97 protein-coding genes and 3 riboswitches (1 of these 100 cut by a window edge) are annotated in these 94,413 nt (G+C 40.2%); of the genes, 16 read left to right on the forward strand and 81 right to left on the reverse strand.

Annotation, left to right across the window (positions count from 1 at the left end; translation table 11 throughout):
* The 20 genes from QYB95_RS09990 to prsW all read right to left on the reverse strand — a co-directional run.
* Positions 1–758, reverse strand: partial view of a CheR family methyltransferase gene (locus QYB95_RS09990; RefSeq protein ID WP_301138195.1) — the 5' portion only. Its footprint begins 13 nt before the window's first position; the window shows 758 of its 771 coding nt (coding positions 1–758); its start codon is at positions 756–758; its stop codon lies beyond the left edge, outside the window.
* 116 nt (positions 759–874) lie between these two features.
* Positions 875–1,132 carry a PH domain-containing protein gene (locus tag QYB95_RS09995; protein ID WP_301138196.1) on the reverse strand — a complete coding sequence of 86 codons (258 nt, stop codon included), beginning with the start codon at positions 1,130–1,132 and terminating at the stop codon, positions 875–877.
* A 132-nt stretch (positions 1,133–1,264) separates the two neighbouring features.
* On the reverse strand, positions 1,265–1,681 hold the full coding sequence (gene ndk / locus QYB95_RS10000; RefSeq protein WP_137728374.1) for a nucleoside-diphosphate kinase: 417 nt from the start codon (positions 1,679–1,681) through the stop codon (positions 1,265–1,267).
* Between the two features lie 110 nt (positions 1,682–1,791).
* Positions 1,792–2,766 carry a heptaprenyl diphosphate synthase component II gene (gene hepT / locus QYB95_RS10005; protein ID WP_301138197.1) on the reverse strand — a complete coding sequence of 325 codons (975 nt, stop codon included), beginning with the start codon at positions 2,764–2,766 and terminating at the stop codon, positions 1,792–1,794.
* A gap of 18 nt (positions 2,767–2,784) precedes the next feature.
* Positions 2,785–3,489 carry a demethylmenaquinone methyltransferase gene (locus tag QYB95_RS10010; protein ID WP_301138198.1) on the reverse strand — a complete coding sequence of 235 codons (705 nt, stop codon included), beginning with the start codon at positions 3,487–3,489 and terminating at the stop codon, positions 2,785–2,787.
* 7 nt (positions 3,490–3,496) lie between these two features.
* Complete coding sequence (locus QYB95_RS10015; RefSeq protein WP_301138199.1) at positions 3,497–4,267, reverse strand: heptaprenyl diphosphate synthase component 1; 771 nt, start codon at positions 4,265–4,267, stop codon at positions 3,497–3,499.
* Positions 4,268–4,391: 124 nt separating this feature from the next.
* Positions 4,392–4,613 carry a trp RNA-binding attenuation protein MtrB gene (gene mtrB, locus QYB95_RS10020; RefSeq protein WP_301138200.1) on the reverse strand — a complete coding sequence of 74 codons (222 nt, stop codon included), beginning with the start codon at positions 4,611–4,613 and terminating at the stop codon, positions 4,392–4,394.
* Between the two features lie 280 nt (positions 4,614–4,893).
* Entirely contained in the window at positions 4,894–5,463 is a 570-nt protein-coding gene (gene folE / locus QYB95_RS10025; RefSeq protein ID WP_301138201.1) for a GTP cyclohydrolase I FolE, read from the reverse strand.
* Between the two features lie 217 nt (positions 5,464–5,680).
* Positions 5,681–5,953, reverse strand: coding sequence for an HU family DNA-binding protein (locus tag QYB95_RS10030; protein WP_004232618.1), 273 nt, complete (start codon positions 5,951–5,953; stop codon positions 5,681–5,683).
* 406 nt (positions 5,954–6,359) lie between these two features.
* Positions 6,360–7,838: a stage IV sporulation protein A gene (gene spoIVA / locus QYB95_RS10035; RefSeq protein ID WP_301138291.1), complete on the reverse strand. Its 1,479-nt coding sequence runs from the start codon at positions 7,836–7,838 to the stop codon at positions 6,360–6,362.
* Between the two features lie 233 nt (positions 7,839–8,071).
* Positions 8,072–8,821 carry a hypothetical protein gene (locus QYB95_RS10040; protein ID WP_301138202.1) on the reverse strand — a complete coding sequence of 250 codons (750 nt, stop codon included), beginning with the start codon at positions 8,819–8,821 and terminating at the stop codon, positions 8,072–8,074.
* A 67-nt stretch (positions 8,822–8,888) separates the two neighbouring features.
* Positions 8,889–9,149 (reverse strand): DUF2768 domain-containing protein, encoded by a 261-nt coding sequence (locus tag QYB95_RS10045; protein WP_301138203.1) that lies wholly within the window; start codon positions 9,147–9,149, stop codon positions 8,889–8,891.
* 87 nt (positions 9,150–9,236) lie between these two features.
* Complete coding sequence (locus QYB95_RS10050; protein ID WP_301138204.1) at positions 9,237–10,247, reverse strand: NAD(P)H-dependent glycerol-3-phosphate dehydrogenase; 1,011 nt, start codon at positions 10,245–10,247, stop codon at positions 9,237–9,239.
* A 24-nt stretch (positions 10,248–10,271) separates the two neighbouring features.
* Complete coding sequence (gene der / locus QYB95_RS10055) at positions 10,272–11,582, reverse strand: ribosome biogenesis GTPase Der (protein ID WP_301138205.1); 1,311 nt, start codon at positions 11,580–11,582, stop codon at positions 10,272–10,274.
* Between the two features lie 186 nt (positions 11,583–11,768).
* Positions 11,769–12,914, reverse strand: coding sequence for a 30S ribosomal protein S1 (gene rpsA / locus QYB95_RS10060; protein ID WP_301138206.1), 1,146 nt, complete (start codon positions 12,912–12,914; stop codon positions 11,769–11,771).
* A gap of 127 nt (positions 12,915–13,041) precedes the next feature.
* On the reverse strand, positions 13,042–13,716 hold the full coding sequence (gene cmk / locus QYB95_RS10065; protein WP_301138207.1) for a (d)CMP kinase: 675 nt from the start codon (positions 13,714–13,716) through the stop codon (positions 13,042–13,044).
* Positions 13,717–13,840: 124 nt separating this feature from the next.
* A complete protein-coding gene (locus QYB95_RS10070; RefSeq protein WP_301138208.1) occupies positions 13,841–14,500 on the reverse strand; it encodes a flagellar brake protein in 660 nt (219 codons plus the stop codon).
* Between the two features lie 179 nt (positions 14,501–14,679).
* The gene (locus QYB95_RS10075; RefSeq protein WP_301138209.1) at positions 14,680–15,969 is read right to left on the reverse strand and encodes a PepSY1/2 domain-containing protein; all 1,290 of its coding nucleotides are present in this window, start codon (positions 15,967–15,969) and stop codon (positions 14,680–14,682) included.
* Between the two features lie 12 nt (positions 15,970–15,981).
* Positions 15,982–16,767: a spore cortex-lytic enzyme gene (gene sleB, locus QYB95_RS10080; protein WP_425609193.1), complete on the reverse strand. Its 786-nt coding sequence runs from the start codon at positions 16,765–16,767 to the stop codon at positions 15,982–15,984.
* 142 nt (positions 16,768–16,909) lie between these two features.
* Entirely contained in the window at positions 16,910–17,584 is a 675-nt protein-coding gene (prsW, locus tag QYB95_RS10085) for a glutamic-type intramembrane protease PrsW (protein WP_301138210.1), read from the reverse strand.
* Between the two features lie 84 nt (positions 17,585–17,668).
* On the opposite strand from prsW, the gene QYB95_RS10090 reads away from it, so the two are divergent.
* On the forward strand, positions 17,669–18,637 hold the full coding sequence (locus QYB95_RS10090) for an asparaginase (protein WP_301138211.1): 969 nt from the start codon (positions 17,669–17,671) through the stop codon (positions 18,635–18,637).
* Positions 18,638–18,735: 98 nt separating this feature from the next.
* On the opposite strand, the gene QYB95_RS10095 is transcribed toward QYB95_RS10090, so the two are convergent.
* From QYB95_RS10095 to QYB95_RS10115, 5 genes are all read right to left on the reverse strand, one after another.
* The gene (locus QYB95_RS10095) at positions 18,736–19,707 is read right to left on the reverse strand and encodes a YpdA family putative bacillithiol disulfide reductase (RefSeq protein WP_301138212.1); all 972 of its coding nucleotides are present in this window, start codon (positions 19,705–19,707) and stop codon (positions 18,736–18,738) included.
* Positions 19,708–19,842: 135 nt separating this feature from the next.
* Positions 19,843–20,607 carry a metallophosphoesterase gene (locus QYB95_RS10100; RefSeq protein WP_301138213.1) on the reverse strand — a complete coding sequence of 255 codons (765 nt, stop codon included), beginning with the start codon at positions 20,605–20,607 and terminating at the stop codon, positions 19,843–19,845.
* A gap of 210 nt (positions 20,608–20,817) precedes the next feature.
* The gene (locus QYB95_RS10105) at positions 20,818–21,486 is read right to left on the reverse strand and encodes a LysM peptidoglycan-binding domain-containing protein (protein WP_301138214.1); all 669 of its coding nucleotides are present in this window, start codon (positions 21,484–21,486) and stop codon (positions 20,818–20,820) included.
* 156 nt (positions 21,487–21,642) lie between these two features.
* Positions 21,643–23,088, reverse strand: a complete 1,446-nt coding sequence (locus tag QYB95_RS10110; protein WP_301138215.1) for a RecQ family ATP-dependent DNA helicase — start codon at positions 23,086–23,088, stop codon at positions 21,643–21,645.
* The gene (locus tag QYB95_RS10115) at positions 23,078–24,121 is read right to left on the reverse strand and encodes a YpbB family protein (RefSeq protein WP_301138216.1); all 1,044 of its coding nucleotides are present in this window, start codon (positions 24,119–24,121) and stop codon (positions 23,078–23,080) included. Before QYB95_RS10115 ends, QYB95_RS10110 begins: the two co-directional genes overlap by 11 nt.
* Positions 24,122–24,226: 105 nt before the next feature.
* Here QYB95_RS10115 and QYB95_RS10120 point away from each other — a divergent pair, with 105 nt between their 5' ends.
* A complete protein-coding gene (locus tag QYB95_RS10120) occupies positions 24,227–24,475 on the forward strand; it encodes a ferredoxin (protein WP_301138217.1) in 249 nt (82 codons plus the stop codon).
* A 37-nt stretch (positions 24,476–24,512) separates the two neighbouring features.
* Here QYB95_RS10120 and QYB95_RS10125 read toward each other — a convergent pair whose 3' ends face one another.
* Together QYB95_RS10125 and QYB95_RS10130 are read right to left on the reverse strand one after the other, a co-directional pair.
* Entirely contained in the window at positions 24,513–25,184 is a 672-nt protein-coding gene (locus QYB95_RS10125) for a DUF1129 family protein (protein ID WP_301138218.1), read from the reverse strand.
* Positions 25,168–25,509 carry a PadR family transcriptional regulator gene (locus QYB95_RS10130; RefSeq protein WP_301138219.1) on the reverse strand — a complete coding sequence of 114 codons (342 nt, stop codon included), beginning with the start codon at positions 25,507–25,509 and terminating at the stop codon, positions 25,168–25,170. The genes QYB95_RS10125 and QYB95_RS10130 overlap by 17 nt, the downstream gene beginning before the upstream one ends.
* A gap of 290 nt (positions 25,510–25,799) precedes the next feature.
* On the opposite strand from QYB95_RS10130, the gene QYB95_RS10135 reads away from it, so the two are divergent.
* Positions 25,800–26,576, forward strand: coding sequence for an enoyl-ACP reductase FabI (locus QYB95_RS10135; RefSeq protein ID WP_301138220.1), 777 nt, complete (start codon positions 25,800–25,802; stop codon positions 26,574–26,576).
* A gap of 84 nt (positions 26,577–26,660) precedes the next feature.
* Here QYB95_RS10135 and QYB95_RS10140 read toward each other — a convergent pair whose 3' ends face one another.
* From QYB95_RS10140 to QYB95_RS10210, 15 genes are all read right to left on the reverse strand, one after another.
* On the reverse strand, positions 26,661–27,365 hold the full coding sequence (locus tag QYB95_RS10140) for a peroxiredoxin family protein (RefSeq protein ID WP_301138221.1): 705 nt from the start codon (positions 27,363–27,365) through the stop codon (positions 26,661–26,663).
* Between the two features lie 142 nt (positions 27,366–27,507).
* The gene (gene glnA, locus QYB95_RS10145; RefSeq protein ID WP_301138222.1) at positions 27,508–28,842 is read right to left on the reverse strand and encodes a type I glutamate--ammonia ligase; all 1,335 of its coding nucleotides are present in this window, start codon (positions 28,840–28,842) and stop codon (positions 27,508–27,510) included.
* 50 nt (positions 28,843–28,892) lie between these two features.
* On the reverse strand, positions 28,893–29,291 hold the full coding sequence (locus QYB95_RS10150) for a MerR family transcriptional regulator (protein ID WP_301138223.1): 399 nt from the start codon (positions 29,289–29,291) through the stop codon (positions 28,893–28,895).
* Between the two features lie 943 nt (positions 29,292–30,234).
* Positions 30,235–30,813 (reverse strand): ECF transporter S component, encoded by a 579-nt coding sequence (locus QYB95_RS10155; protein ID WP_301138293.1) that lies wholly within the window; start codon positions 30,811–30,813, stop codon positions 30,235–30,237.
* Between the two features lie 270 nt (positions 30,814–31,083).
* Positions 31,084–31,256, reverse strand: a riboswitch (FMN riboswitch).
* 105 nt (positions 31,257–31,361) lie between these two features.
* Positions 31,362–32,597: a hypothetical protein gene (locus QYB95_RS10160; RefSeq protein WP_301138224.1), complete on the reverse strand. Its 1,236-nt coding sequence runs from the start codon at positions 32,595–32,597 to the stop codon at positions 31,362–31,364.
* The gene (locus tag QYB95_RS10165; protein ID WP_301138225.1) at positions 32,594–33,133 is read right to left on the reverse strand and encodes an RNA polymerase sigma factor SigX; all 540 of its coding nucleotides are present in this window, start codon (positions 33,131–33,133) and stop codon (positions 32,594–32,596) included. Before QYB95_RS10165 ends, QYB95_RS10160 begins: the two co-directional genes overlap by 4 nt.
* A 259-nt stretch (positions 33,134–33,392) precedes the next feature.
* Positions 33,393–35,168 (reverse strand): ATP-binding protein, encoded by a 1,776-nt coding sequence (locus QYB95_RS10170; RefSeq protein ID WP_301138226.1) that lies wholly within the window; start codon positions 35,166–35,168, stop codon positions 33,393–33,395.
* Complete coding sequence (locus QYB95_RS10175) at positions 35,161–35,877, reverse strand: response regulator transcription factor (RefSeq protein WP_301138227.1); 717 nt, start codon at positions 35,875–35,877, stop codon at positions 35,161–35,163. The genes QYB95_RS10170 and QYB95_RS10175 overlap by 8 nt, the downstream gene beginning before the upstream one ends.
* 187 nt (positions 35,878–36,064) lie before the next feature.
* On the reverse strand, positions 36,065–37,255 hold the full coding sequence (gene ccsB / locus QYB95_RS10180) for a c-type cytochrome biogenesis protein CcsB (RefSeq protein ID WP_301138228.1): 1,191 nt from the start codon (positions 37,253–37,255) through the stop codon (positions 36,065–36,067).
* Positions 37,252–38,907 carry a cytochrome c biogenesis ResB family protein gene (locus QYB95_RS10185; protein WP_301138229.1) on the reverse strand — a complete coding sequence of 552 codons (1,656 nt, stop codon included), beginning with the start codon at positions 38,905–38,907 and terminating at the stop codon, positions 37,252–37,254. Before QYB95_RS10185 ends, ccsB begins: the two co-directional genes overlap by 4 nt.
* Positions 38,908–38,912: 5 nt before the next feature.
* Positions 38,913–39,458 carry a thiol-disulfide oxidoreductase ResA gene (resA, locus tag QYB95_RS10190; RefSeq protein ID WP_301138230.1) on the reverse strand — a complete coding sequence of 182 codons (546 nt, stop codon included), beginning with the start codon at positions 39,456–39,458 and terminating at the stop codon, positions 38,913–38,915.
* A 109-nt stretch (positions 39,459–39,567) separates the two neighbouring features.
* The gene (locus QYB95_RS10195; RefSeq protein WP_301138231.1) at positions 39,568–40,302 is read right to left on the reverse strand and encodes a pseudouridine synthase; all 735 of its coding nucleotides are present in this window, start codon (positions 40,300–40,302) and stop codon (positions 39,568–39,570) included.
* Positions 40,303–40,516: 214 nt separating this feature from the next.
* Positions 40,517–41,509 carry a D-alanyl-D-alanine carboxypeptidase family protein gene (locus tag QYB95_RS10200; RefSeq protein ID WP_425609195.1) on the reverse strand — a complete coding sequence of 331 codons (993 nt, stop codon included), beginning with the start codon at positions 41,507–41,509 and terminating at the stop codon, positions 40,517–40,519.
* A gap of 76 nt (positions 41,510–41,585) precedes the next feature.
* Entirely contained in the window at positions 41,586–42,176 is a 591-nt protein-coding gene (scpB, locus tag QYB95_RS10205) for an SMC-Scp complex subunit ScpB (protein ID WP_301138232.1), read from the reverse strand.
* Complete coding sequence (locus QYB95_RS10210; RefSeq protein ID WP_301138233.1) at positions 42,145–42,924, reverse strand: segregation/condensation protein A; 780 nt, start codon at positions 42,922–42,924, stop codon at positions 42,145–42,147. The genes scpB and QYB95_RS10210 overlap by 32 nt, the downstream gene beginning before the upstream one ends.
* A gap of 102 nt (positions 42,925–43,026) precedes the next feature.
* On the opposite strand from QYB95_RS10210, the gene QYB95_RS10215 reads away from it, so the two are divergent.
* On the forward strand, positions 43,027–43,548 hold the full coding sequence (locus tag QYB95_RS10215; RefSeq protein WP_301138234.1) for a DUF309 domain-containing protein: 522 nt from the start codon (positions 43,027–43,029) through the stop codon (positions 43,546–43,548).
* 39 nt (positions 43,549–43,587) lie between these two features.
* Here QYB95_RS10215 and QYB95_RS10220 read toward each other — a convergent pair whose 3' ends face one another.
* The 13 genes from QYB95_RS10220 to QYB95_RS10280 all read right to left on the reverse strand — a co-directional run bounded on the left by QYB95_RS10220 (position 43,588) and on the right by QYB95_RS10280 (position 57,017).
* Positions 43,588–43,959 carry a GNAT family N-acetyltransferase gene (locus QYB95_RS10220; RefSeq protein WP_301138235.1) on the reverse strand — a complete coding sequence of 124 codons (372 nt, stop codon included), beginning with the start codon at positions 43,957–43,959 and terminating at the stop codon, positions 43,588–43,590.
* A 226-nt stretch (positions 43,960–44,185) separates the two neighbouring features.
* Positions 44,186–45,502: a diaminopimelate decarboxylase gene (gene lysA / locus QYB95_RS10225; protein WP_301138236.1), complete on the reverse strand. Its 1,317-nt coding sequence runs from the start codon at positions 45,500–45,502 to the stop codon at positions 44,186–44,188.
* Between the two features lie 109 nt (positions 45,503–45,611).
* Complete coding sequence (locus QYB95_RS10230) at positions 45,612–47,075, reverse strand: spore germination protein (protein ID WP_301138237.1); 1,464 nt, start codon at positions 47,073–47,075, stop codon at positions 45,612–45,614.
* Complete coding sequence (locus tag QYB95_RS10235) at positions 47,072–47,863, reverse strand: SigF/SigG family RNA polymerase sporulation sigma factor (protein ID WP_301138238.1); 792 nt, start codon at positions 47,861–47,863, stop codon at positions 47,072–47,074. Before QYB95_RS10235 ends, QYB95_RS10230 begins: the two co-directional genes overlap by 4 nt.
* Positions 47,864–47,995: 132 nt before the next feature.
* Positions 47,996–48,439, reverse strand: a complete 444-nt coding sequence (spoIIAB, locus tag QYB95_RS10240; RefSeq protein WP_301138239.1) for an anti-sigma F factor — start codon at positions 48,437–48,439, stop codon at positions 47,996–47,998.
* Positions 48,432–48,785 carry an STAS domain-containing protein gene (locus QYB95_RS10245; RefSeq protein ID WP_301138240.1) on the reverse strand — a complete coding sequence of 118 codons (354 nt, stop codon included), beginning with the start codon at positions 48,783–48,785 and terminating at the stop codon, positions 48,432–48,434. Before QYB95_RS10245 ends, spoIIAB begins: the two co-directional genes overlap by 8 nt.
* A gap of 649 nt (positions 48,786–49,434) precedes the next feature.
* Positions 49,435–51,165: a SulP family inorganic anion transporter gene (locus QYB95_RS10250; RefSeq protein WP_301138241.1), complete on the reverse strand. Its 1,731-nt coding sequence runs from the start codon at positions 51,163–51,165 to the stop codon at positions 49,435–49,437.
* 174 nt (positions 51,166–51,339) lie between these two features.
* On the reverse strand, positions 51,340–52,644 hold the full coding sequence (locus QYB95_RS10255) for a pyrimidine-nucleoside phosphorylase (protein ID WP_301138242.1): 1,305 nt from the start codon (positions 52,642–52,644) through the stop codon (positions 51,340–51,342).
* Between the two features lie 13 nt (positions 52,645–52,657).
* Complete coding sequence (gene deoB / locus QYB95_RS10260) at positions 52,658–53,836, reverse strand: phosphopentomutase (RefSeq protein WP_301138243.1); 1,179 nt, start codon at positions 53,834–53,836, stop codon at positions 52,658–52,660.
* Between the two features lie 279 nt (positions 53,837–54,115).
* Positions 54,116–55,018 carry a site-specific tyrosine recombinase XerD gene (xerD, locus tag QYB95_RS10265; RefSeq protein ID WP_301138244.1) on the reverse strand — a complete coding sequence of 301 codons (903 nt, stop codon included), beginning with the start codon at positions 55,016–55,018 and terminating at the stop codon, positions 54,116–54,118.
* Positions 55,019–55,215: 197 nt separating this feature from the next.
* Complete coding sequence (gene fur / locus QYB95_RS10270; protein WP_301138245.1) at positions 55,216–55,668, reverse strand: ferric iron uptake transcriptional regulator; 453 nt, start codon at positions 55,666–55,668, stop codon at positions 55,216–55,218.
* A 157-nt stretch (positions 55,669–55,825) separates the two neighbouring features.
* Complete coding sequence (locus QYB95_RS10275; RefSeq protein ID WP_301138246.1) at positions 55,826–56,344, reverse strand: hypothetical protein; 519 nt, start codon at positions 56,342–56,344, stop codon at positions 55,826–55,828.
* A 133-nt stretch (positions 56,345–56,477) separates the two neighbouring features.
* Positions 56,478–57,017, reverse strand: coding sequence for an NUDIX domain-containing protein (locus tag QYB95_RS10280; protein ID WP_301138247.1), 540 nt, complete (start codon positions 57,015–57,017; stop codon positions 56,478–56,480).
* Positions 57,018–57,099: 82 nt separating this feature from the next.
* Here QYB95_RS10280 and QYB95_RS10285 point away from each other — a divergent pair, with 82 nt between their 5' ends.
* From QYB95_RS10285 to QYB95_RS10295, 3 genes are all read left to right on the forward strand, one after another.
* Positions 57,100–57,999: an aldo/keto reductase gene (locus QYB95_RS10285; RefSeq protein WP_301138248.1), complete on the forward strand. Its 900-nt coding sequence runs from the start codon at positions 57,100–57,102 to the stop codon at positions 57,997–57,999.
* Positions 57,996–58,514 carry a VanZ family protein gene (locus QYB95_RS10290; protein WP_301138249.1) on the forward strand — a complete coding sequence of 173 codons (519 nt, stop codon included), beginning with the start codon at positions 57,996–57,998 and terminating at the stop codon, positions 58,512–58,514. Before QYB95_RS10285 ends, QYB95_RS10290 begins: the two co-directional genes overlap by 4 nt.
* A 227-nt stretch (positions 58,515–58,741) precedes the next feature.
* Positions 58,742–58,818, forward strand: a riboswitch (glycine riboswitch).
* Positions 58,819–59,229: 411 nt separating this feature from the next.
* A complete protein-coding gene (locus tag QYB95_RS10295; RefSeq protein ID WP_301138250.1) occupies positions 59,230–60,570 on the forward strand; it encodes an amino acid permease in 1,341 nt (446 codons plus the stop codon).
* Between the two features lie 565 nt (positions 60,571–61,135).
* Here the strand turns inward: QYB95_RS10295 and QYB95_RS10300 are convergent.
* Entirely contained in the window at positions 61,136–61,399 is a 264-nt protein-coding gene (locus QYB95_RS10300; protein WP_301138251.1) for a YqkE family protein, read from the reverse strand.
* A gap of 243 nt (positions 61,400–61,642) precedes the next feature.
* On the opposite strand from QYB95_RS10300, the gene QYB95_RS10305 reads away from it, so the two are divergent.
* The 4 genes from QYB95_RS10305 (at position 61,643) to QYB95_RS10320 (ending at position 66,967) form a co-directional block, all read left to right on the forward strand.
* Positions 61,643–62,983: a sigma-54 interaction domain-containing protein gene (locus QYB95_RS10305; protein WP_301138252.1), complete on the forward strand. Its 1,341-nt coding sequence runs from the start codon at positions 61,643–61,645 to the stop codon at positions 62,981–62,983.
* Between the two features lie 335 nt (positions 62,984–63,318).
* Positions 63,319–64,656 (forward strand): GntP family permease, encoded by a 1,338-nt coding sequence (locus tag QYB95_RS10310; RefSeq protein WP_301138253.1) that lies wholly within the window; start codon positions 63,319–63,321, stop codon positions 64,654–64,656.
* A 56-nt stretch (positions 64,657–64,712) separates the two neighbouring features.
* On the forward strand, positions 64,713–65,480 hold the full coding sequence (locus tag QYB95_RS10315) for a 3-hydroxybutyrate dehydrogenase (protein WP_301138254.1): 768 nt from the start codon (positions 64,713–64,715) through the stop codon (positions 65,478–65,480).
* Between the two features lie 440 nt (positions 65,481–65,920).
* Positions 65,921–66,967, forward strand: a complete 1,047-nt coding sequence (locus QYB95_RS10320; protein ID WP_301138255.1) for an alpha/beta hydrolase — start codon at positions 65,921–65,923, stop codon at positions 66,965–66,967.
* Between the two features lie 41 nt (positions 66,968–67,008).
* Here the strand turns inward: QYB95_RS10320 and QYB95_RS10325 are convergent, their stop codons facing one another.
* From QYB95_RS10325 to sirA, 3 genes are all read right to left on the reverse strand, one after another.
* The gene (locus QYB95_RS10325) at positions 67,009–67,455 is read right to left on the reverse strand and encodes a DUF3139 domain-containing protein (RefSeq protein ID WP_301138256.1); all 447 of its coding nucleotides are present in this window, start codon (positions 67,453–67,455) and stop codon (positions 67,009–67,011) included.
* A gap of 182 nt (positions 67,456–67,637) precedes the next feature.
* Entirely contained in the window at positions 67,638–67,859 is a 222-nt protein-coding gene (locus QYB95_RS10330; RefSeq protein WP_301138257.1) for a YneF family protein, read from the reverse strand.
* A 209-nt stretch (positions 67,860–68,068) separates the two neighbouring features.
* Entirely contained in the window at positions 68,069–68,497 is a 429-nt protein-coding gene (gene sirA, locus QYB95_RS10335) for a sporulation inhibitor of replication protein SirA (protein ID WP_301138258.1), read from the reverse strand.
* A gap of 230 nt (positions 68,498–68,727) precedes the next feature.
* Here sirA and QYB95_RS10340 point away from each other — a divergent pair, with 230 nt between their 5' ends.
* The 5 genes from QYB95_RS10340 to QYB95_RS10360 all read left to right on the forward strand — a co-directional run bounded on the left by QYB95_RS10340 (position 68,728) and on the right by QYB95_RS10360 (position 72,367).
* Positions 68,728–69,084, forward strand: a complete 357-nt coding sequence (locus tag QYB95_RS10340; protein ID WP_301138259.1) for a lmo0954 family membrane protein — start codon at positions 68,728–68,730, stop codon at positions 69,082–69,084.
* A gap of 20 nt (positions 69,085–69,104) precedes the next feature.
* Entirely contained in the window at positions 69,105–69,761 is a 657-nt protein-coding gene (locus QYB95_RS10345; protein ID WP_301138260.1) for a PspA/IM30 family protein, read from the forward strand.
* Positions 69,762–69,927: 166 nt separating this feature from the next.
* Positions 69,928–70,608 (forward strand): cell wall-active antibiotics response protein LiaF, encoded by a 681-nt coding sequence (liaF, locus tag QYB95_RS10350; protein WP_301138261.1) that lies wholly within the window; start codon positions 69,928–69,930, stop codon positions 70,606–70,608.
* Positions 70,605–71,693 carry a sensor histidine kinase gene (locus tag QYB95_RS10355; protein WP_301138262.1) on the forward strand — a complete coding sequence of 363 codons (1,089 nt, stop codon included), beginning with the start codon at positions 70,605–70,607 and terminating at the stop codon, positions 71,691–71,693. The genes liaF and QYB95_RS10355 overlap by 4 nt, the downstream gene beginning before the upstream one ends.
* Positions 71,694–71,734: 41 nt before the next feature.
* Positions 71,735–72,367, forward strand: coding sequence for a response regulator (locus tag QYB95_RS10360; RefSeq protein ID WP_301138295.1), 633 nt, complete (start codon positions 71,735–71,737; stop codon positions 72,365–72,367).
* 791 nt (positions 72,368–73,158) lie between these two features.
* On the opposite strand, the gene tkt is transcribed toward QYB95_RS10360, so the two are convergent.
* The 22 genes from tkt to cobJ form a co-directional block, all read right to left on the reverse strand.
* Complete coding sequence (gene tkt, locus QYB95_RS10365; RefSeq protein ID WP_301138263.1) at positions 73,159–75,153, reverse strand: transketolase; 1,995 nt, start codon at positions 75,151–75,153, stop codon at positions 73,159–73,161.
* A 126-nt stretch (positions 75,154–75,279) separates the two neighbouring features.
* Positions 75,280–75,510, reverse strand: a complete 231-nt coding sequence (locus QYB95_RS10370; RefSeq protein WP_301138264.1) for a DUF896 domain-containing protein — start codon at positions 75,508–75,510, stop codon at positions 75,280–75,282.
* Positions 75,511–75,639: 129 nt separating this feature from the next.
* Positions 75,640–76,251, reverse strand: a complete 612-nt coding sequence (locus tag QYB95_RS10375) for a histidine phosphatase family protein (RefSeq protein WP_301138265.1) — start codon at positions 76,249–76,251, stop codon at positions 75,640–75,642.
* On the reverse strand, positions 76,235–77,308 hold the full coding sequence (locus QYB95_RS10380; protein WP_301138266.1) for a pyridoxal phosphate-dependent aminotransferase: 1,074 nt from the start codon (positions 77,306–77,308) through the stop codon (positions 76,235–76,237). Before QYB95_RS10380 ends, QYB95_RS10375 begins: the two co-directional genes overlap by 17 nt.
* Positions 77,283–78,236 carry an adenosylcobinamide-phosphate synthase CbiB gene (cbiB, locus tag QYB95_RS10385; RefSeq protein WP_301138267.1) on the reverse strand — a complete coding sequence of 318 codons (954 nt, stop codon included), beginning with the start codon at positions 78,234–78,236 and terminating at the stop codon, positions 77,283–77,285. Before cbiB ends, QYB95_RS10380 begins: the two co-directional genes overlap by 26 nt.
* Before the next feature lie 106 nt (positions 78,237–78,342).
* Positions 78,343–79,557, reverse strand: a complete 1,215-nt coding sequence (locus tag QYB95_RS10390) for a CbiX/SirB N-terminal domain-containing protein (RefSeq protein ID WP_301138268.1) — start codon at positions 79,555–79,557, stop codon at positions 78,343–78,345.
* On the reverse strand, positions 79,502–80,071 hold the full coding sequence (locus QYB95_RS10395; protein WP_301138269.1) for a hypothetical protein: 570 nt from the start codon (positions 80,069–80,071) through the stop codon (positions 79,502–79,504). The genes QYB95_RS10390 and QYB95_RS10395 overlap by 56 nt, the downstream gene beginning before the upstream one ends.
* Positions 80,061–80,366: a hypothetical protein gene (locus QYB95_RS10400; RefSeq protein ID WP_301138270.1), complete on the reverse strand. Its 306-nt coding sequence runs from the start codon at positions 80,364–80,366 to the stop codon at positions 80,061–80,063. Before QYB95_RS10400 ends, QYB95_RS10395 begins: the two co-directional genes overlap by 11 nt.
* Positions 80,367–80,460: 94 nt before the next feature.
* The gene (locus QYB95_RS10405; protein WP_301138271.1) at positions 80,461–81,942 is read right to left on the reverse strand and encodes a cobyric acid synthase; all 1,482 of its coding nucleotides are present in this window, start codon (positions 81,940–81,942) and stop codon (positions 80,461–80,463) included.
* A complete protein-coding gene (locus QYB95_RS10410) occupies positions 81,942–82,481 on the reverse strand; it encodes a cob(I)yrinic acid a,c-diamide adenosyltransferase (protein ID WP_301138272.1) in 540 nt (179 codons plus the stop codon). The genes QYB95_RS10405 and QYB95_RS10410 overlap by 1 nt, the downstream gene beginning before the upstream one ends.
* Positions 82,482–82,491: 10 nt before the next feature.
* Positions 82,492–83,052 (reverse strand): nitroreductase family protein, encoded by a 561-nt coding sequence (locus QYB95_RS10415; protein ID WP_301138296.1) that lies wholly within the window; start codon positions 83,050–83,052, stop codon positions 82,492–82,494.
* Positions 83,052–83,813, reverse strand: a complete 762-nt coding sequence (cobA, locus tag QYB95_RS10420) for a uroporphyrinogen-III C-methyltransferase (RefSeq protein WP_301138273.1) — start codon at positions 83,811–83,813, stop codon at positions 83,052–83,054. The genes QYB95_RS10415 and cobA overlap by 1 nt, the downstream gene beginning before the upstream one ends.
* Complete coding sequence (locus tag QYB95_RS10425; RefSeq protein WP_301138274.1) at positions 83,810–84,448, reverse strand: precorrin-2 dehydrogenase/sirohydrochlorin ferrochelatase family protein; 639 nt, start codon at positions 84,446–84,448, stop codon at positions 83,810–83,812. The genes cobA and QYB95_RS10425 overlap by 4 nt, the downstream gene beginning before the upstream one ends.
* Complete coding sequence (locus QYB95_RS10430; RefSeq protein WP_301138275.1) at positions 84,445–85,800, reverse strand: cobyrinic acid a,c-diamide synthase CobB; 1,356 nt, start codon at positions 85,798–85,800, stop codon at positions 84,445–84,447. Before QYB95_RS10430 ends, QYB95_RS10425 begins: the two co-directional genes overlap by 4 nt.
* A 12-nt stretch (positions 85,801–85,812) precedes the next feature.
* The gene (locus QYB95_RS10435; protein ID WP_301138276.1) at positions 85,813–86,934 is read right to left on the reverse strand and encodes a cobalt-precorrin 5A hydrolase; all 1,122 of its coding nucleotides are present in this window, start codon (positions 86,932–86,934) and stop codon (positions 85,813–85,815) included.
* Positions 86,927–87,709, reverse strand: coding sequence for a precorrin-4 C(11)-methyltransferase (gene cobM, locus QYB95_RS10440; protein ID WP_301138277.1), 783 nt, complete (start codon positions 87,707–87,709; stop codon positions 86,927–86,929). The genes QYB95_RS10435 and cobM overlap by 8 nt, the downstream gene beginning before the upstream one ends.
* Positions 87,709–88,416: a precorrin-2 C(20)-methyltransferase gene (cobI, locus tag QYB95_RS10445; RefSeq protein ID WP_301138278.1), complete on the reverse strand. Its 708-nt coding sequence runs from the start codon at positions 88,414–88,416 to the stop codon at positions 87,709–87,711. Before cobI ends, cobM begins: the two co-directional genes overlap by 1 nt.
* Positions 88,409–89,611, reverse strand: coding sequence for a precorrin-6y C5,15-methyltransferase (decarboxylating) subunit CbiE (gene cbiE, locus QYB95_RS10450; RefSeq protein ID WP_301138297.1), 1,203 nt, complete (start codon positions 89,609–89,611; stop codon positions 88,409–88,411). Before cbiE ends, cobI begins: the two co-directional genes overlap by 8 nt.
* Entirely contained in the window at positions 89,586–90,728 is a 1,143-nt protein-coding gene (locus QYB95_RS10455) for a cobalt-precorrin-5B (C(1))-methyltransferase (protein WP_301138279.1), read from the reverse strand. The genes cbiE and QYB95_RS10455 overlap by 26 nt, the downstream gene beginning before the upstream one ends.
* On the reverse strand, positions 90,703–91,377 hold the full coding sequence (locus tag QYB95_RS10460; protein WP_301138280.1) for a precorrin-8X methylmutase: 675 nt from the start codon (positions 91,375–91,377) through the stop codon (positions 90,703–90,705). Before QYB95_RS10460 ends, QYB95_RS10455 begins: the two co-directional genes overlap by 26 nt.
* Positions 91,358–92,137: a precorrin-6A reductase gene (cobK, locus tag QYB95_RS10465; protein WP_301138281.1), complete on the reverse strand. Its 780-nt coding sequence runs from the start codon at positions 92,135–92,137 to the stop codon at positions 91,358–91,360. Before cobK ends, QYB95_RS10460 begins: the two co-directional genes overlap by 20 nt.
* 10 nt (positions 92,138–92,147) lie before the next feature.
* A complete protein-coding gene (gene cobJ, locus QYB95_RS10470; RefSeq protein WP_301138282.1) occupies positions 92,148–93,791 on the reverse strand; it encodes a precorrin-3B C(17)-methyltransferase in 1,644 nt (547 codons plus the stop codon).
* 204 nt (positions 93,792–93,995) lie between these two features.
* A riboswitch (cobalamin riboswitch) is annotated at positions 93,996–94,174 on the reverse strand.
* Between the last annotated feature and the right edge of the window lie 239 nt (positions 94,175–94,413).

Genomic DNA, 94,413 nt, shown 5'->3' on the forward strand with positions numbered 1-94,413 from the left:
TAAAAAAATGTATCTTCAATTTCAAAGCCGTACTGAGCAGGATTAAAGATTTGTTCAGTGGAGCCGACAAACAAAATCCCACCGGGGCGCAACGCCCTGCTAAATTTATGATAGATTTGGTCCTTTGCTTCTTCTGTAAAGTAGATCATAACATTTCGGCAAACGATTAAATCATAATTTGACTCATATTGATCATTTAGAAGGTTATGCTTCTTGTAATTGACCGTTCTTTTAATCTCATCTTTTACTTTATAGAAAGAACCTTCCTGTACAAAATATTTCGTTTTTATATCGTAGGGAACCTCTGCAAGGGAACGTTCTGGGTATAAGCCAAGCTTTGCTTTCTGGATAACATTTTCATCAAGATCGGTAGCTATTACCTGGACTTGGGAAAGCGGTAGATGGTGGGATAATACCATGGAGATTGTATAGGGCTCTTCTCCCGTAGAACAAGCAGCACTCCAAATTTTCAAACGTTTATTGGACTGAAGCAGTAATGGGAATATTTTATTTTGCAAAATCTCCCAGCGTTTTCCGTTTCGGTAAAACTCCGAAACATTAATCGTCATCCTGTCCAGAAATTCATTCATTAAGTCACGATCTCTTTCAAGTGCCTGTAGAAATTCGACAAAACTGCGATATCCCTTTTTTTCATAAAGTGAGGTTAAACGTCTTTTCATCTGAGCTTCTTTATAGAGAGCTAAATTTATACCTGTTTTCTTATTTATACCAGCAATAAATTGTTCATAGTCTGACATCTGTATCTTTCCCCTCGTAGTATCCTATTTTCATTATATCGGAAATGTAGAAAATCGGGAATATATATCATTTCGACTAATTAAAATAGCGAAAGAGGGTGAAAAAGGGGCATTTTTTAGTATCTATCCTCTAGCTTTAATGGTACTGGCTGATCCAGGGTTAATTGTTGCCTCGTTTGTTCAATCTCTAGTCGAAGCTTTTCGGTTTCTATGATATATCCTTCTTTTCTCACTTTTTCCAGTTCGATTTCTTGCTTTAATACTTCTAGTTTCAATTTTGATTGCTTGCTTAAGTGACTTGTCATTATTGCGGTAATTGGTATAGCTGCACTAATCAATACAATGCCTAATACCAGAATTACGTAATCTTCCAATTCTCTCACCTCCAAAATCGATTATATACCAAACTTCACTAAATTGTTTCCAAAAAGTTCCGTTTATGCCTAAAAAAATAACTATTGCAGATGCAATAGTTACTTTTTATTTCATATAATCGCAGGTGCGAATTAAGCTAGTTCTCCACCGAACCATAAGCTGATTTCACGTTCTGCTGATTCAGCAGAATCTGAACCGTGGATAACGTTTTCAGAAATTGTTACAGCATAGTCACCGCGGATTGTACCTGGTTGAGAATCAGAAGGTTTTGTAGCACCCATCATGATACGAGCTAAAGAAATTACGCTTTCGCCTTCCCATACCATAGCGAATACTGGACCAGAAGTAATGAAATCAACTAATTCACCGAAGAATGGTTTGTCCGCATGCTCTGCGTAGTGAGCTTCAGCAACTTCACGAGAAGCTACCATAAGTTTAGCGCCTTTTAATTCGAAACCGCGACGTTCAAAACGGTCTACGATATCTCCAATTACTTGACGTTTTACTCCGTCTGGTTTAATCATTAAAAAAGTTTTTTCGATTGCCATAATTATAAAACACTCCTTAAGTTTGTCTAAAGGCGTTACACCTACCGATAAATATTACCAAAAGATGCGAAACACATCAACTTTTACTAATAAAATCTTGCTAATTTAACTTAAAATTTACGTTTTCCAATAAATAAAGCAACATCTCTTAGTTTTTTCTTCATGGGATGGTTCGGCAAAGCGTCAACTTCCTTCAACGCTTTCCTTAAATATTGATTGCTCAAATTGATTGCCTGCTTGATTGCATCCGAATTGCGTACAACCTTTAACATTTCCAATCGATCCGCTTCCGACACATCACTTTTGGATGCTTTCTCGACAAAGCGCTGGATTGTGGGATGATCCTTTAATAATAGAATAGGCAAAGTGATATTGCCCTGAAGCAAATCGCTTCCTGCAGGTTTTCCCAGCTCTTTATCAGTTGCGGTGAAATCCAGAATATCATCCACAATTTGATAGCTCATCCCTACAAAATAACCAAATCGCTTTAAATGCCTTACATTTTTATCATCAAGTCCACCAACGACAGCCCCTAGTTCACAGCTTGATTCGATAAGCAGTGCTGTTTTTCGCTTTATTCGGCGGAAATAATCTTTCAGGTTTTGTTCTCCTCGAAACTTGTCTTCAATTTGAATGACTTCACCGTTACAAATTTCAACCATTGTTTTTGCTAAAATTTGATGAACTTTTACGTTTTCAATAGATGTCACATACTCCAAAGCCCTTGCAAATATAAAATCACCCGTATACATGGCAACTCGATTGTTCCATTGGGCTTTTACTGTATGTCTGCCTCTTCTCAAATCTGAATCATCAATAACATCATCATGTACAAGTGATGCCATATGAATTAACTCCAACGGTACGGCAATATTTTTGATTTGATCAATATTATACTGCCCAAATTTTGCACTTATTAAAACAAAAACAGGGCGAATTCGTTTACCGCCAGCCTGCAACAAATGGAGAGAGGCATCATTTATCAAGTGTGAAGACGAGTTTAACGCAGTTTCTAATTCCTTTTCGATGATGTCTATATCCGATTTCAAATCCGAATAGAGTAATGTTAACTTCATCTTTTCCACGCGCGAAACCTTCTCCCCCTAGTTTTCTTTTTTAAAGCCCATATGCATAGCTGAAGCCCCACCGCTATACGCCTTATATGTTACTTTTTCAAAGTCTGCTTCCTCGAACATTTTCGCCAGTTTTTTCATCCCCGGGAAATCGTTTGCAGATTCCTGTAACCAAGAATATTCTTTGAAGCTTTTCGCAAACAATCTACCGAATAATGGCATGATGTATTTGAAATAGAACCTAAATAATTGTCTATACCCGGGGATTTCAGTTTGTGATGTTTCAAGACAAACGGCCATCCCACCCGGCTTTAACACTCTATTCATTTCTTTTAATACTTGCATATAATCCGGAACATTTCGCAGACCAAATCCAATCGTTACATAATCGAAGGTATGATCCTCAAATGGAAGCTCCATTGCATTGCCATGAATCAATTCAACTTGTGGGTAAGGTTTAACCTTGTTCTCTCCAACTTTCAGCATATTCTTGCTGAAATCCAATCCTTTGACAATACCTGTTTCCCCAGTTGCCTTTGCAAGCGCCACTGTCCAGTCGGCTGTACCACAACAAACATCCAGGCATTTTGAACCTGGTTTAACAGCCATTCGTTTCATCGTATCTTCACGCCACTTAACATGTAATTGAAAGCTGATAACCGAATTCATTTTGTCATAGTTATCGGATATGCTCTCAAAAACCTCATGTACGTGCTGCTCTTTCGATTTAGCCATTTTTTCATTACCTTTCTCGCGTTAATTTCTCGTTTAACGCAACTTGATGCTGTATGTATAACTTTAAATCGTCTTTTAAAAACTCCGACGTCTCAAGATATTCGTTAAGCAAATTTTTCAGCGAATCAATTTCTTTTTGAATGATTGACTCAATTGAACCTTCTCCCCCAGCAACACTTTCCTGCATTTTAACAAATAGATTGGAAGCAGTACCACATTGATGTTGATGGAGTTCCTTTTGCAATTGAAGCAATAGTAGGCCCGTATGCATGAAAGGACTATACTGTTCAAATTGATATACCTGATAAAAACGTTTGATTAACTCTGTTTGAATGACAGAAATAACTTGGTACCACTCATTGACTGTGTATTGCGATGATTCATATAACTTGATTTGCTGTTCACACCTGCTCACAATTCCTTCGGAGAGCTGACGAATTAAAGGGATATTGCCGGAATGTGCCAATATTTCATAATAGCGCCCACTATAATAATCACCGGAAAGAACTGTCAGCTGCTGTTCTTTGCTAGTAGCATTGCTTTCACTTATTTTATCGTGTTCACTAAGTGAAGCGTGTACAATGCCTACCGTAATTGCACTTTTTTGGATTTGTTCATCCCACTTTTCTCCATTTATAAATGGCAATAACAAATAAAACAACTGATTTTCATCGAGCATTGGTGATCCTGTATATTGAATCAAAGTTCTATGACGAACATGCATGAAAATATTTGTTTTTAATTGTTCTATTGATTGCTGAATGTATGTTGCATCCATAGAAATTACTCCATTCTACTTAAAGTGCAATGTGTGGCTCCCATTGCATTGTTTCGTTTGGTTCACCAATATAAATAAACTTTATTCTATACAATTACTATTTGTCATTTTGTGTAAATAACCATTACTTTTTAGAGCCACTCTCAACGACACCGTGTGATGAATGAATCTTGGCTTTTCCACGAATTTTCATTGCAGAAGTATGTTCTGTAAATTGAGCAATCATTACTTCTCCAGTATCCAACTTTTCGGAATGATGAAATTTGGTATCCGTACCACGTGTTAAACCGATTACATGTACGCCATCTTCTAGAGCTTCAATTATAATATAATCTGGTTGAGTCATTTTATTCTGTCTCCTCAAAATCAAATTCATCTAGGCATATAGAGACTGTCGGTAAAATTTAACAACAGTTGGAATATATGCAAAAAGTATATTATCCGGGCGAGGAGGCCTGCAAGATGCAGGTCAGCCAGCCATTGCCCGCATTGACGGGGGAATCTTAGGCTAAACTTCCTCTTTTGTTCCCGCTAAAAGTCGTCTTTTGCCCCGTAGGATATTCCGCTTTTATGGGAAATTAGTGAAAACCTTTTCTTGTACATCATATCATAATAAAACTATAGTTTTAAGACATTTGAATAAATGAAATGACTTCTCTTCTTAAAACGTCGTCTTCTGCATAAACTCCCCGAGCAACAGAAGTTACTGTTTTGGAGCCAGGTTTTTTTAGTCCGCGCATTGTCATACACATATGCTCCGCTTCGATAACGACATACACGCCATAAGGTTCCAGCATCTCCATGATCGTATCTGCCACCGTTGAGGTGATTCTTTCCTGTAATTGAGGTCTGCGGGCTACAGATTCGACACATCTGCCAAGCTTGCTTAATCCTGCAACTCGCCCCCCCTGCGGTAAATAAGCTATGTGAGCTTTTCCGTAAAACGGGACTAGGTGATGTTCACACATAGAATAAAAAGGTATATCTTTCACTAGTACTAGCTCTTCATGATTTTCATGGAAAACTGTGCTAAAAAACTCTCTTGGATCTTCATCTATCCCACTAAACATTTCTGCATACATCTTGGAAACTCGTTGCGGCGTATCCAGTAGTCCCTCACGATCTACATCTTCTCCAACTGCTTCTAAAATCATTTTTACGGCTTCTTCTATTTTTTCTAGATTTACTTTCGACATCTTTCTTCCTCCTAGTACTGATGGACAGTCGCTACTCAAAAAGAATCGTAGCACATCCTTACCCTTTTCGCAAAATAGGATTTATTTCGACCTTTAATCTGTTTAATATGTATTTTGAAAGCTTGATTTTTTCTATTCATCGTTTTACGGCAAGTAAAAAGAGCAGTCATCATGCTTGTCCATGACGACTGCTCTATGTAACTGCTAGACGCTAATATTATTTTACAGCATCTTTAAGAGCTTTACCTGGTTTAAAAGCAGGTACCTTGCTAGCAGCGATTTCGATTTCTTTACCTGTTTGTGGGTTACGCCCTTTACGAGCGGCACGTTCACGTACTTCGAAGTTACCAAAACCAATTAATTGTACTTTGTCACCCTTTGCAAGAGCATCTTGAATTGTATCAAATACAGCTTCAACTGCTTTAGAAGCGTCTTTTTTTGAAAGACCTGCAGCTTCAGCAACAGAGTTTACTAATTCTGTTTTATTCACACCATTCACCTCCTCTCAAAGGGTCATGAACCTAAATCATGTAAAAAGATTAACATATAGAAAATCCCTATGCAACTGTATTTATCCATGTTTTTCAACAATAAATGGCTTTTTTTCATCTAAAACACAAATAACAGGACTTTTCACCCTGCTAAATGAAAAGTCCCGTTCCTAATTTATACCATTTTTATTGAATTTATACATTAAACTTACATAATAGCGATATTGCTAATTAGCCCATTTTCATCTTAAGTGCCCTTGAAAAACGGCTCAAACAAATAGGTCAGAAGGCATCTTTTTGGCTTTTGATTTTATACACTTTATTCCATATCCATGTTCCTATGAGATGCAACGAAGGATATAAATGCATAATTATTCAAGCATATTCACGCCTAAGCCGATTATCCTAAATGATAAATGTGACTAATCCTCGTTCGCCTTCGTTAACCATTCTTTCGATTGTTTGGCGCATTCTCTTCTTAGCACTTGGAGGAACAGCATTCATCTTATAACGAATTCCCTCTTGCAGCACTTCATGGAGTGTCGTGCCAAATAGCTGCGTTTGCCATAACTGGTCGCGATCATGTTTATAAGAGTACTGTAAATCTTTAAGTAGTTGATTTGCGTAGAATTCCGTACCGATCAAAGGTGCAAATTCCGTTTCCATATCCACTCGGATTATATGGTAGGAAGGTGCACTCGCTTTCATGCGAACGCCATAGAAATTATTTTGTTTAATGATTTCGGGTTCGCTTGGCTGGAATTCTTCCAATGTCGGTAAAGAGATGCCATAGCCATTATCACTTGCTTCATCAATGGCTTCACGGAATCTTCTTTGCGCTTGCTTCGCTTCAGCCGCTTCTTTGATGAAAAGCAGCCAGTCTTTCTTTGTATCAATCGGAGCATCCAGCCATTCATTGCAAACAGCTTTATAGATTTCTGGTTTTAGCGTTATGCGTACTGTTGCTACACCCAACCCGGCATCTACCCGTTCGATTTCACTTTCTTCCACAAAGTCAATTTCACGCAACTCTTTAGCGGCCTGGGATACATCCCGAATCTTCGTCACCGAATTCAAAACATTCCCTACTGCATCAGAAAGCGTTACATTCAACGGATGTGTATAATCCAGTACATCCAGCCAATCTGGCTTTTCAACCTCTATATCTTCAATCGGGAACTCATATAATGCCTCTTGAAGAATATATTCCATATCCTTCGTATTCATTTGGTCGATTGCAACCGGGATAACTGGAACCTCGTATTTTTCCAGTAATTCATGACGAAGTGCCATTGTGTTATTGTGTGTTGGCATTTGACAGTTCAACACAATAACAAACGGTTTCCCAATTTCTTTTAGTTGTTGTACAATCTGTTCTTCGGCAACTTCTGCTGCATGACGGTTAATCCCATTAACCGATCCATCTGTTGTAACGACAACGCCAATATTTGCATGGTCGCGAATTACCTTATCCGTACCAATTTTCGCCGCTTCTTCAAAAGGAATTGCTTCTGAATGCCATGGTGTATGAACGTATTTAGGACCGTCCTCATCCTCGTAGCCTCTTACACCGTCGATTACATACCCAACACAATCCGCAAAACGAATACGGAACGGAATTTCGCTTTCACCAATCGTAATCTCTGTTCCCTGTGCAGGAACAAATTTTGGTTCAGCAGTCATAATAACAGGACCTGGTGAACTTTGAGGCAGCTCGTCCAGTGCTCTTTTGCGATCTTCTTCGTTTACGATATTCGGGAGCACAACCGACTCCATCATTTTCTTCACAAAAGTGGACTTACCAACTCTAACAGGCCCTACAACACCGATATATACGTCCCCATTCGTTCTTTCTGCTATTTGATGAAAGATTTCTTCGCCTATTGTAGCTCCTCCTTTACGTAATTTAGTCTATGTACGACATTCTTCAAATATGAAAACGCCTTGTACGAAAATTTTTGGATAGTGAATGTATGATCGAATTGTTGGCCTAATTGAAGAGATATATCGTACAAACTGACCCGCCTACTTATACATATGAAAAAAATGTTTAAAAAATATGTAAAAAAACATATTTTTTAAACACTTTTATTTTTTCTTCCATTATAGTAGCTTTACTATTTAGCTGTTGATTCTTCCTGCCCTGTTTTGTCGGTAGTCGGATCATACATAAAAATCGGTTCGTTATTTTCATCAACCGTATATGGCAATGAATATGCCGGTACGACTGGATAAGCATCCACGAGCAGCATTCGAATATCCTCGCCAGGGGTTGGCTTTAAATTATTCTCTTTTATGAAGATATTCAAGTCTACTGAGTAATCGATATAGATCTCCCCTTCAGTCGTAACAATCAATGGAAGTAAGTTATTCGTGTACGGACTTTGAACAGTTAAGTCTTCCTTATAGCCAATTTTTTCAAAATCAATCGAGTACACATAATCTGCAATCTGCTCTTTAAAAGTCGGGTAGTAGGTACTCATAAATCGAATGTTCAATTCACGAATTTTCTCTGCAGATCGTAAATCGACTAACTTTACAGTCGGCTTCACTTCAGGATTCCAAATAATATACTGAAATAACCCACCCTTCTCAAATGAGTTAGCCGGTGGATTGGCTATATATTTAGGGACCAGTTTTTCAAAATCAATAGGATATTTTATAAAGATATCTGTATCCATGTCACGTGTTTTTATAGGAAGAACACCAGTATCTGCTTGAAATTCCTCCACTGCCTTTTGAACAGAGGCTAATTGAAGGTCATCCGGCACCTGACTTTCTGCTTTCTCCTCTTCCGGGAAAAGGCAGCCTGATAACAACACTGTAGTAAGAGCTAGTACGAAAAACAGGCTCCATTTTCTCTTCATTTCTACTCACCTCGGGTAAATTGTTTCACTAACAGCTACCATTTTGAAGCTACACTATGTATGTAATTTAGTTTGGCCATGTCAGAACCACTAGCACCATCAGGATGGAACCGATTGCAAAAATAACAAAAGCAACTAATCGCAAAACTAGAGATAAGCACCCATTGTTAACCCATTTTCTTGTAAGCCCCACAATCAGTACAGATAATAACATGGCACCAATTGAATAAAAAGAAACCCACATGACATCCAGTGCATGCATACTCGCAAGTGGTCCCCTCGCCGTTTGCAGCGTTAGAAAATTCATGGAAGATAACAAATTTTGCAAGTTGTAAACCTCCTTTCACAAGAAGAGGAGGTAAACGAACTACCTCCACATAACTTTTATTCCCAATGAAAACATGCCGTCAATCTTTTAATAAAGGTCAATCTCACGCTTTTTCATTCGAATCATCAATTCATCCACCGCTACTTTTGGTTCTTTTTCATTGAATAATATCTCAAAAAGTGCTGTAGTTATTGGCATTGGCACATCATATCTATTCGATAATTGATAGGCTGCTTTTGTAGTGCGTACACCTTCAACTACCATTCCGATCTCTTCCAGGACCTCAGCGAGCTTCAAGCCCTTGCCAAGCATGTTCCCTGCTTTCCAGTTGCGGGAGTGAACGCTTGTACATGTTGCGATCAGGTCTCCCATGCCCGTCAAACCAGCAAAGGTGAAAGGATTTCCACCCATTTTCACACCTAGGCGGGTGATTTCGGCCAATCCCCTTGTGATGAGAGCAGCCTTTGCATTATCTCCATAATTTAAGCCATCAGAAATACCAGCTGCTAAGGCAATAACATTTTTCAATGCTCCACCAAGTTCTACTCCCACTACATCATCGTTGGTGTAGACGCGGAAATAGTTATTCATAAATAAATCTTGAACCTTTTCGGCAGCATCAAGATTACTGCATGCCGCTGTAATTGTTGTTGGATGATGCAGTACTACCTCTTCTGCATGACTTGGACCGGATAGCACAACAATTTCCTCAACTGCTTCCGGTGAAAGACTTTCCGTCAGAATCTCGGAAATACGCATAAGCGAATCAGGCTCAATTCCCTTAGATACATGAACAAACAATTTTTTATTTCGCATGAACGGCTGCATTGTGCTGCAGACTTCGCGAATCGCCTTTGTTGGAACTGCCACAACAACAATGTCGGAATGAAGAATCGCTTCTTCTAAGTTGCTTGTCGCAACCAGTGTTTCTGGCAATTGAATATTTGGTAAATATTTCCCATTTTTGTGAAGTGTATTGATTTCATCTGCTTGTTCATCTCTATGAGTCCAAACAAGCGTATTGTGACCATTCTCGGCTAGTACTTGCGCCAAGGCCGATCCCCAAGAGCCTGCCCCTAAAACCGTAACATTTTCCATTTTTCTATCCCCCTCAAAATCCGATTATTCGCGTGCACGGGCGATTAAACGAATTGGTGTCCCCTCAAAGTCAAAGGTTTCACGAATTCGATTTTCAAGGAATCGTTCATAAGAGAAATGCATTAATTCCGGTTCGTTTACAAAAGTAACGAATGTAGGTGGTTTTACAGCTACTTGAGTCGTGTAGTAAATTCGTAATCGTTTTCCTTTATCCGATGGTGCAGGATTACGTGCAATTGCATCTTCAATTACTTCATTTAAAATAGATGACTGAATGCGCATCGCATGATTTTCGCTTACACGTTGTACAATACTTAAAATTTGATGAACACGCTGTTTTGTTTTCGCAGAGACGAAAATAATCGGTGCATAGTGTAGGTACAAGAAATGCTCACGAATTTGCTGTGTATAGAGATTCATGGTTTTTTCATCTTTCTCCACTGCATCCCATTTATTTACCACAATTACTACGGCTTTCCCTGCTTCATGGGCATAACCCGCAATTTTCTTATCCTGCTCCTGAATGCCCTCTTCACCATTCAAGACAACTAAAACAACGTCGGAACGTTCAATTGCTCTTAATGCACGTAATACAGAATACTTTTCAGTCGATTCATAGACCTTCCCTTTTTTACGCATACCGGCAGTGTCAATGATAACATACTCCTGCCCATCATAAGAATATGGCGTATCGATTGCATCACGCGTTGTTCCTGCTATATCACTAACAATAACACGTTCTTGTCCCAAAAACGCATTAACTAATGACGATTTCCCAACATTTGGGCGACCGATCAAGCTAAATTTAATCGTTTCTTCCGAATATTGCGCTTCATCTTCTTTAGGGAAATGTTTAGCACATTCGTCCAGAAGATCTCCCAGGCCTAGACCATGTGAACCGGAAATCGGGAAAGGTTCCCCAAAGCCTAGAGAATAGAAATCGTAAATCATTTCTCGCATGTCCGGATTATCGATTTTGTTAACTGCTAAAACAACCGGTTTTTTTGTTTTATATAAAATCTTTGCTACTTGTTCATCGGCTAATGTAACGCCTTCACGTCCATTCGTCATAAAGATAATAACATCGGCTTCCCGGATAGCAATCTCCGCTTGTCCGCGAATTTGTTCTAAGAAAGGTTCATCTCCTATTTCGATTCCACCTGTATCAATGATATTAAATTCATGTGTTAACCAATCTGCCGAACTATAAATGCGGTCACGTGTTACTCCTGGAATATCTTCCACGATTGAGACGCGTTCACCAACAATACGGTTAAATATTGTGGATTTTCCAACGTTCGGACGACCTACGATGGCGATTACTGGTTTTGTCATCTGTACTTCATCCTTCCAATTTCTTGTCTTTAGTATTATACACGAAAATATAAATTATATCATTTTTTCAATTCTAAGCAATTGTTTCTTGGAAAACTTAGCCACCATCTTTAGCATAACAACATTTATATAGTTATAACCATATAAAAAGACGCACCTGCACCAAGGTACGTCTTTCTACATGATTTATTTATTTGTAAAGCCTTTTAATTTGTCTCCGATTACATCACTTAGCGAGAAACCTGTAGTTTCTTCAGGTAGTTCGTAATCAAATTCCTCTTCTTTTTCTGGGTTGTTTTGAAGCTCTTTGATGCTAAGAGAAAGTCGCTTTTCTTCCGAGTTTACATCTAGAACTTTCACTTGTACCTCGTCGCCTTCTTTTAAAGCTTCATGAGGTGTGTTTATATGCTTATGCGAAATTTGCGAGATATGAACTAACCCTTCTACACCTGGGAATAGCTCAACAAATGCACCGAAGGATACCAAACGTCTTACTGTACCGGTAAGTACTGATCCCTTTGTCACCTCTTGTTCTACTTTAGACCATGGCCCAGGTAATGTATCTTTAATCGATAATGAAATGCGCTCGTTTTCCGGGTCGACAGATAGCACTTTGACCTTTACAGCTTGCCCCTCTGACAATACTGTACTTACGTCATCAATATGATCATGGGATACTTGGGAAATGTGAACCAATCCATCCACACCGCCGATATCTACAAATGCTCCAAAAGGTGCCAAGCGCTGAACTTTGCCTTCTATCACATCACCGGCACTGATTTCGTCCAGTACACGTTTCTTTTTAGAAGCTTTTTGTTCTTCAAGGACGGCACGGTGAGATAGGATTAGACGTCCCTTTTCTTTATCTAGTTCAGTAATTTTAAAAGTTAATGTTTTGCCTTTATAATCTTCGAAATCTTCTACGAAATGGTCTTCCACTAGAGATGCAGGAACGAAGCCTCGTACACCCAGATCAACAACCAGGCCACCTTTCACGACATCCTTTACCTCTGCTTCAAACACTTCACCTGATGCAAATTGCTCTTCAAGCTTATCCCATGCTTTTAACGCGTCTACTTTGCGTTTGGATAATACAAAGTTTTCTTCTTCCACTTTCGTTATCATGAGCTCAAGCTCATCACCAATCGAAACTACGTCAGAAGCTTTTTCAATGTGTAAGCTTGAAAGTTCGCTGATTGGTAAAATCCCATCGAAAGGAGCACCTTCAATTGAGATTGTTACTGCTTTTTCATCTACCTGAGCAGCAACACCTTTCACAATATCTCCTTCTTGAAACTCGTGGTTTGATCCTAAGTTCATTTCTTCAGACATATGTAACCCTCCTTCACATCTTCCAATTTCTATTTTATTCTAAATAGTTCATAAAAACAAAAAATTCCCCTCTAATATTGGAAATTTCATTAACTTTTTTCTGATGCTTCAATTTGATTAAATCATTTTAATCCATTTGCCGCTTTGCTAGATTTAGAATTTCTTGTGCGGCTTGTTCTATTGAAAGCTCAGTTGTATCCAGATAAATCGCATCTTCGGCCTGGATTAGGGGCGATGCTTCCCTTTCACTATCAAGCTGGTCCCGTAAGGCAATTTCTTTTTTTAAATTTTCAATCGTCGAAGGTATACCTCTTCTTTCATTATCCAGAAATCGGCGTTTTGCCCTTTCTTCCACGGAAGCGGACATGAAAATTTTAAGTTCCGCATCTTTTAATACATGTGTTGCGATATCTCTTCCATCCATCACGATTCCACCGCGTGCTGCAAGTTCTTGTTGTTTTGCTACCAGGATTTCACGGATATTGGCATGTGCTGCAACTTCGCTTACGTTTGAAGTTACTTCATTTGAACGGATGGCTTCTGTAACATTTTCTCCGTCTACAAAGACAAGTTGTCCATTTTGTGAAGGTTCCAGAATAATGGAAGTATCATGCAACATTTTCTCAAGAGAGTCTGCATCACTTAAATCTATGTTTTGAGACATTGCTTTATTCGTAACCGCCCTATACATTGCGCCTGTATCGATATACGTAAAGCCTAAATTTTCTGCCACTATTTTTGCTATCGTACTTTTGCCGGCACCTGCTGGACCATCGATTGCAATCTGTATTTGTTTGACCATAAAATCCCTACTTTCCTTAACCATTGTACCACATCCAATAGTGTTTCTCTTGCGATAAGCTTACTATTATTATCCAAAAATGTCCCAAAAGTTTGCTGAACAAACCTTTGGGACGCATCATGTGTTAGTTGATTGTATTCACTTCGTTTTTTCTTCTATTCAGCAATTGCCTTTCGAAACAAAAGCGTACTATATATTGTTTATCTATATCCTCTGTTTCTGCAAATTGCAGGGACGCCAACCTTACTCGACCCTTTTCCAAAATACGAATTAACTTACCCGCTGTTTTTACATAGCGAATTTCCCCATTTAAAAAAGGCAATACAATCGTAAGATTAACGATGTCATCTTCCTTAAAAGCCAGGTCTTTATTTAGGAGAAGCGCCACCCCGCCAGCACTGATGTCATCCGCAACATACTGGTGAAATCTTCCGTTATATTCGATTGCAATATCAACAGGCGTATTCACTCGTACAAATTCCCGCCTCTGAATTTTCACAAAATCATTGGATGGAGGACAGGATAACATGATTGTTGGAATGTTTCCTGGTTTCCGTCCCAAGACTTCCGTATTAAATGCATATCCAACCTTATCTTCTGATGTAAAAGAGGCTCGAAATTGTGAACCATCCACTAAAAAAGCAGTCTTATTTGTCGCAGTATTAACCGGATAGTCAATATAAAGTATGTTATTATCTTGTTCTACAATTTTGCACCGGAATTTCTCAACCCGGTCCGTATAAGTAGGTTCTAACGTCAATGCAGTCCCTATCTTTAGTTGCATAATCTTCGCCTCGCACAATCATAATAGTTTAATTATGGCACGAATAGTAGTTTTTTTCTATAAACATCATGATTTTTTACTTCATTCTCTTAGATATTTTTCGTAAAGAACCACTAAAACAAATCTAAGAGAATAAAGTGAAAGAAGCTATATTAGATTATGATCTTTTGCAGCAGGACTTACTGCAGGTATTCAACCTTTAGAACATCATGATTTTCAGCATCGACAACTACTCTAAACGTCTCGTTCAGGTCGTTATCGAAACGCGCAATGACCTGATAGCACTTTCTTAATTGGAACGCTTCGTTTTCAGTATAGATTAGTTGTTCATCTTCTACCTGAGTTCCAGGTCTGAAGAATGCTTCCCAATCAACCGGCACTACTTCCTGGTCTTCATTGATTTCTTCTTTTTGCACATATTCCATAGCGTTTAAGCCTAATAATTCTCCACTATCTTTTGAAATTTTCATTTGAACACCATCAGCGTAAACCAATGCCTTATCTTCCCCTACCACACGGGCCAAGGACATATGCCATGCTTCATGGTTTTCGCGCATTTCTACCAATTGCAAATCCGTATACCCAGCTTTATTCAATGTTTGAGTGACTAGATCTCGTACTTGCTGTTGTGTAATTCCTGTTTTCTCTTGGACCGGTCTTTCAGATAAGAAGGATAAAATATAACCGCCCTTTACAGTAATATCTGCATATCCAATTCGGCTTCCTTTAACAAATTGTATGTGATAGAAGGGATATGGGGCATTGTCTTTACTCTTTGTAACGGTATATGTCGCATCCTTGATGCCCGGTATAAGCAGCTCCAGTTTTTCAATCGCTTGATTTTTTGTGATTTCTTGATCATCCAGATTTTGAAGTTCTTTTTTCTTTAGCCAATCCGATTCACTAGCTGTTAAAGGGAAATCCGTTTCGCCATACGATTTTAAATTTGCAGCGACTGTTTTAAACGGAGATTCATTTGTCTCTCTATCAGCAACAGAAGCCCACTCTGTCATGCTTGCATCATTTTGGTAAAAATTGGACGTTGCAACAGTCCATTCATCCGCTAAAGCCTGCAAATTTTGATTTACGACCGGCATTCGTTTATGCCATGATTCAAAATTGTCGTTATCTGCTGCAAATTTAGCCTCTTCACCGATATTCCCAACATATCGCAGCCATTCATTAGATACTTCTCTACTTAAAGGAAGGCTGCTGATCGTTGATCGGAACTCGTTGCTGATTCGCCAAATATTATCAAGTTCATTTTCTAATGCTACTTGATCTTGGAACAGCAAAGATTGTGATACTGATTTTTGTAAAGTAGATAATTTTTCGGATGCATTCGTTAATGAATTTGTGTATTGTGCGTGTATAGTTTGTTGTAAATGTTCATTATCTTTTCTCACTTCGAATGAATATAAACCTAGCGCCAACACTGCAATGGAAAGTAAATAGATAGCACTTTTCATATTGTCCCTCCTTTAGTAGCAGAATATATGTTCACCAATTTGCTTAATTTGCGGTCTTGTCCAAATCCACTTACTCGTAGCGGTCGTCGGGTTGAAATAGTAGAGTGCATTTTCTGTGGGATCCCATCCATTCATGGCATCCAGGACAGCCTGTTTAGCTCTTTCATTCGGAGTCAACCAAATCTGGCCATCCGCAACTGCTGTAAATGCACCTGGCTGGAATATAATCTCGGATATCGAATTAGGGAAATCAGCAGATTCCAATCGATTTAATATGACTGCTGCTACAGCAACCTGACCTTCATAAGGTTCACCACGGGCTTCACCATAAACAGCGTTCGCCATAAGTTGTAAATCTCGTTCCGAGTATTTTACCGGAAGCTGCACATCGGTACTTTCCGACGTACCCGCACCTGCACTTGTTTGTTGTGCTAATGGAATCCCTCCGTAATGGGTAAATCGATTACCTTTCTCAATTTGTTGATGCACCCAATCGCGATGAAATTCACTCACTCTTACCAAGGCGTCTTTTGATTTTGTTCCTGCTACTCCGTCGACGCCAAGTTCATATTGATCCTGGAAATTGCGAAGAGCCCAATAGGTTCCATATCCAAATATCCCGTCAATTTTTCCTTTGTAAAAACCTAAATATTGCAAGCGTGCCTGCAACTCAATAACATCATCTCCAAATGCTCCCCGTTCTATGGTTTGTCCCGAGAATGCCAACGGTTCATTTGGTTGTATTACTGCAAGTGTTCCAAATATTAAAATGACAGACATAAAAATACTTCTTACCATTTATTTCACTCCTTTCTCATAGCATGTAAAAAAGCTTTGCTTTTATACGTTTTTGCACAGAAAAACATATATTGATGAAAATAAGAAAGAATCGTATAACAAAAAAGCCCCTATTTTCATAAGTAAAATGAAAATAGAAGCTTTAAATTTTATTTTGTTCAAAGAGGTGTTGAACAAGATGCTGGTGGGCTAATTTTACTTTTCTTAATGCAAACCACCATAGGAAAAACATGAAAGGTGCAATCAGATAAACCCAATAACCCTGGAACGTTAAAATCGAATTGTATATGATATGTAAAAATAGTGGTGCAAATAGTGAGAGAGCTAAGTACTCCATTTGTTTATCATTTTTTGCAAATTTACTTTTTCCATAATAATACCCCATGACAACACCGAATAGGGCATGGCTGGAGACAGGCAGGATTGCCCTCATAAGAGCCGTATCAATCCCGAAAGTTAATAGATACAATACATTTTCCACCGTGGCAAATCCAAGTGAAACACTGGCACCATATAGAATTCCATCGTAGGGATCATCAAATTCTACATGCCTGAAAATAAGCGTGAAGATGACAAGCCATTTAAAAAATTCCTCCAGCCCACTCGAAAATAATACATTCGCCAAAAATGGGTTGGCAATAGCTTCCTCTTCTTTCACTACATACTGTATGAACATAATCGGGAACGTAATTAATGTCCCAAAGAAGAAAGCTTGTAATAACGTCTTTCTCGGCTCTGTCGCCATTTGATTCCGCAAATAAAAATAACTTAACAAAGCTAGACCGGGAGCTACTGCAGCTGAAAACAAGATAAACAAGGGCTACACTCCTTCCATAAAACCTCATTAATGTTATTATAACATTAGTAGCTTTAGAAAAGATGGTTAAGAGAGGTTTTTCACATGAAGAAAAATATTTTATTAATTCATACTGGCGGTACAATCTCCATGAAAATGAATGAAACAGGAGCAGTACTCCCCAACGAAAAAAATCCGCTTCTGGGTGTAAGTGAACAATTGGCGAAATACGCGAATATTTCGGAAATGGAAGCATTCAATCTCCCTTCCCCACACATTACGCCTAAGGAGATGCTTTATTTACGCAATGTTTTACAGCAGTATGCCAGTGAACATCCAATCGATGGAGTAGTGATTACTCATGGAACTGATACATTGGAGGAAACTGCCTACTTCCTGGATCTAACGACGAAATTTGATTTTCCGATTGTTTTGACAGGAGCAATGCGCTCATCCAATGAACTAGGTGCTGATGGAGTTTATAACTTGGTTGAAGCAGTTCGAGTGGCCTGCAGTGAGGAGGCAAGAGACAAAGGTGTTCTTGTAGTAATGAACGATGAAATTCATCAGGCATTTAACATTACAAAAACCTCCACTTCCAGTGTTAATACATTCCAAAGCCCGCAATACGGCCCTATCGGTTTGGTAACTAAGAAAATGGTCCATATTCATCAAGCACCCGTTAAGCGACGTTATGTGGAAGTCAATTCAATCGAGAAACGTGTGGCTCTTTTAAAAGTATATGCCGGGATGGAAAGAGATTTGATTGAGGCGATTTTGACGTTGGGCTATGACGGTGTCGTACTTGAAGGCCTGGGTCAAGGGAATGTCCCCCCGGATGTAGCTGTTGGCATCCAAAAACTGCTCGATGCCAATATTCCGGTCATCCTTGTATCGCGCTGCTTTAACGGAATCGCAGAAGGTGTCTACGGCTACGTGGGCGGCGGAAAAAGCCTGGAAAATTCAGGAGTCATTTTCGCAAACGGCATAAATGGACAAAAAGCCCGACTCAAATTGTTGATCGGCCTAAATCAAGAAAGTTCGCCAATTGATTTAAAGGAATTTTTCAATTAATGGCATGAATGAAATATTTTAGTATAGTATACAGTTAAAAGTTCTTCATCTAAAAAATGAAGAACTTTTAATTTTGGGTTGATAATTATTTAGATAATCTAATTAATACCATTTGATAAAATATGCTTTGCAATAAAGCTACCATGGAACTTTCCGTTTTCAATGAAAATTTCGTTGGCATTATTTCCCGCTGCTAAAACTCCGGCTATATAGAGATTCTCTATATTCGTTTCCATTGTATCGGGATTATAGTTTGGCCTGCCCGTTTCCTCGTCAATGGTTACCCCCATGCTGCGAATAAACGCATGATCCGGATGATAGCCTGTCATGGCAAAAACAAAATCGTTTGCAATAACCTTTTCTTCACCGTCCACTGATAAAACAACTTCATTTTCGCGAATTTCTTTTACCCTTGCATTAAAATGCATTGAAATTTCTTCATTTCTTACTAGAGAAGCAAATTCAGGCAAAATCCATGGTTTAACGGATGGGGAGTAGTCACTTCCCCGGTAAGCCACGGTCACCCTTGCTTTTGCTTTATGTAGTTCCAGCGCTGCATCAACAGCCGAGTTTTTCCCGCCAATCACCAAAACATCTGTATCAAAGTATGGGTGTGCTTCTTTAAAATAATGTTGGACTTTTGGCAATTCCTCTCCAGGAATATGCATATAATTTGGTTGATCGTAATAGCCTGTTGCCAAAATTACATAAGGTGTTTTATAAATCTCTTTGTCTGTCGTCACTGTAAAATGACCATTTGGCTCCTTTTCCACAGTTTCAACCTTTTCAAAGCGATTCACTTGGATATCCTTCATCTTTACTACTTCACGATAGTAAACAAGCGCCTGATTTCTGCGGGGTTTGCGCTCTTCTATCAGAAACGGAACATCCCCAATTGCTAATTTTTCACTTGTACTAAAGAAAGTCTGATGAGTAGGATAGTTATAGATCGCATTGACAATATTCCCCTTCTCTATAACAATAGGTGTTAAACCGATATTCTTTAATTCTATCGCCGCAGATAATCCACAGGGACCTCCCCCGACAATAATGGCTTCAACATTTTGCATTTATTACCTCTCCTTTAGAAAATCTCACTCTACCAAATCAATTAAGCGATTATTTTCTTAACTGTTGGCACAACTTTTTCCGCCTAACAATCGTAAAATCCATTACTTAGTATACCGCTATACCTTCTTCAGTTTCTAATTTTTCTCCTCAAAACGAACATCAATAATATGACACTGCGGCTTTGCACCAAATCTTAAAGGAATTGCAGTAGTACCATATCCATTACTGATTAGTGTTGCCACCCCTTCCCGCATTGAAAAAGACCCGTGGGGATGAATGCCGAAGGGTCCGAATCTGATTTGACCTCCATGTAAATGTCCGCCCATCATGATGCTGGCGTCAAAGTTTTGACGTACATATGAAAAAACTTCTGGATTATGAGAGATAAAAATAACATGATCCCCTCCTGAACACTTTTGAAAGGCCCGATTAAACAGGGCTTTTTTTGAGGAAGAATCATCGATCGCACATAACCAGCAACCGTTTTGCAGAGCTGGAATGCGTAATGCATCATTTTCAAGTATCGTTACATTCGTTTCGTTAAAAATCTTGCGTAAATTTGTTTCGCCTACTTCCCGATCATTATTTCCCCAGACGAAATAAATCGGCCCTAATTTTTGCAGCAAGTGTATATTGTCATAGATTCGACTTACCGGTGTTCGTTTATCGGCAAAATCTCCCCCGATAATGACAGCATCGATTTTTCTATCAATTTTTCGAAGCATTTTCTCATTAATTTTTCTTAAATGCACGTCAGAAATAAAAAATAAGGATGCTTGTTCACTTTGTCCCTCTAAAGTAACTTCATGGAAAAGTATATTATTCTCAAAAGCCTGCTTGAGCATAAAAAGCAAAAATGCAAGTATGATAAAAACCAGGATGATGAATAGCTCAAGCATCCTAACTCCCCCTTTTCTCCAAAAACGCTAAACGACGTATCCACTCATTTTAAAATTCGTTTACTTTCCGCTAATTTTTTCTTCACAATATTTTAACATATTCCATCAGTAAATTATTCAATTATGCCACGAATGGTGAGCGTTATGTTCACAAGAAAAAAGACTAAAGGGACGGTTAAACCATCCTTTTAGTCTACTCTAGTTACACGATTATGGAATTATCAGTGTTTGTCCAACAGAGATGCTGTTTGAAGATAAATTATTTGCTGCCATAATCTTGTCGACGCCACTAGCATCATTATAGTACTTTAATGCGATGCGGAATAAGTTTTCGTTCGGTTGAACAGTATGTGTCGTACCGCCAGCCTGCTCTTCCTTTTGTTTCTGCTCTTCTTGCTGTTGCTCTGCTTTTTGTTGCTCTTGTTGTTTAGCAAGCTTCTCTTCTTCTAATCTAGCTTGTTCGGCTTTTTTAGCTTCCTCTTCAGCCTGCTTTGCAACTGCGTCTTCTTTATCTTCAGTACTTACGTTATTATTCGTTGATGAGTCATTTTCAGATTGTTCAATTTTAGGTTCATCGGTTTTCTTGCCGCTGGCAGAGACCGTATTATTCTTTTGTACCTCTACGATTGAACCATTCTCTTCCACTTCTGCTACATCAGTATCTGTTGGTGTATAAAAGAATGATACGTAGATTAATAGCACAAAAGGAATTCCTAATAGTACGAACAGCAGAATATTCAATAGTGGATTTTTTCTATTTTTCTTTTTTTTCTTTTTAGCTTTTTGACGTGAGCGTGACATTCTAGAGCTTTGTTGGTCTTCCAATTCAATTGATTGACGATGCTCTTCAATTTTCTCTCTGTAATCTCCATTACTCATGAGTCCCACCTCCAACACTATCTTTCCCTAATTATGACGAAATTTCTCTGAAAAGTAAATGATAGGATTGGAAATTTTAAGAGATTTATGTCGATAAATTGATAAAGTTAGTAGAACTTGGAAAACTATTTCTAGTATACGGCATTCAGGCGTCACTTAAGAGTTGCCTAGCAATAATTTCTTGATTCTCTCTTCCCAGTTCAAGTGAAAAGATTGCCGGGAAATATTATCGCGCAAGAGAATTATATTTTTATAGTCGATCCCACAGCACTGGCAGCAGTCATTTGGCCTATTCTCCAAAGTTTGTCCAAAATAATGGACAAGCTTTTCCCTCATACATGTATTTGTATCGATCAGTCCCATCACTTCTTCGACCGCTCTCATTTTCGCATATTTCATCGACGTTAATTGCTGTTTTACTCCTTCAGGTGGCAGCTGTTGCATCCAATAATCCAACACACGGAAAGCTGTTTCAGAAATTTCCCCATTATGAATCATGGAGGCTGGTTGCTCTTTTCTTGCTCGATAGCCAATATAACTATCAACATGGGCATCTACCGGATAATCATCAATCCCGATAAACTTGGCAAGCTCCTCATCACCCTCAGCGTAGAGCAAAATGGCAAGCGAATCTTCACCATCTCTTCCTGCCCTCCCAATTTCCTGCATATAATTGGCCATATTAGAAGGCAGAGATTCATGGATGACCTGCCGAACATTTTGCTTATGCACCCCCATCCCAAATGCATTTGTTGCAACAATCCATTCAAGCGTGCCATCTATAAACTGCTGCTGGATAAATTGCCGATCCAAGGGGTCCATTCCACCATGATAGGCCGCACAAGCTATTCCCGATTGAAGCAACCTCCCACTGAGACTTTCCGTTTTAGACCTGGAAGTTGTATAAATAATCCCAGGTCCAGCTGTCTGTGTTACATGGTCAATCATCCAATCAATTTTGTCTTCTCTGGCCTGGAAGAGCATTTTACCTAAGTGAATGTTAGGCCGATCAACTGAATGGATAAATTTAAATGTGTTTTTCATTTTCAAATAACTTTCAATATCACCGAGTACCTTTTCTGTAGCCGTTGCTGACAATGCCAGTATCGGAGGACGATCTTCTTTTGCTATCACTTCGCCAATACGCAAATAATCCGGCCTGAAATCAAATCCCCACTGAGAAATACAATGGGCTTCATCTACTACAATCAAAGAGAGCTGCATGGAATTCAGTTTATGCTGCACTTGCTCTTGAAGGAGCATCTCCGGCGAAATAAATATAAAACGGTAATTGTGCAAATTATGGATCGTTGCTCTTTTTTGGTCAGGGTTCAAGAAAGAATTCAAGGCAACGACCCGTTTTTCTTTAAATTGCTTCATTTGATCGACCTGGTCCTGCATCAAGGAAAGCAGCGGAGAGATGATTAAGACCGGTTGATTGAAAACGTAGCCAGGTAGTTGATAACAAAGAGATTTCCCCATGCCAGTCGGCAATAACGCAATTACGTCTTGTCCCTTAAGAACACTTTCGATTACCTCTTTTTGCCCCGGGCGGAAATCCGAATACCCGAAAAATTGATTTAGAACTGATTCAAGCTTCAACACGTTCACCTCTCGCCAATACAAGCCTTAGTTGAAAATAGGAAAGATGAGGAACAACCTCATGCAAGACTTTTAACTTTCTGGTACTATAATCATCCACAGCTGTTAAAATCTTTTTGATATCCTCGCTTGGAACGAACTGCTCAACATTAAATTGTGGTTCGTTCATGGCAAGTTCTACGATATGATCTTCTATGGTACTCATTTTCAGCCCGCGAATCTTGCTGATTTGTTCAATGGAATGGCCATTATTAAATAGCTCTGCAGATTGAAATGCAGACCCAGTTAAAGGATTTTTGATCCGGATATTTTCTACCATTTGATTTAGTAGTTGAAATTGGTCGCTTTGCAGTAATATCACATTAATCCAAGCATGCAAGGAAGCGATATAGATGAGCTGCAAATCCATCTCGTTTAACTTTTCATGAACACTAATTTGCTGCCATGTAAGACCTGCCATTTCATACCCGGATAACCGGAGACCAAGAATATTTTTCCCGACTTCTTCAATCGTGGATTTTTCTAAACTTTCATAAAGCTCATCTAATAATTTTTGCTGCAATTGCCCATCTTGATAATGATTTACTTTTAGAAAATTTTTTCCCCATTGCTGCACCTGCTCATCCTTCTGGATAGGTATAAAAGACATTTGGCCTGCCTTTTGATGGGATAATGTTTGAATGATCAACGATAATCTAGAAAAGAAAATATGCTCATTCCCTCGATAATGCCAACCATCAAACGGGAGATTTTGCATCTCTTTTATCTTTTCTGTTGCATTCTTTGTTAATTGGTAAAACCCATCTTCTTTGACGATCAAGTATTGATCTTCTATTAAAGCAGACAATTCTTTGTCATATTTATTTCTCGATAATTTCGGTAAGATCCCGAAATACTTATGTAAATGATAGATTCCTACATCCTGTATAGTTTGACCAGACCGTTTTCCTCTAAGTAGATGGAAGGGGGCGGAGATGGTCCGTTCCTGATTAAGCTTATGGAAAATGTGTATAAGAATTTGTTGGAAAATCAAAATCAATCCTCCATTTCGAACTATTGGGTTGAAAAGTAAATTAAACAGATTTAGAATAGATAAGAAGCTTTAATTGGAAGCGCACGTGAAAAAGGAGAGAAAAACATGCCAAAATTTACAATTGTAGATAAAGATACATGTATAGCTTGTGGCGCTTGTGGTGCTGCAGCCCCAGATATTTATGATTATGATGATGAAGGGATTGCCTTCGTTATTATTGATGATAACATGGGTACAGCGCAAGTACCAGAAGATTTACTGGAGGATATGCAGGATGCATTTGAGGGATGCCCTACGGATTCAATCAAAGTAGCTGATGAATCATTTGAAGGCGACCCATTAAAATATGAATAATAAAAAGAGGTTGGCAAGCCGTGCCCAACCTCTTTTTTTACTTTGATTCCCGAGATTTTTTATATAAAAATGCAGCCAATAAAAAGAAGCAGCCCAGGCCAAACTGAAGCGGGTAAGAAACTGTAAAGGTCGGGCCAAATGGTTCAACTATGAAATGCACGCCAACCCCACTTACGAACAATAGGATGAAGAGAATCCCAAGAAACCAACCAACCTTGTTTTTCTTCCGTTTATCCTCAAACGCATTTCTTTTAATAACCCCAAATAGAAAGTAAAGCAACACGACAACACTTGAAATTAAAAGGATTCCTGTAAGCAATAGCGATCCCGAATGAACCGTTTGATTTTGCTTTGCAATTAATGGGAAAAGACCTCCGATCGCCAAATACCAGCCGAATAATGTGAATAGCATTTCCAATACAAAATCCCGCATATCCTTGAAAGACTCTTTTGGCAAAGTCTTAATAATTTCTTCTGCTAATTCTTTTGGTGTTTTGCCAAAGACATCAACCGCACTTTTCCCTTCGCTTTGCGCTTCCAATAAATGATCCAGCATCTCAAGCAAAACTTCCTCTGTAGCACGTTCACTCGCCATGGGATTTGTTCGAATATATACGAGCATATTTTCGTAGTATTCTTTATTCTCCGGTGTTAAACTTTCCCGTTTCTCATTATTTTGTTTAATAATCTCCTTAACGGTCATCTGCATTCTCATCACCTCTTAATATTTTTGTAATCGGGGCGTTAAGCAGATTCCACTCCGATCGAATCAAATCCAGATTCTCTTTCCCCTCTTTTGTCAAAGAATAGTATTTTCTGTTCGGTCCACTTTCGGAAGGCCTCATAGTTCCTGCAATCCACTTACTTTTTTGCAGGCGCAATAAAACAGGGTAGATCGTTCCTTCACTAATATCCTCTAAACCATACTGCTGTAATTTTTGAGATAACTCATAACCATATATTTCTTCTTTTTCTATAACAGCTAACACACAGCCATCTAGAATTCCTTTTAAAAGTTGGCTTCGAATGGACATACCCTTCACTTCACTCCACTACATTACTGTATTAGAAAACACTTCTCCGTCCTCAACAGACAGATCTGATGCTTTTCTTTTCAGATTCTCATAACTCTTTGTTTTTTCCAGCTACCTTGTTTTGCAAACTAGCTACCTTCAGTATATTGCAATACAACATAGCAGTCAACTACTTTGCAATACAAGTTACTAAGCTCTTCTTGATTTTTATATAGCGAACTGGTAAACTCATTATTAGTAGTTGGTACTAATAACAGATGTAAAATCAATTGAGTAAAGGGGATCATCGGATGGATTTATTACAGATGAAGGACAAGAATATTGTTGTCATGGGCGTGGCCAATGAACGAAGCATTGCATGGGGAATTGCAAAAAGACTTCTTGAAGTTGGGGCAAACGTTATCTTCACTTACCGCAAGGAACGTTCTAAAGGGAAAATTGAAAAAGTATTAGAAAATTATTCAGACTATAACACAGCAGTCATTGAATGTGATGTGAATAGTGATGAAAGCATCGCAGGGGCTTTCTCACAAATCGGCGAACAGTTCGGTGTCATTCACGGGATTGTACACTCTGTTGCTTTTGCACATGCAGAAGACTTAAAAAACCGCTTTGTCGAGACGACTCGTGAAGGCTATGCATTTGCACAAGATACAAGCGCCTACTCATTAGTGGCTGTGGCTAAAGCAGCCCGTCCATTTATGACTGAAGGCGGCTCAATTGTAACGATGAGCTACTTGGGAGGCCAACGCGTTCTTGATGGCTATAATGTAATGGGCGTTGCTAAGGCAGCACTTGAAGCGGCAATGCGTTACCTTGCTGCAGACCTTGGAGCTGAAGGTATTCGTGTAAATGCCATTTCAGCAGGTGCCATCCGAACTTTAGCTGCAAAAGGTGTACCAAGCTTCAATACAATTCTTCATAAAATTGAAGAGACATCACCTTTAAAACGCAATACGAACCAAGAAGAAGTGGCAGATATGACGCTTGTTATGTTAAGTGCCCTTTCACGAGGCGTTACAGGTGAAACAATCTTCGTAGATTCTGGTTATAATATCCTGGGTTAATTGAGGAGGACTAGCTTATTGCAAAACGCAGTAGCTAGTCCTTTTTGAATGGCTATGGGTCAGTATCGGTAGATTACCTTGCTGCTAAAGCAACTTCTCCTCTAACATATTCTTTGTGACAGGCCCTAAAATTTGCTCAACAACCATTCCCGCTTCATCAACGATTATACTTGTCGGAAGAGTAAGTACTTCATAGTTAAGTAAAACCTCCCCTTCTTGATCCAATAAAATTGGAAAAGTGATTCCAAATTCACCAACGAAATGTTTGACCGTACTCGTGTTCGACTCTTTATCGGTCGTATTAATGGCAAGAATGACTACATTCTCCTTGGTTGTAAGTTCATCATAAAAATCCTGCATAGCCGGCATCTCTTCAACACAAGGAGGACACCAAGTAGCCCAAAAGTTGATAAAAACCTTCTTCCCTTCGAGGTCCGACAATCTAACGGTTTCCCCTGCTAAAGTTTTCAATTCAAAATTTGGTGCGCGAACATTCAAAGTACGGGTTTCCGTTTCTTGTGCATCATGTTCGTGATTGTGGTGATCCCCTTCCTCTGTATGGGAATCATCAGCTTCCTGTTCTTCAGTTAACCGATACTCTACTGTCCCATCTTTTGCATCTATTCCGGCGCTTTGGTCAAGAGGCTCCGCTTCTTCAACAAGTGAAGATATTCCTTTTTCTTCCTCATTTACGATAAAGATATTTGATGCGATCGTATAAATTACTCCGGCTAAAATGATTAATGAAAAACATAGACTTAGTATCTTCTTAGAAGGCAACCTACTCACCTACTTTCCTCACATACTTCTACAAGTATATGAGGAAAGTCTAGTTAAATGAGAGAAGTTTACGTGACGTTTAAATTAATCGCATTTAAAATACGAAAAAAACCGCCTCAAAAAATCGAGACGGTTTACTTTGCACATTAAATTAGTACATTTTTAAATATTGGTCGCGTTCCCAAGGGTGAACGGCAGTACGGAACATATCATACTCAATTTCTTTTGCTTCTTTGAAGTTCGAATAGATGTGTTCACCAAGTGCCGACTTGATTACTTCATCTTGCTCCAAGTATGAAAGAGCTTCTAGCAGGGAACCTGGTAAACTCTCAATTCCGTTTTCTTTTAACTCAGCAGAATTCATCACATAGATGTTGCGATCTACCGGAGCCGGTGGTGTTAAACCGTTGCGGATACCATCTAAACCAGCTTCAAGAAGAACAGCTAAAGCTAAGTAAGGGTTAGCTGATGGATCAACCGAACGCAATTCAACACGTGTAGATAAACCACGGGATGCCGGGATACGGATTAACGGCGAGCGGTTACGAGCCGACCAAGCGATGTAACATGGCGCCTCGTATCCAGGTACCAAACGTTTGTAAGAGTTTACTAACGGGTTAGTTACCGCCGTGAATGCTTTGGCGTGCTTCATGATACCCGCCATGAATGAACGTGCAGTATCTGATAATTGCAACTCTGCCTCTTCATCGAAGAACACGTTTTTGTCGCCGCTGAATAATGAAAGGTTTGCGTGCATACCAGATCCATTTACACCGAATAATGGTTTTGGCATGAATGTAGCATGTAAACCGTGTTTGCGAGCGATTGTTTTCACAACTAATTTGAATGTTTGGATGTTGTCGCAAGCTTCAACTGCGTTTGCATATTTGAAGTCGATTTCGTGTTGACCAGGTGCTACCTCATGGTGGGAAGCTTCGATCTCAAAGCCCATTTCCTCAAGTTCCAGCACGATATCGCGACGGCAGTTTTCACCAAGGTCAGTTGGCGCCAAGTCAAAGTAGCCGCCATCATCGTTTAGTTCTAATGTAGGCTCCCCTTTTTCGTCTAATTTAAATAAGAAGAATTCTGGCTCAGGTCCTAAGTTAAAGCTTGTAAAGCCTAACTCCTCCATATTAGCCAATACACGTTTTAAGTTTGCTCGAGGATCGCCAGCGAATGGCGTTCCATCCGGATTTGTAATGTCACAGATTAATCGAGCCACTTTCCCTTTTTCAGCAGTCCAAGGGAAAATTACGAATGTATCTAAATCTGGTTTTAGGTACATATCAGATTCTTCGATACGTACAAAACCTTCAATTGATGATCCGTCGAACATCATTTTGTCATCAAGTGCTTTATCTAATTGGCTTAATGGAATTTCTACGTTTTTAATAGTGCCTAGAATGTCGGTAAACTGCAAACGGATGTATTTTACGCCCTCATCTTTCACGATTTGTTTAATGTCTTCTTTTGTGTACTTAACCAATTAATCCACTCTCCTAATATTATAAATTATTAAAAAATTCAAAATATAATTTACTCGCCTTTCGCCTGGAAGAAACGAGATAAATCTCCTTGTCTTATGGAAGCCTTTTGCATAATTTGCGCTTGCTGCATTTCCTCACGCAAAATTGATCGAAGCTCTGAATCTGAAATTGCCATTTTGTTAGAAGATTTCACATAATTGTTGTTTTTTCTCATATCGAATACTTTTTTGATTCCTGCCATGTTAATCCCCTGGTCAAGAAGTTCACGAATTTCTAATAGTGCATCAACATCGTCAAGTGAGAACATTCTGCGGTTGCCCTCTGATCTAGCGGGTTCAATAAGTTTATGTTCTTCATAATATCGAATTTGCCTTGCGGTTAGCTCCGTTAATTGCATCACCATGCTTATAGGGAGTAACGGCATTGCTCTTCGAAACTCTCGACTCATCGACATCGCCTCCCTTTCATACGTTTATTCTAAACTATGTTATTTATAATATCAATACCATGTAAGGAAAAATAACATATTAAAATTAGATTTTATTCATCTATTTTTTAGATAAAACAAAACACCTACAGACAGTAAGGTTCACGGAGTTCCGTCGGTGATTTTAATGAATTTTCTGAGTAGATATTTTGTTGGATGGTAGTTTACTAGGAGCTTTCATTTGGTGTTAGAAATACTTTCAACCAACCTCTCATTGGTTATTTATAATACTTTTAGGCAATACGGTGCACTGGTGGCGCTTTTCGGTTACCGTTACCACCTCGTTCATGCTATTTCGGGCTATGATGATGCTTCTCGGTTACAGTTTACATCTTGTCCATGGTGTTTTTGGCTCTGATGAGGCTTCTCAGTTACCGATTTCACTTCCTTCAAGGTATTTCGGGATTCGAGGATGCTCCTCGGTTACCGTTGCCACCTCGTCCATGCTATACCGGGCTCCGAGGATGCTTCTCAGTTACCCATATCACTTCCTTCAAGGTATTTCGGGATTCGAGGATGCTTCTCAGTTACCATTACACCTCATTCATGCTCTACCGGGCTCCGAGGAGGCTTCTCATTTACCGATTTCACTACCTTCAAAGTATTTTGGGATTCGAGGATGCTCCTCGGTTACCATTGCCACCTCATTCATGCTATACCAGGCTCCGAGGATGCTTATCAGTACCGATAATCACCTCGTGCAGCAATTGCTAGGCACCGACAGAGCTTCTCGATTACCGATAAAACTTTTTTGAGTACTTCCCGGCACCGAAAATACTAACATCGATAATTAAGTATTCGAAAACTCCAGACCTCTTCTCAAAAACCCCCTAAATGCAACAACAAAAAAAGCCGTCCATCAAGTCAAATTACATCGACTTAACGAACGGCTTCAAAATGCGATTTATAATAAATATTGTGCTCTCTGATTGTCGATCCATACTTTCATTGTACGGAACAGTAAAATTACGATAACCATGAGTATAATCCCTTTAATCAAATTAAACGGCAAGATTCCTAACACAATTGTCTCTTTCATATCGAAAGTACCCCATCCAAGAAGGGAAGTGTACATAGGTAAAAACGCTACATAGTTTAATAGGCTCATCCCTAATGACATAATCACTGTACCAACTACTAGACCAAAGCTTAACCCTTTAATTGTAGGAAACTTTTTATAGATATAGTAGACAGGTAGAATAAATAAGAGCCCTGTTGCGAAGTTTGCCATATGGCCAACCGGAATTCCTGTTGGCGTCCCTGAAAAAATCCAGTCCAAAATGTTTTTGAACAATTCTACTAAAATACCAGCTACAGGTCCCATCGTGATTGTCGCAATCAATGCAGGTACATCACTGAAATCGATCTGTAAAAATACAGGGAACCCTGGAAGCGGAAAATTAATTAGCATCAACACGAATGAGATACTACTTAACATTGCGATTGTTACGAAAGAACGCAACTTTAGCTTTTGATTTACCATCATACTCTCTCCTCTTTGCTGATTCAACTTAGCAAGAAGAAAGGACAGCCTTTCAATTATTCCTTTCGCTGCACAATAAAATCCCTTACGCTAATTTGCATAAGGGAGAACTCAGGCACATTGAAAACAGGAAAAATTGCACGTTAAATTGAGCATCGCTTCTGACTTTAAAAAACAGATACTCAAAAAATAGCAAATCAAATACGAAATTTTCGCATTTGCATTACTTTTAACGTACAGTTTCCTTCGAATAACGAAAAGAGACCGTACCTTCACCTTCTCCCATCCAGACTATACTGTCGGCTTTGGAATCTCACCAAATCCTGCTCTTAACAAGCTCGCGGGCTGAAGAAACCTTTATGCAAAGCCCTCCAAGTAAATGGTCGGAAATTGCGGCTTCTATTACCGCCGGTCGGGAATTACACCCTGCCCCGAAGATGAATCAATATTTAATTTAGTGTTACAGCATTATTATATCTCGATTTTGAGATGATGTAAAGATGTAGTACTGGATAATCCCTACTCAACCGCTTGACATTTTTCGTTAATTATTGAAATACAGTCCAATAGGGCACTTCATTTGCTCCAATTGGCTTAGGTAATGGAGACAAAAAATCGAATCCTTGCCATTCTGTTTGTACTACATTTTCAAATTGTACATTCATGCCAAAACTAGCACCTGTCAACAAGATCCCCTCAATCATCTGCATTGCCTGCACTTGATCAAAACGATCCAAATCCACTTCTTCTGTAAATCGAACGGTTACAACCTGATTTTCTTCCGTTATCTCGAAATCTATCCCCTCCAAGATAACAGATTGATAAATATCATTCGTTTCTTCTTTCATAGCAGCAATAGCTTCCTCTACCGTTGAAAATGCTTCCCTGAAATTTGGAACCAGATACGTTGAACCATCCGACTGTGTAAAGCTAAAGTAATTATATTGAGTCATTTCACTATTTAAACGAATAGGCTCACTCGGTTCCCCTACTTCACTAAATAAAAAAGGAGAACCTTCTTCATTTAAGATTGCCGCCTCATCATATGAATTGCCGAAAGTATCAATCAATGAAGCGTAATACGTTGTCAGAGTTGCAGTCGCCATATCATATTGTTGATCGTTGGGTAAAGTATGGATAACTTGATCACCTGATTCCGTAATTTTCCCTGCATACGGATGATACTCCGCAAAACCTATCGCACTTTCATTAAATAGAGGTGCATAATGATTATAGAGTTCTACCCCTGTTGGCGCTGCATTGCCAAAATCCTGTTGAATGATATCATTTGGAATCAAAACAGTTACAGGTAGGCTATCCGCAGCATCGCTAGCTAATCCAAGTTTGAAAACTGTATTCCCCTCGACTTCCTCAGGGTAAACAGCCGTACGAAGATCCCCGGTATCTGTATTCATGATACTCATCTCAGACTCTTCTGTTGTCGATTCCTTACTCTTCATTTCTTCTTGCAGATTGCTCGTATCACTTGATTCAGTTGTAACTGCACTTTCCTCCGCAGTATCGAATAAAATATTGCGGTTCATAAGTGACGGTACAAGAATTGCGAGCAAAAATATGGCTGCTATTGAAACGGCAATTGGAACCCAATTGAATTTCTTCGGTTGATTAGTTTTTGAAGCATTCGAATCTAAAGGCTCATCATCAAAAAGACCGTCCTCTTTTAAACGCTTTAAAACGTCTTCTTTTGAACGTTGATCATGAATCTTTGGTACTTTTCCAAGTAAGTCTTCTATTTTGCCGTCTTCCCATTTATCATGATTCATCCGCGATTCGCCTCCTTTTCTTCGGTAGTAGTTGTTAATATTTCTCTTAGCTTATTGATTGCTCTATGCTGGGTTGTCTTGACCTTGCCTTCTGTCCAATTCAAGATTGCTGCTGTTTCAGCAATCGACAATTCCTGAAAATAACGCATAATAATGACCATTTTTTGATCACCTGTACATTTTTCGAGTGCCTCCAATAACTCACGCATCTCATCATTCAACTCAGTTAGAAGATCTGGGGATTTCATAGGGGAAACAAGATTGTCCGTTTCCCAATTAAACGCATCGAAAGCATGTGAGGAACGTACCGCATTTTTTCTGAAATAATCGATTGCCACATTTTTGGCAATGGCAAATAGCCATGTTTTTTCAGTGCTTCTTCCCTGAAAACGCTCATAAGATTTTAAAACCCTTACATAAACCTCATGGGATAAGTCTTCGGCAACCGAACGATTCTTGACCATATAGATTAAAAATTGGAAAACATCCTGATGATATAAATCATACAAACGATGGAATATGGATTCTTTCACCATGCCACCCCCGTTCCTATAAAATTTGTCGTACTCCAAGGTAAAAAGTTTCAGGAAAATGTCCTATATCCCACATGATATCCCCTTCACATTTCCGTTCCAGATCTGATTGCCTATGAAAAAAAGGTATCCCCAAAGTCATATTCACATACTTTAGAGATACCCTTATTTACAGCTTAGAGAGTATTGAATTAGCTGCATAAGTGTATTCGTCTTATTTCCCAAGAGCCCGTGCATTTAGCGGGCATACCAAACCTACTCTTTACAATGGCAGGTAGAAAGTAAAGGATGTTCCCTTACCCAGCTCACTATCCACACGGATATTTCCTTTATGGGCTTCAACGATATTTTTAGCTATGGCAAGCCCTAAGCCCGTGCCACCTTTAGAGCGTGTTCTCGCTTTATCCGCCTTATAAAAGCGCTCAAATACATATGGCAGATCCTCCTGCGGAATTCCTTCCCCTGTGTCTGAAACCTGTATTCTCGCATAGGACAGTTCCTGTTCTACGGAGACCGTTACACTGCCTTCAGTCGGTGTATGTCGTATTGCATTATCAATCAAGTTTGTAAGCACTTGTTCGATTCGGTCCTCATCCAGACTGATCAGGACACTTTGAGCAAGACTTGTTTTAAATTGCAATTCGACTTTCTTCTCTTTCGCTACTTGGGTAAACTTCTGGGTAATCCGCTCAACTACATCGACTACCTGAACTTCATCCTTATACAGCGTCGTATGGCCATTTTCCATACGGGCAAGATCAAGCAGATCGTTCACAAGGCGACTCATCCGTTGAGACTCGTCATAAATGATCCGGGTAATTTCATTACGTTCTTCTTCATCGGAAACGACATCATCCAACAAGGCTTCCGAATATCCTTGCAGCATTGCAATAGGAGTACGAAGCTCGTGGGATACATTGGCGATAAAATCGGAACGTAATTTTTCCAGTCGTATTCGTTCTGTCATATCCCGAATGACAGCAATGGCTCCACGAATGGATTGTTCGCTATTCTTCAACGGACTGATTGTAATGCGATAGTAGGAACCATTGATTTCAATGTCTTCTTCCAATTTATCCTCAAAACTTAAAACATGTTCCAGCATTTCAAAAACTTCCTGAGGAATCGGGCGCTCATTTTCACCTTTTTTGTTCATAAACCATTTCTGAAGCAATTTATCTGCTGGCGGGTTACTTAGAAGAATTGTTCGATCACTGTTAAATGTAATCACACTATCCGTCATGGATGTCAACACACTTGCCAATTGCTCTTTTTCTTGATTGATGACTTCCAAATGATGCTTTAATTGCCGACCCATTTGGTTAAAAGCTACTGCTAATTGCCCAATTTCATCATTTTGTGTTGTTGGCAAGGTTTCATCGAATTTACCTTTTGCCAGTTCAAAAGCATGTTCCCGCATTTTCCTAAGCGGCCATGTAATTCGTGAAGAAAGGAAAAATGCAAAAAATGTGGTTAGCACAAAGGCAATAAAGGCTGAAAGAAAGACAATTTTTGTTGTTTCCTGTGATGTTTTATGAAGTGCACTTGGGTTTTGATAGATAAAAATTGCCCCATGCAATTTGTCATCACTTTTTAATGGATAGCTTAATACAATGTAGGTTTCCATTTTGCCTTCTTCTATTTGTGAGGGCAAAATCATGCGATCCAGTATTGGTTCGGTAGATTCAAAAATTTCATTAAAGTTTTTATTCTTTAAAATATCATTTTGAATTTCAATATTATTTAAACCCGTTTGAAAAGCAGATACGACTTCTTTTTCCTGCGAAACGATAAAAGCATTCGTATCTTCGGTAATCATTTCATTAATAATTTCATCCGTTAACTGTTCCAAATCGTAGTTATCAACAATACTTGCAATCGTCGAGGCAGTTTGTCTTAAGGAAATATCAGCTTGTTCCTGGTGGTAATCTTCTAAAAATTCCAGCATCAATACAGTAAAGACGAACAATACAAACGAAACGAGAAGCAATATGGTTAACCATAGCTTCCCGACAATACTGCTCCATATCCTATTCATTCACAACCTCAAATTTATACCCTACGCCCCAAACAGTGACAATCATTTTCGCAGCATCTTCCGATACACGATTTAGTTTTTCGCGCAGTCTTTTGACGTGTGTATCAACCGTACGCAAATCTCCGAAGAAATCATAATGCCATACTTCTTTTAATAATTGCTCACGATCGAATACCTTATCCGGCGCTTTAGCCAAGAAATATAATAGCTCATATTCCTTTGGCGTTAAATTAACTTCTGTTCCATCTGCTGATACTCTGTGTGCATCATGGTCAATCGTTAAATGTGGAAATACCACTAAATCTTTTGAAGTAGACGGAGTTGAAACGGGTGAAAATGCAGAAGAACGGCGTAAAATCGCTTTCACACGCAGTATTACTTCCCGAGGGCTAAATGGTTTTACTATATAATCATCAGCACCAAGTTCAAACCCTTGTACACGGTTTGCTTCCTCACCCTTCGCAGTCAATAATATGATTGGTGTTGTCTTGGTTTCACGGAGTTCCTCACAAACTTGCAGGCCATCTTTTTCCGGCATCATTATGTCTAAGAGAATACAATGGTAATCTTTTTCTAACGCCATTGCGAGAGCCATTTCACCATTTTCAGCTTCATCTACTTCATACCCTTCACGTTCAAGGTACATTTTTAATAAGCGGCGAATACGGTCTTCATCATCTACTACTAATACAGATATATTTTCAGACATAGGTTTTACCCCTCTCATTCTTTCTCTTTCCTATTGTACAATTTCATGTAATAAATTTAAAGGATATATTAGAAAACTTAGCGTGACGCAAGTTTTTGTCCATAAGCAAGGATATACCCGCGTCAAAGAGGAGTTCTTGCAAAAAGAAAGTTCTCCCCATTCACGGGAAGAACTTTCGTCATTTCATTTAAGCGGCATAAGAGTGTAAACCGGCAATTACCAAGTTAACAACAATCAGGTTAAAGAGGATAATTGCAAAGCCGACTACAGCAAGCCATGCAGATTTTTTGCCTTCCCAACCTTTTGATAAACGCAAATGTAAATATGCGGCATAGAACAGCCATGTGATTAGAGCCCAAACCTCTTTTGGATCCCAGCCCCAATAACGGCCCCATGCTTCCTGTGCCCATATCATCGCGAATACAAGTGCCCCTAGCGTAAACACTGGAAACCCGATCAAGACAGAACGATAACCAACTTCATCCAATAAATTCAAGTTAACTTTTTGCACTAAAGGATGCAGCATAGTTAGAATCCTTCTGCGAGTAACTAATCGAACCAATAGATAGATGATGGAACCAAAAATAAATGACCAGAACACTGTTGTCAATTTTTGTGCATTGATTACTGCTGGCATTTCAACTAAAGGATTCATAACCTTTTCAGTTAGCAGCGTATAGTCATTCATACCGAAGACAGCCGGCATATTATAAGTAATTTCTTGTTCTGCATCTTGTGTATCAATATAAGTAAAGCTTGCTTCATACCCCATACCTTTGAACACTACAGTTGCAAGCATGAATCCTATTACCAGGACACCAAAGTAAAGTACTGCTTCCATCCAGAAACGGCTTTTGGATTTGATTTTAGGATTGATGGATTTTAATAGATATAGTAACCCTGCTACAGCACTGATTGCCAAAATAGATTGTCCCATTGCGGCTGTGATAACGTGAATTGTTAGCCAATGACTCTGAAGCGATGGAACAAGCGGGTCTACACTATTCGGGAACATTGCCGCATATCCTATGATTAATAATGCAACCGGCAATGCTACAAGACCTAGTGCCGTTAGACGATACATATAGGAAATTAAGATAAATGCTGCAATGATAAACATACCAAATGCAGTGGTAAATTCGAACATATTACTTACTGGTGCATGTCCTTTATAGATCCAGCGGGTAATGAAGTAGCCAACATGTGCCGCGAATCCAATGATCGTCACTATTAAGGCCAATTTACCCCACTTTTCTGCACGGCTTGCCGCACCATCAGGTTTGGAACTTTTAATAGCTCCGCCATATAACAAGGTCCCGACCAAATATGCAATGAACGCTGCATACAATAGGTTCCCACTTAAACTAATTAAACTCATAAGGTGCTGTCACCTTCCTTTTCCTTTTCTGCGTCATCATTTTCAGACTGATCAATATATTTTGGAAGATGTGCGAATTCTGTTACTGCATCGATATCTTTCTTAATACCAAACCAATTCTTGTTTGTATGTGCAGCAAGACGAATCGATCCATCTTCTAATTGCTCTACCCATAAACGACGGTGATTCCAATAAGAACCAATTGCTACCCCTATCATGAAAATTGCGCCACCAATTGCAAGGAAAGGTATGGAACTGTCTTTGTGAACAGTCAAACCAGACATATTTCTTGTTTCAACACTATTGAATGCCATTTTGTATGCATTATCGCCATTTGGTTCAATTGTTTGCTGAATAGCCACAAAACTTACTTCACCCTCTGGTTTTTCCGGTGTTGTCATTTTAAAGATAAATGCTGGATTGTTCGGCGTTGGTGTTTTTGTTTGCGGTTCGCCATTCTCGAATCCGGAGAAGTCAGGATAGTAACCTAATAATTGAACTTTCGTTTGATCGTCGATTACATATTCATTTTGAGGATTAGTTAAGTCCACGCTTACCGCTCCCAAGGATTCACCTGTTTCCTTATTAGTCAGTTCAAAGTTCATGGCTTTAATTTCATTTAAACGGAAATCCATTTGATAGAATGAATAGCCATTGTGTTGCAGTGGGTGATTTACTCTTATCGAGTACTCTTTCACTAATTCTAGATCATCATCTTTGCCTGGTACCGCATCATCAGTTTGTTTATATAACTTAGCGTTAGTTTGATAGTTTTTAGCGACGACGTTTACCCCTTGAAGCTCTTGGTTTTCCGTCGCCTGATTATCATGCATTTCCAAGATGAATTTTTCATTCTCGATAAAATAGCCTTCCATGCCCGGCACAGCACGCATCTCGCCTTCACGCACCCACATCGACTCATCGACATAGAATCCCGGAACAAGTCGGAGCATGACCGCAGCAAGGAAGATAATTAAACCAACGTGGTTTATGTATGGACCATATCGGGAAAAACGACCACGCTCAGCGAGGAGTGCATTACCATCACGGCGCACTTTATATCTAAGTTTTTTCATTTTTTCTTCGACTAAGTTTAGCGTATTCGATGAATCGCCTTCTGTTATCGAACCTTCACCGATTATGCGTTGACGTTTCATAAAGCTTTCGTGACGTTTTACACGCTGGTTTTTTAGAGAACGGTGCAACGGAATTCCTCGGTCAATACTTGCAACGATAATTGAAATAGCCAGCATTCCTACTAGTATCTGGAACCACCAAGAACTATATACATCGGAAAGCCCCAATTCATAATAGAGTTTTCCTAATGAGCCATATGTTTTTTCATAATAGGCAGCTTTTTCAGGTTCTGTCGAGACACTGATATAAAATTCTTGCGGGAAAATTGTTCCTATCGATGCCGCAATAAGATTTATGATAATTAATGAAATTCCTACCTTTACACTCGAAAAGAAGTTCCATATCTTATCAACGATTGATTTATTGCGGGTTTTTGAACGAATCGCAGCACCGTCATATTTCATATCAACGATTTTGCTCATCTTCGCTTCTTCTGTTAGTGGCCGACCACACTTACCGCAAAGTTTGGTACCTACTGGATTTTCATGACCACAAACACAAATAATTTTTTCCATATAAATTACTCCTGTTCCGGCTTGATTGATTCCATATATGAGGCGATTTGTGCTTCGCTCATTTCACCAGTAATGATTTTTTCAACTCTACCTTCAGGATTGATTAAGATGGTTGTAGGCAGTGGATTGATATTATATGCCGTCATAACTACTTTTGTATCATCAATAACAGCAGGGAAGTGAACATCTAGACTTTCAAGGAATTTTTTCACTTCAAATTCTGTTTGGGCAATGTTAACGGTCAACACTTCAACACCTTGATCTTTATAAGTGGCATATTGACGGGACATTGCGGGCATCTCTTTTTTGCATGGTTCACACCAAGTACCCCAGAAATTCAAGAAAACTCCCTTGCCCTCATAATCGGAAAGGCGATGATTTAAACCGCTTTCATACAAATCCACTAGTTCAAAATCGGGTGCTTTGTCACCAACTTGCAAGACTTTAACCTTGTCGTTTGTCGCAGAAGAATAGACTGTATATACGATAGCTGCCAATAGTACAACAAGAATAGCACCACGAGTTATTGAACGTTTCTTTTTTTTATCCATTTGTGTTTCCTCCCTGCGAAAACTATACAATCTTTTTTATTATAGCAAACTGAAAAAACTCAATTGCTAATTTTTTTGACTGATTTATGAACGTTTTCACGGATTTTAATTATTCGATTTTTCCTGTATCGGCAAGTACACGAAGCAATTTCACTTCATGTTTAGTAAGCTCCCTGTATTCACCTGGCATCAAGCCACCCAAGTCAAGGAAAGCAAAGCGTTCACGTTTTAATTTTACAACTGGTGTCCCAATTGCTTCAAACATACGGCGCACCTGGCGATTTCTGCCTTCATGGATTGTAATCTCGCAGATGGCTTTCCCTGCTTTCTCGTCGAATGAAGTCATACTAACTTTGGCTGGTGCGGTTTTACCGTCCTCTAATTTAATTCCACGCTGCAGTTTTTTTAATCCATCAATTGTCGGTACACCTTTTACTCGAGCAATATAGGTTTTATCAATTTTGAACTTAGGATGGGTCATTTGATAAGAAAATTCGCCGTCATTTGTTAATAACAATAAGCCGGATGTGTCATAATCCAATCGTCCAACAGGGAATATGCGCTCTTGCACATGCTTTTTAAAAATATCCGTTACTGTTTTTCTTCCTTTGTCATCCGAAACGGCTGATATCACACCTCTTGGTTTATAGAGCAGGAAGTAAACTTTATCCTCTTTTTCAAGCTTGACCCCATTCACTTCAATCGTGTCTGAATTCGACACTTTCGTACCAAGCTCTTTGACCACTTTACCGTTTACTTTTACTTTACCTTCTACAATCAGTTGTTCTGCTTTTCGCCTTGAAGCTACACCAGCATATGCAATTACTTTCTGTAATCTTTCCATTATTCCACCTCATTCATCCGTGTAAGCCCATAAAAGTCTGCCTAAAAATTATGTCATATTCTTCTGTATTATTAAAGAAAAACAGCTTATTTCCGAAGTTGTTTTATTATTTTGACAGGATTAATCCATTATTTTCGACAAATTTCTCAAATGGTGCAAAAAATAAGACTGCTCTATACGCAGTCCCTAAAAACCCAAATCGTTTAAGTACTTTTTATTCTTTCACATTCACTCTTGTTGCATAAATGCTTTCATCATTTAACATAACATGCCAAATGCCAAATTGCCCTTGTTTTCTTGATAGATGGAGGACATTGCGCACTTCTTTTGCTTCTTCTTTATTGAGAAGGATGGATATAGGCTTTGATAGAACGACTGATTTATCATCTGTTGCTTGATAGTCTCCTTGATCAGCAACTGTGACATATTCATAGTTATCAAAAATTTTATTTGCAAGCCCTTTATGTACTTGCCAATCATTTGATTCGCTCAAGGTAACGACAATCACCTTTTTGTTATCCTCTTCGAAATAAGTTGCCAGTGTTCTTCCTGCCACTTTCGTAAAACCTGTTTTCCCTGCAACCGCCCCCACTTGCTGACGAAGCAATCGATGTTTGTTTTGCCATGTCACACCTTTTGAAGGATCTTTATAGTTGATTGTTGAAGAAATCTTTTTGAATGTTTCATTCTGCATACCAATTCTTAGCATCTGCGCCGTATCATAGGCAGAAGAGAGATGGATATCGTTATGCAGACCAGATGGATTTGTAAAATCGGTATTATTCAAGCTATATAAATCCGCCTTTTCATTCATCAGATCCACAAATCCATCGATCGATCCTCCGGCATGTTCCGCCAGAGCAAATGCTGCATCATTCCCCGATCTTAGCATTAACCCATAAAGCAAGGTTTCTACAGTAACCTTCTCTCCTGGCTCCAAATAAATGGAAGAGCCCTCACTTAAAGCTGCTTTCTGCGAAATCGTGACTTCGTCATCCAAGTTACTATTTTCAATCGCAACAAGAGCTGTCCAAATTTTCGTCAAGCTAGCTATCGGCATCCTGCCATGCGGGTTGCTCCCCTCCAACAGTCTTCCCGTCTCTGCATCAATCACGGCATAGGAAGCACTAGCTGCTTGTGTTACAGAAAAGAATACTACCATCATACAGCTAAACGCAAATAAGACTTTTGCAACTTTTTTCAACAGGCCACTCCTTTTTAAGATCAAATGCAATTTTCACCGAAATCTTCCAATCTCTTTTGAAGCAATGTAAGCAAATTAGTTATTTTGTTGAATTGAATGTTTCTTGGAACTTGGTCATAAACAAATCGGTTTCTTCATTCTCATCCTCCGCAGTTCCTTCAGGTAATGGCGGAAGTTCGTCTATATCTTTTAGACCAAAATAATTAAGAAATTCTTTTGTTGTTCCATAAAGTATTGCACGTCCAGTCCCTTCCGCTCTTCCGATTTCTTGCACAAGTGCACGAGATACTAGCGTCTGGATTGGTCTTTCACTCTTCACGCCCCGCAAGTCTTCAATCTCTGTTCGCGTGATTGGCTGCTTGTACGCAATGATTGCCAAAACTTCCAGTGATGCGGTAGTTAAGACTTGGCTATTCGGGTTTTCTACCAATTTTTTAATCGTATCTGCCAATTCCGGTTTCGTTGTCAGTTGGTATGTACCCGCCAATGTTTTTAATGCCAAGCCACGGTCCTCAGCTTCATCGTAATAGGTTTTTAGTTCACTTAAAGCTGCTTCAATTTCCATCACTTCTACTTCTAATAACTGTGAAAGTTGTTTTGCCGTCATGCCATCATCGCCTACTACGAAAAGCAATGCTTCAATCTTGCTCATCAAACTGTTCAAGTTCATCGTATGTAGCCTCCTTTTGTAAAGTCACTGTCAAGTCTTCGAAGTTATTTTTTTGCTCTACAAAAACGACATGTCGTTTCATTAGCTCGAGTAGCGATAAAAACGTTACAATAATTGTTGATTTATCTTCATAAGGGAACAATTCGGAAAAGTTGGATGTCCCGCCATTCAGCTTCAAGGAGTCAATAACGGCAAGCATTTGGTCCTTTACAGATATTTCCTGCCTTGCAACTCTGGTTGATAAAGGCTTTTTTAACTGTTTACGGCGAAGCAGCTTCTGAAATGCACTTAACATGTCATATACATTGACATTCAAATCAAAGAGGGCAAGCTGTTCATCCGGTACAAAACCTGTTAAATCACTAGGCGGTCGAGTAAAGACCTGGGCACGATTTTCTTCAAGTTCTTTCAATTCCACAGCAGCTTCTTTATATTTTTTATATTCGATCAGTTTTGTTACGAGCTCTTCACGAGGGTCCGGTCCATCTACTTCAAATTCAGCATCTTCCATTTCTCCCTCATGTATGGGAAGAAGCATACGGCTTTTAATCGCAAGCAATGTTGCCGCCATTACCAGGTACTCGCTTGCTTCGTTCAGCTCTAATTCTTTCATTGCGTGGATATGATCAATATATTGAGCGGTCAGCTCGGCCATTGGAATATCATATATATCAATTTCCAAACGATGAATTAAGTGTAATAATAGATCAAGAGGTCCCGTAAAGGCTTCTAATTTTACTTCATACATGTGTCAACCACCTGACGTTTGTTCGTTTTCTTTTATATAGTAAGAGTATGTGTACCTTAAGTATTTTAAATCAAATTTTAGCAATAAGGAAAGAGGATTGTTATGCATCCATCATTTCACCCATTATATGTAGATTTTTGTACATATTTTAATGGCAATCAAGACTATTTTGAATGTCACGAAGTACTGGAGGAGTATTGGAAAAGTATTGCACCCGGTGAAAAAGATCATCCTTTGGTAGGATATGTTCAACTTGCAACAGGCATGTATCATTGGCGGCGAAACAATACAGTAGGTGCTATGAAAATATTAAAAAAGGCATATAAGAACTTTACTGCGAATCAATCTTCTCCGTATTTTGAATTGATTGGTTTCGAAGAATTATGTAGGGACTCCGACATCAGCTTGAAGGCCATTGAAAAAGGTGAACCTTTCAAGGCATTTCAGATCGTGCTGAAGAATGAAAATCTCGCCTTCCTGGTAAAACAGAAAATTGAAGAGCTTCCGCCAATACCAAAAGACTACCTCCTTCATAAACATATGCTGCGCGATCGTACAGATATTCTTGAAGCACGAAACAATCGAAAACTCGCTTCATCAAAAACACCGAACAAAAAGCTTTAGTTCCATAAGCATGATTGAAAAAAGAAGAAGAGGCTGACGTTACTTAGGGCCGTCCGCCTCTTCAACTATAGGTAAACATTTTTCTATAAAAGGTTTTGTATCTGCACTCGCAACCAACTCTTTAAATAGTCCTGTATTCAATAATTCCTTCAGCATTGAAATCGCTATGCCTTCTCCTCTATAAGAAGGAACAACAGTAATATGTTGAACGGTCGCAACCGAATCTTCTTCCATCACTCCTACAATACCTATATATTCTTCATCTTTTTTCCATAAATATAAATGCCAATTGTTTTTTTCTTCATATGAATGAATTGTTTCCATTAAACGCTTTACGTCCTTCTCGGAAGGCATGAACGAAAGCAGACCCATTGCTATTTTTTCAAAAGATTTTTTATAGCGTATCAACATGAATAACATTCCCTCGTTTTCTATCAGTACAACATCTGTAAATATACTACACGATTTGAAGAAAGGAATCAACTTTACTACCATTTATTAACAAATGATGAAGATTACATTTACTTATCAATCGATACATTGGGAATGATGAGAAAAATATAAATCAGTGCCCAAATAATACTCACGGCTAGCAGTAAGCCAAGGAGCCACCATTTCGATATTTTCATAAACGTACTCACCCTCTTTTTAAAGAGAGCGCAAGATCGTTTTGAACAATATTTTCGTAGCTTTCTCTGTTGATTGCCAGTTGATGTTGCCCTTCTTCTACAAACACTACTGCTGGTCTTGGGATACGATTATAATTTGAAGCCATTGAATAGCCATAAGCACCTGTACAGAAAATAGCTAGAGTATCACCAGGTTCTGCAGGCTGCAATAGTGCGTCGATAATCAATTTATCACCTGATTCACATAGTTTTCCTGCAACTGTGTAGGTATTCGATTTGTCTTTATTTGCTTTATTGGCGACTACCGCCTCATATTTTGCATCATAAAGTGCTGGACGGATGTTATCGCTCATTCCGCCATCCACTGATATGTATTCGCGAATATTTGGAACAGTTTTGTGTGCACCAACTGTATATAGAGAAGTACCCGCATCCCCAACAAGTGAACGGCCTGGTTCGATCCAGATCTCCGGCATCGATAGGTCAAGCTTACTTGCAAAAGTCTGAACTGTTTCGATCATCTCTTTTACATAAACTTGAGGTTCCAGGGGTGTGTCCTCTTCGGTATATCGAATTCCGAATCCGCCACCTAGATTCAACACTGTACATTGGAAATCAAATTGATCTTTCCACATACTAATTTTATTCATCAGCTTTTCGGCAGCCAAGCTAAAACCATCCGTCTCAAAGATTTGAGAACCAATATGGCAATGCAGACCCAGGACGTTCAGGTACTCATGGTCTTTGACTTTTAGAAAGGCTTCGTCAGCTTGTCCATTATTTAGATCAAATCCAAATTTCGAGTCTGCCTGGCCTGTTGTGATAAAGTCGTGTGTATGTGCTTCTACACCTGGTGTTACGCGAAGCAAGATACGCATTGCTTGCTGCTTGGCTTCAGAAATTTCCTTCAGTAATTCAATTTCATAGAAGTTATCGACTACAATACAGCCAACATTGGAATCGAAGGCAAGCTCCAGTTCGGAATAAGATTTATTATTCCCATGAAAATGAATTCTTTCGGATGGGAAACCTGCTTGAATTGCTGTATATAATTCTCCGCCGGAAACTACATCCAAAGAAAGATTTTCTTCCTTGGCCAGTTGGTAAATGGCAATGCATGAGAAAGCTTTTGAGGCATACGCTACTTCCGCTTTTACCCCTAATTGCTGGAATGTTTCGATAAATCCGCGAGCACGCTCTCTGATCAATTGTAGATCATAAACGAAAAGTGGAGTGCCGTACTCTTTTGCAAGCTCTATCGTATCAACTCCACCAATCGTTAAATGACCGTTTTCATTTACTTTCTGTGTTCCATATAAATGCATTTTTCTCTCCTCCGTTGCGTGCGGGAATAGGGACTTACCCCCTTTTCCCGCATTTGTAATACCTTATGATGAACTTTATCATAGGTAGAAACTTAACGCAACGGCACTTTTATGCACGTTTACGTTGCTTCGCGCCGACGATATACGGTCTAAGCGCGTCATCTGCCATAGGGAAACGTATAAATATACGGCTGAATGCTTTAGGGAAAAATGGAATAAACGGCCACATATATGGCACATTCATTGGCTTTAAAGAGCACAAGTAGGAGAGGATAATCCAGATCGCTATAAAGAACCCACTAGGCCCGGCAGCTACCGTGGCGAGCAGTATAAAGAATTGGAAATACTTCACTGCGGTACTTAGCTCGAAGGTTGGAATAGAGAATGAGAAAATCGCTGTTACAGCAGAATAGAGGACAACTTCCGCAGAGAACAATCCTACGTCAATTGCGATTTGCCCGATAATAATCCCGGCAACCAGCCCCATGGCGGTCGATAGTGGCGTGGGTGTATGGATTGCTGCTATTCGCAGGTATTCCAACCCCAAATGAGCAATAATGATTTGTAGGAATAGCGGGATTTCGGATTTCTCTTTCGCCCCTATAAAGTCCAGTCCAGGCGGCAAATATTGCTCATGTGTGGCCAGTAAGTACCAGATAGGCAACAAGGTCAAACTGAAAAATGCTGCAAAATAGCGTAAAAAGCGAAAAGTTGTACCAATTAGCGGGGCTTGACGGTATTCTTCGGCGTGCTGCAATAAATGGAACATGGTAATAGGAATGATGATGACTGAAGGCGAAGTATCTACAACAATGGCAATATGCCCTTCCAGTAGGTGAGCTGCGACAATATCCGGCCTTTCAGAATAGCGGACAAATGGCAATGGATGAAATTTCTGCTTAAACAGCCATTCCTCCAAGGATTTATCCGCCATTGTGAGACCATCATGCTTGATCTCCTTCAGTCGTTTCTCCAGCCACTCCAAGTGCTGTGGATTTACAATATCCTTCATATAAGCAATTGCCACATCCGTTTGACCGATCGTCGAAATCTTATGAAGCTCGAACCGCAATTGTGGGTCGCGAATACGTCGACGAATTAAAGCGGTGTTTAACATGATATTTTCTGCAAATCCATCACGTGAACCCCGAATGACTTTTTCATTATCCGGTTCATCCGGCTGGCGCCCAGGATAATTTCTTAGCTCCAGTAAGTAGCCAAAACCATTTGCTGTCAAAATTCCGACTTGTCCACTAAGTACACCCAATATGAATTCGTCTTTATCCTTCGGTTCAGATTTCCCATAAAAGTTGAAATGGCTATCAAAATATTTAGCCTCATCTTTAATCTCGAATTCATGATGATTTTCATCATCATAAACGTGAGTGAAGAGAGGCGTCAATTGAACCGTAATGGTAGCCCCATCGACAAGTCCGCTTATATAAACACATAAAATAGGCAGACTTTTGACATGAAGGTCCTTGATACATACATCAAATGATTCGTCTTTTCCAAATTTACTGTACAAGTAGTCTTTTGCTTCATCAATCGATGCAAAAACTTGATTACTCATTTACTCACCGTCTTTTTAGTAGTTCGTGATGAATTGGTTTCCATCCAAGACTTAAGTTGCGCCAAAATCTTCTTTTCTAACCGCGAAACTTGAACTTGTGATATTCCTAACCTTTCTGCAATATCGGTTTGAGTCAAATCTAAGTAATACCTTAAATAAATGATGGCTTGTTCCCGTTTATCCAGCTTTGTCAGAACTTCCTTTAAAGGAATATATTGGAATGGCAGCTCCGATTTTTCATCCTTCATCTGATCCATCAACGTAATGGAGTCCCCTTCGCTTTCAAAAAGCTGTTCATGCAAGGAAGCCGGATCACGCATGGCATCCGTTGCAACCAGCACCTCATCCTGGGTTACACCCAATATTTCGGCAAGTTCCGAAATTGAAGGAGGTTTTTCGTTCGTTTTCAAAAATTCATCGGTTGCATGGCGAATTTTATAGTTTAGTTCGCGTATCGACCTACTCACCTTCACCATGCCATCATCACGCAGGAAGCGTTGAATTTCTCCAATAATCATCGGAACAGCATAGGTAGAAAATTTCACGTCATAGGATAAATCAAATTTATCCACGGATTTCATCAATCCAATACAACCAATTTGAAACAGGTCTTCAAGCTCTACTCCACGCGAAGCAAAGCGTTGAACAATCGACCATACAAGCCGTGTATTGCCTTCAATCATTTGTTTTCTAGCTTCAACATCACCCACTTGCGCTTTTTCAATCAGCCCGCGCATTTCCTCCTGTGTCAACAAAACATTATTGGACGGCTGTTCGATTGTCCTCATCCCCCTAACTTCTATCAAATACCACCGTATTTGCGTCCACATAAAATTGATCGTTTATTCCAATGCTAAAACTCATGTAAGCGGTTAGACACCATTTAAGTGACGACTATTTAATCCTGATAAAAAACTACTCTATGAAATTTGAGGCATCTTCACAGAGTAAAATTTTTTTGAAAACGTGATTACAGTCCCTACATTTGGTTCCGATTCAACCTGTAGATTGTCTGCAAAGCTTTCCATAATGGTAAAGCCCATACCGGACCGTTCCATTTCAGCCTTCGATGTAAAGAGCGGCTCCATCGCTTTTTTCACATCAAAGATACCTTTTCCATTATCTTTCACGGCGACAGAAACCAAGTCTCCGTCCCTCACTGCATGAACAGTAACGATCCCCTTGCCATCTTCGTCATACCCATGAATAATCGCATTGGATACAGCTTCTGAAACGATTGTTTTAAATTCCGAAAGCTCGTCAATGGTTGGGTCAAGTTGAGCAACAAAACTTGTAATTGCCATTCTCGCCAGACTTTCATTTTCACTAATTGCTACAAATGAAAGCGTCATTTCGTTATCCATTCACAATCCCCCTTGCGTGTAAAATTGCATCTGCTTCTGTACCCTCCAACATAAATGAAGCCAACCCTGAAAATTGAAAGATTTTTTTCATGGTATTCGATGGATTCAGGATGATGGTTTGTCCATTAACGGCACCTAATTCCCGCATACGCCCCAGTATTAAGCCGATTCCTGAGCTATCCATAAAGTTCAATCTTTCCAGGTTCCAAATAATCGTACTTAAATTGCCTTGTAAAATCGTTTTCGAAATATGCGTGCGAATTTTTTCTGTTTCGTGATGATCCAGTTCTCCAAAGAGTCGGATGACTGCTATATCGTTTAAGTGCATATTGATTTCATAGTTCATTTTAATTCGCCTCCTCTTAAGAATCCTAAATTCCACATTTCCTTGTCATATCCTTCTTTGCTGACAAGACTAGAAGAATTTCGCTGAAACTAGAGAAAATACGACAAAATTGATAAGCAGTATTAAGTTCTTCTTTAGTTACTCTTTCTCACCAGATAGGACTAACGGCTTGTTTGGTTAATTAGTAAGTTCTTCCTAACTATCAAAGGAAGGTAATCTAGCAAGCTTTGGCTGATTGTCTGATTTTGCAACACTAGCCTTAGCTGTTTTAATTTAAAAATAGATAGCATTACTTTTCATTTACAAAAAGCATTGCTCTAACAAAATTAAGTATGGTTAAATAAATGGCTTTTTAAACGTAAAAAATGGGTGAGGAACCATCTTTTGTCACTACCCATACTAATTTTGTAATTTTTGCGTCATTTACGTGCCGATTCATTATTGAATGACGATTATCTAGCACAATTGCATCTAATAGGGATAAAAAATCACATGAATACAATTTAGACAAATTACTCTAGACTTATTCAGTTAAATCGAAGCTCTTTGTACGTTTATGGGAGGGTTTTGTGCAAACAAAATAAAAAAGGGTTCACATCAACCAGTTGGTTCTACATACTGGTGGTTCCCCCTTCATATAACTCTTTATTCAACTAATTTTCGCCCCGGTTAGCGACAGTTCCTTACATTCCCTAAATGCAAAATGCTGACAGCCAATGCATTTGTTTCGATTTAGACAGTTCATTGAACGATTTATCGCTTCACCTGTATGGGGGTAAAAGTTTTGTTCTTCGATTTCTTCGGTAATTCCGTTTTGGTCAAATATGTTCTTTAAGCCAGGTTGGACGCCTGTCACCAAAATCGAACCACCACGTCTCTTAAAATCCCTCAAAATATTACGGAGATATTCTTCCCCTGTCGTATCAATAAATGGAACTTTTCCTAATCGTAATATCAAAACTACTGGTTTTGCATTGATGGATGATAAAATGGATTGTTCGAAAGTTTGTGCCGCACCAAAAAATAGCGGTCCCTCTACTGTATAGATACTGACTTGCGGGCAATCATGGCTTGCGTTCACGACCTGGGGAGTAACCTTTCCACCACCGCTTGCATGATCTGGCAGTACTTTTGCAACAACGAGCATTTCACTCATTCGTTTAGCAAAAAGAATAACTGCTAATAGTAGTCCCGCTTCAACCGCGACAGTTAAACTTGTAAATACCGTTAGTAGAAACGTAATGACTAAAACAAGCGAATCCCCGGATTTCATTTTCAAGATGTGCGCAAAGTTCTTTTGTTCACTCATATTCCAAGCGACCATCATTAAAACTGGAGCTAGCGATGCTAAAGGGATATGTACGGCAAGAGGAGCTAAAACAAGTAATGTTAACAAGACAAAGATGCCGTGGATAATCCCTGACATTGGTGAAACTGCACCTGATTTGATATTTGTTGCCGTTCTTGCAATGGCACCTGTAGCAGGAATACCACCAAACAAAGGTGTGACAATATTCGCAAGCCCTTGCCCTATTAACTCCTTATTGCTATCATGCTTGCTGTTTGTCATACCATCAGCAACAACAGCTGATAGAAGTGATTCTATTCCTCCAAGCATGGCGATCACAAATGCTGGGCCCAGCAGCATAAGGATCTTATCCATTGTGATTTCCGGATAACCAAACTCCGGCAATTTATTTGGAATAGCACCATACGTCGAACCAATCGTTGCCACATGCCCATTTAATAGTAGCGCTGTTGTGACCGCGGAAACAACTATCCCAACCAATGCACCTGGCACCTTTGGCAGTACTTTCGGTGTTGCCAGCATAACAACAAAACAGATAAGTGCTACAACAATGCTATAGCCATTTGTAGTGTCTAAATGACTTCCGATTTCCTTCATGTTTTCTATAAATCTTTCATGCTGCTCAATGTCTCTTAATCCTAGAAAATTTGCAATCTGGCCTGTAAAAATAATCACTGCTATTCCTGCGGTAAAACCAACTGTTACCGGTCTAGGAATATATTTTATAAGGGCGCCTAACTTTAATAAACCCATTAAAACAAGCATGATTCCCGCCATTAATCCTGCAAGTAGTAAATTCTCGTAACCATAGGAAAGAACAATCCCCAACAAAATCGGTACAAACGCACCGGTTGGACCCCCAATTTGGTATTTTGACCCACCTAACAAAGCGATTAAAATCCCGGCGATTATTGCGGTATAGATACCATATTCGGGTTTCACTCCTGATGCGATTGCAAAAGACATCGCTAGAGGAACAGCCACTATTCCAACAATCGTACCTGATAATAAATCCTTTTTAAAATGGTTAAACGTATACCCCTCAAATCTCCCAGTCCCGAACTTGCTCATGCGATCCCTTCTTCAATTAAATTTTTCCCGAACATATTTACAATAATTTAGTATGGACGACCTTAATTCTACCATATTTAACGAATAATGGGATGAATTATTATACAAAAAAAGCTAGCAGCATTTTATCATGCTGCTAACCTTTTTAAATAAAAACCAACGTCATTCCAGCTGTTAATCTGTAATAACTTGTTTAATCAATGTCGGCGCTTCTACTTTTTCTTTTGAGATCACGATATGTTGATATAACTTTTCTTTTACTTCCGTAATGTCTTCGGAGTTCGTGTGGATTGTTACGAGAGATTCGCCCGCTTCGACCTGGTCTCCTACTTTTTTCTGAAGGACAAGACCTACAGATAAATCAATTGTGGATTCTTTTGTTGCACGACCAGCGCCCAACAGCATCGCCGCAACCCCTACATCATCCGCCTCGATTTTTGCTACATATCCTGACTCCAGTGCCGGCAGTTCAATTTGGTATTTTGCTTGAGGCAATAAAGATGGATTATCCACGACTGAAGCATCTCCGCCTTGAGCTACGATAAACTTCTTGAACACTTCCAGTGCTTGACCGTTTGCAATCACTTCTCGGAGCAGGTTGCGTGCTGCTTCAATTGTTGTTGCCTTGCCACCCAATACGACCATTTGAGAGCCTAGTGTATAACATAATTCCATTAAATCTTCCGGACCTTGACCCTTTAATGTGTCGATTGCTTCTTTTACCTCCAGCGCATTGCCGATTGCAAAACCAAGTGGTTGACTCATATCCGAGATAATCGCCATCGTATTACGGCCAACATTGTTCCCGATTTGAACCATTGCATGTGCAAGGCTTTGTGCATCTTCAAAGGTTTTCATAAAAGCACCATCGCCCGTTTTTACATCAAGTACGATGGCATCGGCACCAGCCGCAATTTTTTTGGACATAATCGAGCTTGCGATTAATGGAATACTTGGAACCGTACCCGTTACATCACGTAAGGCATAAAGTTTTTTATCAGCCGGTGTTAAGTTGCCGCTTTGTCCGACAACGGCTGTCCCGATATCATTTACCTGTTTCATGAATTGGTCTGTTGTTAATTCAACATGGAATCCTTGAATTGCTTCAAGTTTATCTATCGTTCCACCTGTATGGCCCAAGCCGCGTCCGCTCATTTTGGCAACAGGGACACCACATGCTGCAACCATCGCAGCTAATGAAAGTGTTGTCGTATCCCCCACACCGCCAGTAGAATGCTTATCGACTTTGACGCCTTCAATTCCAGATAGGTCAATTTGATCGCCCGATTCTACCATTGCCATGGTTAAATCCGCTCTCTCCCGGTCATTCATGTCTTGGAAGTAAATCGCCATCATTAGGCTACTTACTTGATAGTCAGGGATTGAACCTTCAGTATACCCCTGAATAAAGAAACGAATTTCTTCAGTAGAAAGCTCTTCCCCGTTACGTTTATTTTCAATAATATCGACCATTCTCATATGAATGAGCCTCCTATTTTAAATTTGATAAGAAACTTGTGCCAAATTGTGGTGCTTCGACTTTAAAGTTTTCAGCAATGGTAGCAGCAATATCTGCAAATGTTTTACGTAATGGCAGTTCGCTAACCCCTTCGAATCTAGGAGAGTAAACAAGTAATGGCACATACTCACGTGTATGATCTGTTCCTGGGAAGGTAGGATCATTGCCATGGTCTGCAGTGATTACTAATAAATCATCTTCCGTTAAAGCGTTCAATACTTCAGGCAAACGGCGGTCGAACTCTTCCAGCGCCTCACCGTAACCTATCGGATCTCGACGGTGTCCGAAGTTTGCATCAAAATCAACTAGATTTAGGAAGCTGATTCCATGGAAATCACGGCGTACAACTTCTGCAAATTTGTCCATTCCATCTGTATTATCTTTCGTACGGATACTTTCTGTTACGCCTTCACCATTAAAGATATCTGAAATTTTCCCGATGGCAATTACGTCTAACTTGGCATCCTTCAGTTCATTCATTGTTGTACGGCCAAATGGTTTTAGAGCATAGTCGTGACGATTTGACGTACGTGAAAAGTTGCCTGGTGTCCCAACGAAAGGACGTGCAATGACACGACCTACTAAAAATTCGGGTTCGAGTGTCAATTCACGTGCAATTTCGCAAATTTTATAAAGTTCCTCCAATGGAACAATTTCCTCATGGGCTGCAATTTGAAGCACAGGGTCAGCCGATGTGTATACGATAACCGCACCCGTTTCCATATGCTCAGGACCTAGCTCATCAATGATTGCCGTACCGCTTGCAGGAAGGTTCCCAATCACTTTGCGTCCGATTCTTGCTTCCAATTGTTCGATTAATGCAGCTGGGAATCCTTCAGGGTAAACTTTAAATGGTTGGTCGATGTTTAAGCCCATAATCTCCCAGTGCCCAGTCATTGTATCTTTCCCAACGGAAGCTTCTTGCATCATGCCATAGTAGCCCTGGGGTTGACCTGCCTTTTCGATCCCTTTTAACTCGCGAATATTTGATAGACCCAATGCCCCCATATTTGGCATTGTTAGCCCTTTCATTTCTTCGGCGATGTGACCAAGCGTATCTGCGCCTTGATCTCCAAAATTGTGTGCATCAGGTGCCTCACCTATCCCGACCGAGTCCATGACAACGACATGTATTTTTTTAAACGGTTTCATAAATATGTCCTCCTCTTTCAACTAACTAAATAGTGCCTGAGCAGAATTACGCCTACTCATTATTCCCTTATTGGGAGTTGTCAACACAATTTAGTCCTACTAAGCTTTTTTCGCACCAATTGTGCCTGGTCGCTTTTGTTTCATTTACGCCAGTTTATAGAAGAAAATTCCACACTTTATATATTAAACAAAGGTCAGACATCTTACAAATATAATTTCGTATCTTTTGCAATTTACCTAAGCCCTCTTGCATGTGATTATTGAACGGTGTTCTTATAATTAAGCTCTAGGATGAAATTGCTTGTAAACTTCAGAAAGTCTCGTCTTGCCGATATGCGTGTAGATTTGGGTAGTTGAAATATCTGCATGCCCAAGCATCTCTTGTACCGCACGCAAGTCTGCCCCATTTTCGATTAAATGCGTTGCAAAGCTATGGCGTAAAGTATGGGGCGTAATCTCTTTCTTGATTTCCGCTTTAGTCGCATGCTCCTTTAATAATTTCCAACAACCTTGACGTGTTAAACGTTTTCCACGCTGATTAATAAAAAAAGCATCCGTCTTGGGATAGGTTCCTTGAAGTTTTGGACGGGCATTTTGCAAGTAAGCTTCAATTGCACGAACTGCACCTTTCCCAAGCGGGACGATTCGTTCTTTCCCACCTTTCCCGAAAACACGAACGAAGCCCATTGTTAAGTGAACATCCTCAAGATTCAACCCTATGAGTTCGCTGATGCGCATCCCTGTTCCATAAAGCAGTTCCAGCATAGCCACGTCCCTGACTCCTTGCGGCTTACTTCGGTTCGGCGCCCCAATTAATAGATCAATCTCTTCAATAGATAAGATTTTCGGTAGCTTTTGTTCGATTTGAGGTATCTCCAAATGGATCGTCGGATCAATGTCTGTTAGTTTCTCACGCAATAGGAATTGGTGGAAAGAACGAATCGAGGAAATATGCCGGGCAATCGTTCTAGCTGATATTCCTTGATTTCGTAATGCTTCCAAACGAAGTAAAATATGTGTCCGGTCAATTTCTATTAATGAAGATAATCCTTGCTCTTTATGTAAATGTACGATATAACCCTCCAGATCACGTCGATAAGATGATAATGTGTTGGTTGATAATTGTCTTTCCACTTGTAAAAAATGAAGATAATCTAATATCGCTTCTTTCGCATCTTTCATAGAAATCACCTGTCCTTCTACTACTAACTATAGTTTTTTTTGCAACACTCTACAAGCAATCCTCCGCATCCCGGGCTATCAATTTCCGGAATTATTCCGGAGTTGTTTATGTGCCTGGCACTCAAAATATTCAAGATTTTCTGTACACGAAAAAAAGGATGTACATTCGCTGATTGAACGAATTGTACATCCTTTTATCATTGGTCTTCTTGGTTATCGTGACATCTGTGGCAAATACCATGGAATGTGAGACGATGGTCTTTGATTATAAAATTCCAACGCTTTTCGACAATCGCTTCAACATCTTCAAGCAAATCCTCCTGAATTTCGTCTACTGCGCCGCATTCAATACAGACAAGATGATGATGGAAGTGCTTTGCCCCTTCTTGTCGAAGGTCATAACGGGAAACGCCATCGCCAAAATTAATTTTATCGACAATCTTCAATTCTGTTAATAATTCTAAAGTTCGATAAACGGTTGCAAGCCCAATTTCTGGTGCTTTATCTTTTACTAGTAAGTAGACATCTTCAGCACTTAAATGGTCTTCTTCATGTTCTAGCAGTACTGCAACTGTCGCTTCACGCTGCGGCGTCAGTTTATAGCCAGCACTATGCAATTGCTTTTTTATACGATCAATACGGCTTTCCATACGACGCCCTCCTAAACTCATTCTATTATAACAAATGAGTAAAAGCTATTACAAGAGAGGGATGAATTATTAAGCGAAACGGACTAAATGAGCATTTTCTTACACTTTTCCCGAATTTCCCCTTCTAGAATCTACCAAATTTTTGTTTTAGTCCCTGTTAAAGGCGGGGGAGTATATATGAAATGGAAACAATTTCACCTGCACAAATAACGGATAACGCAACTAAAAGGGTGACAAATAACTTTTGAGAAAATACGTACTTCTTATTTGGCCCCACTCTTTTCGCTGAGTAAACGGAACAGAGCATAAAGAGGAGGAAACAATAGATTAATTGAAATGGAAACCACCAAACACTATATATTAGCAAAGATTCCTGCTGTGTTAATAGAAATACAGAACTAAAGCCAAAGAAGGTAATCTTCACACCAACAACCAATTTTGCCAGGACATGCAAATACGGATGCGTTGCAAAAAATAGCACCAAGACCATCCAGGCAATAAGCGGCAGAACAGTTCCCCACACCGATATATCAGTTACGTCAAGCACTCTTGGATCAATATAGCTTATTAATTTCATAGACTTGTCCAATGGAAAGACCTGAAAACAAATAACGCCACTGACAAAACTAATTGCTAGAATAATAGCATACTGGATAAATAAGATTGAACGAAACATAAGCATTCTCCTTTCGTTGTTACAGCTTATGCTCGTTCTCTATCAATATTCCTCTTAAACCAGCCCTGATTTTTCGTAAAATCTATCATTTTTTGGAAACCAAACTTATAAACTCATGATCACTTCAAACCCTTTATTGATTTGCTTTCATCCAAAGTACCGCAAAAGCTGTCTTTGCGTCGAAAATTCTTTGCTCCTTTACCATTTCTTCTGCCTCTTCTAAAGTTACTTCCAATAGTTCCACAAATTCATCCTCATCGAGATCTGCTTTTTCTTCTATTTTATATAAATCTTTTGCAACAAACAAATGAATGACTTCATCCGCAAAACCAGGCGATGTCGCAAAAGTTTGTAAATACCCTAGTTCATGACACCCATAGCCTGTTTCTTCTTCCAATTCCCGTCTTGCAGTAAGCTCAGGCTTCTCACCAGGCTCTAATTTACCAGCCGGAATTTCAATGATCGATCTCTCAATCGCCTTGCGATATTGTTCAACCAAAACCAGCTTCCCTTCTGCCGTAATTGCAATGATGGCAACAGCCCCGGGATGGTTAACAATTTCCCTTTTCGATTCTTTCCCATTTGGCAATAAAACATCATCAACCTTTAAGGATATAATTTTCCCTTCATAGATTGATTTGGATCTAAGTGATTTTTCCTCAAATTTCTTCATTTCAAATGCCTCCACTTGTCGTATTTACCGTTTTCATTGTACCATTAGTGAAGAATTCACATGAAGGAAAGAGGGTTGTGAAATGAAAAAAAGAAAACTAGGAAATAGCAAAATTGAAATTTCCGAAATCAGCCTGGGCTGCATGTCGCTTCCTACCTCATTGGCTGACGCTAAACCAATTGTTGAGGCGGCCCTTGATTCAGGGTTGAACTATTTTGATACAGCAGACCTTTATGATAAAGGATTGAATGAAGAAATTGTAGGAGAGTTGCTAAAACCTCATCGACAAGAGATCTTGATCGCCACGAAAGTCGGAAACCGCTGGAATCCGAGAGAAGATGGCTGGCATTGGGACCCATCACCTTCACACATTGAGAATGCACTAAAGATGAGTTTAAAGAGATTAAAGACTGACTATATCGATGTCTATCAATTACACGGCGGGACAATAGACGACCCTTGGGATGACATCATTGAAACCTTTGAACGTTTGAAAAAAGAAGGAACAATTCGAGAATACGGCATTTCCTCTATTCGTCCGAACGTATTTAAGCCCTTTTTACAAAAAAGCAATGCGATTTCAAACATGATGCAATATAGTCTTCTAGATCGCCGTCCTGAGGAATGGTTTGAGGAAATTGCGGAAACGAATGCCTCCGTTGTTACGCGTGGTTCGATTGCGAAAGGATTATTAACGAATGAATGGCAAAAGCGGGCAGAAAATTCAAACGGCTATTTAACTTATTCAAAAGAGGAACTAATAAAAGCACTCACAGACTTGCAGGATGTATATGAAGATATCCATGCCCTAACTTTAGCCTATAACCTCAGTCATCCGGTAATTGCTTCAACTGTTATTGGGGCTAGTTCGCCACAGCAACTACAAGAAAATCTGAAGGCATATGAAAAATCTCGATCCATCCAGGATTTTTCGCCAATTGAACAAATCTTGAAGAAGGATATTTATTCCGAGCATCGATGAAAAAATATATTCTTTTAATTATTGCGGTATTAATTTTATTGTTTTGTATTTCAAGTATGACCTACCAACAGCAAACCATTGTACCTACTTTAAAGGAAACACTCGAAAGTAAACCTTTCTATCATTTGCTTAGCAGAATTGAAGTAACCTACTGGGGGGAAACCATATCTGTCGAAACTAGGGGATATTATTATTTCATTGAATTCCTTGTTCGAAAAGGACTGCACTTCGTTGGCTATGGTTTTATTGCCATTTTGTTTTATATCATCTATCGCAAATTCAAAATAAAACTTCCAGTCATTTTTGCCATCCTTACAACTTTTTGCGTGGCGTCACTGGATGAATTTCGCCAAACATTTGTAGTTGGGAGAACCGGAATCTTTGAGGATGTACTCCTTGATACAGCTGGAGCAATCACTTTCATCTTTGTCTATAAGATAGGGGGTCTCCTCTATCAAAAAATAAAAAGTCCTTCTTCCCTGGGACCGAATAGTGCGAGCGACCAGAGAATGTAACATTATGATGTTATGTTCTCTTTTTTGCTCGGGTAGCATGGTATTAAATCATTTTTAACTTATTTTCAATAAAATACTAGACGCATTTCACTTTTTTGATATAATGACACATATCAGTCTTTAGGAGACGAAAATGTCGAATATAAGCTGAACAGAAAATTTTCCTTAAAGGAAAAATTTTCTAAGTATAATTATATAGCGGTGATTGCTATGGGATGACTATAGCAGGAGCAATTTCTGGAGAGATCGCAATCTGCGACGCCGAAGGGTTCACAATCTCAGGCAAAAGGACAGAAAAGGTAACAAACTAAAGTTGGAAAAACAGCTTATTCTATTTCTTGACGCACGATCATCAATAGAAATAGTCGTTTTTGCTATTGCCTTTTTGTTATTTTTTTATGTCATGAGATGGGAATGTATCCTATCTCATTTTTTGTTTTCAGGACTTGTTAATTGTTTTTTAAGTTCGGAATTGATGATTTTAGGCTGGAAATTAACAAATAATTTTCTAGATTGGCAAAATTTTGGTTTTTTGGGACAAAACTGAAAGTGCCAGGTCTATTAAACTTGAAAATAATGCTATTAAGTGTCGAGATTTTTTACTATATTTGCACGAATAAACTAATATTATCCGCATTATAATAGTTTATAGCCTCGACTCCCCTTCCAGCTACTTAAAACAAAAGCAGGCCGCTAACTATCAGGGGGCATACAAATGGAACAACGAGAATTAAAGAGAGATTTAAAAAATCGGCATGTCCAACTTATTGCCATCGGTGGAACGATTGGTACGGGACTATTTTTGGGATCTGGGGCAGCGATTGAAAAAGCTGGGCCTTCCATCCTCTTTGTTTATATCATTATCGGGGTTGCTGTCTTTTTCGTAATGAGGGCTCTAGGAGAATTACTTCTCTCAAATTCGGGATATCAATCATTTACGGATTTTGCATCAGACTATGTTGGTCCTTGGGCTGGCTATGTAACAGGCTGGACTTACTGGTTCTGCTGGATTATGACCGCTATGGCGGACATTATCGCTGTCGGCCTTTATGTTCGATATTGGTTTGACATACCCCAATGGATCCCAGCGATCGCATGTTTAGTAATTTTGCTATCTTTAAATTTATTAACGGTCAAACTTTTTGGCGAATTGGAGTTCTGGTTTGCCTTAATTAAAATTATCACTATTATCGCGCTCATTGCGATTGGGATTGTTCTATTGGTGATTGGCTTTGAAACAGAGACTAGTGTTGTGTCTGTAAGGAATTTATGGGAACACGGCGGACTCTTTCCCAATGGGATTTCAGGATTTTTGTTTTCCTTCCAAATGGTCGTCTTTTCCTTTGTAGGAGTGGAATTAGTAGGTGTTTCCGCAGCAGAGACTGCAAATCCAAGAAAGAATATCCCATCTGCCATCAATAAAATTCCAGTTCGAATTTTACTATTTTACGTTGGTGCTCTATTTATCATTTTATGTATTAATCCATGGACAACATTAAGTGCAGAAAACAGTCCGTTTGTACAAGTTTTTGCACTCGTTGGTATTCCGGTCGCAGCAGGGATTATTAACTTTGTTGTGTTGACATCAGCAGCTTCGGCAGGAAATAGCGGGTTATTCTCGACGAGCCGGATCATGTTCAACTTAAGCAAGAGCAAGCAAGGTCCAAAATCCTTTGGAAAGTTGAATAAAAATGCAGTCCCGGCAAATGCTCTTTTTGTGTCTTCAATTGTTGTATCGATTGGTGCGCTGCTAAGTTATGCCATTCCAGATTCCGCATTCAGTATCGTGACAACGATTAGTGCGATTTGTTTCATTTGGGTATGGAGCATTATTTTAATCTCCCATATTCGATATAAAAAACACCGTCCAAATTTACACAAAAAATCAACCTTCAAGGCACCTTTGACACCTTTCATCAACTATGTAGTGTTGGCACTGTTTGCAGCAATCCTTGTCATTATGTTTGTATCGGAAGAAACGCGTTCCGCTCTATTGCTAACGCCGATCTGGTTCATCATCTTGATCTTTACGTATGTTATCAAAAGGGTAAAATAATGTTCATAGACAGTAGACAAGCTCGAAATTTCTAGTTTGTTCTACTGTTTTTTCTATGCCTGTTCCTCTGAGATTTATATATTTAGGGCAGTGAGGCTGTTTCTCGATTACCGTTCTTTCTGATTTATACCTTTTTTGGGCCGCGAGTCTTCTTCTCGGTGCCCGTTCGTCTGAGCTTATCCATTTTGGGACACTGAGGTTGCTTCTCGATGCCCGTTTCTCCGAGATTTATGCAACTTGGGGCAGTGAGCTTGCTTCTCGCTGCCCCTTCCTCTGAGATTTATATATTTAGCGGCAGTGAATTCTTGCTTCCCTCTAAAAAAGCTTTCCTTTATAGAAAAAGACTTCGTTGACAGTTACACTCAAACACCTAAACTATAATCAACTAATATTATTCTGCAAAAAAATCACTTATGACTCTATAAAAATAAGCCTTCAGAATGTGACTAATTCCGAAGGCTTTTGTTTTAATCTTTGAATGCTATTCATAACGAGAGTAGACCCCCAGAAACGGGTGCAAATTATTACACTGTAGTTAACCCGCTCCCATTAGAACTACCCCGCTTTAGAATTTCGAGCCTTGGTCGCCGTACTTTTCTAATAATTCTTCAAAGCTCATATTTTTTTCACGCTGCTTGCGTTCAAATGCCAATCTTGCTTGGCGTTCTTCTTCTTTTGCTTGTTCTTCGTCAACCAGGCTTTTCTTCGCTGCTTTTAGTTTTGCCAGGACATCGCCATTTAATTGGTCTTGTAAAGTTAACGTTTCTTCCGTTTTTGCCGATTGGGAAGAAGGCGCTTGCTTTTGGCCTTGTTTTTTCTTTTTCCCCATGTATATTCACCTACTTAAATTCTCAATTTCCACCCTATAAGTTTAACACGATTTATTGGAAAACTCGATTATCAAAAACAAATCCCATTTCCCTCTCCTTTTATCTTTTTACTCCTATCAAGAAATCCCTATTTCCCATATTCAGGAAAATATCTACAATTTAATTTCCTCTAACTCTACTATCCTAAGCTTTTTTATGTGTAAAATAGAAAAAACGAGAAATTATGAGAAGAGGTGCGAAAGATGGATAAGTGGTTGAAATTTCTCTCGGCAGATGTTATTTCGCAAATTCTAGAAACAGCCTTTCAATGGTTTGTCGTTGTCGATCGGGAAGCGAAGATTATTTATATAAACGATGAATATTGCCATTTCCTTGAAGTAAGCCGAGAAGAAGCCATTGGCCAGCATGTTGCAGATGTCATTGAAAACAGCGAAATGCATCTTGTAATGGAACACGGCACTGCCCAGATTGCCGCACCCCACTATATCAAAGGTACTTATATGCTTGCAAATCGCGTACCGATTGTAGTGGATGGTGAAATCATCGGTGCATTCGGGAGTGTGATTTTCCGCGACATGAATGATTGGAAAAAGCTTAGTTCGCATGTTCGCAAAACAATGGATCAAATCGAGACAAATATAAATCACTATCGTGAATCTTTTTATAACTTGGCGGACATAAAAGGCATTTCCCAAACAATTCGTAAAATCAAGGAGACAATTGCAACCATTGCCCCCACCAAGTTGCCCGTTTTAATCGAGGGGGAAATTGGAACCGGGAAAGAAATGTTTGCACAAAGCATCCACGGCTTATCGACGCGGGCAGAAAATTATTTTGTCAAAATAAATTGTTCCACCATTCCCAAAGAGTTGCTTGAAGAAGAGCTCTTCGGGAAATGGGAGGCCCATCAGGAGGTTAAAAAAGGTCGTATACAGCGTGCAGAAGGCGGGACGCTTTTCATACAAGAAATTAACGAATTGCCTCTTACTTTACAGGCAAAGTTATTGAAAGCATTGCAAGAACAAAAAGTCCAGCCGCTAGGGACAGATGAAGATATTTCTATCGATGTACGTTTTATTTTAAGCTCGAACGTTTCTCTTTCGGAAATGGTGAAAGCCAAACAGTTTCGTGAAGATTTATTTTACAAAATTCAAGCGATTACACTACAGATTCCCCCTCTGCGCGATCGCTTAGAAGATCTACCGGAACTGATTCAGACATTTTTGGGTAAATATAGCGTGGAGGCTGGGCGACGCGGCGTTAAAATTGACCGCAAAGCTTGGTGGAGTCTGCAACAATATGATTGGCCGGGCAATGTTAGAGAACTGCAGAATGTGTTGCAAGCAATCATACATTTGGCTGAGGGCAATCACATTACCTTCGATGTCCTCCCTCTCCATATTCGCCGTCAAAAAACAACATTTGCAAAAAGTGACAGCACATTGGAAGAGATGCTCCTTCAAATAGAAGCACGGATTATACAGGAACACTTAGAGAATGAAAAAGACAAAATGAAGATCGCAAAAAAGCTTGGCATCAGTCGTTCAACTCTTTATGAAAAAATAAAAAAACACAACTTATGACCTAATTTCCGACATTCCGGACACTTATCCAGAATATCGGATTTTTTTATTCCTCTGAGTTCTTTACTACTTAATTATTTCACTTTAAAATTCCGAATTTCCGGAAAACCTCTCCCTTTTGAGTTGTCACATTTTAGACACACCCCATTGCATACAGTGGATTATTCTGCTTTAATACACGTTATAGCGCTTCCATATCAATTTCTTGTCAGTTTCTGATTTTAGTAGGAAGCAGTCTATGAAACAGTTCTTCTCTTAGGCAGATGAAGCAGGATGGGACCAGGATTGTTTTGCGAAGAATGCATGAAGTTAAAAATTAAAGGGGGTACATGGGGATGGATGGAAATGTTGTATTGAGTATGATTGGTCTAATTGGTGGTCTTATTTTACTTATTTGGTTAACGCTTAAAGGGATCAACATTATTATTGTTGGACCGTTATCTGCCCTATTTGTGGCAGTACTATCAGGCATGCCGTTATTTCCGCAGCTTGCTGAGGAAGGAGCTGCCAACTTTGTCTCAAACTATATGACGGGCTTTACAGGGTTCATCATGTCATGGTATTTGATGTTCTTACTCGGTGCAGTGTTCGGTAAAGTCATGGAAGATAGCGGCGCTGCCGATTCGGTAGCGAAATTCGTGGTCGATAAATTGGGGATGAAATATGCAACCTTAGCGATTGTAATTGCCTGTGCGATTTTAACTTACGGAGGGGTTTCACTATTCGTTGTGGCATTTGCCGTTTACCCAATGGCGATTTCATTATTCAAGCAAGCAGATTTGCCGCGCCGCTTCATTCCGGCAACTTTAGCCTTAGGTTCGGTGACTTTTACAATGACTTCCGCTGGTTCGCCGGAGATTCAAAACTGGATTCCAATGGATTATTTAGATACAACACCTTATGCGGGATGGGAAGTTAGTGCACTCGTAGCGGTTTTCATGGCGGTATTCGGATATTGGTGGTTAAAACGCCTGATCAAAAAAGCAGTGGATAAAGGTGAGCGTTTTGTATCTCGTGATTCAGATCCATTGTTCGGTACAGAACGTGCACTGCCAAACCCGATCATGGCATTCATACCACTTGCAGTAGTATTAGTTATCTCGTATATCTTCCATGATTCGCTTGCGCAATCTGCCTTAATTTTAGCATTGCTAGGTGGTATTATTGCAACATTTATCGTCAGCTGGAAATTCTTCAAAAATGCTTGGGGAGCCGTTTCTGAAGGGACAATCGGTGCAATTATCGCAATCGGAAATACAGCTGCCGTTGTAGGTTTTGGTGGTGTTGCAAAAGCTGTACCAGCGTTTAATGTAGCTGTTGAGGCAATGACAAGCATTCCGGGTTCACCATTAATCGGTGCAGCTGTTGCCGTTTCAGTGATTGCCGGGATGACTGGTTCAGCTTCAGGCGGTCAATTAATTGCCTTGCCATTAGTGGCACCTGGCTATGTGGAGGCAGGAGTTAACCAAGAAGCGCTTCACCGGGTAGTCGCGATTTCCTCCGGTGCACTCGACTCTTTGCCACACAATGGGTATGTTGTCACGACGATTCAGTCAGTCTGTGGCGAAAAACATAAAGATGCTTATTGGGCAGTTGCAGCCACAACTGTTGTAACACCAGTAATCGGCGTTGTAATTGCAATTATTCTATTCTCTTTAGGGTTAGGGATTTAAATCTTGAGGGAGACGACTATAAATTTTGCGACTCTTCATATAGGAGGTTATCGAAAATGGTTCAAAATAAAGTGGTGCTCATTACCGGTTCGGCACAAGGTATCGGCCTTGAGCTCGCTAAGGTCTTTTATGCCAATGGCGCAAAATTAATCTTAACCGATATTAATGAAGAAAAAGTAATAGAAGCCGCACTTGCACTTGGAGAAAATGCGATCGGATTAAAATGTGATGTCACACAGGAAGAAGAAATAAAAAGCGTAGTTGAAGCAGCAAATGAAAAGTTTGGACGTCTGGATATTCTCATCAACAATGCAGGAATGCAGCATGTTGCGATGCTGGAGGACTTTCCGACGGAACGCTTTGAACTGATTGTTAAAATAATGCTGACCGCGCCATTTATTGCGATCAAACATACTTTACCTATCATGCGTAAGCAAAAGTTCGGCCGCATAATAAATATGGCATCGATTAATGGCATTATCGGTTTCGCTGGCAAAGCTGCATACAATTCTGCCAAACATGGCGTGATTGGTCTAACCAAGGTGGCAGCACTCGAAACGGCAACAGACGGGATTACAGTCAACGCAATCTGTCCAGGGTATGTCGACACACCGCTCGTACGCAACCAGCTACAAGATTTAGCATTGACGCGCAACGTACCATTGGAAAAAGTACTTGAGGAAGTCATTTACCCGCTCGTGCCGCAAAAAAGGCTTCTTGATGTTTCAGAGATTGCCGACCTTGCCCTCTTTATCGCAAGCGACGCATCAAAGGGCATGACCGGCCAAGCAGTTGTATTGGACGGCGGATATACGATTCAGTAAAATATAACAAAATTTCGAATGGTGCCTCCATCTATAGCTTATGGAGGCACTTTTCTTTTGCCTGGCAACAATCCGAAAAACCTTCATATTATTTTCATGATAGTGGTTTCATTGAACTGCCGATTCATCGCCTTTTGGAAAAATTAATATCTGCCATGAACACATTATAAAAAATGAAAATATAATATACTAAACGCACCTTTCCATTCTATAACAGTAAGCAGATTTTCTATTACCTTGGTTAAATAACAGATATTCCATTCCTCTCCTCATGCCAAAACCTTCATAAGATTCGCAGGTATTTTCCACAAAATGCACCATTTTTGTTATCTTCAATCGTCAAACAATAAAAATTCAAACGATAATGATACAATTAACATATTGGCGAATAGTGTCGCATCTTTGTTAAATACTAACCGAAGAAGAATCGAGGTGTTTTTATGAAACGAAATAAATTTATATGGGTATCAAGTATTGTTACAACCATTCTGTCTACCGGTGCTACGATTTTTGGATATGCTGTGACGAATCAACTTATGTATATCAAAAAGAAGGATGTTGATTTTGTCTATGATCGTGAATTAAAAGCACAACGTTTTGATCAGAACTGGTTCAATCAATGTCCAAAGGAAGAACTAAGTATTGATTCCCCCAATGGCTATCCGATAAAAGGGATTTTCCTAAAACCTCTAAAAACCCAAAATACAATTATCATTTGCCACGGTGTTACAGAAAATAAAATCAGCATGGTCAAATATGCCCGCATGTTTGAAAGACTCGGTTTCAATACCTTTGTTTTTGACCACAGGCGGCATGGTGACTCGGGTGGAAAAACAACGAGCTACGGCTATTATGAAAAATTCGATGTGGCCGCCGTTGTACAAACTGTAAAATCCATCGTTGGCGATAACGCACTGATCGGGATTCAAGGCGAATCAATGGGTGCGGCAAGCATGATTTTGTATGCCGGTTTAATAGAAGATGGGGCAGACTTCTATATCGCAGATTGCGGCTTTTCGAACTTTTCGGAGCTGATTTCTCAAATAATGAAGAAAACTAGGTACCTTCGTACAAAAATCCCGATCCATCTAGCCAATATTTTTCTTCGCATTCGCGATGGCTATACATTTAAAAGCGTCACTCCTAAAGAAGCGGTAAAAAATATCGCCTCCCCTGTTCTATTTATTCATAGCATGGGCGATGACTTCATTCTTCCATACATGACAGAGGAATTGTATGAAGAAAAAGAAGGGCCAAAAATGATCAAGTTATTTGAAAAAGGCGGGCACGCCGAATCATTCAACGAAAACCCGGAAGAATACGAAAAAACCGTCTCGGAGTTTATCGAGAAATATGTATATAAAAAGACAAGCGAAACGGTTGTTACACCGCTGCATGGAAATATATCCGCAACAAATGAAATTCCACTCGATGTGCAGGAAACAGCTCCAAAAACATTGCCGCTTGATGAAAAGGAAATCTCCTGATAAATTGCCGTCTCAAAATACCAATTGAGTCGGCTTTTTTATTACTGGAATAATTTATAGAACCCCGAGAATTTTAAAGTAATTCTTTCTGTTCTGTTCTCTAATGACTTCACACAACCCTCTTCACTATGGATAGCCTTTGTTACAGTTGGTGTATGGACTCCCATTTTTTCACAAAGCTGTACGACATCTTTCCCCTTCCTAGTTATCCCGTAGGAATAAATTACACCCTTTTCATCGTTAAAAATAACATCATAAAATCCACTATAGATTTTCTTATTAACACGGTAATTTACCTCGACATAATGCGCATCCTTCAAATCTTCCTTTGTATATCCCTGATTTTCTAAGTATTCAGGAATATGCTTATCTGCCAGATATCTAGTATATGGATTCCCATTCTCCAGTATATAAAGAAAACTAGCGGGTACTCCAAACAGAATTAAAAGAAAAACAATCAATACACTCACCAAAACTTTTCTCTTCATCTCTCTCTCCTTGTCAGCATAATGTTTAAAAATTTAATAATTTTACCTTTAGTGTAATTTTACACTTTAAGTATTATAAGTCAATAAAAAAAACACAATTCAGATTCCTACTGAATTGTGTCATTAGCCACAAAAAAAGCAAAACAACAGTTTTACTTGAGTAAACTGTTGTCGGATTACAATTATTTATCTTGTAATTTATTCATTTGTGCCATCATTTGACGCACTTGTTTTTCAGATGGTTTTCGTCCCATTTGAGCCATCATTACACGGATCATTTGTTCATTGATCGGTGGGTTTTCTTTTAAGTATTTCATCATATATTGACGAGCAAAGTAGAAGCCTAGTGCTACTCCCCCTGCTAATGCTACGATGATAAGTACAATTGCAAGCCATAAATCCATTTGTGCCTACCTCCTCCACGTTCCTTGATACCACGAATCCACTTTTATAAGTTTTATGTATTACTCATTAAAAGAAGTAACCTCTTTAAAACTTAGACAAAGTTAAACTCTCCATGAAGGATTATACACTAATAACGGCATTGTTACTAGTTATTCAATAGTTTTTTCTAGGAATGCAGGCGATTTCCCGTAAGCAGGTTTACTTTTCTCTAATAGGAAGCATGCTTGATTGGCTTCAACCAGCCACATTCGGAATCCTCTGCATTAAATGCAATAAAGGAATCATTCATTTGTGATAGACTATGGAACAAATCTAGATCCAGCATGCGGGAACCCTCGCAAATTGCTTCTAAATGATACGTACACACTTTTATTTTCAAACCACCTTTAAATTGGTGTTCAAATTTCATATAGTCATTCACCCATTGGATAGTTGGAAAACTTTTCTTCAAATGCTCATAGAGTACACCTTGTACCATTCTTCCTTCAATTGGTTCACATAGATAGCTTAGCTGCTTGCTAACAGAGGACTCGAGAGCTGGCTCTTTTGTCGCAACCATTTCAAGAAGCTGTCTTTCTCTGCCAAATACAAAAGACTGATACTGTTTTTTTATATGAAATATTGAATAGATTCTCATCTTTCGTCCTCCTTTCTATAACCATATTATAAAAGAAAGATTTCGAATATTTTGTCAAAAGGTGTCCGAACTACGTTACTATTTTTGTCAAAATACAGTGAATCAACTAATTCATTCATTTTTCCTAGACTCCCTCAGCCTCGGGACCTACTAAAAAATGCAATTCGAGGCCGTTTTAAGAAATTCGCGGCAAGTGTAACATAAAGGTAACACGAAAGGAGCTAATAAAAATGAAAAAATTCTTGATCTTTGCTGCCGGCATTGTCGCAGCAATCATTGCCCTAAGTATGTTGGGACCGTTAGTAGGATTTGCCTTCTCTGCATTGCTTGTCTATTTGGGATTGCACTATTACGTGAAATCAAACTCGGGGTTTGGAAAGGTATTTTGGGTATTGCTTGGATTGATCGGAATCTTTACAGCGATTTCCAACATTCCAGCACTGGTTGGTCTTGCCGCAATCGCTCTGATCTATGTTCTATATAAAAAATGGAACAATGAAGAAGTTTCCTTCGGCAAATCAAATCTGATGAAAGAAGACGACCCATTTACAAACTTTGAAAATGAATGGGCAAAGCTAACAAAATAAAATTCGAGGAGAGATTTTAAATGGTAGGTTTATTAAAAAGATTTCGATACACTTTAGAGGCTGATCTACACCAATTGTTCGATAAAAAGGAAAGCAAAAATCCGATTGCGATGTTAAATCAATACATTCGTGAAGCAGAAAAACAAACAGAGCAAACAGGTAAATTACTAAACCGTCAAGCACAGTTAAAAGAACAACTTCAAAATGAGTTAAAAGAAACAACAACAATGCTGGAAAAAAGAACGAAACAACTAGAGCTGGCACAGCAGTCAAACGAAACAGACTTAGTTGCATTTGCTACCCAGGAAGTTGAAACATACAAGACACGCCAGTCTACTCTCTTAAGTTCACTTGAACAATCAAATAAAGAATTCGTGGAGCTTGAACAAAAATTCGAGAGCATGAAACATAAAATCAAAGATATGAAAGTTCGTCAGCTGCAGTTGATGGGCAAAGAAAATGTAACACGCGCCCATTACAAGATGGATGGGGTGTTGAAGTCGAAGGATGAATCAGAATTTGATGATCTTTCATCTTACATCGAAACTTTGGCAGAAAAAATCGAGCAGGACTATGACAGAACACAACTGGAAGCCCGTCTTGCTAATCTGGAAAAGACAAACCAAGTACCTCTTGGTATCGAACTGAAAAAAGAGGAAAAGGAAGAAGCGAAATAACTTCTTAAAAAATTATGGCGGTCGTTCACACAAGAAATTCATCTGTTAAATAGATAAAACATGCTATAATGACATTTGTTAGGAGAAGACAACCAGGTCTTCTCCTAAGGTTTTTTGTTATAAGTAGAGAGCCTGAGCACAACAAGAGAAAAAAGGAGGAACCACTTTGAACAGATTTAGTACGAACCAATTAACCTTTGTCGCAATTGCTGTTATTTTGATTGTGTTCGCAGAGCTCACACTTTTTAATAATGGCAGCACCTTTTTAATAATCCTTGGGGCAATTCTGCTATATTTCAGCTTTTCCAAAAATAAAAAGTATCTTTTTTGGAGTGGTTGTTTCCTTATCTTCCTTGCTATCTTATCTATATGGAGCCTACGCCTGCTAATTGTTGGAGTATTAATTTACATACTATATAAACATGTTACGAAAGAACAAAAAATTGTGGCAATCAACACTCAAGAGCTTGATGCCAAAATCATGAAGAACCGCCTAATCGGCAACATCTCTTCCCCAGTCGTGAATTACAAATGGGAAGACATCCTGATGCAGAAGTTTGTCGGCGACATCTCTCTTGATTTAACGGAGACCATTTTGCCAGCAGGTACTTCGGTCATTACCATCCGCCAATTCATCGGAAAAGTGACGATTGTGTTGCCTTATGAGATTCCCTTCCGCCTTCAGTATTCAACGCTTCTTGGAGAAGCAAAAATTCTGGGCAATCATTCCAAGCGATTAATCAATGAAAAACTGATTTTTGAAGATGAAGAGGCACAGGATGCAAAACGCAATATAGTAATCCATGTTGCAACTTGGCTTGGGGACGTGGAGGTGATCCGTAAATGATTTCATTTCTATTTCGCTTGATGACGCTATTCTTCTTATTAAGCAGCACGGTTTTTGGCTATTTATATATCTTCCTGGGATCACCAACAGATGAAGATTGGGGCTTTTTACTGGAATATGAATCAGATGAACTGCCGGTGGTTGCATTTATATTGATGACGATTGGATTAATTAGCTTCTTCATTAGTATCTGGATGAGTGCAGTCGTGAGATCGAGAGAAAGTTCTGCGACACGCTACGTTAAGGAATTAGTGGAACCTGGTTTTTCGATGAAGAAAAAGAAAAATGTTTCATTTACCTTGAAAAAAGCGCTGACACAGGCAAACGATTTGATCGAGACCCAGCGAACAAGTTTGCAGCGAATGACAAACGAAAAAGCAGAAGCGAACGACAAAATCATCCAAGAACGGATTATCGCCGAACGGCAACGCTTGGCTCGTGAATTGCACGATTCCGTATCCCAGCAACTTTTTGCTGCGTCGATGCTATTATCTGCAGTTACTGAGCAGGAGGATGCACTCGGCACATCGAAACCTACTCTGCAGCAGGTTGAAAAAATTGTTCAGCAAGCCCAATTGGAAATGCGTGCATTGCTGCTTCATCTACGGCCAATTGCCTTGAAAGACAGTACATTAGCACAAGGGTTGACGGATTTAATTCAGGAACTGCAGCAAAAAGTTTACTTCGATATCGATTACCGGATAGAAGAAATTGCATTGTCGAAAGCCGAGGAGGATCATTTATTCCGTATTGCTCAAGAAGCACTTTCCAACACGTTACGTCATGCAAAGGCATCAGAAGTGGAATTGCTGTTGGTTGCCCGAGACCATGTGGGGATTTTACGGATCCAGGATAACGGCAAAGGCTTTAATATTGAAGACGATAAATCCACCTCCTACGGTTTACGAAACATTGCCGAACGAGCCGTTGAAATCGGGTGTTCGTATAAAATCGTTTCCGTTCCCGGCGAAGGGACGATTGTAGAAGTAAAGGTGCCTCTGGGGAACAAGGTTGACGTAGCAGTGGCAGAATCAAATAGTACGCCGGTGATCGACCTGTCGAAAGAAGAGAAATCAGCCGAGTAAAATAGTATAGTTTTGGAGAATTAGAGAAATTGGGTGATATAATGATAAGAATTTTAATCGTGGATGATCATGAAATGGTGCGGATTGGGGTATCCGCTTATCTTTCTGCGCAGGCCGATATGACCGTTGTCGGGGAAGCCGCAAATGGCCAGCAGGCAGTCGAAAAAGCACTTGAACTAAAGCCCGACATCATTCTTATGGACAATGTCATGCCTATCATGACGGGTGCTGAAGCAACCGCACAAATTTTGCAACAATGGCCGAATGCTAAAATCATGATGGTGACAAGCTTCCTTGATGATGACAAGGTCTACCCTGCTTTGGAAGCCGGTGCTGTCAGCTACATCCTGAAAACATCCAACGCCAAGCAAATAGCGGAAGCCATTCGCAAAACGGTAGGCGGCGAAACAGTACTGGAACCGGAAGTCACAACAAAAATGATTACCCGCATGCGGGGCAATGCCAATACGCCTCTTTACGAACAGCTGACTGAACGTGAAATGGAAATCCTTTTATTGGTGGCACAAGGCAAAGCCAATCAAGATATCGCCGACGAATTATTCATTGCCTTAAAAACAGTCAAAACCCATGTCAGCAATATCTTAGCGAAACTTGACGTACAAGACCGCACGCAAGCAGTCGTCTATGCCTTCCAAAATGGACTTGTCAAATAAAACATTGGTGTGTACAGCACCGATGTTTTTTATTTTGATCTATTTTGAGTTGAGCTGTGAGAATCGACAGAGCTCGTACGTACGCAAAAAAACTACCGCAGAATAGTTCTGCAGTAGTAAATAGGGGTTATACTAGAAGTTATGAAATATGAAACTTCAAAACACTTTATTATATGAAATTTGTTATGGATTATGCTTGGAGCTTTTTAGATTTTGCTTAAGTTTTTATTAGCTAGTCTTTACTGGTTTTGGGGCTATTAGCGAATCTATTGTACGTGTAACTTCTTTTTCTTATGACTGCTTTTATTAAACAATTTGTCTCCCTTGTTGCTTCGGTTTGTCCTTTAGACTGGCTCTATGAGACAATTTGCCTCTCTAGTTGCTTACGTTTGTCCTATAGACTGCTGCTATTGGACAATTCGCCTCCCTAGTTGCTTACGTTTGTCCTATAGACTGCTGCTATTGGACAATTCGCCTCCCTAGTTGCTTACATTTGTTCTATAGACTGCTGCTATTGGACAATTGGCCACTCTAGTTGCTTACATTTGTCCTATAAACTGCTGCTTGGACAATTCCCCTCTCTAGTTGCTTCGGTTTGTCCTATAGACTGCTTCTATTTGACAACTCGCCTCTCTAGTTTGCAAACATTGTTCAAAAGACTCCTGCTTTTCCAGTCCAGCTTCTCAAGGTGTCTCTCTTTTTCCTCAACAAAATAAAAACCAGGCCGGAGAAATCATCTTAATCCCCCAACCTGGTTCATTCACGGACTTAAGCCCTGGTCATCATAAAAATTATAAAGCTTTAACTTTGGCTACAACATTTTCTACTGTGAAGCCGTATTGCTCGATAACGATTTCGCCTGGAGCACTTGCGCCGAATTTGTCGATTGCCAGGATATCTCCTTCAAAGCCAGTGTATTTATGCCAGCCGAATGAAGAGCCCATTTCGATTGCCAAACGTTTTGTAACAGCTTTTGGCAATACTGATTCTTTATAGTCTGCTGATTGTTGCTCGAAGCGATCCATGGATGGCATTGATACGACAGAAGCATCGATTCCTTCAGCCAATAATTGTTTTTGTGCTTCCACAGCTAGAGAAACTTCCGAACCTGTTGCGATTAAAATCGCATCCGGCGTTTCTTTTGTTGCTGGAGAAACTACATAAGCACCTTTTGCCACACCGTCTTTTGCCAGTTCAGCTGATTTATCAAGAACTGGTAAGTTTTGACGGGAAAGTACTAGTACAGTTGGTACATTTTTGGATGATACAGCCAATTTCCAAGCTTCTGCTGATTCATTTGCATCGGCTGGACGAATTACCGAAAGATTTGGCATCGCACGCAATGAAGCTAAGTGCTCAACTGGTTCATGCGTTGGGCCATCTTCCCCTACTGCAATCGAATCATGTGTGAAAACATAAGTAACAGGCAATCCCATTAATGCAGATAGACGCACAGCTGGACGAACGTAGTCAGAGAACACGAAGAATGTTCCACCGAATACATTTAAACCACCGTGCAATGCCATACCGTTCAATGCAGCACCCATTGCGAATTCACGTACACCAAACCAGATGTTGCGGCCTTCCGGAGTATCCGGGAAGAAATCGCCAGCCCCTTTGATCGTTGTTTTGTTTGAACCGGCAAGGTCTGCACTTCCACCAAAGAATGAAGGTACTTTCTTCGCCAAAGCATTGATTACATCACCTGATGAAGAACGTGTTGCAACTGATTTTCCAGCTTCGTAAACAGGCACTTCCGCATCGAAGTCTGCTGGCAGCTCGTTGTTCATTGCTTTCATGAATTGGTCGGCTAATTCAGGATATTCTGCTTTATAGCTCTCGAATTTCGCATTCCATTCTGCTTCTGGTTGAACGCCTTGTTTTTCCGCTGCTTCTTTGAAGATAGCATACACTTCTTCTGGAATTTGGAAAGGCTCATGTTCCCAAGCGTAAGCTGTTTTCGTCAAAAGTACTTCATCAGCACCAAGTGGAGCACCATGAGAGTCCGCTTTACCGGATTTGTTTGGAGAACCAAAGCCAATTACCGTTTTTACTTCAATTAATGTTGGTTTCCCTTTTGATTGCTTCGCTTGTTCGATAGCCGCATTCACTGCATCTACCTCTGTCCCGTCTGCTACATGGATGTAGTTCCAGCCATAGGATTCGAAACGTTTTTGTACGTTTTCAGAGAATGATTTTGCTAAATCGCCATCTAAAGAAATATCATTTGAATCGTATAGCACGATTAATTTTTCAAGCTGCAAGTGTCCAGCTAAAGAGATTGCCTCTGCTGCAACACCTTCCATTAAATCTCCATCTCCGCAAAGTGCGTAAGTGTAGTGATCTACGATATCATGACCTGGTTTGTTATATGTAGCTGATAAATGACGCTCAGCCATTGCCATCCCAACAGACATCGCTATCCCTTGGCCAAGAGGACCAGTTGTTGCTTCAACGCCAACCGTATGACCGAATTCAGGATGTCCAGGTGTTTTGGAACCCCATTGACGGAAATTCTTGATTTCTTCCATATCTAAACCATATCCACCTAAGTGAAGCAAGCTATATAACAGCATCGAACCATGACCAGCCGAAAGAACAAAGCGATCGCGATTCACCCATTTTGGATTTTGTGGATTGTGGCGTAATTGTTTTGTCCACAAAGCATATGCCATTGGAGCAGCCCCCATCGGTAAACCAGGGTGGCCGGAGTTCGCTTTTTCGATTGCGTCAATTGATAAAGTTCGGATTGCATTAATTGCTAAAAGATCAGCAGTGTGTGCCATTTTGTGATATCCTTTCTCGCGCTTAATATTGTACTTTTACAGTTTAGACAAGATTTTCTAAGAAAACAATCCTATTCCAGGACATTTTTAGAATTATGTCATACTTTTTATGATTATGTCACAGTATTAATTTAATTTATTTCGCTGAATTTCTTTAATTTTTTCCGGCGTCACGTCATTTCCAGTCACATCAATGATTTGCACGTTTTCAATTGTATTTCGGAAGGAAGAACGGAATGAATCCAAATATTCTTTTCGAAGCTGTGTACGTTCCTTCGCCTCTACTTCCGTTAAGTTTCCTTCTTTTGCCTTTTTCGATAGTTCATTTATTCGTTTGATTTTTTGTTCTGATAACATGATTTCTCACCTTTCTATTTCACTCATCTAGTATACAAATATCTTAGGATAATCCTTATATTATACTAAATGAAGATCCTTAACACTTCAAAGGTAAGGAAAAAAAACTCGGAGTGCAAGTAAAACACCCTAGATCTCCCGATTATAAACATATTGGTCGCTATGATCTTTGCTGCAAGTTCCGGATGACACGATTTGCCATTCGTTTTTATCGTATCTAAAGGTGATGCTTTGCCCTCCCGTCAATAATCCTCCGTCCCATAAAGTGGATAATGGCTTATTCTGTAGGGCATTATTTAGACAAGAGATTGCCACCCCGTGCGAAATAATTGCAATGTTATTTTCTGGTCTATGAATAAGCGACTGTATAAAGTCCAGCATCCTTGCTGTAACCTGCTGTAATGTTTCCTGCGTGGTTGCGGTGAATCTTTCCGGACGTTGGATATAGGTTTGATAATTACGATCATGCAGTAGATTGCTTATAGTTTTTCCTTGCCAGTTGCCTAAATTGATTTCCCTCAAACTTGCATCGGTGTGAATTTCATTAGCCGGGAACATCAATTTTGCTGTTGCATGCGCCCTGCCTAAATCGCTGGAGTAGACGACTTCAGGTAGAAAGTTTTGAACTGCCGCTTGCTGTTTTCCTCTTTCGGTCAATGGAGAATCGAGCCAACCTTGTAGAATTCCTGCTTTATTCCAAACGGTTTCTCCGTGACGGAAGATTTTAACGGTTTTGCACATAACTTTTAAAGGCAGTCTTGAATTTCGTCATATTCGTAGGTGTTTTGATGGCAACGCGGAACCATTCCCCATTCAACCCCGTAAAATTATACGTATGACGAAGGACGATCCCTTTTTTTAATAAGTATTCGAAAAAGTCATCCGGTTGAAAGTTATTAGGTAATTTAAACAAGAGATAATTCGCCCGGCTATCCGATACTTCACAATTGAAAGCTGTTAAAAACGTTTTTATCTCTTCTCTCCATATCTCATTCATTTGGGTTGAATGTTTCACGAACTCCCCTAATTCCAAGCACCTTTCACCGATGCTTATTGCAATACTGCTGACATTCCAATGGGAATAATACTTTCTTAAATCTGGTGCTTTTTGCGTTAAAATATACCCCAACCGAATTCCTGCCAGGCAATACATTTTCGTCATGGAACGAACGACAATTAAATTATCGTATTCAGCAACCATAGGAATCACTGTTTCTGCTTCACCTGTCCAATCCATAAAGGCCTCATCAACCACAACCATACAGTTATGTTTTTGGCCATGCTTCAACAGCTGCTCAATCGTACCCGCTTCAATTATGACTCCTGTTGGATTATTTGGATTGCTTAAGTAAAGCACTTCTACATCTATCATCGCCTGCTTAACCTTTGCAATAGAAAATGTATACCGACCAAAATCCTCAACTATCAAAGACTGTACTTGTACATTTTCTGCCAATAAAGTCCGTTCATATTCTGAAAAATTTGGCTGCAGGATACATGCTTTCTTTCCACTAAAATACCGCGCCAATACGGCCAGGCTTTCTGATGCGCCGTTACTCACAATGATCTGTTCTTCATGCAATTGATGAAGCTTTGCGAGTTTCGTCCTTAGAGGATCTGCCAGCTCATCAGGATAATTCTCCAGCAGTCCAGCCAATTGCGGCCACCTTTCCCGGATTTCGAGCGGTACTCCTTGTGCGTTTACATTTTCGCTTAAATCAATAATCTTTTCCGGCGCTTCGATATTGTATGATTGATATAACTTGTGAGGATTAGCTCCATGCAAAGGCAACTGCAATGCAAATCCCTCCTATAATGAAATAAAAAAATAAAGTGGCCACATACATGTGGTGGATGGAGTTTAAAATATGCCGACGATTAAGTTGAATGGACGGTTTACCCATAAAGGCACGAAATGACTTCATGCCGCCATAATAATTTTCTCCGCCTAATTGAACACCGAGCTGTATGGCTGTAGCAGCTTCCAGAAAGCCACTATTCGGGCTTGGATGTTTAGCGGCATCGATAAGCCAGGTTTTTATTTTTTCTGGAAATGGTTGATGTATTGCTTGTTTTGTAAAACTTAAAATGAGAAATCCGGTAATACGACTTGGAATGTAATTGGCTACATCATCGAGTTTTGCAGCGAAAAATCCAAACTCTCCATATCGATCATTTTTATAGCCTATCATTGAATCCAAAGTATTAATGGCTTTATACACCCAAGCGCCGGTCGCGCCAAAAAGCAATGCATAAAATAATGGAGCCGTGACCCCATCACTGGTATTTTCGGACACCGTTTCAACGACTCCTCGCACAATCTCCTGCTCTTCTAGATGAGCTGTATCCCGTCCTACAATCCAGCTTAAATATTTTCGCGCAGTTTCAAAATTCTCCTGGTCCAAGGCGTTGTACACCTTCATTGCAGCTTGCTGTAAACTATTTTGGGCAAGCGCTAAACTAATCAGAACAATTTCAACGAACACTCCGATTAAAAAATGAACTTTATAGCTTACCCAAACAATACTGCCAACTACTGCGCCAGTGGTTACAATCACTATCAAAACGCAGAAGAAACCCTTCATTTTTCTATGTAGACTGCTATTAAATTTCTTTTCCAGCCTTTCAATCAGGCGGCCAATATAGATGACAGGATGTGTCCATTTTTCAGGGTCCCCAAAGATTCTATCGATTAGTAATGCGAAAAGACAGATTACCACATTCATATTTATACCTCTGCAATCTATGTCTACTGTTTACTCAATCTATTTTACATAAGTTTACAAAAACAAGTAAGACAAAGCCTTTAAATCTTTGCCTTACTTGTTTTTATCAGTGGTGATGATGATGGACAGGGCCATGTTCTTTTGCATAGATACGATAGTTTTCCAAGTCTTGCATTCCGGTTGAAGTGCCGTTCATTGCCTGTTCCACTCGTTCCAGCAATATATGCTGAAGTTTTTCATGGTAACCAAAGTAACCCGCGATTTCAATGTCAACCTGAGGATGCTGCTGTTCGAATTTCTCTCGCATTCTATGCATTCTCTCCATTAGGATACCTGTGAACAAGAAGTACGGCAGCATGATAATTTTTTTCGCGCCCAATTTTATACAGCGCTCGATTCCTTCTTCCACGGTCGGTGTTGTTACGCCCATGAATGCACTCTCAACCCACGGAACCTCAAGTTTTTCCCATAGCAAGCGAGTAATCTTGTAAAAATCGCCATTCGCCCCGGGGTCGCTTCCTCCCCGTGCAATGAGTAAGATTGCCGTGTCATCATATCTAGCTTCAGGATTAAAACCAACTTCTATTAATCTAGCTTTTAGTATTTCGAATATTTCATCATGAATACCAATTGTTTGCCCATATGTAAATTCGATATGCGGGAAATGTTCACGGGCATGCTCGATTTCGGCGGGAATATGCAGCTTTGAATGTCCTGCGTGGAGCAAAATGACTGGAACTACATGAACTTCATGAGCACCTTTTTCAACGCATATTTCGATGCCTTCTTCAATATTTGGCGATGCAAATTCCAGAAAACAGGTTTCAACCAAGATATCAGGATTGATCAATGCTTTTGTTCGTGAGATAAATTCGCGAACTTCCTCATTCCCTCTCTCCAGCCGGCTGCCATGCCCAACAAATAACACCGCTTTGTTCACGCTTTGTATTCCTTCTTTCCTTTTCCGTTGTTTGTTCTTCGAAATCCCCTTGCCATACTGGTCATTTACTTGCTGTAATCCATTTTGCCCCATGGTATAGATTTGATGTTCGACATCAATTGTTTCATCGACGATTCCTCTTGCGACATCGTCATTTGGTACACTGTACCAGTTGCCTTCAGGATAAGAAATAACAATACATTTATCTCTGCATCTACCGTTGCATCGGGTTCTGGATGTATGAATCTGGTCATCCAATTTTTGTTTCCTGATTTCATCCCGGATTGCAAGCGTGATTTCCTCCGCCCCTGCACCCATGCATGTACTACCGTTGCAAATTAGTAAATGCTTCTGCATCCCCTGCAAATTCCACGTTGTCATAGGTGACCTCCTCTATTGGTTTCCAAGAAATAATCGCTGCATAAAATGAATGCGTATAGTGGTAGCCCTTTTCATCCACTCTTATAAATGGCTCTAAAGCTTGTTCAACATGCTGGCGGTTAAATTGCTCATTTAGGATTTTTTTGCTCTGCGCCGTGATTAACTGTTCCTTCGTTTCATAATGATACGTGCGCTCCAGTTTCAACATTTCGCAGTCGGCAAAAACCCCTAATTGATAAAGCATATTCACTATCTGAATATAATCTCTGCGCGGATATTTAATGTCATAGCCAAAGTGCTTATCCAATACTTCATAATGCGGCTGGATAGGGCCCGTCGTCATGCCGATGATGACACGCTTTTTTGCGAGTGCATTCATCTTTTTCAGGGTATTCAACATGTAGTAGATTCGGTAGAAGCAATTGACGCCAATGACAATATCGTGCGCTTCAACTGCCGCATCTTCCCATTTGGCATGAATATAGTCAACATTCTGTGCCTCTTCAAAGCACATTTTCAAATAATCCAGTACTGCCTCTTTTAGCAAGCCCTTGCAAGGAAAACGTGTAGTTTCCCCAGCCAGGACCGATTTCAAGTACGTCGTCATCGGGCGAAATGTAGGGCTGGATGACTTCAAAAATCTGTTTTGCATGAGCATCCGTTTGACGAATGATTTTTTTGGCAATGGACTGCCGCCAGAAGGCTTCCTCCAATTGATCGTCTGTCATTCGTTCAGGGATATTGCCATGCCAATCATGCATCCCTTCTTGCCAGAATGATTCAAAATTTATTGTTAATGGTCCCTTCAAGAACTTCCCCTCCAGTCATTGCTACAGCTAGATACAAAAGGCAAAGCAAAAGCATGGCTCCCAACTAATCCTAATCCCGGTTCTCTCCCACCACTTATTGAATGAACGAGTATAATTTATCCATATCCAAATGCTTCCTGACATGATGATCCAGCATTTCATATGCTTCTTCCCGCATTTCGCCGTCACTTTTTACCTCTTCCGATAGAATCGGAAATCCTTTTTCTTGCCGCAATTCATTGAAAAGCTTTCGGGTAAATAAACGGTTATGGAAGATCCCGTGTAAATAGGTGCCGATAATCTGCCCATTAGCTGTCATAACCCCATCCTCGCGGCCATCTTCCAATCGAATGAAGGATCGTATGTCTGCCGTTTTTTCAGAACGTCCTAAATGGATTTCATACCCGGAAACTTGTTGACCGTCTTCCAACGTTCCCTTAACCTGGACTGTTTGCTTTTGAGGAAAAAAGGTAGTTTCAATTGGAAGTAGACCGAGCCCTTCGAAAGTGCCTCCGTCGCCTTCCACTGCATTCGGGTCAATCAGAAGCTCTCCCAGCATTTGATAGCCGCCGCAAATTCCGAAGATTCTTGTTCCTTTTTTCACAAGCTGTTGAATCGACTCAGCCAATCCCGATTGTTTCAGCCACTCCAAGTCTTCAATGGTATTCTTGGTTCCAGGCAAAATGAGCAGATCCGGGGTTTGTAATTGATGCAGGTTTGAAACTAATCTTACGTTTACTCCCGGTTCATCATAGAACGGATCGATATCCGTAAAATTCGAAATATGCGGGAGCTTCACCATGGCCGCATCAATTGTGCTTTGGTCTTGTTTTGGCTTTTTCAACTTCAAACTTGCCAACGCCAAAGAATCTTCGGCATCGATGGCTACATCGAGATATGGAATAACTCCCAAAACCGGGATATCCGTTTTCTTTTCAAGCCATTCAATACCGCTCGTTAATAACTCTTCCATTCCGCGAAACTTATTGATGATGATTCCTTTCACTCTTGCTCTTTCCTGATCATCCAACAAGAAGAGGGTCCCAATGATGGAAGCAAATACCCCTCCACGGTCAATGTCAGCAACTAAAATGACCGATGCATCCGCCAGATGGGCCATCCGCATATTTGCGATATCGCGTTCCTTTAAATTGATTTCAGCTGGACTGCCTGCCCCTTCCAGCAAGATGATGTCATATTGCTGCTCTAGTTTCTGAAGGGATTCTTTCACTTCCGGCATCACCATTTCAACAAATTCTTCACGGTATCTTTTGGCATCCATGTTTTGGCGATGTTTCCCATGGACGATGACTTCCGAAATCATTTCACCTTTTGGCTTCAATAGGATCGGATTCATATCAGTCGTTGCATCGACTCTTGCAGCTTCCGCTTGTACGCCTTGTGCGCGGCCTATTTCCCCGCCATCTTTTGTAATATATGAATTCAGCGCCATATTTTGAGATTTGAACGGGGCGACCCGATACCCATCATTTGCAAAAATCCGGCATAATGCAGTACATATTAAACTTTTCCCTACGTCCGAAGCGGTCCCTTGAACCATAATTGCTTTAGCCATTAGAATTCCAGTCCTTTAACTGCCGAGATATTTTGATCAGAATAATAATGTTTTGTCGGTTCCATTGTGGATACCAAATCGGCAATCTCGAGCAATGCAAGATCAGCAGCCCGACCAGTAATGACAACATGCATACGCGGAGGGCGATTTTTAATGGCTTCTATTACTTCGTGTAGCGGCAATACATCTTCAATCGGGAATGTTTGAATTGCCAGTGCATTATTCAATTCGTCCAGAACGAGCAGGTCAATGGTTTCATCCTGAAGTGCATTCTTCACTTTTTTCCAAGCTTTCTTCAGTGCTTCGCGGTGTTCTTCCGGAGTCTTTGTCCAAGTAAAACCAATTCCCAGCTGCTCCGTTTCCACCCCCAGCTTGCGTAAGGCAATTTGTTCGCCATATGTTCGTTCCGGCGATTTGATAAATTGCAGAAATTCGACCTTCATTCCTCGACCAATTGCACGCAAAGTCAAGCCAAGGGAAGCTGTAGTTTTTCCTTTTCCTTCACCTGTGTAAACAAGCAATAGACCACGTTTGACCATTCTTCTCCTCCTATAGCCAGGTTGTTTTTTCTTCGAATGAAGTGCGTTTCTTGTCTGGAAGCTGTTCTTCCTGTGGATAGCCGATAAACAGGGTACCCACTACTTGCTCGTTCACGCTTGCACCAATAAAGGAATGCAGACGTTCATCGTGCACAAGACCGACCCCTCTTGTACGCCAAACAAACCCCAGACCAAGCTCCTCGGCCATCAGCCACATCGACATGATGGCACTGCATACAGCGAATACATTGTCCTTGGTGGAAGCTTCATCATTTTCGATTTTTTGTGATGTTGCCACAATCACAAGAGGTGTTGTTTGTATTACCTCCAAAGAGCTTTTTATTAAATTGGGCTTTGTCGGAAATCGTTCAATCAAGTATTCCGTTGCCACCTCTTCAAATCTTTTTAATGCCTCCCCCTGGAGCACGTAGAAATGCCATGGTTCACGATTGCGATCATTTGGGGCAAATGTGGCTACCTCAAGCAATTGTTCGATTTTATGTTTTTCAATCGGTCTATTTTGATATTGCCTTATCGCACGACGTTTTTTTAATGTATCGTATACTGTCATCATACAGATTCCTCCATTTGCTCAAACCATGCTATTTTCTCTCTCACATCCACGACGTTTCCTACCACGATTAGTGCCGGATTGACGACCTGCTCCTGCTCGATTCTATCTGCAATATCCGCTAGTTTCGTAGTTATTGTCCGTTGATTTTCGGTCGTTCCACGCTCTATTATGGCAACCGAAGTATTTTTGTCCCTGCCATGGGCAATAAGTTGATTCGCGATATGCCGTATGTTCCCGACACTCATATAAAAGGCAAGTGTATCAATCCCTTTGGCCAATGCTTCCCAGTGCAAAAAGTCCTGTCCTTTTTCTGCCCGGCCGTGGCCACTTACAATCGCAAAACTGGTTGCGTATTCGCGGTGTGTGACAGGTATACCTGCATATGCCGCTGCTGCAATTCCCGCGGTAATACCTGGAACCACTTCATAGGGAATATTTGCTTCTCTTAAGACAGCGGCTTCTTCAGCACCCCGTCCAAATACAAATGGGTCCCCTCCCTTTAGTCTCACGACCATCTTTCCCCTCGTCGCTTCCCTTACCAGCAGCTCGTTGATTTCGTCTTGAATTAATTCATGCCTGCCTGGTTCTTTGCCGCAATAGACAAGTTCGACAGTTTCCTTTGCATATTTCAGCAGCTCTTTATTAACAAGTCGGTCATATGCAATAACATCAGCTTCTTTAATACATTCCATTCCGTATACCGTTATTAATCTCGGGTCGCCCGGACCAGCTCCTACTAAATAAACCTTGCCTGTCATATTGGTTGAACTCCTGACAATATTTTCTGGACGTATGCATCACATTGATCCCATTTCTTTTCCCTTGCCCACATCTCCAATTCCGAGTCCAAAAGAGCTGCGATTGCATCACGTTTTCTATTTTTATCCTGAACGCTTTGAATAATCTCGCGTCTTGCCTTCTTTAAAAATTCGATATAATCCGTAAACGTATCATCAAACTGACTTGCTAAATCTTCTTTTAATTTACGAGTCAATCCTGGATGGGCACCGGAAGTAGAAACAGTTAAAGTGAGGTCCCCTCTTCTGACAACGGCGGGATTGATAAAATCTACTCTGCCTTTTGCATCTGCACGACTTAACAATTGCCAATGCTGTGTGGCTTGTTCTACTGCATCATTGACCGATTCCTGATCTGTTACGGCAAAAACCAAAGATGCATCATCTAGATCGCTTGGCTCAAAATATTTCTTCTTCCATACGGCTTTGCCTTGTTCGAGATAGCTGGCGATCTCATCCGTAATAGTAGGACTAATAATGGTGATTTGTGCTTTCGTCGGCAATAAGGCCTGAAGTTTTTGCCTTGCTACATGTCCTCCTCCGACAATCACTACCTTTTTATAATCCACATCCAGCATTACAGGAAAATAGTTCATTTTATTCCCTCCATACAGGCAGTTAACCAATTTTCAACTAGTTGAGGATTCGATGCGAAATGAAAATGGGTATAGCCTGCCACCAAGTTTTTGTGCAAAAAGCCCTCTTGCTGCGCCCGGAATCTTCCTTTTGAGAAATAGGCAGGGGAAACGACATCACCCTGGTAGGTTGAATAGTGAAACTCATGCCCTTTCGCCTGTTGATGTGAGTCAATCAGGAAATTTCCATCCATCCCCGTGATTTCCCTATATCCTAATGCAGCTAATTTATCCTGCATCACAACTTTTCCCGGAATAATCCCCAGCATATTGAATTGTTCTCCATCTCTTCTTTGAATGGCATCTGTACAATACATAAAGCCTCCACATTCCGCCAAGGTCGGTACGCCCGCAGAAATGGTTTCACGAATGGATTCCTTTGTAAATTCATTTTCGGAAAGCTGTTTTGCAAACTCTTCCGGAAACCCTCCACCGATATAGAGCCCTTGTGCAATTTCAGGTACTCGTTCATTTCGCAACGGGGAGAAGTAATGTAACTCCGCACCGTGTGCCTCCAGCAATTCAAGATTTTCTGGATAGTAAAAGTTGAATGCTTCATCTTTGGCAACAGCAATATGTACTTTTTCGTTTTGCTGTTTTTCAAAAATAGCGGCTGTTTGGTTCAATATTGGCGCTTCCGTCAGCGAAAGCAGCAACTCCAAATCTACGGTTGCTTCGATTGCCTGAGCTACTTCCTCAAAATATGAATCTAGTTCCCCTCTTTCAATGGCTGGAACCAGTCCCAAGTGACGGCTCGGTATAGGGGGGACAGCCCCTTTCTGTAAATAACCTATTACTGGTATTTGGCACTCCTGCTCTATCGCCGCCTTGACAATTTCATAATGACTTTTGCTTCCTAATTGATTGGCAATAACCCCGACGATATTGACATCTTGCGATAGAGTCTGGAATCCTCTCACAATCGCGGCTGCACTTCTTGCCATGCTCGCTGCATTCACAACCAAAAGTACAGGGCTTGATGTAATTCGGCTAATTTCTGCGGTAGAGCCTACATCAGTCAATGGACTTTTGCCATCATAAAAACCCATGACCCCCTCAATAATTGCAACATCAGCTTGTTCGCTTGCACGGCTAACAATGGTCTCGACCACATCATGGGATAACATCCAGCTATCAATATTGCGCGAAGTTCTTTTCGTTACAGCCGTATGATAAGAAGGATCAATATAATCAGGGCCGCATTTAAAGCCCTGCACCTTGAAACCTTTATTCATCAATGCTTTCATTAAGCCAACCGTCAATGTTGTCTTACCGACTCCACTGCCTGTACCTGCAATCACAAAACGCTTCATATCTTCCTCCTATTAAAAGCTCTGTCTGGCAATAGAAATTGTCACATTTCCACTTTTCTTTTTTTGCAGCAACAAATCATTCGTATTGGCATACCTCATCGCAGCAGGTTCACTTACTCCATATGCCCCAGTAAATTTAAAGACAGTTTCCGAAGGATTTAATAAAGGCATTTCATTCAGTTGTTCAGGGGTAAATGTGACAAACTTCCACCCATAGCGATTCGTTATATCGATAAAGCCCTGCTCATCTTTTTTTAAATCAATGGTCACGATCGCTTTGACACTTTTCTTCGCTAGCTTTAGCTCAGCCAATGTTTCATCAATGACAGCTTCCATTTCTTCCACCGACGTCCCTCGATTACACCCCATCCCAAGCACGAGAGATTTAGGGCGATAAAGTACGCCATTTTCCAAAATGCTTTCTTCGTCCTCTTCCAATATACGGTCCGTGATAATGAGAGCAGCATCCGGTTTTGCTTCCATTGCCTGGTCAATTGTTTGGTACTGTTTGATAGTGGCGGGCATCGGCGTTTCATGCATCCACCAGCCCGTTTCCCCGGTTTCTTGAACAATTGCGACATGCTCCTCGTTTACAACGGAAGCACTGACGGGAGTTAACTTTTCATCCGATTCCCAAATCCAGCCAAAACGAGCACCGAATAAATCAACCGGGATGGTTTTTTGTACATCGGAAGCTGTTGTAATAATGGGCTTGGCTCCAATTGCATTGGCCACTTCATGGGTTAATGCATTGGCACCGCCAATATGCCCGGAAAGCACACTGATGACATGCTCCGCTTTATCATCAATCACCAAAACAGCAGGGTCCTTTTTTTTATCTTCCAAAAGAGGGGCAATCATGCGAACAACGGCCCCTAATGAAATGATCAGGATGAGTCCTTTGTAATTCTTGAATAATGCCGGTAACAATAAACGGACCGTTCCTTTAAATAACTGGATGCCCCTGGCTTGCTCGTCTCCGTGTTCGAATTTTCCCATATAATATACGTCGACATGGGGAAAATCCTGTGCCATCTGGCGTGCTTTTTGAACGCCATGCTTGGTTATGGCGACCAAGGCATAGGGCTTAGATACTTGGATTTCAGGAATATGGCCTTCTTGTAGCTCAATCATTAACTTTCACACCTTTTCGGAAGCCATGGGTAAACGTCGCATCATATAGTTTTGAACGATAATTCTTATCGTGAATCTCGGGATCTAGTGCCCAACCTGCCAGAATCATTGCATGTTTACGTATTCCATTTTGGCGCATTGCCTCATCAAGGTTTATTAATGTTGTACGAACAATTTTCTGGTCTGGCCAAGAAGCTCTTTGAACGACAGCTACCGGTGTATCATCCGCCCATCCTGCTTCTTGCAGTTCTTTCACGATTTTCTTTGTCAATGTGGCACTTAAAAATAAGGCGATGGTACAATGATGGCTTGCAAGCGACCGTAATTTTTCTAGCTCCGGCACGGGTGTACGCCCCTCTGCACGAGTCAATATGAGTGTTTGTGTTAGGTCAGGAATGGTTAATTCCGACCCTACTGCAGCTGCCGAAGCAAATACCGAACTAACTCCCGGCACTACCTCGTAACTGATGCCCTGCTCTTTTAGTAATGCGACTTGTTCCATTGTCGCCCCGTACATGGCAGGGTCGCCTGTATGCATACGCACCACCATTTTGCCTTCATTCACATAGCGAGCCATGCAATCAACCATTTCTTGCAGGTGCATACCCGCTGTTCGAACAATCTCTGCACCCGGTTTTGCCATTGCCACAAGCTCTTCACTAACGAGAGAATCAGTGTACATCACAACATCCGCTTGCTGCATAAGCTTCAGACCTTTCACCGTTATTAAATCCGGGTCGCCAGGTCCAGCTCCGATAATCCATATTTTTTTCATTATTTTCGCACCACCATCAAGGATAGATAATTTAATTCGGCACCTTCCAACTCATCCAGCTTCCAGATAATCTCCTCATCTGAAGTAACTTTTGTTACTACTACCGCCTTGTCATAAAGATTCATCTCTTTTAAGAGCACAAGCATCATATCCAGCACTTTCGCCACTTTAATAAACACGACGGCATCATGGTCTTCCAATGCTTTCTTCATTAGTTCATAGTTATCTTGGGCCGGAATCATTGCTACATGGTCATCTCCATCTGCTAATGGGATCCCAAGCCGATTTGCCGAGCCATTGAATGATGAAATACCCGGGACTGTTTCAATCTCGACCGCTGGATATTTGTCTTTCATCCCCTTCATCAGATGAATGAATGTACTGAATAACATCGGGTCGCCTTCCGTAACAAAGGCAACATCCTTCCCCTTTTCCAGCGACGAATAAATAAGCTCGATCGATTTTGCCCATTCTCTTTCCAATGTTTCTTCATCCTTTGTCATCGGAAAGACCAATCCGAGCATTTCTTTCTCTTCTTGATCAATGTACACTTCAACAATCTTGTGTGCGTAGCTTTTGCTGCCGCGCAATTTTTTCGGATAAGCAATCACCGGACATTCCTTCAGCATACGGAAAGCCTTGACCGTTATTAGCTCCGGGTCTCCTGGACCAACGCCCAGCCCATATAATTTTCCTAAATTATGCATTTTCGATTCCTTTCTTAACTGCAGTGATAATATAGATAGGGTTTAACGGCACAAATCTTGTCATATGTAAAATCGGTTTACTTCTTGAAAGTTGGGCCTGCAAGATCGAAACATCGCATTGCAATTCTTTTAAGCAATTGATCGCTTCATATAGATTTTCGATTGTTGCCAGGTTCATGACAAGTCGACCTTCCGGCTGTAATCGATCGATACAGACAGTTAGCAACTGCTGCATTTCCCCACCGGATCCACCAATAAAAATAGCATTCGGATCTGGGAATTCCTCTAAGCGATCCGGTGCCTTTCCATGGATCGCCGTGATATCAACACGGAATTTCCGCTGGTTTTCCAGGCAATTCGCCAAATCTCCCTCATTTTTTTCAATCGCAAAAACGGCTCCTTCTTTTGCCAATTTGCCTGCTTCAATGGCCATCGATCCAGTACACGTTCCTATGTCCCAGATCACACTGGATGATTCAATATTCATGGCTTGCAGACTTAAAACACGTATTTCCTTTTTTGTAATCAACCCTTTATCGGGCTTGCGCTGAGAAAATTCCTCATCCTCTATCCCCAGCGGATAGACCGGCCCGCTTTTTGTTTGGCGTAAAATGACAACATTTAATGGTGAAAAGGAGCTTTCCATTACTTCCTCCAATGTCATTAACCGGCACTGTTCATTTTCACCCTCCAAGTTTTCTGCAATGAACATTTCATATTCAGTCATGCCGAAAAGCTTTAAATAGTTCGCAATCCTGATGGGGGAATTGATGTCGTCCGTTAATATGGCAACCTTTTGACGTCCATCAATTTTTTGGGCCAAGCCCTTTATGGAACGGCCATGCAAACTGATAATAGTTGCATCTTGCCAAGATTCCCTCAAACGGGAAAACGCCAACTGAAGCGAGCTTGCATATGGGTAGATTTCCAAAGGAATCTTTTTCGATAGGTAACTGCCGATGCCATAGAAAAGGGGATCCCCCGATGCCAGGATAACCGTATTTCGTTGTTCGGCCTGCAGTTGTTCCACCAGTTTTGAAAGCCCGCCCTTTATCACAATCTTTTCGCCTTTATAATTAGGGAAAAATGCTAGTTGACGTTCCCCTCCTACTAAAACTTCACTTTGCTCGATCCATTCGATATATGGAGGCAACAAACCATATGCTCCGTTATCCCCGATACCAATCATCTTCATCAATTGTGTCAAGATGCTCCACCTTCCCTAAACAATCACCATTCATCCCGTAGAAAGCAGTTGCTACAGAAAGACCACCTTTTACATGGGCAATGGCATGGTAACTGCAATTACGGCATAAAGTTTCGAAAAACGCGGTATTGTTGAGTTCTTTCATGATTTCTCCAACTTGAGAGGCTGTATTCGCCTCTTTTATAAGTTCTTGTATTTCTTCCGTCGCACCCGCCCGTTTCGCCATTTCGGCCAAAAAGACAAAATTAACTGGCGCACTTTTTGAATGAAGCATCATGTTTCCTTGTGCAAGCTTTGAAAATTTCCCCATCATGCCGACAAGGGATACATTGGGAATTTCCTTTTTCTTTATATGCTTCAAAGTAAAACCGGCAAAGTCACCCATCTCAATAAACGCTTCTTCCGGAAGGTCGGGATATTGCTTCATGGCAAATTTTTCGCTTCTTCCGCCGGTGGTCAGTACCAAATGCTCGCAACCCGCTTCTTTTGCAACACTTATAGCTTGTACAATACTCGCCATATAGGCAGAGTTTGAAAAGGGCACCACCGTTCCACGCGTCCCTAATATGGAAATGCCGCCAAGGATGCCAAGGCGTCCATTTAATGTTTTTTTCGCGATTTCTTCACCATCGGGAACAGATATAACAACTTCTATCCCTTTCTCGATGTGATAGGTATCCATCAACTCTTGAACAACCTCGAAAATCATTTTCCGCGGTACTGGATTGATGGCTGCTTCGCCAACGGGTACCGGCAAGCCCGGTTTTGTTACACGACCCACACCAATTCCACCATCCAGATGAATGCCGGGCTCATCTACAAATCTTACGGAACTGATTATCCGGGCCAGATGGGTAACATCAGGGTCATCCCCGGCATCTTTAATGGTTTCGCAGCTAACCTTTTGTGGCGAAATAATCGTGTCTGTAATTTGGAAGGTAGCAAATTGACCCACCGGCAAATAAATCGTTACCTGTTCCTGCACTTCGTTTCTTATTAGAGCTAGCAGGGCCGCTTTTGTCGTAGCTGTCGCGCATGCTCCTGTTGTATAGCCGGAACGCATGTCTTTTGGGTCTTTTTTATTCGATTTTTTTTGCACGTTCATCTGCTAATAGTGAAATGGCATTTAATGCAGCAACGGTTACAGTACTGCCGCCCTTCCTTCCGACATTTGTAATGTAGGGAATTCCCTCAAGCTTTGCCAATTCTTCTTTTGACTCTGCTGCGGATACAAATCCAACCGGCATTCCGATAATTAAATCCGGCTTTGCAATTCCCTCTTTTATCAAGCGGATCAATTCCAGAAGTGCTGTTGGTGCATTCCCGATGGCGTAAATCCCACCGACATGTTGACGTACTGCTTTCTGCATGGAAATAATCGCGCGAGTGGTGCCTAATTTTTTTGCTTCTGCCGATACATCCGGATCTGCGATATAACAATGCAAATCTCCTCCGTGTTTTTGGAAGCGCTTTTGTCCGGAGCCGCTTTGAATCATTTGCACATCGGCAATGACATGGCGTCCATTCAAAATTGACTGAATCCCGGCTTCCAGAGCATCCGGCGTCATCAAAACACTTCTGCCTAGTTCAAAATCTGCCGAAGCGTGAATAATACGGCGAACCACTTTCCATTGATCTTCCAAAAATGTATGTTCACCCATTTCTTCATCAATGATCGAAAAACTATAATCATAGATCTTGTCGGGGTCCACTGTAAGAGGCGTGAACTCGGTATTAAAATTGGTATTGGCCATTGTTTGACACTCCCTGTAATTGTTCTAGTATTTCTTCATTGGACGAATATTTTTTGCCATAATCAATTCGTGGACGTCTGATTAAAATGACTTCGATTTGCTGCTCTATCGCCGCTTCCATCTTTTCATCCATCGAACCCACTTTCCCGCTTTCTTTGGTGATCATCAATGTCACACCGTATTGCTTGTAAAGTGCATGATTCAACTGTTTTGAAAACGGCCCTTGCATCGCAATGATATTTTTTTGCGGAATGCCCAGATTTGCGCATTTCTCCATATTCTCCACATTCGGCAGCATCCTTGCGTATAATTTAATGTCCGGATCCTCTAAATGTTTTGTAAAGGTTGCTAACGTTTTACTTCCTGTTGTTAACATAATCGTTCCGCCCCGTTTTTTTGCTTCGAGTGCAGCTTGTTCATACGTATCAACTTTCGTAATGAGTTCATGCTCAAAATCACGACTTTTTCTTTCAAATCTTATATAAGGGATTTCCATTGTTTTTGCTGTTTCCATCGCCGTTTTAGAAGCTTCCTCAGCAAATGGATGTGATGCATCGACAATCACTTCGGCACCGATTTTTGCTGCGAGCTGCACCATCTCCTCATGTGTCAATCGCCCAACGTGGTGTTTTATCCCTGATTCCTGTAAGCTATCTGCCGCCGATTGTGTAACAACTGTAGCGAGTAGACCGTATCCATTCTCCTGCAAGAAAACTGCAAGTTCCCTTGCATCACTTGTACCAGCCAAGAAAAGTATCATTCTAAACCTCCTAATCTCCGCATGGCGCCGGTTCGAGTTCGATTTTGCTGCTCATGTCCTGATAGCTGTAATCCAGGATTCTCTTGACACGTTTAAAATATTTAAACAATCGCTCATTTGGGTGTGCATTTTGTTTATACTCATCAAGTATCCTTGTGACTAATGGAATAAGTGCATCAGGTTCGATTCCTTCGGCAACCGGCTGGGCTGCATGAGCCGTACGCCCAACTGGTTTTGCACCAATGAATAAATCAAACTTCTTCTTCCGGTAGACGATGCCGATATCATCAAAAACGGCTCGGTAGCAAGCCATACCGCAACCATTAAATCCTATATGCAGCTCTTTGGGCAGCTTCATTCCACCCAAGTCCCGCTGAATCATTTCTGCGTATGGAATCGCATCCGCTTTTTCGCCATAGCAGAAATCACATGCTTTTACATTTAGGTAATCTCCTATGGGAGCTATTAAAAATCCGACACTTTCCAGCACTTCGACAACTTTTTGCGGTTCATCTGTAGGGATTTTCAAATGAATCTTGTGCTCGGGCGTATATTCCATTGTGCCATTGTCCCCAACCAATTCAGCCAAAGTTCGCATTTGTTCCGGAGTAAAGGATTTGTTTGCAACCCCTGGGCTTACCCCAATCTCAAAGATGGATTCCACTTTCTGCTGGATAAGCGGCTTAGCAAGGGTTTGTCCATTGGACGCCTCACTCTTGCTTCCTGAAACAAGCGCCAAGGCTTCGTTAGCCAGTTCCAGTGCGGATTTATTTACCTTTTTTTCAGCAATTTTCTCGTAACCACTCTTTGCCAATCCGGTATCTTGGTCAAGCGCCCACGGTTCCGCTTCTTTTTTCAAACGCTGATGAGGTTTCAGAGCTTGTTTTTCTTCTCCCAGCGTATATTTCCGTTGATAACCTCGAGGGGTAATCATTTTGTTGTCATAGTAGAAGGTTGATGAGTTACCTATAATAACCGTTGTCAACATGCCAATATCATGGTTGAGCATTTCCTCCAAGGTTGTCATGGTAATCTGTTGTTTTTCCCTATATGCGCTTTTCACCAGACCAACGGGTGTTGAAGGGGATCGGTATTCCAGCAAGATTCTTTGTGCTTCAACGATTTGTCTGGTACGGCGACCGCTTTTCGGATTGTATAAGGCAATCACGAAATCCGCCATTGCCGCTGCTTCAATACGCTTTTCAATGATGGTCCAGGGAGTTAAATGATCACTCAAACTGATGGTGCAAGAATCGTGCATGACTGGGGCACCGATTAAGCTGGCACAAGAATTAATGGCAGATATCCCGGGTACCACCTCAACTTCGATACCGTTTTCCTCCTTCCAGCCAAGTTCAATGAGCACTTCATACACAAGTCCCGCCATGCCATAAACACCTGCATCTCCACTGGAAATAACGGATACGATGTTTCCTAGTTCCGCTTGACGTACTGCTTCCTGGGCACGCGAAACTTCTTCGGTCATGCCTGTACTGATGATTGATTTAGCTGTAACTAGATGGGCAATTAATTCAACATAAGTTTTATAGCCGATAATATATTCACTTTGCTGCAAAGCATCGATTGCCCTTTTGGTGATATGTTCATAATCCCCGGGACCAAAGCCAACGACAAAAATTTTCCCTTTTTTCATAACACTCCCCCTAAACTACTAGCAAACTACTATTCTTAATGCGTTTGATTTTCTCCAAAAAATCTATTTGAAATAAAAAAGAAGATAAAAAAAGCCTGTACTCTTTTTAGGAATACAGGCAGAATTAATAAACGGCATAACAAAATAAGCTATTACCCTATAGTAATCAACTAAACTTTAGCCTTGTCTTTTCCCTCCGAAAAGTCGCACTATCTTTATTGAGCAGGTTTCCTGACTCGGCTTCATTTTACTGCCACACCTTCCCGGAAGCGGTGGTTTTGTGGGTTCATCGGCCATACAGTAGCGGGGGCTGTACTAGACTTTCACTAGTTTCCCTTTTACCTCATTTTTGAAATATGAGCACTCAATAAATTTTAAGAATATTCAATTACCCCAAATATAGCATACTGAAAATGGAAGTCAAACCATTTTTTAAAAAATCTTCTAAACTTAGGTTAACTACTATTTTGTCGGTTATGACGAGATTTAGCGATTTTTGGTGATTTTTAGCTTAGTATGTAATGTGCGGTGCAAGTGCTTCACTATTCTGGAACTGGTAACCCGGGAACACACTGAGTTGTATCCATGATAGTAAAAAAAAATGAGGATGGGACAAAACCTG

Origin of the sequence: Ureibacillus aquaedulcis, from assembly GCF_030418165.1 — a bacterium.
Taxonomy (GTDB): Bacteria; Bacillota; Bacilli; order Bacillales_A; family Planococcaceae; genus Ureibacillus; species Ureibacillus aquaedulcis.

Coding starts and splice junctions, on each gene's coding strand:
- ndk (WP_137728374.1), bottom strand. CDS start 1,681: ATGGCAATCGAAAAAACTTTTTTAATGATTAAACCAGACGGAGTAAAA.
- QYB95_RS10010 (WP_301138198.1), bottom strand. CDS start 3,489: ATGGCTAAATCGAAAGAGCAGCACGTACATGAGGTTTTTGAGAGCATA.
- QYB95_RS10015 (WP_301138199.1), bottom strand. CDS start 4,267: ATGGATGCAACATACATTCAGCAATCAATAGAACAATTAAAAACAAAT.
- mtrB (WP_301138200.1), bottom strand. CDS start 4,613: ATGACTCAACCAGATTATATTATAATTGAAGCTCTAGAAGATGGCGTA.
- folE (WP_301138201.1), bottom strand. CDS start 5,463: ATGTCGAAAGTAAATCTAGAAAAAATAGAAGAAGCCGTAAAAATGATT.
- QYB95_RS10040 (WP_301138202.1), bottom strand. CDS start 8,821: ATGAAGAGAAAATGGAGCCTGTTTTTCGTACTAGCTCTTACTACAGTG.
- QYB95_RS10050 (WP_301138204.1), bottom strand. CDS start 10,247: ATGGAAAATGTTACGGTTTTAGGGGCAGGCTCTTGGGGATCGGCCTTG.
- der (WP_301138205.1), bottom strand. CDS start 11,582: ATGACAAAACCAGTAATCGCCATCGTAGGTCGTCCGAACGTTGGAAAA.
- rpsA (WP_301138206.1), bottom strand. CDS start 12,914: ATGTCTGAAGAAATGAACTTAGGATCAAACCACGAGTTTCAAGAAGGA.
- cmk (WP_301138207.1), bottom strand. CDS start 13,716: ATGGTCAAACAAATACAGATTGCAATCGATGGTCCAGCAGGTGCCGGC.
- QYB95_RS10070 (WP_301138208.1), bottom strand. CDS start 14,500: ATGCAACTAAAGATAGGGACTGCATTGACGTTAGAACCTACTTATACG.
- QYB95_RS10075 (WP_301138209.1), bottom strand. CDS start 15,969: ATGAAAAGTGCTATCTATTTACTTTCCATTGCAGTGTTGGCGCTAGGT.
- sleB (WP_425609193.1), bottom strand. CDS start 16,767: ATGGTAAGAAGTATTTTTATGTCTGTCATTTTAATATTTGGAACACTT.
- QYB95_RS10090 (WP_301138211.1), top strand. CDS start 17,669: ATGAAGAAAAATATTTTATTAATTCATACTGGCGGTACAATCTCCATG.
- QYB95_RS10095 (WP_301138212.1), bottom strand. CDS start 19,707: ATGCAAAATGTTGAAGCCATTATTGTCGGGGGAGGTCCCTGTGGATTA.
- QYB95_RS10100 (WP_301138213.1), bottom strand. CDS start 20,607: ATGCTTGAGCTATTCATCATCCTGGTTTTTATCATACTTGCATTTTTG.
- QYB95_RS10105 (WP_301138214.1), bottom strand. CDS start 21,486: ATGAGTAATGGAGATTACAGAGAGAAAATTGAAGAGCATCGTCAATCA.
- QYB95_RS10120 (WP_301138217.1), top strand. CDS start 24,227: ATGCCAAAATTTACAATTGTAGATAAAGATACATGTATAGCTTGTGGC.
- QYB95_RS10125 (WP_301138218.1), bottom strand. CDS start 25,184: ATGCAGATGACCGTTAAGGAGATTATTAAACAAAATAATGAGAAACGG.
- QYB95_RS10130 (WP_301138219.1), bottom strand. CDS start 25,509: ATGTCCATTCGAAGCCAACTTTTAAAAGGAATTCTAGATGGCTGTGTG.
- QYB95_RS10135 (WP_301138220.1), top strand. CDS start 25,800: ATGGATTTATTACAGATGAAGGACAAGAATATTGTTGTCATGGGCGTG.
- QYB95_RS10150 (WP_301138223.1), bottom strand. CDS start 29,291: ATGAGTCGAGAGTTTCGAAGAGCAATGCCGTTACTCCCTATAAGCATG.
- QYB95_RS10155 (WP_301138293.1), bottom strand. CDS start 30,813: ATGGTAAATCAAAAGCTAAAGTTGCGTTCTTTCGTAACAATCGCAATG.
- QYB95_RS10160 (WP_301138224.1), bottom strand. CDS start 32,597: ATGAATCATGATAAATGGGAAGACGGCAAAATAGAAGACTTACTTGGA.
- QYB95_RS10165 (WP_301138225.1), bottom strand. CDS start 33,133: ATGGTGAAAGAATCCATATTCCATCGTTTGTATGATTTATATCATCAG.
- QYB95_RS10170 (WP_301138226.1), bottom strand. CDS start 35,168: ATGAATAGGATATGGAGCAGTATTGTCGGGAAGCTATGGTTAACCATA.
- QYB95_RS10175 (WP_301138227.1), bottom strand. CDS start 35,877: ATGTCTGAAAATATATCTGTATTAGTAGTAGATGATGAAGACCGTATT.
- ccsB (WP_301138228.1), bottom strand. CDS start 37,255: ATGAGTTTAATTAGTTTAAGTGGGAACCTATTGTATGCAGCGTTCATT.
- QYB95_RS10185 (WP_301138229.1), bottom strand. CDS start 38,907: ATGGAAAAAATTATTTGTGTTTGTGGTCATGAAAATCCAGTAGGTACC.
- resA (WP_301138230.1), bottom strand. CDS start 39,458: ATGGATAAAAAAAAGAAACGTTCAATAACTCGTGGTGCTATTCTTGTT.
- QYB95_RS10195 (WP_301138231.1), bottom strand. CDS start 40,302: ATGGAAAGATTACAGAAAGTAATTGCATATGCTGGTGTAGCTTCAAGG.
- scpB (WP_301138232.1), bottom strand. CDS start 42,176: ATGAACTTGAACAGTTTGATGAGCAAGATTGAAGCATTGCTTTTCGTA.
- QYB95_RS10210 (WP_301138233.1), bottom strand. CDS start 42,924: ATGTATGAAGTAAAATTAGAAGCCTTTACGGGACCTCTTGATCTATTA.
- QYB95_RS10215 (WP_301138234.1), top strand. CDS start 43,027: ATGCATCCATCATTTCACCCATTATATGTAGATTTTTGTACATATTTT.
- QYB95_RS10220 (WP_301138235.1), bottom strand. CDS start 43,959: ATGTTGATACGCTATAAAAAATCTTTTGAAAAAATAGCAATGGGTCTG.
- lysA (WP_301138236.1), bottom strand. CDS start 45,502: ATGCATTTATATGGAACACAGAAAGTAAATGAAAACGGTCATTTAACG.
- QYB95_RS10230 (WP_301138237.1), bottom strand. CDS start 47,075: ATGAGTAATCAAGTTTTTGCATCGATTGATGAAGCAAAAGACTACTTG.
- QYB95_RS10235 (WP_301138238.1), bottom strand. CDS start 47,863: ATGAGGACAATCGAACAGCCGTCCAATAATGTTTTGTTGACACAGGAG.
- spoIIAB (WP_301138239.1), bottom strand. CDS start 48,439: ATGGATAACGAAATGACGCTTTCATTTGTAGCAATTAGTGAAAATGAA.
- QYB95_RS10245 (WP_301138240.1), bottom strand. CDS start 48,785: ATGAACTATGAAATCAATATGCACTTAAACGATATAGCAGTCATCCGA.
- QYB95_RS10250 (WP_301138241.1), bottom strand. CDS start 51,165: ATGAGCAAGTTCGGGACTGGGAGATTTGAGGGGTATACGTTTAACCAT.
- QYB95_RS10255 (WP_301138242.1), bottom strand. CDS start 52,644: ATGAGAATGGTCGATATTATTGAAAATAAACGTAACGGGGAAGAGCTT.
- deoB (WP_301138243.1), bottom strand. CDS start 53,836: ATGAAACCGTTTAAAAAAATACATGTCGTTGTCATGGACTCGGTCGGG.
- xerD (WP_301138244.1), bottom strand. CDS start 55,018: ATGAAAGATGCGAAAGAAGCGATATTAGATTATCTTCATTTTTTACAA.
- fur (WP_301138245.1), bottom strand. CDS start 55,668: ATGGAAAGCCGTATTGATCGTATAAAAAAGCAATTGCATAGTGCTGGC.
- QYB95_RS10275 (WP_301138246.1), bottom strand. CDS start 56,344: ATGTTTCGTTCAATCTTATTTATCCAGTATGCTATTATTCTAGCAATT.
- QYB95_RS10280 (WP_301138247.1), bottom strand. CDS start 57,017: ATGAAGAAATTTGAGGAAAAATCACTTAGATCCAAATCAATCTATGAA.
- QYB95_RS10285 (WP_301138248.1), top strand. CDS start 57,100: ATGAAAAAAAGAAAACTAGGAAATAGCAAAATTGAAATTTCCGAAATC.
- QYB95_RS10290 (WP_301138249.1), top strand. CDS start 57,996: ATGAAAAAATATATTCTTTTAATTATTGCGGTATTAATTTTATTGTTT.
- QYB95_RS10295 (WP_301138250.1), top strand. CDS start 59,230: ATGGAACAACGAGAATTAAAGAGAGATTTAAAAAATCGGCATGTCCAA.
- QYB95_RS10300 (WP_301138251.1), bottom strand. CDS start 61,399: ATGGGGAAAAAGAAAAAACAAGGCCAAAAGCAAGCGCCTTCTTCCCAA.
- QYB95_RS10305 (WP_301138252.1), top strand. CDS start 61,643: ATGGATAAGTGGTTGAAATTTCTCTCGGCAGATGTTATTTCGCAAATT.
- QYB95_RS10310 (WP_301138253.1), top strand. CDS start 63,319: ATGGATGGAAATGTTGTATTGAGTATGATTGGTCTAATTGGTGGTCTT.
- QYB95_RS10315 (WP_301138254.1), top strand. CDS start 64,713: ATGGTTCAAAATAAAGTGGTGCTCATTACCGGTTCGGCACAAGGTATC.
- QYB95_RS10320 (WP_301138255.1), top strand. CDS start 65,921: ATGAAACGAAATAAATTTATATGGGTATCAAGTATTGTTACAACCATT.
- QYB95_RS10325 (WP_301138256.1), bottom strand. CDS start 67,455: ATGAAGAGAAAAGTTTTGGTGAGTGTATTGATTGTTTTTCTTTTAATT.
- QYB95_RS10330 (WP_301138257.1), bottom strand. CDS start 67,859: ATGGATTTATGGCTTGCAATTGTACTTATCATCGTAGCATTAGCAGGG.
- sirA (WP_301138258.1), bottom strand. CDS start 68,497: ATGAGAATCTATTCAATATTTCATATAAAAAAACAGTATCAGTCTTTT.
- QYB95_RS10340 (WP_301138259.1), top strand. CDS start 68,728: ATGAAAAAATTCTTGATCTTTGCTGCCGGCATTGTCGCAGCAATCATT.
- QYB95_RS10345 (WP_301138260.1), top strand. CDS start 69,105: ATGGTAGGTTTATTAAAAAGATTTCGATACACTTTAGAGGCTGATCTA.
- QYB95_RS10355 (WP_301138262.1), top strand. CDS start 70,605: ATGATTTCATTTCTATTTCGCTTGATGACGCTATTCTTCTTATTAAGC.
- QYB95_RS10360 (WP_301138295.1), top strand. CDS start 71,735: ATGATAAGAATTTTAATCGTGGATGATCATGAAATGGTGCGGATTGGG.
- tkt (WP_301138263.1), bottom strand. CDS start 75,153: ATGGCACACACTGCTGATCTTTTAGCAATTAATGCAATCCGAACTTTA.
- QYB95_RS10370 (WP_301138264.1), bottom strand. CDS start 75,510: ATGTTATCAGAACAAAAAATCAAACGAATAAATGAACTATCGAAAAAG.
- QYB95_RS10375 (WP_301138265.1), bottom strand. CDS start 76,251: ATGTGCAAAACCGTTAAAATCTTCCGTCACGGAGAAACCGTTTGGAAT.
- cbiB (WP_301138267.1), bottom strand. CDS start 78,236: ATGAATGTGGTAATCTGTCTTTTCGCATTACTAATCGATAGAATCTTT.
- QYB95_RS10390 (WP_301138268.1), bottom strand. CDS start 79,557: ATGACAACGTGGAATTTGCAGGGGATGCAGAAGCATTTACTAATTTGC.
- QYB95_RS10395 (WP_301138269.1), bottom strand. CDS start 80,071: ATGTGCTTTGAAGAGGCACAGAATGTTGACTATATTCATGCCAAATGG.
- QYB95_RS10405 (WP_301138271.1), bottom strand. CDS start 81,942: ATGGCTAAAGCAATTATGGTTCAAGGGACCGCTTCGGACGTAGGGAAA.
- QYB95_RS10410 (WP_301138272.1), bottom strand. CDS start 82,481: ATGGTCAAACGTGGTCTATTGCTTGTTTACACAGGTGAAGGAAAAGGA.
- QYB95_RS10415 (WP_301138296.1), bottom strand. CDS start 83,052: ATGACAGTATACGATACATTAAAAAAACGTCGTGCGATAAGGCAATAT.
- cobA (WP_301138273.1), bottom strand. CDS start 83,813: ATGACAGGCAAGGTTTATTTAGTAGGAGCTGGTCCGGGCGACCCGAGA.
- QYB95_RS10425 (WP_301138274.1), bottom strand. CDS start 84,448: ATGAACTATTTTCCTGTAATGCTGGATGTGGATTATAAAAAGGTAGTG.
- QYB95_RS10430 (WP_301138275.1), bottom strand. CDS start 85,800: ATGAAGCGTTTTGTGATTGCAGGTACAGGCAGTGGAGTCGGTAAGACA.
- QYB95_RS10435 (WP_301138276.1), bottom strand. CDS start 86,934: ATGATTGAGCTACAAGAAGGCCATATTCCTGAAATCCAAGTATCTAAG.
- cobM (WP_301138277.1), bottom strand. CDS start 87,709: ATGAAAAAAATATGGATTATCGGAGCTGGACCTGGCGACCCGGATTTA.
- cobI (WP_301138278.1), bottom strand. CDS start 88,416: ATGCATAATTTAGGAAAATTATATGGGCTGGGCGTTGGTCCAGGAGAC.
- cbiE (WP_301138297.1), bottom strand. CDS start 89,611: ATGAAGATGATTGGTATCGGGGATAACGGAGCATATGGTTTGTTGCCT.
- QYB95_RS10455 (WP_301138279.1), bottom strand. CDS start 90,728: ATGAACGTGCAAAAAAAATCGAATAAAAAAGACCCAAAAGACATGCGT.
- QYB95_RS10460 (WP_301138280.1), bottom strand. CDS start 91,377: ATGGCCAATACCAATTTTAATACCGAGTTCACGCCTCTTACAGTGGAC.
- cobK (WP_301138281.1), bottom strand. CDS start 92,137: ATGATACTTTTCTTGGCTGGTACAAGTGATGCAAGGGAACTTGCAGTT.
- cobJ (WP_301138282.1), bottom strand. CDS start 93,791: ATGAAAAAAGGGAAAATTTTTGTCGTTGGCTTTGGTCCCGGGGATTAT.